General features: G+C 64.5%; 104 protein-coding genes and 2 pseudogenes (2 of these 106 cut by a window edge). 64 read left to right on the forward strand and 42 right to left on the reverse strand.

The window, feature by feature from the left end:
• Both ACIP90_RS10185 and ACIP90_RS10190 read right to left on the reverse strand, forming a co-directional pair.
• A protein-coding gene (locus ACIP90_RS10185) for an SGNH/GDSL hydrolase family protein (RefSeq protein WP_400579107.1) crosses the window boundary here: on the reverse strand, window positions 1-215 show its 5' portion. The gene continues 622 nt to the left of window position 1, outside the view; 215 of the gene's 837 nt are visible here — the first part of the coding sequence; it begins with the start codon at window positions 213-215; the stop codon falls past the left edge of the window.
• Window positions 216-525: 310 nt separating this feature from the next.
• Window positions 526-1,938 (reverse strand): O-antigen polymerase, encoded by a 1,413-nt coding sequence (locus ACIP90_RS10190; RefSeq protein WP_400579109.1) that lies wholly within the window; start codon window positions 1,936-1,938, stop codon window positions 526-528.
• A gap of 711 nt (window positions 1,939-2,649) precedes the next feature.
• Here ACIP90_RS10190 and ACIP90_RS10195 point away from each other — a divergent pair.
• Complete coding sequence (locus ACIP90_RS10195; RefSeq protein WP_400579111.1) at window positions 2,650-4,416, forward strand: hypothetical protein; 1,767 nt, start codon at window positions 2,650-2,652, stop codon at window positions 4,414-4,416.
• Here ACIP90_RS10195 and ACIP90_RS10200 read toward each other — a convergent pair.
• Window positions 4,368-4,856 (reverse strand): hypothetical protein, encoded by a 489-nt coding sequence (locus ACIP90_RS10200; protein WP_400579113.1) that lies wholly within the window; start codon window positions 4,854-4,856, stop codon window positions 4,368-4,370. The genes ACIP90_RS10195 and ACIP90_RS10200 overlap by 49 nt on opposite strands.
• A 605-nt stretch (window positions 4,857-5,461) precedes the next feature.
• On the opposite strand from ACIP90_RS10200, the gene ACIP90_RS10205 reads away from it, so the two are divergent.
• The 12 genes from ACIP90_RS10205 (at window position 5,462) to ACIP90_RS10260 (ending at window position 20,003) form a co-directional block, all read left to right on the forward strand.
• Complete coding sequence (locus ACIP90_RS10205; protein WP_400579116.1) at window positions 5,462-6,934, forward strand: polysaccharide biosynthesis tyrosine autokinase; 1,473 nt, start codon at window positions 5,462-5,464, stop codon at window positions 6,932-6,934.
• A 177-nt stretch (window positions 6,935-7,111) separates the two neighbouring features.
• Complete coding sequence (locus ACIP90_RS10210; RefSeq protein WP_400579118.1) at window positions 7,112-8,377, forward strand: oligosaccharide flippase family protein; 1,266 nt, start codon at window positions 7,112-7,114, stop codon at window positions 8,375-8,377.
• Entirely contained in the window at window positions 8,374-9,435 is a 1,062-nt protein-coding gene (locus ACIP90_RS10215) for a hypothetical protein (RefSeq protein ID WP_400579120.1), read from the forward strand. Before ACIP90_RS10210 ends, ACIP90_RS10215 begins: the two co-directional genes overlap by 4 nt.
• An 8-nt stretch (window positions 9,436-9,443) precedes the next feature.
• Entirely contained in the window at window positions 9,444-10,562 is a 1,119-nt protein-coding gene (locus ACIP90_RS10220; protein ID WP_400579121.1) for a glycosyltransferase, read from the forward strand.
• Between the two features lie 61 nt (window positions 10,563-10,623).
• A complete protein-coding gene (locus ACIP90_RS10225; RefSeq protein WP_400579123.1) occupies window positions 10,624-11,124 on the forward strand; it encodes an acyltransferase in 501 nt (166 codons plus the stop codon).
• Between the two features lie 62 nt (window positions 11,125-11,186).
• The gene (locus ACIP90_RS10230) at window positions 11,187-12,452 is read left to right on the forward strand and encodes a glycosyltransferase (protein ID WP_400579125.1); all 1,266 of its coding nucleotides are present in this window, start codon (window positions 11,187-11,189) and stop codon (window positions 12,450-12,452) included.
• 34 nt (window positions 12,453-12,486) lie between these two features.
• Window positions 12,487-13,515: a GDP-mannose 4,6-dehydratase gene (gene gmd, locus ACIP90_RS10235; RefSeq protein ID WP_400579127.1), complete on the forward strand. Its 1,029-nt coding sequence runs from the start codon at window positions 12,487-12,489 to the stop codon at window positions 13,513-13,515.
• The gene (locus ACIP90_RS10240) at window positions 13,515-14,489 is read left to right on the forward strand and encodes a GDP-L-fucose synthase family protein (protein WP_400579129.1); all 975 of its coding nucleotides are present in this window, start codon (window positions 13,515-13,517) and stop codon (window positions 14,487-14,489) included. The genes gmd and ACIP90_RS10240 overlap by 1 nt, the downstream gene beginning before the upstream one ends.
• A gap of 56 nt (window positions 14,490-14,545) precedes the next feature.
• Entirely contained in the window at window positions 14,546-15,982 is a 1,437-nt protein-coding gene (locus ACIP90_RS10245) for a sugar transferase (protein WP_400579131.1), read from the forward strand.
• Window positions 15,983-16,032: 50 nt separating this feature from the next.
• Window positions 16,033-17,346: a UDP-glucose dehydrogenase family protein gene (locus tag ACIP90_RS10250; protein ID WP_400579132.1), complete on the forward strand. Its 1,314-nt coding sequence runs from the start codon at window positions 16,033-16,035 to the stop codon at window positions 17,344-17,346.
• Between the two features lie 95 nt (window positions 17,347-17,441).
• Window positions 17,442-19,226 carry a DUF4012 domain-containing protein gene (locus ACIP90_RS10255; RefSeq protein ID WP_400579134.1) on the forward strand — a complete coding sequence of 595 codons (1,785 nt, stop codon included), beginning with the start codon at window positions 17,442-17,444 and terminating at the stop codon, window positions 19,224-19,226.
• A 168-nt stretch (window positions 19,227-19,394) separates the two neighbouring features.
• Window positions 19,395-20,003, forward strand: a complete 609-nt coding sequence (locus tag ACIP90_RS10260) for an LPXTG cell wall anchor domain-containing protein (RefSeq protein WP_400579135.1) — start codon at window positions 19,395-19,397, stop codon at window positions 20,001-20,003.
• A 137-nt stretch (window positions 20,004-20,140) separates the two neighbouring features.
• Here ACIP90_RS10260 and galU read toward each other — a convergent pair whose 3' ends face one another.
• Window positions 20,141-21,034 carry a UTP--glucose-1-phosphate uridylyltransferase GalU gene (galU, locus tag ACIP90_RS10265; RefSeq protein ID WP_400579136.1) on the reverse strand — a complete coding sequence of 298 codons (894 nt, stop codon included), beginning with the start codon at window positions 21,032-21,034 and terminating at the stop codon, window positions 20,141-20,143.
• Window positions 21,035-21,120: 86 nt separating this feature from the next.
• Between galU and ACIP90_RS10270 the strand changes: the two genes are divergently transcribed.
• The gene (locus tag ACIP90_RS10270; protein WP_400579137.1) at window positions 21,121-21,600 is read left to right on the forward strand and encodes a VanZ family protein; all 480 of its coding nucleotides are present in this window, start codon (window positions 21,121-21,123) and stop codon (window positions 21,598-21,600) included.
• On the opposite strand, the gene ACIP90_RS10275 is transcribed toward ACIP90_RS10270, so the two are convergent.
• The 6 genes from ACIP90_RS10275 to paaA are packed head-to-tail and all read right to left on the reverse strand — an operon-like array spanning window position 21,597 to window position 26,521.
• Entirely contained in the window at window positions 21,597-22,376 is a 780-nt protein-coding gene (locus tag ACIP90_RS10275) for an enoyl-CoA hydratase/isomerase family protein (protein ID WP_400579138.1), read from the reverse strand. The two genes, ACIP90_RS10270 and ACIP90_RS10275, sit on opposite strands and share 4 nt — an antisense overlap.
• Before the next feature lie 38 nt (window positions 22,377-22,414).
• Window positions 22,415-23,653, reverse strand: a complete 1,239-nt coding sequence (paaE, locus tag ACIP90_RS10280; RefSeq protein ID WP_400579140.1) for a 1,2-phenylacetyl-CoA epoxidase subunit PaaE — start codon at window positions 23,651-23,653, stop codon at window positions 22,415-22,417.
• 9 nt (window positions 23,654-23,662) lie between these two features.
• Window positions 23,663-24,208 (reverse strand): 1,2-phenylacetyl-CoA epoxidase subunit PaaD, encoded by a 546-nt coding sequence (gene paaD, locus ACIP90_RS10285; protein WP_400579141.1) that lies wholly within the window; start codon window positions 24,206-24,208, stop codon window positions 23,663-23,665.
• Window positions 24,205-25,107 (reverse strand): 1,2-phenylacetyl-CoA epoxidase subunit PaaC, encoded by a 903-nt coding sequence (gene paaC / locus ACIP90_RS10290; protein WP_400579142.1) that lies wholly within the window; start codon window positions 25,105-25,107, stop codon window positions 24,205-24,207. Before paaC ends, paaD begins: the two co-directional genes overlap by 4 nt.
• Window positions 25,104-25,499 (reverse strand): 1,2-phenylacetyl-CoA epoxidase subunit PaaB, encoded by a 396-nt coding sequence (gene paaB / locus ACIP90_RS10295; protein WP_400579144.1) that lies wholly within the window; start codon window positions 25,497-25,499, stop codon window positions 25,104-25,106. Before paaB ends, paaC begins: the two co-directional genes overlap by 4 nt.
• On the reverse strand, window positions 25,496-26,521 hold the full coding sequence (paaA, locus tag ACIP90_RS10300) for a 1,2-phenylacetyl-CoA epoxidase subunit PaaA (protein ID WP_400579145.1): 1,026 nt from the start codon (window positions 26,519-26,521) through the stop codon (window positions 25,496-25,498). Before paaA ends, paaB begins: the two co-directional genes overlap by 4 nt.
• A gap of 259 nt (window positions 26,522-26,780) precedes the next feature.
• Here paaA and ACIP90_RS10305 point away from each other — a divergent pair, with 259 nt between their 5' ends.
• The gene (locus ACIP90_RS10305; protein WP_400579146.1) at window positions 26,781-27,014 is read left to right on the forward strand and encodes a hypothetical protein; all 234 of its coding nucleotides are present in this window, start codon (window positions 26,781-26,783) and stop codon (window positions 27,012-27,014) included.
• On the opposite strand, the gene ACIP90_RS10310 is transcribed toward ACIP90_RS10305, so the two are convergent.
• The gene (locus tag ACIP90_RS10310; protein WP_400579147.1) at window positions 27,011-28,018 is read right to left on the reverse strand and encodes a cation diffusion facilitator family transporter; all 1,008 of its coding nucleotides are present in this window, start codon (window positions 28,016-28,018) and stop codon (window positions 27,011-27,013) included. The two genes, ACIP90_RS10305 and ACIP90_RS10310, sit on opposite strands and share 4 nt — an antisense overlap.
• Window positions 28,015-28,407: an ArsR/SmtB family transcription factor gene (locus ACIP90_RS10315; protein ID WP_400579149.1), complete on the reverse strand. Its 393-nt coding sequence runs from the start codon at window positions 28,405-28,407 to the stop codon at window positions 28,015-28,017. Before ACIP90_RS10315 ends, ACIP90_RS10310 begins: the two co-directional genes overlap by 4 nt.
• A gap of 225 nt (window positions 28,408-28,632) precedes the next feature.
• Between ACIP90_RS10315 and ACIP90_RS10320 the strand changes: the two genes are divergently transcribed.
• Entirely contained in the window at window positions 28,633-31,368 is a 2,736-nt protein-coding gene (locus ACIP90_RS10320) for a galactose oxidase-like domain-containing protein (RefSeq protein ID WP_400579150.1), read from the forward strand.
• Window positions 31,369-31,877: 509 nt separating this feature from the next.
• Here ACIP90_RS10320 and ACIP90_RS10325 read toward each other — a convergent pair.
• From ACIP90_RS10325 to ACIP90_RS10340, 4 genes are all read right to left on the reverse strand, one after another.
• Window positions 31,878-32,240 (reverse strand): hypothetical protein, encoded by a 363-nt coding sequence (locus tag ACIP90_RS10325; protein WP_400579151.1) that lies wholly within the window; start codon window positions 32,238-32,240, stop codon window positions 31,878-31,880.
• 343 nt (window positions 32,241-32,583) lie between these two features.
• A complete protein-coding gene (locus ACIP90_RS10330; RefSeq protein ID WP_400579152.1) occupies window positions 32,584-34,971 on the reverse strand; it encodes a PKD domain-containing protein in 2,388 nt (795 codons plus the stop codon).
• A gap of 156 nt (window positions 34,972-35,127) precedes the next feature.
• Window positions 35,128-37,443: a PKD domain-containing protein gene (locus tag ACIP90_RS10335; RefSeq protein WP_400579153.1), complete on the reverse strand. Its 2,316-nt coding sequence runs from the start codon at window positions 37,441-37,443 to the stop codon at window positions 35,128-35,130.
• Between the two features lie 127 nt (window positions 37,444-37,570).
• Window positions 37,571-38,515: an SGNH/GDSL hydrolase family protein gene (locus ACIP90_RS10340; RefSeq protein WP_400579154.1), complete on the reverse strand. Its 945-nt coding sequence runs from the start codon at window positions 38,513-38,515 to the stop codon at window positions 37,571-37,573.
• A gap of 176 nt (window positions 38,516-38,691) precedes the next feature.
• On the opposite strand from ACIP90_RS10340, the gene ACIP90_RS10345 reads away from it, so the two are divergent.
• The 6 genes from ACIP90_RS10345 (at window position 38,692) to ACIP90_RS10370 (ending at window position 43,427) form a co-directional block, all read left to right on the forward strand.
• Window positions 38,692-39,801, forward strand: a complete 1,110-nt coding sequence (locus tag ACIP90_RS10345; protein WP_400579156.1) for a PP2C family protein-serine/threonine phosphatase — start codon at window positions 38,692-38,694, stop codon at window positions 39,799-39,801.
• The gene (locus ACIP90_RS10350) at window positions 39,798-41,777 is read left to right on the forward strand and encodes a glycosyltransferase family 2 protein (protein ID WP_400579157.1); all 1,980 of its coding nucleotides are present in this window, start codon (window positions 39,798-39,800) and stop codon (window positions 41,775-41,777) included. Before ACIP90_RS10345 ends, ACIP90_RS10350 begins: the two co-directional genes overlap by 4 nt.
• Window positions 41,767-42,099 carry an STAS domain-containing protein gene (locus ACIP90_RS10355; RefSeq protein WP_400579158.1) on the forward strand — a complete coding sequence of 111 codons (333 nt, stop codon included), beginning with the start codon at window positions 41,767-41,769 and terminating at the stop codon, window positions 42,097-42,099. The genes ACIP90_RS10350 and ACIP90_RS10355 overlap by 11 nt, the downstream gene beginning before the upstream one ends.
• Window positions 42,092-42,526, forward strand: coding sequence for an ATP-binding protein (locus tag ACIP90_RS10360; RefSeq protein WP_400579160.1), 435 nt, complete (start codon window positions 42,092-42,094; stop codon window positions 42,524-42,526). The genes ACIP90_RS10355 and ACIP90_RS10360 overlap by 8 nt, the downstream gene beginning before the upstream one ends.
• Window positions 42,527-42,529: 3 nt before the next feature.
• The gene (locus ACIP90_RS10365) at window positions 42,530-43,003 is read left to right on the forward strand and encodes a hypothetical protein (RefSeq protein ID WP_400579162.1); all 474 of its coding nucleotides are present in this window, start codon (window positions 42,530-42,532) and stop codon (window positions 43,001-43,003) included.
• Between the two features lie 217 nt (window positions 43,004-43,220).
• A complete protein-coding gene (locus ACIP90_RS10370; RefSeq protein ID WP_400579164.1) occupies window positions 43,221-43,427 on the forward strand; it encodes a hypothetical protein in 207 nt (68 codons plus the stop codon).
• 9 nt (window positions 43,428-43,436) lie between these two features.
• Here the strand turns inward: ACIP90_RS10370 and ACIP90_RS10375 are convergent, their stop codons facing one another.
• From ACIP90_RS10375 to ACIP90_RS10385, 3 genes are all read right to left on the reverse strand, one after another.
• A complete protein-coding gene (locus ACIP90_RS10375; RefSeq protein WP_400579166.1) occupies window positions 43,437-44,411 on the reverse strand; it encodes an SGNH/GDSL hydrolase family protein in 975 nt (324 codons plus the stop codon).
• A 154-nt stretch (window positions 44,412-44,565) separates the two neighbouring features.
• Window positions 44,566-45,294, reverse strand: a complete 729-nt coding sequence (locus tag ACIP90_RS10380; RefSeq protein WP_400579168.1) for a YcnI family protein — start codon at window positions 45,292-45,294, stop codon at window positions 44,566-44,568.
• A gap of 99 nt (window positions 45,295-45,393) precedes the next feature.
• The gene (locus ACIP90_RS10385) at window positions 45,394-46,029 is read right to left on the reverse strand and encodes a hypothetical protein (protein WP_400579170.1); all 636 of its coding nucleotides are present in this window, start codon (window positions 46,027-46,029) and stop codon (window positions 45,394-45,396) included.
• A gap of 473 nt (window positions 46,030-46,502) precedes the next feature.
• Here ACIP90_RS10385 and ACIP90_RS10390 point away from each other — a divergent pair, with 473 nt between their 5' ends.
• The 6 genes and pseudogenes from ACIP90_RS10390 to ACIP90_RS10415 all read left to right on the forward strand — a co-directional run.
• Window positions 46,503-47,861 (forward strand): glycoside hydrolase family 26 protein, encoded by a 1,359-nt coding sequence (locus tag ACIP90_RS10390; RefSeq protein WP_400579172.1) that lies wholly within the window; start codon window positions 46,503-46,505, stop codon window positions 47,859-47,861.
• A gap of 84 nt (window positions 47,862-47,945) precedes the next feature.
• Window positions 47,946-49,889, forward strand: coding sequence for a glycosyltransferase family 2 protein (locus ACIP90_RS10395; protein ID WP_400579174.1), 1,944 nt, complete (start codon window positions 47,946-47,948; stop codon window positions 49,887-49,889).
• Complete coding sequence (locus ACIP90_RS10400) at window positions 49,879-50,211, forward strand: STAS domain-containing protein (RefSeq protein ID WP_400579176.1); 333 nt, start codon at window positions 49,879-49,881, stop codon at window positions 50,209-50,211. Before ACIP90_RS10395 ends, ACIP90_RS10400 begins: the two co-directional genes overlap by 11 nt.
• Window positions 50,208-50,633: an ATP-binding protein gene (locus tag ACIP90_RS10405; RefSeq protein WP_400579178.1), complete on the forward strand. Its 426-nt coding sequence runs from the start codon at window positions 50,208-50,210 to the stop codon at window positions 50,631-50,633. Before ACIP90_RS10400 ends, ACIP90_RS10405 begins: the two co-directional genes overlap by 4 nt.
• Before the next feature lie 98 nt (window positions 50,634-50,731).
• Window positions 50,732-51,814, forward strand: a pseudogene (locus ACIP90_RS10410) (PP2C family protein-serine/threonine phosphatase); the annotation flags it as partial.
• A 60-nt stretch (window positions 51,815-51,874) separates the two neighbouring features.
• A pseudogene (locus ACIP90_RS10415) lies at window positions 51,875-52,300 on the forward strand (response regulator transcription factor); the annotation flags it as partial.
• An 80-nt stretch (window positions 52,301-52,380) separates the two neighbouring features.
• Here the strand turns inward: ACIP90_RS10415 and ACIP90_RS10420 are convergent.
• Window positions 52,381-53,160 (reverse strand): hypothetical protein, encoded by a 780-nt coding sequence (locus ACIP90_RS10420; RefSeq protein WP_400579180.1) that lies wholly within the window; start codon window positions 53,158-53,160, stop codon window positions 52,381-52,383.
• Between the two features lie 282 nt (window positions 53,161-53,442).
• Between ACIP90_RS10420 and ACIP90_RS10425 the strand changes: the two genes are divergently transcribed.
• The 9 genes from ACIP90_RS10425 to nhaA all read left to right on the forward strand — a co-directional run bounded on the left by ACIP90_RS10425 (window position 53,443) and on the right by nhaA (window position 63,792).
• On the forward strand, window positions 53,443-54,096 hold the full coding sequence (locus ACIP90_RS10425; protein ID WP_400579182.1) for a low molecular weight phosphatase family protein: 654 nt from the start codon (window positions 53,443-53,445) through the stop codon (window positions 54,094-54,096).
• 387 nt (window positions 54,097-54,483) lie between these two features.
• A complete protein-coding gene (locus ACIP90_RS10430) occupies window positions 54,484-54,648 on the forward strand; it encodes a hypothetical protein (protein ID WP_400579184.1) in 165 nt (54 codons plus the stop codon).
• A gap of 126 nt (window positions 54,649-54,774) precedes the next feature.
• A complete protein-coding gene (gene trxB, locus ACIP90_RS10435; RefSeq protein WP_400579379.1) occupies window positions 54,775-55,752 on the forward strand; it encodes a thioredoxin-disulfide reductase in 978 nt (325 codons plus the stop codon).
• Between the two features lie 83 nt (window positions 55,753-55,835).
• Window positions 55,836-56,279: a universal stress protein gene (locus tag ACIP90_RS10440; RefSeq protein ID WP_400579186.1), complete on the forward strand. Its 444-nt coding sequence runs from the start codon at window positions 55,836-55,838 to the stop codon at window positions 56,277-56,279.
• Between the two features lie 98 nt (window positions 56,280-56,377).
• Window positions 56,378-56,653, forward strand: a complete 276-nt coding sequence (locus ACIP90_RS10445; RefSeq protein ID WP_400579188.1) for a hypothetical protein — start codon at window positions 56,378-56,380, stop codon at window positions 56,651-56,653.
• A gap of 106 nt (window positions 56,654-56,759) precedes the next feature.
• Window positions 56,760-57,017, forward strand: a complete 258-nt coding sequence (locus ACIP90_RS10450) for a hypothetical protein (protein WP_400579189.1) — start codon at window positions 56,760-56,762, stop codon at window positions 57,015-57,017.
• A gap of 237 nt (window positions 57,018-57,254) precedes the next feature.
• Entirely contained in the window at window positions 57,255-60,599 is a 3,345-nt protein-coding gene (locus ACIP90_RS10455) for a PKD domain-containing protein (protein ID WP_400579190.1), read from the forward strand.
• Window positions 60,600-60,822: 223 nt separating this feature from the next.
• Window positions 60,823-62,343 (forward strand): SulP family inorganic anion transporter, encoded by a 1,521-nt coding sequence (locus tag ACIP90_RS10460; RefSeq protein ID WP_400579192.1) that lies wholly within the window; start codon window positions 60,823-60,825, stop codon window positions 62,341-62,343.
• Between the two features lie 102 nt (window positions 62,344-62,445).
• Window positions 62,446-63,792, forward strand: coding sequence for a Na+/H+ antiporter NhaA (gene nhaA, locus ACIP90_RS10465; protein WP_400579194.1), 1,347 nt, complete (start codon window positions 62,446-62,448; stop codon window positions 63,790-63,792).
• Between the two features lie 34 nt (window positions 63,793-63,826).
• Here the strand turns inward: nhaA and ykgO are convergent, their stop codons facing one another.
• The 3 genes from ykgO to ACIP90_RS10480 are packed head-to-tail and all read right to left on the reverse strand — an operon-like array spanning window position 63,827 to window position 65,598.
• The gene (gene ykgO / locus ACIP90_RS10470; protein WP_011693081.1) at window positions 63,827-63,949 is read right to left on the reverse strand and encodes a type B 50S ribosomal protein L36; all 123 of its coding nucleotides are present in this window, start codon (window positions 63,947-63,949) and stop codon (window positions 63,827-63,829) included.
• Between the two features lie 17 nt (window positions 63,950-63,966).
• Window positions 63,967-65,073 carry a GTP-binding protein gene (locus tag ACIP90_RS10475; RefSeq protein ID WP_400579195.1) on the reverse strand — a complete coding sequence of 369 codons (1,107 nt, stop codon included), beginning with the start codon at window positions 65,071-65,073 and terminating at the stop codon, window positions 63,967-63,969.
• 45 nt (window positions 65,074-65,118) lie between these two features.
• Window positions 65,119-65,598 (reverse strand): hypothetical protein, encoded by a 480-nt coding sequence (locus ACIP90_RS10480; protein ID WP_400579197.1) that lies wholly within the window; start codon window positions 65,596-65,598, stop codon window positions 65,119-65,121.
• Window positions 65,599-65,894: 296 nt separating this feature from the next.
• Between ACIP90_RS10480 and ACIP90_RS10485 the strand changes: the two genes are divergently transcribed.
• Together ACIP90_RS10485 and ACIP90_RS10490 are read left to right on the forward strand one after the other, a co-directional pair.
• Window positions 65,895-66,653 carry a histidine phosphatase family protein gene (locus ACIP90_RS10485; RefSeq protein WP_400579380.1) on the forward strand — a complete coding sequence of 253 codons (759 nt, stop codon included), beginning with the start codon at window positions 65,895-65,897 and terminating at the stop codon, window positions 66,651-66,653.
• Complete coding sequence (locus tag ACIP90_RS10490) at window positions 66,631-67,632, forward strand: NAD(P)H-hydrate dehydratase (RefSeq protein ID WP_400579198.1); 1,002 nt, start codon at window positions 66,631-66,633, stop codon at window positions 67,630-67,632. Before ACIP90_RS10485 ends, ACIP90_RS10490 begins: the two co-directional genes overlap by 23 nt.
• A gap of 164 nt (window positions 67,633-67,796) precedes the next feature.
• Here ACIP90_RS10490 and ACIP90_RS10495 read toward each other — a convergent pair whose 3' ends face one another.
• On the reverse strand, window positions 67,797-68,219 hold the full coding sequence (locus ACIP90_RS10495) for an Hsp20/alpha crystallin family protein (protein ID WP_400579200.1): 423 nt from the start codon (window positions 68,217-68,219) through the stop codon (window positions 67,797-67,799).
• A gap of 269 nt (window positions 68,220-68,488) precedes the next feature.
• Between ACIP90_RS10495 and ACIP90_RS10500 the strand changes: the two genes are divergently transcribed.
• The 4 genes from ACIP90_RS10500 to ctaD all read left to right on the forward strand — a co-directional run bounded on the left by ACIP90_RS10500 (window position 68,489) and on the right by ctaD (window position 71,879).
• Entirely contained in the window at window positions 68,489-68,908 is a 420-nt protein-coding gene (locus ACIP90_RS10500) for a hypothetical protein (RefSeq protein WP_400579201.1), read from the forward strand.
• A gap of 162 nt (window positions 68,909-69,070) precedes the next feature.
• Window positions 69,071-69,418: a LuxR family transcriptional regulator gene (locus ACIP90_RS10505; RefSeq protein ID WP_400579203.1), complete on the forward strand. Its 348-nt coding sequence runs from the start codon at window positions 69,071-69,073 to the stop codon at window positions 69,416-69,418.
• Between the two features lie 45 nt (window positions 69,419-69,463).
• Window positions 69,464-69,928 (forward strand): DUF4383 domain-containing protein, encoded by a 465-nt coding sequence (locus ACIP90_RS10510; RefSeq protein ID WP_400579205.1) that lies wholly within the window; start codon window positions 69,464-69,466, stop codon window positions 69,926-69,928.
• Between the two features lie 199 nt (window positions 69,929-70,127).
• Window positions 70,128-71,879 carry a cytochrome c oxidase subunit I gene (gene ctaD / locus ACIP90_RS10515; protein ID WP_400579207.1) on the forward strand — a complete coding sequence of 584 codons (1,752 nt, stop codon included), beginning with the start codon at window positions 70,128-70,130 and terminating at the stop codon, window positions 71,877-71,879.
• Between the two features lie 54 nt (window positions 71,880-71,933).
• Here ctaD and ACIP90_RS10520 read toward each other — a convergent pair whose 3' ends face one another.
• On the reverse strand, window positions 71,934-72,272 hold the full coding sequence (locus ACIP90_RS10520; protein ID WP_400579209.1) for a hypothetical protein: 339 nt from the start codon (window positions 72,270-72,272) through the stop codon (window positions 71,934-71,936).
• Window positions 72,273-72,928: 656 nt separating this feature from the next.
• Here ACIP90_RS10520 and ACIP90_RS10525 point away from each other — a divergent pair.
• A complete protein-coding gene (locus ACIP90_RS10525; RefSeq protein WP_400579210.1) occupies window positions 72,929-75,169 on the forward strand; it encodes a S9 family peptidase in 2,241 nt (746 codons plus the stop codon).
• Between the two features lie 3 nt (window positions 75,170-75,172).
• Here ACIP90_RS10525 and ACIP90_RS10530 read toward each other — a convergent pair whose 3' ends face one another.
• Window positions 75,173-75,595 (reverse strand): YkvA family protein, encoded by a 423-nt coding sequence (locus ACIP90_RS10530; protein WP_400579212.1) that lies wholly within the window; start codon window positions 75,593-75,595, stop codon window positions 75,173-75,175.
• Window positions 75,596-75,733: 138 nt separating this feature from the next.
• Between ACIP90_RS10530 and ACIP90_RS10535 the strand changes: the two genes are divergently transcribed.
• The 3 genes from ACIP90_RS10535 to ACIP90_RS10545 all read left to right on the forward strand — a co-directional run bounded on the left by ACIP90_RS10535 (window position 75,734) and on the right by ACIP90_RS10545 (window position 79,951).
• Window positions 75,734-76,414, forward strand: a complete 681-nt coding sequence (locus ACIP90_RS10535) for a peptidoglycan-binding protein (protein WP_400579381.1) — start codon at window positions 75,734-75,736, stop codon at window positions 76,412-76,414.
• A 7-nt stretch (window positions 76,415-76,421) separates the two neighbouring features.
• Window positions 76,422-78,956 (forward strand): hypothetical protein, encoded by a 2,535-nt coding sequence (locus ACIP90_RS10540; RefSeq protein WP_400579214.1) that lies wholly within the window; start codon window positions 76,422-76,424, stop codon window positions 78,954-78,956.
• Window positions 78,957-79,147: 191 nt separating this feature from the next.
• Window positions 79,148-79,951: a class I SAM-dependent methyltransferase gene (locus ACIP90_RS10545; RefSeq protein ID WP_400579215.1), complete on the forward strand. Its 804-nt coding sequence runs from the start codon at window positions 79,148-79,150 to the stop codon at window positions 79,949-79,951.
• A gap of 53 nt (window positions 79,952-80,004) precedes the next feature.
• Here the strand turns inward: ACIP90_RS10545 and ACIP90_RS10550 are convergent, their stop codons facing one another.
• Window positions 80,005-80,379 carry an STAS/SEC14 domain-containing protein gene (locus ACIP90_RS10550; RefSeq protein ID WP_400579217.1) on the reverse strand — a complete coding sequence of 125 codons (375 nt, stop codon included), beginning with the start codon at window positions 80,377-80,379 and terminating at the stop codon, window positions 80,005-80,007.
• Between the two features lie 137 nt (window positions 80,380-80,516).
• Here ACIP90_RS10550 and ACIP90_RS10555 point away from each other — a divergent pair, with 137 nt between their 5' ends.
• Window positions 80,517-82,169: an ATP-binding protein gene (locus tag ACIP90_RS10555; RefSeq protein WP_400579218.1), complete on the forward strand. Its 1,653-nt coding sequence runs from the start codon at window positions 80,517-80,519 to the stop codon at window positions 82,167-82,169.
• Between the two features lie 111 nt (window positions 82,170-82,280).
• Here the strand turns inward: ACIP90_RS10555 and ACIP90_RS10560 are convergent, their stop codons facing one another.
• Entirely contained in the window at window positions 82,281-82,445 is a 165-nt protein-coding gene (locus tag ACIP90_RS10560; protein WP_400579219.1) for a hypothetical protein, read from the reverse strand.
• A gap of 205 nt (window positions 82,446-82,650) precedes the next feature.
• On the opposite strand from ACIP90_RS10560, the gene ACIP90_RS10565 reads away from it, so the two are divergent.
• The 3 genes from ACIP90_RS10565 to ACIP90_RS10575 are packed head-to-tail and all read left to right on the forward strand — an operon-like array spanning window position 82,651 to window position 85,670.
• Window positions 82,651-83,700 carry a hypothetical protein gene (locus tag ACIP90_RS10565; protein WP_400579221.1) on the forward strand — a complete coding sequence of 350 codons (1,050 nt, stop codon included), beginning with the start codon at window positions 82,651-82,653 and terminating at the stop codon, window positions 83,698-83,700.
• Window positions 83,701-84,126: a hypothetical protein gene (locus ACIP90_RS10570; protein WP_400579223.1), complete on the forward strand. Its 426-nt coding sequence runs from the start codon at window positions 83,701-83,703 to the stop codon at window positions 84,124-84,126. It begins immediately after the preceding gene.
• An 8-nt stretch (window positions 84,127-84,134) separates the two neighbouring features.
• The gene (locus ACIP90_RS10575) at window positions 84,135-85,670 is read left to right on the forward strand and encodes a putative bifunctional diguanylate cyclase/phosphodiesterase (RefSeq protein ID WP_400579224.1); all 1,536 of its coding nucleotides are present in this window, start codon (window positions 84,135-84,137) and stop codon (window positions 85,668-85,670) included.
• A 30-nt stretch (window positions 85,671-85,700) separates the two neighbouring features.
• Here the strand turns inward: ACIP90_RS10575 and ACIP90_RS10580 are convergent, their stop codons facing one another.
• Both ACIP90_RS10580 and pta read right to left on the reverse strand, forming a co-directional pair.
• Window positions 85,701-86,855, reverse strand: coding sequence for an acetate kinase (locus tag ACIP90_RS10580; RefSeq protein ID WP_400579226.1), 1,155 nt, complete (start codon window positions 86,853-86,855; stop codon window positions 85,701-85,703).
• 8 nt (window positions 86,856-86,863) lie between these two features.
• A complete protein-coding gene (pta, locus tag ACIP90_RS10585; protein ID WP_400579228.1) occupies window positions 86,864-88,987 on the reverse strand; it encodes a phosphate acetyltransferase in 2,124 nt (707 codons plus the stop codon).
• A gap of 247 nt (window positions 88,988-89,234) precedes the next feature.
• Here pta and ACIP90_RS10590 point away from each other — a divergent pair, with 247 nt between their 5' ends.
• The 6 genes from ACIP90_RS10590 (at window position 89,235) to ACIP90_RS10615 (ending at window position 94,387) form a co-directional block, all read left to right on the forward strand.
• On the forward strand, window positions 89,235-89,825 hold the full coding sequence (locus ACIP90_RS10590; RefSeq protein ID WP_400579229.1) for a CPBP family intramembrane glutamic endopeptidase: 591 nt from the start codon (window positions 89,235-89,237) through the stop codon (window positions 89,823-89,825).
• A 1-nt stretch (window position 89,826) separates the two neighbouring features.
• Complete coding sequence (locus ACIP90_RS10595) at window positions 89,827-90,771, forward strand: type II CAAX prenyl endopeptidase Rce1 family protein (RefSeq protein ID WP_400579231.1); 945 nt, start codon at window positions 89,827-89,829, stop codon at window positions 90,769-90,771.
• A 36-nt stretch (window positions 90,772-90,807) separates the two neighbouring features.
• On the forward strand, window positions 90,808-91,395 hold the full coding sequence (locus tag ACIP90_RS10600) for a hotdog fold thioesterase (protein WP_400579232.1): 588 nt from the start codon (window positions 90,808-90,810) through the stop codon (window positions 91,393-91,395).
• Window positions 91,392-92,762, forward strand: coding sequence for a phenylacetate--CoA ligase PaaK (paaK, locus tag ACIP90_RS10605; protein ID WP_400579234.1), 1,371 nt, complete (start codon window positions 91,392-91,394; stop codon window positions 92,760-92,762). Before ACIP90_RS10600 ends, paaK begins: the two co-directional genes overlap by 4 nt.
• Window positions 92,763-92,861: 99 nt before the next feature.
• The gene (locus ACIP90_RS10610; RefSeq protein ID WP_400579236.1) at window positions 92,862-93,476 is read left to right on the forward strand and encodes a TetR/AcrR family transcriptional regulator; all 615 of its coding nucleotides are present in this window, start codon (window positions 92,862-92,864) and stop codon (window positions 93,474-93,476) included.
• Between the two features lie 74 nt (window positions 93,477-93,550).
• On the forward strand, window positions 93,551-94,387 hold the full coding sequence (locus ACIP90_RS10615) for a DUF427 domain-containing protein (protein WP_400579238.1): 837 nt from the start codon (window positions 93,551-93,553) through the stop codon (window positions 94,385-94,387).
• 96 nt (window positions 94,388-94,483) lie between these two features.
• On the opposite strand, the gene ACIP90_RS10620 is transcribed toward ACIP90_RS10615, so the two are convergent.
• Window positions 94,484-94,891 carry a VOC family protein gene (locus ACIP90_RS10620; RefSeq protein WP_400579240.1) on the reverse strand — a complete coding sequence of 136 codons (408 nt, stop codon included), beginning with the start codon at window positions 94,889-94,891 and terminating at the stop codon, window positions 94,484-94,486.
• 93 nt (window positions 94,892-94,984) lie between these two features.
• Complete coding sequence (gene paaZ, locus ACIP90_RS10625; RefSeq protein ID WP_400579242.1) at window positions 94,985-97,096, reverse strand: phenylacetic acid degradation bifunctional protein PaaZ; 2,112 nt, start codon at window positions 97,094-97,096, stop codon at window positions 94,985-94,987.
• Between the two features lie 183 nt (window positions 97,097-97,279).
• On the opposite strand from paaZ, the gene ACIP90_RS10630 reads away from it, so the two are divergent.
• Both ACIP90_RS10630 and ACIP90_RS10635 read left to right on the forward strand, forming a co-directional pair.
• Window positions 97,280-97,726: a PaaI family thioesterase gene (locus tag ACIP90_RS10630; RefSeq protein WP_400579244.1), complete on the forward strand. Its 447-nt coding sequence runs from the start codon at window positions 97,280-97,282 to the stop codon at window positions 97,724-97,726.
• A gap of 84 nt (window positions 97,727-97,810) precedes the next feature.
• A complete protein-coding gene (locus ACIP90_RS10635; protein ID WP_400579246.1) occupies window positions 97,811-98,560 on the forward strand; it encodes an ABC transporter permease in 750 nt (249 codons plus the stop codon).
• A 12-nt stretch (window positions 98,561-98,572) separates the two neighbouring features.
• On the opposite strand, the gene ACIP90_RS10640 is transcribed toward ACIP90_RS10635, so the two are convergent.
• The gene (locus ACIP90_RS10640; RefSeq protein ID WP_400579248.1) at window positions 98,573-100,726 is read right to left on the reverse strand and encodes a trypsin-like serine protease; all 2,154 of its coding nucleotides are present in this window, start codon (window positions 100,724-100,726) and stop codon (window positions 98,573-98,575) included.
• Entirely contained in the window at window positions 100,723-101,457 is a 735-nt protein-coding gene (locus tag ACIP90_RS10645; protein WP_400579250.1) for a tyrosine-protein phosphatase, read from the reverse strand. Before ACIP90_RS10645 ends, ACIP90_RS10640 begins: the two co-directional genes overlap by 4 nt.
• A gap of 351 nt (window positions 101,458-101,808) precedes the next feature.
• On the opposite strand from ACIP90_RS10645, the gene ACIP90_RS10650 reads away from it, so the two are divergent.
• Window positions 101,809-102,561: an SGNH/GDSL hydrolase family protein gene (locus tag ACIP90_RS10650; protein WP_400579252.1), complete on the forward strand. Its 753-nt coding sequence runs from the start codon at window positions 101,809-101,811 to the stop codon at window positions 102,559-102,561.
• A 164-nt stretch (window positions 102,562-102,725) separates the two neighbouring features.
• On the forward strand, window positions 102,726-103,157 hold the full coding sequence (locus ACIP90_RS10655) for an SRPBCC family protein (RefSeq protein ID WP_400579254.1): 432 nt from the start codon (window positions 102,726-102,728) through the stop codon (window positions 103,155-103,157).
• A 12-nt stretch (window positions 103,158-103,169) separates the two neighbouring features.
• On the opposite strand, the gene ACIP90_RS10660 is transcribed toward ACIP90_RS10655, so the two are convergent.
• From ACIP90_RS10660 to ACIP90_RS10675, 4 genes are all read right to left on the reverse strand, one after another.
• Window positions 103,170-104,057, reverse strand: coding sequence for a 3-hydroxyacyl-CoA dehydrogenase family protein (locus ACIP90_RS10660; protein WP_400579256.1), 888 nt, complete (start codon window positions 104,055-104,057; stop codon window positions 103,170-103,172).
• Between the two features lie 2 nt (window positions 104,058-104,059).
• Entirely contained in the window at window positions 104,060-104,872 is an 813-nt protein-coding gene (locus ACIP90_RS10665; protein WP_400579257.1) for an enoyl-CoA hydratase/isomerase family protein, read from the reverse strand.
• Complete coding sequence (locus tag ACIP90_RS10670; RefSeq protein ID WP_400579258.1) at window positions 104,872-106,083, reverse strand: thiolase family protein; 1,212 nt, start codon at window positions 106,081-106,083, stop codon at window positions 104,872-104,874. Before ACIP90_RS10670 ends, ACIP90_RS10665 begins: the two co-directional genes overlap by 1 nt.
• 287 nt (window positions 106,084-106,370) lie before the next feature.
• Window positions 106,371-106,829, reverse strand: coding sequence for an SRPBCC family protein (locus ACIP90_RS10675; protein WP_400579260.1), 459 nt, complete (start codon window positions 106,827-106,829; stop codon window positions 106,371-106,373).
• Between the two features lie 128 nt (window positions 106,830-106,957).
• Between ACIP90_RS10675 and ACIP90_RS10680 the strand changes: the two genes are divergently transcribed.
• A complete protein-coding gene (locus ACIP90_RS10680) occupies window positions 106,958-107,134 on the forward strand; it encodes a CsbD family protein (RefSeq protein ID WP_400579262.1) in 177 nt (58 codons plus the stop codon).
• Between the two features lie 91 nt (window positions 107,135-107,225).
• Here the strand turns inward: ACIP90_RS10680 and ACIP90_RS10685 are convergent, their stop codons facing one another.
• Window positions 107,226-108,686 (reverse strand): amino acid permease, encoded by a 1,461-nt coding sequence (locus tag ACIP90_RS10685; RefSeq protein WP_400579264.1) that lies wholly within the window; start codon window positions 108,684-108,686, stop codon window positions 107,226-107,228.
• A gap of 563 nt (window positions 108,687-109,249) precedes the next feature.
• Here ACIP90_RS10685 and ACIP90_RS10690 point away from each other — a divergent pair.
• The gene (locus tag ACIP90_RS10690; protein ID WP_400579266.1) at window positions 109,250-109,549 is read left to right on the forward strand and encodes a hypothetical protein; all 300 of its coding nucleotides are present in this window, start codon (window positions 109,250-109,252) and stop codon (window positions 109,547-109,549) included.
• Complete coding sequence (locus ACIP90_RS10695) at window positions 109,546-111,354, forward strand: hypothetical protein (RefSeq protein ID WP_400579267.1); 1,809 nt, start codon at window positions 109,546-109,548, stop codon at window positions 111,352-111,354. The genes ACIP90_RS10690 and ACIP90_RS10695 overlap by 4 nt, the downstream gene beginning before the upstream one ends.
• Before the next feature lie 157 nt (window positions 111,355-111,511).
• On the opposite strand, the gene ACIP90_RS10700 is transcribed toward ACIP90_RS10695, so the two are convergent.
• The 3 genes from ACIP90_RS10700 to ACIP90_RS10710 form a co-directional block, all read right to left on the reverse strand.
• Window positions 111,512-113,389 carry an ABC-F family ATP-binding cassette domain-containing protein gene (locus ACIP90_RS10700; protein WP_400579269.1) on the reverse strand — a complete coding sequence of 626 codons (1,878 nt, stop codon included), beginning with the start codon at window positions 113,387-113,389 and terminating at the stop codon, window positions 111,512-111,514.
• A 195-nt stretch (window positions 113,390-113,584) separates the two neighbouring features.
• Window positions 113,585-114,460, reverse strand: coding sequence for a metal ABC transporter permease (locus ACIP90_RS10705; RefSeq protein WP_400579271.1), 876 nt, complete (start codon window positions 114,458-114,460; stop codon window positions 113,585-113,587).
• Window positions 114,461-114,462: 2 nt separating this feature from the next.
• Window positions 114,463-115,059: the 3' portion of a metal ABC transporter ATP-binding protein gene (locus ACIP90_RS10710; RefSeq protein ID WP_400579274.1), read on the reverse strand. 285 nt of this gene lie beyond the right edge of the window; the window shows 597 of its 882 coding nt (coding positions 286-882); the start codon falls outside the window, past its right edge — the gene reads right to left on this strand; it ends in the stop codon at window positions 114,463-114,465.

Genomic DNA, 115,059 nt, shown 5'->3' on the forward strand with positions numbered 1-115,059 from the left:
GCACCGACGCCTTTCAACCTCGGAGGCGTGAACGTCGGCGGAGGAGATAACGGCGCGGGAGTGAAACGTGATGCCGCTGCGGCGTTATCCCTGAATGTCGCGTCCTGCTCGACCAACTTCACGCCCAATGCAGCCACTGAACCGCACAGAGCAAGCCCGGCGGTGATCAGGGCAGCAACTTTTACTCGCTTGCGTTTGTGGCGTGAAAGAGCCAAGGAGTCCCCCAGGAAGTCAGATGCGGAATGCCTACATTCTAAGGCCCGCGTAGGGCTCCATAAGAACGGGGAAAATTGCGGCCGCAAGCCTGTTAGACAACGCGGGACAGCAACGGAAACAATACCAAAACTCTCCACCGATTATGGAATGACAACCAGAACGGCCGGGTCACCGGCGCCGAAAGTTGCCCAGGCAGACAGTAGATTACTCTCCCTCGCAGTAAACCTGGTGCACTAGGGCAGGGTCACATGCGGCTACAGCGCGAGCCTTTTGCGGAACCATCGGCGCCAGCGTGGTAAGGGCCAAAGATCACCGAACTGGATGAGGTGCTGGCTCCGGAGTGACTTCCGCTGCCTGCTGCCGATAGGCGTGAGGCAGTTGCCGAAGCGCCCTCTTGGCCTCCGACTCTTGCGACGGCGCCGCCAAAAATATCCTGTGAATCAGCCACCAAACAACGAAGCACTGTACGGCAAGCCAGACCTGAGCCATCGAGTTACCCCGGGCAACGAGGACGCTAAAGCCTGCCGCCAGGAGGAGTACGCCTACGCGGGTTCCTGTCGCCGCCACAAGGCGCTCTTCGAATCTCGCCGACATTCCCCCGATGAGCACCATGCCGAGGAGCAGGCCTGGTGTGGCTAAATCGGAGTAAAGGACCCCGACGATGCTCGGAACCGGGCAGGCCGTTTCGATGGAACATTCGCTCCCGAAAGCGTACTTCAGGAGCATATCGTTCCATCGCGGGAATGGGCTGATCGCCGCCGGGATTGGCATGGCAAGAAGCTCGCCGACGGTTCCCCTACCCAACCCGAAGGAGATTTCATCACCCATGCGCTGGCTTAGGTAGGCAACATAATTGAACATCTCCGTATCCCAGGACAGAAAGAAATTGTTCAGGGCACCTCGCACGCCTTCTTCCCGGAAGTATGCCGCCATGGAGCCGAGCAGATCGGTGCTGCCGCTGGTTCGAGAGCCTGCGCTCCTAACGAATGGAATTGCAGCCAGTGCGAGGAAAACACCCAAACCGGCAACGATCCATTTCAGCTTGATCTTCCGCTGCCAGTCGTTGGCGAGCGCGCCGAGCAGGACGATGACCAGCGAGGGGATAAGGAATCGTCGCGTGCCGAGGGCAGAGGGCGGTACAACGGAGGCAGCTGCCACTAGCCAATAGCCAATATTCTGCGACTTGATGTACGGTGTAGCGCGCTCGTGTTGGAGCCTCACAGCCGCAATAAGAAGGCATCCAATAACAGGTAGCGCGAAGATGAACGCTGGGACACCGGCAAGGGCGTCCAAGGACTGTTCCGAACGCCCAGCGAACAAGACCGCCAGAAAACCGATGCCACCGCCAAGGGCAACCATGGCCGCAAACCATGCAGCGAAGAGTGTCCACGCGGCCGCGGCAGCCCGGCTGGGGGCACTGTCATGGAGACGAGATTCCGTTTTGTTCACAATGGTCGTCATCATCGGCGCGCTATTCTTCGACGTGAGGCCGAGCTTCACGGCTACATAGCCCAAGATGAAGGCCATGATCCCAAGGAAGCCGAGCAACGCTGCCTGCTCGAAGCCGCTGGTGATCGAATACCCATAAAACATAAAGGACCGGGGCTCGCCGGGCATCAACAGCGGACGTACGCCGTAGATGGACAGCAGAATGAGAAGGACGAGTGAGTAGGGGCTGAGCAGTGAACCCCTGCGGAATTTGGTGCCTACTAGCCACGCCATCAAGCCCAAGCAGAGCGTCATGGTAGGCCAAAAAAGGTAATTGCTACTCAACGATCCCCCAGCGGTCTCAAGGTTGTGCAGGGTACAGTCTATCGGCGGCTGCTAGTTATCTCTGTCCCGGGCCCGGCAGGCTCGGTATGACGACACCCGCAAAGCAGGTGATCGTCACGGACAAAGCAGCCTTTGTGACTATCCGTCTCACACGACGGCAGTTGGATCATCAAGACAAGCGGTCCGAGAACCAGCCCAAATAATCAAGGTGCTCGTTCCATGCCCCTGATGATAGGGCCGCGTCCAACATCAGCGTACAGGTTCTGTCGACCAAGTACTCGGAGCCCATAAAACGCGTAGCACATACTGTGGTTTGTGCAACTAGCTGCGAATAGCTTTCTACGTATGGGCAAGAAGGAACGCACAGCGTCGGAATCTGGTAGACATCTCGAGCGTCGCGGGCTACTGAGGCTTGGGACGCTTATCACTACCCTTACTGGCGCCGCCACAATTTCCGCGGCGGCAGCCAACGCGGCTCCAGGGGACAAGACTCCGCCCAACGCTTACGTCCCCACAGCCGAGAAAGGCGCGGCGTCTGGCGTGGCGACCCTCGACGCAGGGTCAAGGATCCCTTACAACCAACTGCCAGATCTTCCATCCGTCTCACCTCGGGCTTTCGGGGCGGCTGGTGACGGCGCATCTAACGACTACGCTGCCGTCGTGGCTACGCTTGCCGCGGCGGCTGCGGGCACCGTCATTGATCTTGGCGGGCGGACCTTCAGTCTTGGACAGACGCTGACCATCGACAAGTCAGTGACTGTACGCAATGGAACGTTCACGTGCGCCGTGGATAGGGTCGCGATTGTGCTGGCTCCGAAAGTTCGGCTGGAAAACGTTGCCTTCATCCGCACGGGCCCTGCAACTAAAAACAGCGGGGCGCTCACTCTGAACGCCCCCAACTGTTCCCTCGTTGACGTAACAGCATCCTCAAGCTGCGGCGAGGGACTAAGAATGGGAAACGGCACCTGCAACGGCACCCAGATTCGGGGTGGAGAATACTCCAGCTCTGACACCAATGAGTCGATCACCATCCATCTGGTGTCCGGCCCTGCCCACAACTACGATGTGAAAATCTCCAGGGCAGTCGTGCGACACACTGGTTTTGGCACAGGCATCGGCCTCTACAATTGCTCGCGCACCATCGTGGAACATTGCGATGTGCGCGGTATCCGACGTTCCCCCTGGTTTCAGGTAACCGGATGGACAGGGGTTTCCGGAACCGTCTACCGGGCTCTGGACCGAATAGACACTACGAGCAATGCCGTTTACGTAAACGATGTCGAGTACAGGAAATACGCAGATCCGGCATCCACCGCGCCGGCCCTCAACTACTACACCACGCCCGGAGACGGCTACCTCTACATCAACACCGGCACCAATCCTTCTTGGCAAAGGGTGAGGACAACTCGAACTAACGGCTATGGCATTATGTTTTACTCAACGAGCTCCGAGACGCTCGGCATGCGAGACAACCTTGCTGCACACAACTACGTCGAGGACACCGATGGCTTCGGTATTTACTACCAAACCCTCATGAACGTCCCGCGCAACAACCGCACGTTGCAGAACACCCTCCGCAGTGTCTGTAGGGGGGGCGTAACTGTGAACGATTTGCCCTTCGCTGGAATCGGAGTCTTCGGCGGGCTTGATGTGCAGCTGGACGGAGACATGATCGATGGTGTTGGGTCCACAGATTCGCCGGCGCCAGGGATCGACTTCAAGGCAAGCTCTGGCGTGCCTAGCATGAAGGGGTCCGTCAGGGGCGTTTCTGTTATAAACGCAATGGCCCATGGGATCAGCCTTTGCGCCGGCACGTGGCAACTTTCGGACGTATCAGCACGACAAAACGCGGGTTCCGGGGTTACACACGGAAACATCGCCAACCCAGCTGACATCTTGGATGTAACGTTAACGGGTTGTATAGCTTCCCACAACGCCCTGAGCGGCGCTTCCTTCGAGAGCTCAAATGGCGACATTGAAGTCCAGGTGTTGGGTGGCCGTTACACCCACAACACAGTGCGAAACTTGAACGTGGTGCGCTGCAGGAATGTCTTCATTGGCGGTGGAGTGCTCAGTGGATGGGCGGGCAACATTGGCATCCACGTCTCGGGCAGCAGTCAGCGCGTCATTCTTGACGGGGTATTCCTCCGAGCTGGGGTGGGGCTCAACGTCAGCGCAGGCATCGGCGACTTGACCATCAACAACATCATCAACGACGGGTCCGCCGGGACGAAGTTCAATGTTAGCGGCCCGTACAAGGTAGGAGGCGCCACGGGAACGGGTGCAGACTGGCGCTGCACAGGCACACCCGAAGGCGTGATCACCGCCGTCGTAGGCTCACGGTGCACGCGCACTGACGGCGGCGCGGGAACAACGTCCTACGTCAAGGAGTCCGGCACCGGGAACACCGGATGGGTTGCAAAGTAGGTGCCGTTATCCACCGGCCTTGCTTGCCTAAGAAGCAGCCTGCTCCCAGCAGCTCGTGGGCCCTTCAGCGGGTCTCCCTGGAGCCCGGTGTCGGGACCATCGTCGTTGTTGGCGAAGGACTCGCAGACGTCGAGCCGCTTGGAGGCGGTGTCGGCACGGGCGAATGCTGAACTCTGTACTCCGACTGGGGTTTCGAATAGAGGTTCGGCCAGGCGATAGACGTTACGAGGACGAGGACCGCCGTAATGGCGAAGATGTGGACTCTCACGAGCCACACGGTCACCGAGGAAAGCCTGAGCGGCGATGGCCAGAGCCCGTACTTGCCAGACTTGATTGTTCATTGACATCCAGCGCTGAAAGCACATGTTATATTCACGCCCGACCTGCGGTGGCATGCTTTGAGTGGAAGCCTTTGGTGGTTCGGTTTTTGCTTCGGTCACGGATCTTGCTTAGCCAACCTATGTCCGCCATTAATTTACCCGCACGTTTGCCACTTCGGCCCCTTGAGACATCTGTCAGTGCCCGTGTCTGATCTGCACAGCTGGCGAAGCTGGGCGTGGCCTCTTTGGTGAAGATGCTCGCGGGCGGAAGCAAGCGGAACAGATACCTGGGGGCCACGCTCACCGTCAACTCCATGCCGGCGACGAATATGAATAACTTGAGCAGGACTTTCAGTGCGACCCGGAATAACTGCACTCCCGGGAGTGCGGCAATGGTCGCAGTTGGACTACATGTCCATTGAAGACCGCCGGACCATGGACCGTTGTGGCGAAGCCGTGCGGTGGATTCGCAGACTCATCCTTACGCGCTGGTCGACGACAGGGGCCCCGTACACTCGGCATGGCCGCCGGAAGAGAACGCGCGCCGGTTGAGGTCGCTCAAGCCAAGGCGTTAGCCGCGTGAAGGGAAAAGACCCAGAGGCGAACCGTTACTTGAAGGTGCACGCTTGCTTTGGCAAACGGCTACAATAGCCAAGACCGCACGAATTTTGCCGTTCTGGTGGCGTGCCGTTCGGCAGGTCCCAGTCAAAACAGGGGGACCGGGCTTGGATATCCGCGACTATTTGCGCATCGCACGCCGAAATTGGATACTCATCGTCTCGATGATGCTGGCAGGGCTACTAGCCGGGGGGACGGCGTCATTTTTGATCAAGCCAACCTATACAGCCCAGACAGATCTTTTCGTTGCAATTCAAAGCTCTGGGACAGTCACCGAGCTCCAGCAAGGCAACACGTTTAGCCAGGCTCGAGTGGAGTCCTACGTTAAGACGGTCAACACATCCATTGTCCTAGCACCCGCCATCCAAGCGCTAGGACTAAGCGAGACAGCGGAACAGTTGTCACAGAGGATTGACGCAAGTACTGATCCAAATACAGTGCTCATCACCATCACAGCAACGGACGCTTCACCTGTACAGGCCGCCGCGATCGCGCGAGCAGTCGGAGATAGCCTAATTAAAGTTGTGGACGAGCTAGAGCGGCCCAAGACTGGTGGCGAATCGCCCGTGCGCCTTTCAATCATCGCGCCGGCCGTAGCGCCGAGTGAGCCGTCAGCCCCCAATCCCCGGGTAAACCTTGCCCTCGGCGCCTTCGTGGGGCTGGCGGTTGGCATTGGTTTGGCATTGCTGCGAACCAGGTTTGACACGGTCATTAGAGGTGAATCTGACCTGAGGCAGGTAACGGACTTGCCGTTGCTTGGTGGTATCGCTTTCGACCCAGATGCCGCCCGAAAGCCCCTGCTAACGCAGGCCGGCCAGCAAGGACCCCGGGCGGAATCATTTAGACAACTCAGAACAAACCTTCAGTTCGCTCACGCGACAGGAGGCCGGAATAGCGTCGTAGTGACGTCCTCGCTTCCTGGCGAGGGAAAGAGCACAACCGCCACCAACTTGGCACTGGCCATAGCCCAATCAGGACAAAGTGTGTGTTTGATCGACGCCGATCTCAGACGACCGATGGTTGACAGCTACTTGGGCCTCGAACGGCGAGCCGGACTCACCACAGCTCTTGTACGGCAAGCTGAATTGGACGCACTCCTCCAACCTTGGGGCGACGACCACCTCTATGTACTCACTTCAGGCGAGATTCCCCCCAACCCAAGCGAACTGCTGGGATCTGAGGAGATGCAAAGACTTCTTGCCCGTCTCGAAAGCATGTTCGACACGGTCATCATCGATGCGCCGCCCCTTCTCCCGGTTACGGACGCCGCTGTGCTCTCCCAGCATGTCGGAGGCGTGGTACTGATCGTGGGGTCACAGAAGACAACCCGGCAGGAAGTCGACAAGTCATTGAAGGCTCTGGCACTAGTCGGTGGGAAAGTCCTTGGGGCCGTCTTGAACAGGCTTCCAATGAAAGGGCCTGATTCCTACTCCTACAGCTACTACAGCTATTCCACCAACAGCGACTCCTCCGGCCGCCGAGCTGAGCGATTCCCATCAAAAGAGGTGGCAAGTCGAGATGACTCAGGAAGCAGAAGCGGTTCCTCACGCCAGCGCGAGCTTCCGCGGACCCGGAGTTAACAGCAACGGCCAAGGATCTTCGGCCCCGGCAGATTGGGCTTAGGGAACACGTACGCTTGGCTCCCGCTGCCAAGTGCTGCATCCGACTCGCCGGCGGGACTAAGCAGTTCTTCGGATGAGCCCGAGGTACCTGATCAAGAGACTATTTGACATCCATCCGTGAAGTGGGGGGCACTCATGCGCAGAAACAGGCTAGCTTCGCAATTCGCCTGGCTCTCTGCCGGGCGCTTGGTGGGGGCCCTTCTGCAAGCGGCCACGATGTTACTGCTTGCGCGTGATGCAGGCCCGCACAACTTTGGACTCTTTTCCGCTGTCTTCGGTGCCGCAGTTGTTTTCCAGACGGCGTTTGATGCTGGCATCGCGACGATGGTCGTGAAGGAACGCGCAACTGACCCTGCCAGCCCCTACATTGGCTCCTCGCTCCACCTAACCGATCGGCTCGCCTTGGCTATCCTCATAGCCAGCGCGTTGCCCTTGGCCTTTTTGGGACTCTTCGTCGACCATTTGTATTTGCTGATGTTGCCGTTGTCAGTATGGGCGGCAAGCGAACGACATTCTGACACTTGGCTCTCCGTCACGATGGCTGACGGAGAGGCTCGCATTAACACACAAACACTCCTAATCAAGAGAACCTTAGTTCTGCTCATTTATTTGGGTGCCGTATTCGTGGGAGTGGATGCAATCTTGGCCTTTTCGGCGGCAATGGCTGGGACTGCGTTTGTAGCACTTGTGGTGGTGCGGAAAATCGTATCAAGCCGTGTTAGCTTCGACTTGCCAAGACTCGGGGCCCGCGAAATCCTCACGATATCCTGGCCTTTCTGGCTCAATTCTCTAGGCACGCAGGCCCGCAACCTTGATGCGGTCGTGGTTTCCATAGTGGCCGGACCACTTCATGCCGGCTTCTATGCCGCCACCAGTCGGGCCACCGGCCCACTCCGAATCTTGTCTACGTCGTTGGCAGCAGTGCTCCTGCCGGCCAGCACCACTGCCAAACGGCGCGAGATCAGAAGGCTACTCAGACTGGTTGCCATCGTTGGCGTTGTGAGCGCAACGATCTTCAGTTCACTGATCCTGATTGTGCCTGCAGCAGTCAACCTACTGCTTGGGGCAGAATACGTCGGCGCAGTGCTGCCTCTGCAGATAGCCCTCGTCGGGCTGCCTTTTGCGGCTATGTCCTCCTTGCTCGGATCCATCCTCCAGGGGATGAATCGTCAGTTCTTCGTTGCTAAAACTGCAGTGGCCACAACCCTCTTGTGCCTGCTTTTTGTGGGCGCAGGCGGTGCATTCGCAGGTGCCACAGGGGCAGCTATTGCCCTCAGCATCTCATTCTTAATACAAGCAACTATTCTGGGTTGCTGCGCGAACCTATGGTTACTTCGCACCCGAGGCAAACGCTCCAAAGAAAAATACATCCAGATCCAAGGAAAAAGGATAAAGAATTGAAGCGGCAAGTATTTGGCAGCATATCCGCCCAACATGACAACTTGGGTGATATCGCTATACGGCGCGTATTCTTTGAGTCTCATATTGAGGCGGGCCACAGCTTAGTTCTTCTGTCCCACCGAATGCCGCAAGCATATATAGACCTGTTTCATTTTTCCGACGGCGTCACCTTAGTCCGAAGCCCTTTGCTTTTCCAGGTACGCCTGCTTGTTGCCGCACTCCAGCGGCGCGCCAACCTTGTATACGCTCCTGGCCCGCATAATATGGCCGACAGCGTGCGCGGCATCGCGAAGACGCTGCTCATGGTTGGCAACGTTGCAATGATTCGCGTGTCTGGTGGAAAAGTGACAACCGCAGGTCGGGCACTCCGCGGAGCTGGGTCTATCGCCAAGGCGCTGGAACGCCTAATAATTTCCATGTCCAGTGTCTACGCCGTCCGCGACTCCGTGTCCGGCGACAACGTTGGAGCCAACCTTGCAACAGTTCCAGACATTGCCCTTGGCGTTACGGTTGGACCAAACGCCGGATCACGCAACACAATTGCTTTCTCCTTTCGAAACGATATCGCTGTGAGTCAGGCCGTAGTGCGGAAACTGGCGGAGGCATTCCAATCCGAAGGGTTCAAAGTCACGTTGGTGAGCCAAGTGCGGCGGGATGATAAGCAGCACGCAGCCTTGGCCGAGGAACTCAATCTCGAAGCCGTCCTGTGGGGTGACCTCAGCCATGAGGAGCAGCAGTCAAGAGTGGAGGACGTATACCGGAGCGCTCGCGCCGTGATGAGCAATAGACTTCATGGCCTGATTTTCGGGATTACCGCCGGTGCTATTCCCATCGAATTTCGAGCTGGCAAATCCGACAAGATCAGCACAACACTCGGACCATGGTTTGGCAACTATCCATCGATCTGCAACGACGATCCCGTGGACGAAATAGATGTGGACGCAGTTGTAGCGGCTGTCCAGCATGGAATCGAGGAGTTCGACCAGAAGAGAGAAATGGCCCGGACGAAAGTCCGTGAGACATTGGAGGCTGTCACCCGTGCCGCCACAAGTGATTGAAGGTAAGAATGAGCACTAAAAACAAAAATGGTTACGATGCGCTATATTTAACAGTTCTTCCTTTTTACCGCCAGTCGTGTATGGAAGCGCTCCTCGATCGAGCACCAGACCTTAGGATTTTTGCAGGCCCCCGCCAATTGACTGCTTCGGTTAAAACAGGAATTAGCCGAGACTTGTACTCTCCCCTGGCGGCCAACTTCCTGTTTGATCGCGCAATCCTCCTCCGTGGTCACTTCCGAGATGTTCTGGGCGCGCGGTCACTGATGCTGGACTTAAACCCGCGTTGTATAACGGCTTGGGGAATACTTATTATTCGTCGCCTCTTGCGGCGTAGAACGTTGGTCTGGGGGCATCTTTTTCCTCGGGCTGGAGCTGGCGCTTGGACTGCCCGCCTACGCAAGGTGATGCGCGCCCTGGCCGACGGGACCGTCCTTTACGGGTATGACAGCGTGAACCCTGCTAAGGCCCAACTGCCCAAGCAACCTGTCTGGGTTGCACCAAACTCTCTATATCCGCTCAAGACACTCTCGCTGACGGAGAGCGCGCGACCACGAACGCGAGTACTTTACGTGGGACGGCTTGTTGCTGAGAAAAAGGTCGATCTTCTGGTTAGAAGTTTTGGGCTAGCCGCTGGGCGGGTCGACGGAATTACTCTGACCATAGTGGGAGAGGGCGAGGAGTTGAACTCACTCAAAGCGCTCGCCAGCGAGATCGGGTGTAGCGATCGCGTTGAGTTCCTGGGAGCCATTACCGACCAAGCGAAGCTCAAAGACATATACTCCACGGCCCTTTGCTCTGTGTCACCGGGCTATGTGGGCCTGAGCCTGACACAGTCGCTAGGTTTCGGTGTGCCGATGCTCGTTGCCGACGATGAGCCACATGCGCCCGAAATTGAACTCGAACGATTTGGCGGGGTTCGAAGGTTTAAAGAGAATGACGAAACCGCGCTCGCTGATCTCATTTCATCGACAGCGAGGGGCGCCATCACTTTCCCTACTCCCTTGGAAGTTTCCGGCGCTGTAAGGAACAACTACTCGGCCGAGAGTATGGCAGAGGGACTGTTCAAAAGCTTACGAAATCATCCTCAGAACCTCGACCACCAAGGATGGCCAGCAAATGATGAATGATAAGGCGCGGAGAACGCGAATTCCTAAGCGAATAGAGGCCATAGCTCGTAGAGCCCTAAAGATGGTCGCACTCGGATCCAATGTGCAAGTTGGAAAAGAATTCCGGGCCGGACTAGGCAGTCGAGTCAATTCACTACACGGACTGAAGTTGGGCAACCACGTTTCGGTCGGACCCGGTTCAATCATAGAAGTGGATGGCGAGATCGGTGACTTCGTCCTTATTGCAAGAAACGTTCAAATTGTCGGTCGGGCGGATCACGACGTTGACTCCGTTGGAACGCCCATTGTTTTTGGCACTTGGGTCGGGGAACGGGAAGCAAGTCCCAAAGACAGAGTGGTCATTGGGAAAGACGTATGGATCGGAGCAGGTGCCATCGTCTTGGGGGGGACGACTATCGGAGAAGGCAGCATCATCGGTGCTGGATCGTTAGTGTCGAAAGACATCCCGCCTTACTCCATTGCCGTCGGCTCGCCGGCTACGCGCATCTCCGGTCGCTTCGTAAGCGAGGAAGATCGTCTATCTCATTCGAGAGCTCTCGAGCGCCTTTCCAACGATCAATAATATGGCACGCTCTGAATTGGAATCCGTCCCCGCCCAGCCGAAAACTGATAGGAACCTATATAGTGTTGGAAAGTGACCAATGTTCTATGCGGAAACTTCGCATAACGATTATCGGGCTGAATTATGCACCTGAGCCGACCGGAAACGCGCCTTACACGTCAAACCTGGCGGAAGGGCTCGCGGCAGCTGGTCATTCTGTCCGCGTGATAACCGGCTATCCGCATTATCCGGAATGGCGGCTGATGGATGGCTACACTGGCTGGTCATTGTGGGAAGAGTCGGACGGTCTTGAAATACGCCGCCTTCGTCACCATATTCCAAAAGTACCATCAACCCTTAACCGGCTGCATATGGAATTGAGCTTCGGCGTGCGTGCCATGTGCGCAAACTGGGGCAAACCGGACGTTGTTCTTTTCGTGAGCCCCGCCCTTTTCTCGAGTGGGCTGGCTCTCTTGACCTCACGTCTTCGCCGTCACCGCCCTGCGACTGCCATTTGGGTGCAAGACATATACAGCCGCGGAATGGTTGAGACAGGGACCGGAGGAGGAGTCGCGACGAAAGCAGTTTCTGCCTTAGAGTCAAGAATCCTGCGCGCCGCCGACGCCGTCGTAGCTATTCACGACCGTTTCAAGTTTTACCTGACCGACAGCATGCGTGTCCCTTCACAGAACATTTCAGTGATCCGGAATTGGACGCATCTTCCGGCGGTGTCTGGGCCCATCGATCGTTCACAGGTCCGCAGTTCTCTCGGATGGGGAGCTGATGAGATAGTCGTTTTGCACGCTGGCAATATGGGGAAGAAACAGGGCCTGGAGAACGTAATCGACGCAGCCAAGCTAGCGTCGTCCCGCGGAAGTAGAGTGCGCTTTGTGCTACTCGGTGATGGAAACCAGCGGCCGTTCTTGGAGGAGGCCGCAACAGGGGTGGGGAACCTTCAATTCATCTCGCCTCTCCCAGGTGCGGCCTTCCAGCAAGCTTTAGCTGCAGCCGATATTCTGCTGGTCAATGAACTCCCCGGCGTAAAAGAGATGGCTGTCCCAAGTAAGCTGACATCGTATTTTAGCGCTGGGGTACCTGTTATTGCCGCAACCGATTCTGGGAGCGTTACGGCGACGGAGATAGCGTCCTCGGGCGGTGGCGTTCGCGTTGACGCTGCCGATCCAGCAGCACTCTTAGCGGCAGCTGAACTCGTCGGCAACGATCCGAGCGCTGCAAGAGAGTTGGGTGAAAAGGGCCTGAAGTTCCGGCACGAAACATTGTCCGAGACTGCCGCTCTGGCCCACTATGATGAGTTCATCACCAATCTGGCATCGTCACGTGGCGTCTAACGCCGCGCCATTTTACTTTCACCATGGGGGCACAATGACTAAACGCGCATTCATCACCGGTATCACTGGGCAAGATGGCTCATACTTGGCTGAACTACTCTTGAAGAAGGGGTACGAGGTCCATGGTCTCATTCGGCGAGCATCCACCTTCAACACGGCGCGAATCGATCACCTTTATGTGGATCCTCACGATCCCAAAGCCAAGCTGTTCCTTCACTATGGTGACTTAAGTGATGGCGCACGTCTTGTTACGCTTATGGCCGAGATCAGACCGGATGAGGTATACAACCTTGCTGCCCAATCTCATGTACGTGTTTCATTCGATGAGCCCGAGCACACGGGGGACACCACCGGAGTGGGCTCCATCCGGCTGCTCGAAGCAGTGCGCATGGCCGGAATTGAAACAAGGTTCTATCAGGCATCGTCCTCTGAAATGTTCGGAGCCACTCCCCCACCACAGAACGAGGAAACTCCGTTCTATCCGCGGTCCCCGTATGGGGCAGCCAAGGTATACAGCTACTGGGTCACGAAAAACTACCGTGAGGCCTACGGCTTGTTCGCCGTAAACGGCATCCTTTTCAACCACGAGTCCCCGCGCCGTGGTGAGACTTTTGTTACCAGAAAAATCACACGCGCCGTGGCGGCGATCAAGGCCGGAAAACAGGACCTTCTCTACATGGGCAACCTCGACGCAGTAAGAGATTGGGGTTACGCTGCCGAATACGCCGAGGGAATGTGGCGCATGTTGCAGGTCGATGAGCCAGAAGACTTCGTTCTGGCGACCGGCGGAGACTACACTGTCCGGGATTTCTTGCAAATCGCGTTCGATCACGCTGGTTTGAACTGGGAAAACCACGTGAGATTTGACGAGCGTTACCTGCGCCCAACCGAAGTCGATGCCCTTGTCGGCGACTCGTCGAAGGCACACGAGAAGCTCGGCTGGAAAGCTACCGTGCAAACGCCGGAACTCGCCAGGATCATGGTCGATGCCGACATCCAGGCACTGAAACATGCCGGCAACCACTGGATAGATACCGTCGATCTGGAAAGCTGGAAGAACTAGTGTCTGCCTTGGAAGACTTTCGGCCAGGCCGTCTTAATCGTGACGACTGTTTTTACGTTGCGGGCCATCGTGGCCTTGTTGGTTCGGCCATATGGCGAAAACTGCAGGCCGAAGGCTTCACTCATCTTGTGGGCCGGACATCGTCCGAGCTGGATCTGCGAGATCGAAATGCAGTCCTTGATTTTTTCGCTGAAACGAAGCCAAGGTATGTGGTGCTGGCCGCCGCCAAAGTGGGTGGCATTCTTGCCAATAACACTTTCCCGGTAGATTTCCTTAGCGAGAATTTACAGATCCAACTCAACGTCCTTGATGCTGCCCGCGTGCAAGGTGTTGAGCGGCTCCTATTCCTAGGATCCTCCTGCATTTATCCGAAATTTGCGGAACAACCTATCCGTGAAGATTCTCTGCTCACTGGTCACCTCGAGCCCACCAACGATGCTTATGCGATCGCAAAGATCGCCGGGATCATGCATATCCAAGCAGTGCGGCGCCAGTACGGGCTTCCGTGGATCTCGGCCATGCCTACTAACCTGTATGGTCCAGGTGACAACTTCTCCTTGACCGGTTCGCACGTTCTTCCTGCCCTAATCCGTCGCTATGATGATGCGGCGAGGTCTGGAGACAAATCCGTAACGAACTGGGGCACGGGCAGCCCGAGACGCGAGTTCTTACACGTCGACGACATGGCTTCCGCGTGCCTTCACCTCATGGAACACTACGATGGGCCTTCGCAGGTGAATGTCGGGACTGGAACGGATGTCTCGATAAAAGAGCTTGCCGAAATTGTTGCCAAGGCAGTGGGATACCAAGGTGACATTGAATGGGATGCTTCTAAGCCCGATGGAACCCCTAGGAAACTGCTCGACGTTTCTAGGCTTACTGCGGCCGGTTGGTCAGCATCGATCGGATTAGAAGAAGGCATCGACAGCACGGTGGCCTGGTACCGCAATAATCTCGGGCTAATCAGGGGCTAAGACGCCGCTCTGATCGACCAACAATTTGCAAATGACATTGATAGTGGGGGACATAAATGAGTCACGATGCTCATTGGCGATTGCGGTCGTCGCGCCTCTTACGTTTGGTTGATGCCTTCGTCGTGATGTGGGCCGTAGCGGGAGCATTCATCATCCGATTCGGCTTAGAACCGAATTTTGTCGTCGCTGGCCAGGAACTAAATTACATTTGGCTTTCGGCGGCGCTCGCCATCGCGTGGTGGACGATGCTCGGAGCCTGGAACAGCAGGCAAAGTCGGATTCTCGGTGCAGGCCCAGACGAATACAAGAGGGTAGCCGCGGCGTCTCTTTGGCTATTCGGATTAGTAGCCATCTTCTCTTATGTTTTCAGGGTTGATACTGCCCGAGGATACGTCGGCATAGCACTACCCGTAGGCCTCATAGGCCTATTGTTGGCGCGTTGGCTGCTTCGACAGCATCTGAGTATTAGCCGGGCAAAGGGTCAAAGCATGTCCCGACTGTTGTTGGTCGGTGGTCCCAGTGCCGTAGCCCACCTCGCTGCCTCGCTAGCCGAGGCGAACCACGCTGGATACCTCCCGGTTGCGGTCTATACGCCCGGAGTTTATGACCGACCAGATGTCGAACCTCGCACAGGCCTCCCAGTCTTGGGCTCCAATCCAGATACGGCCTCCATCCTGCACGCAATTCAGCAATGCGAAGCCGACGCAGTGGCAGTTTCTGCCGGCGTGCAACTGCACCCGCAGACGCTTCGACACCTGGGCTGGGAATTAGCTTCCCGGAACGTTGGTTTGATCATGGCGCCTGCCCTAACGGACATCGCCGGCCCACGTATCCATACACAGCAGGTGGCCGGCCTTCCGCTTATCCATGTAACGACACCGACGCTCGAAGGCGGGCAGCGCGTCGCAAAGCGGCTTTTTGATGTTGTCGTGTCTGGAATGCTGATACTAGTTTTAGCGCCGCTAATGGCTGGGCTGGCGGTGATAGTAAAGCTGGACAGCCGCGGGCCAATTCTCTTCCGGCAGGAGCGTGTCGGCATGGAGGGCAAGCCCTTCCGGATGTTCAAATTCCGTTCCATGGTTGTTGACGCGGAAGAGCAGTTGCACGAACTCGCTCACAAGAACGAGGGCAGCGGAGTGCTCTTCAAAATCAAGCATGATCCGCGGATAACCCGGGTCGGCAGCGTCATCCGCCGATACAGTCTTGACGAGTTGCCTCAGCTGTTCAATGTGTTTACGGGATCCATGAGCCTCGTCGGTCCCCGTCCGCCTCTTCCTCGAGAGGTCGAGGCATATGAAAGCGACGTTCGCCGGCGACTTTTAGTCAAACCAGGTCTAACTGGGCTTTGGCAGGTAAGCGGCCGTTCAAATCTCTCTTGGCAGGACTCTGTCCGACTTGACCTCTACTACGTCGAGAATTGGTCGCTCGCAGGAGACCTGATCATCCTTCTCAAGACATTCCGTGCAGTCTTCGGCAGCGCCGGCGCCTACTAATTTCGCGAGTTGACTCGCAAAACAGCCCTTTTGGGGAAGGAACAAACAACATGCGTATTTCGGTAATAGGCTGTGGCTACCTGGGTGCTGTGCATGCTGCGTGCATGGCTAAGCTGGGCCATGACGTTGTCGGCATCGACATCGATGAAAGAAAGGTGTCGGAGCTTTCCGCCGCCAGAGCGCCGTTTTTCGAGCCAGGGCTGGAGGAATTGCTCAAAGAGGTTCAAGAAACTGGACGGCTTTCCTTCACGTCCGACATGTCGGCCGCCAAGGGAAGTGACGTGCACTTCATTTGTGTGGGCACCCCTCAGAAAAAAGGCGAAAATGCAGCAGACCTCACGTACGTAGATTCAGCTATGCTGCGTTTGCTGCCCCACATCGAACCAGGCAATGTTGTGGCAGGAAAATCTACAGTCCCCGTTGGCACCGCTACGCGTCTATCAACTCTCATGGCGGACCAAGAGTGCGGAGCGCACCTGGTCTGGAACCCGGAGTTTCTTCGAGAAGGGCACGCCATCACGGACACACTGAGCCCCGACCGCTTCGTGTACGGCGTGATAGACGGCTCCGAGGATCATCCAGCTGTAGCCGTGCTGGATGACGTATATGCCACTCCCCTAGAAGCTGGAACACCCCGTCTGGTCATGGACCACTCGACTGCGGAGCTAGTAAAGACGGCAGCAAATTCCTTCCTTGCGACAAAAATATCCTTCATCAACGCCATGGCTGAGGTATGCGAAGCCACGGGAGCGGACGTTACAAGACTGGCCGACGCCATTGGCCTGGACGACAGAATCGGACGCAAGTTCTTGCAGGCAGGCATAGGCTTCGGCGGCGGATGTCTACCGAAGGACATTCGCGCGTTTATGGCGAGAGCCGGCGAATTGGGCGCAGACCAAGCCCTCACGTTCCTGCGCGAAGTTGATGCGATCAACATGCGCCGCCGTACGCGCGTCGTGGAGCTAACCCGCGAGCTATGCGGCGGGAGCCTGCTAGGCACGCGCATCACAGTGTTGGGGGCAGCCTTCAAGCCCGCCAGCGATGACGTGCGAGACTCACCCGCTCTTAGCATTGCTGCCCAGCTGCAGTTGCAGGGTGCGGACGTTACCGTCACAGACCCCAAAGCCATTGCAAATGCAGCTCGACGCTTTCCGGAATTGCACTATGAGCAAGATGTCGACCTCGCAGTATCCAATTCGGATGTCCTCCTACTTCTCACAGAGTGGGAGCAGTACCGAGCATTGGACCCATACCTCCTCACGTCCAAGGTAGCTTCCCCTCGCATACTCGACGGTCGTAACGTGCTCGATGCAGGCAAATGGCGCGCAGCTGGTTGGACTTACCGCGGCTTGGGACGCCCATAATGGTTTCGCACGGCACTTCTAAACCCACGAGTGAAGCGGACGGGGTAGCGGTAGCTGAATTATCGACAACTAGGCGTCCACGGCGAAGGCGGATAGTGGCTGCCTCCGCATGCGCGGCCTGCCTCGCCGGCGCCATTGTGTTGGGGGCGGTATGGCTAGGATATAAGGCCTCGCAGATAGAGCAGCAGCTACAGGCAGTCGCAAGGTTGATGCCACAGGTCAAAGCAAGCCTCCTCGAGAATGACGCTGGCACCGCAACTCGCTCCGTGCAGGAAATGGCTCGGCACACGATGCAGGCGCGAAGCGTAGCGAATGATCCGATGTGGACACTGGCAGGCACCCTTCCCTGGATCGGCGACAACTTCAAGGCTGTATCGGAAATAGCAACAACCGCTGATGACGTCGCAAATCGCGGCGCCGCGCCGTTGGTCGGATCCCTTCAATCGTTCAACTGGGAAAGCTTGGCGCCGACTGGGCAAGGTATCGACCTTTCCCCACTAAAAGCCGCTGCTCCGAAACTGGCGTCGGCAGCGGATGCTCTCAAGCAATCGGGAAATCGCTTGAACGCAATCGATTCCGGACGTTTGCTGCCCCAGAGTGCGGAACCTCTAGCTGATGCGAGACAGCAACTCGCTTCGTTCAGCGAGAGCCTAGACTATGCAGCAGATGCGGCCAGGATCGCGCCATCCATCATGGGAGCTGACTCACAACGGAATTACCTTCTGCTGATCCAGAATAATGCCGAATCGAGAGCAACGGGGGGGATTCCTGGAGCCTTGGCGGTATTGACCTTGGACGGCGGAAAAATGACTCTCGGCCGTCAGGTAAGTGCAGCGGCATTCGGCATCACGTCTCCTCCTGTGGCAGTGGAGCGTGAGCAGGCACAAATCTATTCGGGACGTCCCGGAAAGTTCATTCAGGACGTCAACCTAACTCCAGATTTCCCTACGTCGGCCAGCACCGCACAGGCGATGTGGGAGCGCCGGACCGGCGAGCACCTTGACGGCGTCATTTCCGTCGACCCAATTGCGCTGAGTTACCTACTCAGCGTAACCGGACCAGTTAGTCTGCCGGATGCGCAGTTCCCGGCGCTGGACGGCAAGTTACCCAAGCAGCTGACTAGTAAGAACGTCGCCAAAACCTTAATGTCAGATGTCTATGCGCAAATCCTCGAACCGTCGGGGCAAGATGCATACTTCGCCGGAGTAGCAAAGGAAACATTTGCGGCCCTTTCCTCGGGCGGTGACGACAGCAAAAAGTTGATTAAAGCAATTAGCAAGGGCATCGACGAGCGGAGGATCCTGCTGTGGTCAAAAGTCCCTCGTGAGCAATCGATACTCTCTAAGTACCCGCTGAGTGGTTCTGTGTCCGGTCCCAGCATTTCTCCCGCGCAATTTGGCGTCTACTTCAACGATGGCACCGGTGCAAAAATGGACTACCACGTGAAGAGAACTGTGCAACTCATCGAGAAGTGCCCTGCTAATGGTTACTACGAGACAAAGGTTCGAATCATAAGCACCAACACGGCGCCGAAGGACGCGGCAACATCGCTCCCGGAGTACGTCACTGGTGGCGGTGCGTTCGGTGTTCCAGCTGGAAGTGTCCAGACGAACATTGTGGCGTACGGACCCGTGCAATCGAACGTGGAAAATGTATTCGTTTCGGGCAAAAAGACCGATTTTTCCGCGCATCAGCATCAGGGCCGGCCAGTTGGGGTCGTCACGGTCCGCCTCGCTCCCGGGCAGAGCAGTACAGTCGAGTTCGCATTCGGCAAGATAGTGCAGCACGCAGAGCCGAAGCTATCCGTAACGCCCACAGTTCAGGCATCGAAAGATGTGGTTATGGACAATATCTCTGAATCCTGCCCGTCGACTCCATAGCCAACTCATTAACAGTATGTAAAGTGTCTGGACTGACTTTGGATGCACTCGTATCGGGGTGCTAATCTTTGGTGGGCAGGACAACGAGATTCACCCCACGGTCACATGGGGACGGGGAATCTCCACAATAATGTGACACTCGTGTTATAAGGTCTCAGGGGGACATAAATGAAGAAGTCTATCGCTGCGCTCGCGCTTGCAGGAACCATCGCACTGGCTGGCACTGCGCCTGCTGTTGCCGCCACCTACCCGGCACCGCCCGCCAACGCTGCTGTTTCTGACGGCGTAGTCGGACCGGGTGAAACATTTACTTTCTCAGGTCGCGGCTTTTTGGCCGGCGAACGACTCATCATCCGGGTAACGCCAGGCACGCCTCCGGCATCGACTGGCGCAAGCATTGCAGGCGGGCCTAGCCGCTCAGTACCCAGCAAAATCAACGTGGTAATGGCCGCGCAGGAGTTCAGCACCACTGCTGATTCCAATGGCGCTTTCGCTTTCCCGTTGACCATCAGCGAACCCGGCGTCTACACGCTGACTGCTACCGGCGTCACCTCGGGCCGAGTCGCAACCCAAACGATCACCGTAGCTGGCCTGTCCAACGCCGGTGACACCGGTGCTGGGCTGGCCAACACCGGCGGCAGCGGCGCAGGCCTCGCCAACACCGGTGCTGACTCCAGCCTCATCCTGTGGTCGCTCGTTGGTGGCGGCGCACTGGCAGCGGGCGCTGCTTCGGTGATTGTAGTTCGTCGCCGCGCTAACGCTGAGGCTTCTGCCTAAGCATTAAGTTCCAACGCTCTAAAAAGGCGGGTGCTTCTCTGGATTTCCAGAGAAGCACCCGCCTTTTTGTCTCCGTCCACCGTCGAACAAGAAGAGCCCGGTGCGTTCGCACCGGGCTCTTCAGGCAGAATCAGCTATCAGCCGTTGAACGCTTTCATCCAGGACTTCAGGTCCTCACCAAAATCAGCACGTTCTGAGGCCAGTGTGATCACGGCTTTCAGGTAGCTCAGCTTGTCGCCGGTGTCGTAGCGACGGCCGCGGAACACAACGCCATAAACGCCAGAACCCTCCCCCTCCCTTGCGGCAAGGGTTTGCAGGGCGTCGGTCAGCTGGATCTCGCCGCCGCGTCCGGGTTCCGTCTCCTCCAGGACGTCGAACACTGCCGGGTGCAGCACATAGCGCCCGATGACAGCCAAGTTGGACGGTGCCTCATCCACAGAGGGCTTCTCCACCAGGCTGTTAACCCGGACGTAGTCCTCACCGTCAATCGCGGAGATGTCTGCGCAGCCGTAGGCGCTGATCTGCGACGGCTCTACCTCGATCAGGGCAATCACGGATCCGCCCGTCTTCGCTTGGACCTCCATCATCGTGGCTAGAAGCTCGTCCCGCTCGTCGATGAGGTCGTCACCCAGCAGAACAGCGAAGGGCTCGTCGCCCACGTGCTGGCGGCCGCACAGGACGGCATGCCCCAGCCCCTTGGGCTCGCCCTGACGGACGTAGTGGATGGGCCCGAGCTCAGATGCGTGCTGGACAGCATCCAATCGTGCCTGGTCACCCTTGAGTTCTAAGGCCCGCTCCAGCGCAGGAGCGCGGTCAAAGTGGTCCTCCAAAGCCCGCTTGCTGCGACCGGTGATCATCAGCACGTCAGTGAGGCCGGCCGAGACGGCTTCCTCGACGACGTACTGGATGGCCGGCGCATCCACCACCGGCAGCATCTCCTTAGGCATCGCCTTGGTGGCGGGCAGGAAGCGAGTGCCCAAGCCGGCCGCAGGGATGACTGCCTTACGAACTGATTTCCCCAATGTTTTCATGAACGAACCCTATAAATTGACTTGCAATATACAAAATACGAGTGCGCGGATTTCGGAGCAGACAGAGAGTCCCGTAGCGTTTCCCCATGAGTAACTGGAGGGAGCTCGGCACCGTGAGCGTGGCGCGCGGCCTCCTGGCCATCTACCTCACCGCGCTCGCCCTGGTGGCGTTCTGGCCAACCCCCGTTGACCGGCCGGTCGCCGGGAAGCTGCAGACAGTGCTCTTTGCCCTCCACGCTGCCGGTCTCCCCCAGCTGATCAACTACAACTTCATTGAGTTCGCGTCCAACATCCTCATGTTCACGCCGATCGGGGTGCTGGCAGCATTGGCTTTCCCGGCATTCCATCGCGAACGGATCATCCTGGCAGCGTTTTTAGCGTCCTGCGGCATGGAGGCCGGACAGCTGCTGTTCCTGCACGACCGTTTTCCCAGCGCAATGGATCTCGTGGCCAACACCAGCGGCGCGATGCTGGGACTTTGGACTTTGGACAAGCTGGAGCATCGGTTCCGACAGGTCCAACCAGCACTGCCGCAGAAACCCGACAGGCCTCCGAGGATTGGTTAGCCCTTGAACTGCGGCTCCCGCTTCTCCTGGAACGCCCGGAACCCCTCGGCGTAGTCCTCGCTCTTGCACAGCCTTGCCTGCTCCGCATTTTCCTCCTGGATGGACGCCCACAGGCCCAGGCGCTGGTCACGGATGTGCGCCACCAGCTCCTTGCTCGCCTTAAAGGCACCGGTGGCCCCTGTCGCCACCCGGGAGACGATGGCCCGGGTAGACTCCAGAAGCTCGCCCGCCGGCATGGCCCGGCTGAACATCCCCTGCGCCACAGCATCCGAGCCGGACATCAGTTCGGCCGTGTAGATCAGGTCCAGCGTGCGGTGCATGCCCAGCCGCTCGGTGAAGTACCAGTGCCCGCCCGAGTCGAGCGTGGCGCCCAGCTTGGCGAACGGCGAGCCGAACTTCGCATTCTCCGCCACGTACACCACATCCGTGGCCAGCAGCAGCCCCAGCCCCACACCCAGGCAGGCTCCCTGCGCGGCGGCGAACGTCGGCGCGGGGAACGACGCCATCTTCTGCAGCAGCGGCTGCACCAGCCCGCCAAGGTACGCCTCGGCGTCGTCACTCTCCGGCGTCACGCCTGCGATGTCCCGGCCCGCGCAGAAGGCGCGGCCCTCCCCCCTGAGCAGCAGCGCCCGCACCTCACCGCGCGAGGCGGCGGCAGCGGCGTCGTCGTACGCCTGGGTTAAATCCGCCAGCGCCTGCTCGTCGAGCGAGTTCAGCTTGTACGGTGCGTTCAGGACGACTTCGGCGACGCCGTCGGCGATGGAAAGGGAGATCATGGGACTCCTTGCGTTGAGACCGGATGTTCGAAAATGACCTACACGTCGAAGTCGACCGTGACTTCCTTGCTGGTGGGGTGCGACTGGCAAGTCAGGACGTAGCCCTTGTCCAGCTCATCCTGCTCCAGCGCGTAGTTTTCGTCCATGGTCACGCTGCCGGTGACCACCTTGGCCCGGCACGTGCCGCACACTCCCCCGGCGCACGCGAACGGCACGTCCGGGCGGACGCGCAGCGCCGCGTTGAGGATCGATTCGCGGGCGTGCGTGGGGCTGGCCACCTCGCCCTGCAGGCCGTCCAGCTTGAACGTGATCTTGTAGGTGTCCGCAGAGGTGTCCTCGATCACGGGCCGGCCGGCGTTGCCCTCGGGCCGGTCCGGCTTGCCGGAGGTGAACAGCTCGAAGCGGATGTGCTCGGGCTTCACGCCGCGCTCGGCCAGGGTGTCCCGGCACAGCTGCACCAGCTCGAACGGCCCGCACAGGAACCACTCGTCCACGTCGTCCGCGTGCAGGGCGGTGCCCAGCAGCGCCCGCAGCTTCTCGGCGTCGATCCGTCCGCTCAGCAGCGGCGCGATCCGCTGCTCGCGGGACAGCACATGGTGCAGCGCCAGGCGCGACGGGTACTTGTCCTTCAGGTCCGCGAGCTCCTCCAGGAACATCACGTCCATGGCGGCCTTGTTGGCATAGATCAGGTCGAAACGGGTCTCCGGGTTCGCGGCCAGCAGCGTGCGGGCGATCGCGATCACCGGGGTGATGCCGGACCCCGCGGCGATCGCCACGAAATTGCCCGGCTGCCCCGCCAGCTCGTTTGCCATCTGCTGGGGGCGGTTCATGGAGTTCATGACGTTCTGCTCCACGGCCTGCCCGTCCCGGCCGTGCTTGGAGACGAACGCGCCCATCGGGCTCATCACCTCGAGGGTGTCGCCGGCCTTCAGCTCGGCGTTCGCCCACGTGGAGAACAGGCCGCCCAGGTCCTTCTTGATGGCCACCCGGATCTCGCTGCTGCCGTCCTCGAAGCTGCGCGGCTCGGCGCAGATGGAGTAGCTGCGGCGGATCTCCTTCGGCTCGCCGGTCTCATCCGGCAGCGTGGTGCGCAGGGCCACGTACTGGCCCGGCAGGTAGTCGAAGTGCCCGGCCAGCTCGGCCGGCACCGCGAAGGTCACCTCAATGGCGTCCTCGGTGAGCCGGCGCACCTCCGCGACGGTGAGGGAGTGGAAGGACGGACGACGGCGGCCGGTGGCCTGCGCCGTTTCGGCGGCAGTCTGGCGGACAACGGGCATGGGGTTTCCTTACAGGACTTTGAAGTAGTCGAACGGTTCCTTGCAGTCCTGGCAGACGTACAGCGCCTTGCAGGAAGTGGAACCGAAGCGGGTGAGTTCCTTGGTGTTCAGCGACGAGCACTGCGGGCACTTCACCGCCAGGCTCAGGCGGACCGGCCCGTTATGGCCCAGCGCCGCGCGGCCGCTGGGCGGGGCGATGCCGTACTCCTGCAGCTTGGCCTTGCCGGCGTCCGTCATCCAGTCGGTGGTCCAGGCCGGGGCGAGCACCAGCTCAACATGGACGCTGGGGTAGCCCTCCTTCTGGAAAGCGGCCTGGACGTCGTCCCGGATGGCGTCCATCGCGGGGCAGCCCGAGTACGTCGGCGTGATGGTGACCTGGACAGCGGGCACCATCCCGCCGTCGTCGAACAGCCGGACGTCACGGAGGATGCCCAGGTCCTCAATGGTGAGCACGGGGATCTCGGGATCGCAGACGGTGGCGGCGATGGCCCATGCCTTCTGCTCAGCAGTCTCCGCGTGCCGGGTGCCCGGTTCCTGAATGTACACGGCAGTCACCAGCTTGCTCCGGGATGCTCGCGGGCCAGAACCTGCATTTCGGCCAAGATGTAGCCCAGGTGCTCCGAGTGCCTGCCGCGGCGGCCGCCGCCCGGTGCTGCGGGAACGTCGGGCACCTCCAGCTCCGCTTCGGCGAGCACCTCTCCGGTGAGCCGGTCAAAGTCGGCCCTCAGGCTGGAAGGCGCGACGGCGGTCCCGGCTTCGGCCAGGCGGGAGGTCAGCTCGTCGTCCACGAAGAGCTCCTCGACATACGGCCAGATGAGCCTTAGCCCGTGGATAATGCGGCGGCGGGACTCCTCGGTGCCCTGGGCCAGCCGGAGGATCCACTGGGCGCTGTGGTCCCGGTGGTAGTCCACCTCCTTGACGGCCTTCGCGGAGATCGCGGCGAGCGTGGCGTCCGTGGACTGGGTCAGCCGCCGGTACAGCTCGAACTGGTAGTAGCTCACCACGAACTGGCGCGCGATGGTGACGGCGAAGTCCCCGTTGGGCTGCTCGAAGAGGTGGGCGGAGCGGAACTCGTGCTCGCGGCGGAAGTAGGCGAGCTCGTCCTCGCTCTTCTCCCAAGCTCCCCCGGCGTAGCTGAGGAAGGACCGGGCGTGGCCCAGCTGGTCCAGCGCGATGTTGCCCAGGGCCACGTCCTCCTCCAGCTCCGGCGCGCGGGAGATCCAGTGGCCCAGGCGCTGAGCAAGGATGAGGGCGTCGTCGCCGAGGCGCAGTGCGTACTCGGCCGCGTCCTCGGACGGCTTCACCAGGCCGGTGCGGACCTCGAGGGCGATGTCCTCCGGGCGGAGCGCGTTGCCCGGCGTGATGCGGGTGGCGCTGGCGGAGGAGTCCCCGCTGCCGGCGACGCCGACGGAGATGTCGCCGTGGCCTTCGGTGTGGGTTTCCGGAGCGGTCACAGGTGCTTCACTCCTTCGCTCTTGGTGTAGTACGTGGCGTGGCGGTAGTCCTTGCCCTGCGGGGATTCGAAGAACGAGCCCTTAGCATCGGGGTCGCTGGCGGCGATGGCATCCGCCGGGACCACCCAGATGGACACGCCCTCATTGCGGCGGGTGTAGAGGTCACGGGCGTTTCGCAGGGCCATGGCGGCATCCGGCGCGTGCAGGCTGCCCGCGTGGACGTGGCTGAGCCCACGGCTGGACCGCACGAAGACCTCCCACAGCGGCCAGACGCTGCGGTGCGCTGAGGCTTCCTCGGCGGCGGGGGCCGGGCCGGCCGGGACCTGGGCAGCCGAACTCTCTACTTCTCCGCCGGAGCTGGCCGGCACTTCCGGGTTGCCGTGGGGGCTCATGCTGCAAATTCCTTTTCCGCGTGCTTGCGTGCCTGTTTTGCTGCGTAAGCAGCCGCTGCCTCACGAACCCAGGCGCCGTCGTCGTGCGCTTCCCGGCGGCGTTCCAGCCGCTGGGCGTTGCAGGGGCCGCGGCCGGCGAGGACTTCCTTGAACTCCTCCCAGTCCAGCGGGCCGTGCTCCCACTTCCTGGTCTCCTCGTTGAAGCGGACTTCGCTGTCCGGGAGGGTGAGGCCGAGGACCCGGACCTGCTCCACCATCATGCCGACGAACCGCGAGCGCAGTTCATCGTTGCTGAAGCGTTTGATGTTCCACGCCATGGACTGCTTGGAGTTGGGCGAATCGTCATCCGGCGGGCCGAACATCATCAGGGCCGGCGCGTACCACCGGTTCACGGCGTCCTGGGCCATCTGCTTCTGCGCGGGCGTGCCGTTGGAGAGTTCCAGCAGGATCTCGAAGCCCTGGCGCTGGTGGAAGGATTCTTCCTTGCAGATGCGGACCATGGCCCGGCCGTACGGTCCGTAGGACGCGCGGCACAGCGGCACCTGGTTGCAGATGGCAGCACCGTCAACGAGCCAGCCGATGGCGCCCATGTCGGCCCAGGTCAGGGCCGGGTAGTTGAAGATCGAGGAGTAGCGGGCCTTGCCGGCGATGAGGTCGTCCATCATCTTGTCGCGGGACTGGCCCAGCGTCTCGGCGGCGGAGTAGAGGTAGAGCCCGTGGCCGGCCTCGTCCTGGACCTTGGCCATGAGGATGGCCTTGCGCTTCAGGCTCGGGGCGCGGGAAATCCAGTTGGCCTCCGGCTGCATACCGATGATCTCCGAGTGCGCGTGCTGCGAGATCTGGCGCAGCAGGGTCTTGCGGTATGCGGCAGGCATCCAGTCCTTGGGCTCGATCCGGGAGTCGTCTGCCATGACCTTGTCAAAGTACGCCTGGCCTTCGGCCTCCAGCTGCTGTTGGCGTGTTTCGTCCGCCGCGGCGGCTGCCGGCTGGTCAGGCACTGACTGCAGATTCTGCGCTGCCATGGTTGCTCCTATGCATTCACGTCCGTACTCGGAATTTATTTACCGACCGTTCGTTCAGGATATGCGGAAGCGGCGAAGGGCGTCAAGCACGATTGGGGTAGGAGGCACGGCTGCCAGTGATCCCAGCCGGCACCCAACCGCCTGTTCACGCCGCCGCTACGCGCGCCTAGCATGGAAGGGGCGCTCAAAGCACGAGGATCGATAGCCCCCGTCCGGCGCGTCAACGCCGGCCCTCTCGCCCACGCTCAAGGAGCACATCATGGCGATCTGCGACACCTGCGGGAACGATTACGACAAAGCCTTCACCATCAGCAAGGGCGACCTGTCCGCAACCTTCGATAGTTTTGAATGTGCCATCCACGCCATGGCACCAACCTGCGACCACTGCGGTTGCAGGATACTCGGGCACGGCATTGAGAGCGCAGAGGCAATGTACTGCTGTGCAAACTGCGCCCGGCAGTCGGGCGAGGCCGAAGTGGCGGACCGGATCTAGGCGAACCGGGGTACGACGGTTACTAATCCGACGTTGCGCATGGCTTGATGCACAGCTTGTTCCAGGCTGTCGGTGAGTTGTGCCAATTGCCCCAGCGGCTCTGCCCCGGTGAGCGGTACGGAGATTTCCACGTGGAGCCGGTGCCCGGACCAGCGCAGTCGGGATGAGGTTCCTTCCGGGGCCACGTTTTCCACCAAGGCGGTGAGCTGGTCAGTGAGGGCGGGGTCGACGCCGTCCATGAGTCGGCGGCCGATGTCCCTGACGGTTCCCCAGAGAAGCACAGCGATCGCTGCGGAGATCAGCAGCCCCACGATGGGGTCGGCGAGGGGGAAACCGAGCCAGATGCCAATGACGCCGCCGACGACGGCTAGAGAGGTAAATCCGTCGGTACGGGCGTGGATGCCGTCTGCGACCAGCGCGGCAGAGCCGATCTTCCGGCCGACGCGTATGCGGTAGATGGCGACGAGCTCATTTCCCGCGAAGCCGACGATCCCGGCCACCAGCACCCAGCCGAGGTTCTGGACGGGCTGCGGTTCGAAGAAGCGGCGGATGGATTCAACAGCTGCCACGACCGCGGACAGGGCGATCATCGCGACGATGAACAGACCGGCCAGGTCCTCGGCCCGGCCGAAGCCGTAGGTGTAGGTGCGGGTGGTTGCCCGGCGTCCGAGCAGGAAGGCAATCCACAGCGGAACCGCAGTCAGCGCATCCGAGAAGTTGTGGACGGTGTCGGCCAGCAATGCCACCGAGCCGCTGGCCAGGACAATGACCAGCTGGAACATTGACGTGGCGCCGAGCCCCAGGAGGGAGAACTTCACGGCGCGTACGCCTTGGGAGCTCGCCTCCATGGCTGTATCGATCGAGTCGGCAGCGTCGTGGGAATGCGGCACGAACAGTTCCTGCAACCACCCTTTGAAGCCTGTGGCGTGGACGTGCCCCTGGGGCCCGTGTCCGTGTGCATGCGTGTGCACGTCGTGCCCGCTTTGCGGCATGTGCTGGCTCATTCCTCAACCTCGGCTGGGATGTCGTGCGGCACGGAGCTGTGGTGCGCGGTGCCGTGATGGGGTGCGGTGCCAAGGGCATGTTCGGCCTGATGGATGGCAACGGCGACGAGTTGCCAGGCATGGCCATCCTGCAGCCTGTAGTAGACCTTGGTTCCCTCCTGACGGGTGGCGACCATGCGCGCGAGCCGCATTTTAGCCAGGTGCTGGGAGACGGCGGCGGCGGACTTCCCGGCTATTTCGGCGAGGGCATTAACGGGCAGCTCCCCGTGGCGAAGCGCCAGAATCAGCCTCACCCTGGTGGCGTCGGCCAGCATCGCGAAGACCTCCACGGCCAGCTCCACGTACTGGCTGTCTGGCGTCAGCGTACAAGCACCAGTATCTGCATTCATACGCAGATACTTTCACACCGGACGGAGCCATTCAACCACGCAACAAGGCCCGCGGGCAGCCAGCCTTACGATGTCCGTTTCTGCCGCCCAAGGTTTTTTCCAAGGTCCCCGCGCTAACCTTCGCCCATGCATGGGGATTGAATCCAGGCGGAGGCGAAGATGTCTCGACTTGTGTCCGCGGTTGCGGTCGCATCCCTGCTGCTAGGAGCATCGGTGGCGTGGAGCTTGACCGATTCGCAAATGGTTGCCCCGTACGAGTCCCCGAGTGCGAACGGAAGACACCAGCACATCCCGGCAGTGCTGCCGGCCGCGGCCGTGGAGCCGGCCCCCGATCCGTTGCAGCGTGCAGGCTGGACGGTGTCAGCCAGCGACGAGGAGGATTCCGGCGGGAGCGGCCGGGCCGCCAACGTCCTTGACGGGGACCCCGCCACATCCTGGCACAGCAGGAAGACCACGCCTGCTGCCCCTTTGCCGCATACCCTGACGATCGACACGAAAACAACCCAAACCATCTCGGGGTTCCGCTACCTCCCTTCCAGCGATGAGTACGGGCGAATTGGCAGCTTCGAGATCCGCGTCAGCACCGACGGCAGCACCGCGTGGGGCAACCCGGTGGCCCGCGGCACTTGGGCGGACACCGATGACGAGAAAAGCGTGACGTTCGCAGCGGTAACAGCCCGCTATGTCCAGCTGCGCGCCGTCAGCGAGGCCGGCAGCCGCGGGCCATGGAGCCACGCAGCGGAGATCAACCTCGTCGGCCAGACCAGCGGGAACCTGACAATACAGGCGGTGGCGAGCGGGTCAGCGGGATCCTGGGGCCCGACGATCAACTTCCCGATTGTCCCGGCCGCGGCGGCGCTGCTCCCAGGCAACAAGCTGTTAACCTGGGCCGCCTACTCCCCCACCACATACGGCGGCAGCACAGGACTCACCCAGACGTCCACCCTGAATCTCACCACCGGTGCGGTGCGCCAGGCCGAGGTGGCCAACACCGCCCACGACATGTTCTGCTCCGGGACCTCGATGCTGCCCGACGGGCGGATCATGGTCAGCGGCGGCAGCAACAGCACCAAAACCACGCTCTACAATCCGGGAACGAACACCTGGACTGCAGGGCCGGTCATGAAGACCGCCCGCGGGTACCAGTCCAACGTGACCACGTCCACCGGTGAGGTGTTCACCCTCGGCGGGTCATGGTCCGGCGGCATCGGCAACAAGCACGGCGAGGTATGGTCCGCCGCCGGCGGCTGGCGGACACTGCCGGTCGTGCTGGTCGACAACATCCTGACTAAAGATCCCGCAGGCGAATTCCGGTCCGACAACCATGCCTGGCTGTTCGCCGCCCCTGGCGGCCGGGTGTTCCACGCCGGACCGAGCAGCCAGATGAACTGGATCTCCACCACAGGCAATGGCAGCATCAGCTCCGCCGGTCTGCGCTCTGACAGCGCGGACGCGATGAACGGCAACGCCGTGATGTTCGACGTCGGCAAAATTCTCACTGTGGGCGGGGCACCCGCCTACTCGAACGCTCCTGCCACGGCACGGGCCTACACCATCGACATCAATAACGGAGTCACCGCGGCCCGGACCGCAGATATGGCCGTCAGCCGGTCGTTCGCCAACGGAGTCGCACTGCCCGACGGCCAAGTGCTCGTCGTCGGCGGTCAGGCCACTCCTGTTCCCGCCACCGACGTTGGCGCCAGGATGGCTCCGGAGCTCTGGAACCCGAAAACCGGACGGTGGACTACCCTGGCACCGATGGCTATTCCGCGGACGTATCACAGCGTCGCCGTGCTGCTCCCGGATGCCCGGGTGTTCGTCGGCGGCGGCGGGCTGTGCGGCACCTGCACCACCAATCATCTCGACGGAGAGATTTTCACGCCACCCTACCTGCTGAACGCAGACGGCAGTGCGCGTACTCGGCCGCGGATTGTGACCGCGCCAACCGCCGCCGCACCCGGCAGCATCATTGCGGTAACGACCGAAGCGCCGACCACCACGTTCTCCCTGATGCGGATGAGCACGGTGACCCACACCGTGAACACCGACCAGCGGCGGATCCCACTGACCGCGACTGCCATCTCAGGCAACACCGCATCGCTGAAGCTGCCGCTCGACCCCGGCGTGCTGGTGCCGGGCAACTATCTGCTCTTTGCACTGGACCCCAACGGGGTACCGAGCGTCGCCACAACCATCAAGGTCGGCGCCCCATCGGCCCCCGCTCCAATCCGCCCGAGCATCGGCAGCGCCGCTGACATTGTGGCGGCCGGGCCGGACGGCGTGCTGTGGAACTACCCGGCCACAGGCCAGGGCCGCTTCCAGCCCCGGGAAAGGATCGGCGGCGGGTGGGCTGGCCTGGCCAAGGGGTTCGTGTCCGACTGGAACAATGACGGCGTCTTCGACATCATCGCGCAATGGAAGGACGGGCGGCTGACCTACCTCTCCGGAAAGCAGGCCGGAGGATTCGCTGCGGCCCAGTCCCTCGGCGGAGGATGGGGCCCTTACCACGTGACGGTCGGCCGCTGGCGGACAGCGGACAAGTACCCGGGCGTCCTTGCCTACGACGCGGCCGGAACTCTCTATTACTACGGCAACAGCGCAGGAAAGGCCCTGTCGCCGCGCACCAAAATCGGAACCGGCTGGCGCGGCCTCTACCTCACCATGGTGGACTTCGATCAGGACGGAAAACAGGACATCCTGGCCAAACGCAGCGACGGCAAACTGTTGCTTTACCGCTCCAACGGAACCGGCGGCTTCGTCAGCGAAACCAGGCGCGTGGTAGGCGCCGGGTGGAACACCGTCAACAGCATCACCAAAGTGTCGGCATTCACCAGCGGAAGCCACGGAGTCATCGGCCGGCTGACCGACGGCAGGCTCGCCCACTACCCCTTCAGCAAGGGGACCTGGGGTACACGGACCATCGTCAGCTCAGGCTGGGGCGGCTACAACATCCTCCGGTAACCCCCGAGGCAGCCAGCAGTAAGGCGACAGAGCCCGGGACGGCTTCCCTGCCCGCCGCCGTCGCCTCGGCAAACTGTCCGGTACAGCTGGCGTACCGGCTGTCGGCAGCACAGACTCTAAACCGGAAGCCCGCAAGGGCCTCCTGCAACGACCTCAGGAGAACCCCGACCGCCCCGAAAAGGCACTACTGGCTCACCTGAAAGACGGCGAAGGACAATAAGCCGGCGACCCTGAGACACTACGCATCCTCGAACTACCCTGACAACCCCACGGATCCCCCCCAATCAGGGGGTCAGCCCAACAGCCTGCACCGCCGTGTCTGGATCTCCGCCGCTGCCCTGCTGATCGCTGCTGCCAAGGCAGCCCCCCCGATCTCTGGCCGCTGTGCAGGTAGGGGCTTCCGGAGCTGCCCGGCCGGGCCGCTGCCCCCGATTTCACCGAGCCGGGCGCCGGTTTCCGTACTGCAAATCCGATGAAGCTCTTTGAATTTTGCGCACATCGCCTTGCAATTAGTCGCGGCCTGCTGCACCTTCCGTATCGTCGTCGGTGCGGCCCGCAGCGGCATCATGGTCCTCTGGATGATCGTTAGGTTGGCTGGTGGCGATGTCGCCCTGGTGCGCGGTTCCGCCCTCTCCATAGTCACCCTCGGCGTATTCACCACCTCCCCTTGCGGCAGCGCCAGTGTCGACCGTTCCGGCCTCTCCATAGTCACCCTCGGCGTATTCATCACCTCCCCTTGCGGCAGCGCCAGTCTCGACCGTTCCGGCCTCTCCATAGTCACCCTCGGCGTATTGCCCGGTCTCACCCTCCACTGCAGGATTCGGTGTGCTGATGTGGCGTTTCCGGGCATCGGCATTGTTGTTCTCCGTCATCGGGGATCCTTTCTGGAAGCAGTGCGCCCGAGTAGCGTGCGTGGAATTTTATCCATGATTAGGGCCTAGCGACAGTGCTCATTGGCTGGGGACGAAAGCCCTGAAGAGGTTCAGCGCCGAACGACCGCTTGCGATGGCAAAACGGCGCCAACGTTCCTCCCTCTGGGAGAGTGGCTCAGCTATGGTCCCTGAGAAAAGTCCTCGGGAGAGACCTTGGTTGCCTTGAACTTCGGATGAGCGCGGACAGTTCTGTGGCATGCAAAAACTGCCAGGGGCACCCCCCAAAGGTGGTGCCCCTGGCAGTTAGCAGTTATGTCTCAGCCTGACGGTGTATCAGTTCTGTTTACCGGAAGATGTTGTAGGACCCCCAGCCGCCGCCCTCGAGGGTACGGGTGCCCCAGATGCCGTTAAGGATGGGGTAGTAGGCAAGCTGGCCGTCAGTGAACCTAGCCATCAGCCCGTAGGTGCCCGCGCCTTGGAAGCCTGCGAGGGTGGTGATGCTGTTGACGTTGCTCCAGCCCCTGCCGATCACGGGGTGCGTGCCGGGCTGGAAAGTTCCTACGCCGGTTGACCGGTACAGCACCAGGCTGCCGTCGCTGCGCTTGGCCAGGATGTCCTGGGCGGTGTCCCGGTCGTAGTCGGCCATGGTGAGGTAAAGCCCGCCCCAGCCGCCACCGAGCCTGCTGCGGCTACCCAGCGTCCTTCCGTTGGTGTTGGGATAGTGCCAGAGAACACCCGCCGCGTCAAGGGCCACCAGGCCGGGGTATGCGTCGGCCTTGCGCCAGCGGCCCACCGTCACCTGGTAGCTGCTCCAACCGGAGCCAATGACCTGCCCTGGGGCGAATCCTCCTGCTGCATTTCCCTGGTAGTAGCTCATGCGGCCGTCTGTCCATTGGGCGATCACGTCAAACACGCCGTCCTGGTTCCAATCCGTGACGAATCCGTTCTTCAGCCCGCTCCAGCCGGAGCCGATCCTCACGCGGGGCAGGAATCCGCCCTCGCCGTTGGCCGGGTAGTTCCAGAGCACCGCGTCGGATCCTGCGGCCAGGATGTCAGCCGCTCCCCTGATGGAGGGGCTGTTGGCCGGGCCGACGTTGATCGTCGTGGTGCTCGACGTTGAGCCTGTTTCGTTGGTGGCGGTCAGCGTCGCCGTGTAGGTCCCGGCCGCGGTGTAGATGTGGGAGGGGTTCTGCGCGGTTGCCGTTTCACCGTCACCGAAATCCCACGCCCACGACGTCGGCGAGCCGGTGGAGGTGTCCACGAAGTTCACCGTCAGCGGTGCCGTGCCGGACGCCGGCGAGGCGGTGAAGGACGCCACCGGAGCCGTGGGATCTGGTGGGGTGCCCAGGCTGCGGTCCGAGAACCAATAGCGCTTGGCAACGTGGTCGCTGGCCATCACAACCAGGCCGGTCTCAGCATTCACGCTCTGCTTGGTGCTGGTCACATCGTTTATGTTGGCGGACGCTTCGTCTTCAATGACCACCGTGCCGCGGCCGGCCTCGAAGACAGGGTTGTCCATCGAGGCGGTTTTTTCGTAGATGCTGCCGGCCACACCGGAGAAGGCGCAGCCGCTGACGGAGGTCGAGGGCGCGGTGTAAAGGGCGCGGATCAGGTTGTTGGCGGCGTCGAGCATAATCTGCGGACGGGAGACACAATCCGCGGCCTTGGTAATCGTCGTCTGCTCAAAGGAACCCGTGCCGGGCTTGAACACCACCAGCAGCAGCTGGGGCAGATTCGGGTCGTGCAAGCCTTCGTCGACGGCGGTCTTCACTACTGCGAACACCCGTCCGGCTGGGTCGGCCTGCAGCGATTTGATGTTCAGGTGATCATTGACCATCTTGTCTCCCTTGATGGCTTCCTTCACCTGCCACGATGTGGCCGCCACTGGATCCTCGCCGTCCTTGTGAGTGGCCCAGTACGCCGTTCCGGTGGCCTGGTCGGTCCACATGACCCCGATTTCGTCGCCCTTGAAGGCCACGATGGCCGAGAGGTCATCCGGCGTCGGGTTGGGGTCCGCGGCGGGCACGACGAACGGCGTCCCCCACCCGGTGCCGCCAGGCAGGGACTTGTTGACATAGACGGTGCTGCTGGTGGCGGACGTCTGCGTCCAGGTGGCCCAGATCGCGCCGGCGGAGTCCTGGGCAATGGTCAGCGTCTCGCTGCTGCTGCCCGAGATGACGGTGGGGAAACCAGTGTCCAGCGTGTAGGCGCCGCCGGAATAGCTGTAGCGGTACAACCGGGCCTGGGCTGTCACGGAGCTACCTGTCGTCACGTAATTGGAGGCGATGTACAGCTTGCTGCCGTCCCACAACGTGTCCGACGACGTCGTCCCCCGGCTGTCGCTCCGGACCCCGGTGTCCACCCAGGTGGCTGCTTCCCGGTCCAGCCGGTAGATGCTCCAGCCGCTGCCGGTGGTCCACATGTTCGCCCACCAGGAACCGTCGTTCCACCACAACTTGCTCTGGGGTTTATCGGACGTCGGAGGGTTATTGACCCCCGAATAGGTGATGCTCGGCGTTCCGACGGTGGCCGCCTGGGCGGCGGTGGAGGTACCCACCAGGCCCCCCGCGACAACAATGGACAGGGCGACCAATTGACTCAGTCGGCGGAGGGTCTTCTTCATCTTGCTCGGCGTTTCTGTTGGGGCGGTGACACGTATGTGTTCATCCGGATCGGGCAGCGCCTGATCCAGGATCCGCGTGGGCCCATCCACCTCGTGGCCGGGGCCCACGTGAACTGCGATAGCAATTCATGGTGCACCGGCAAACTCTTGAAAACCTTGGAGAAAATACCGCTGCAGGCAATGCCCCACCGGTGTTGGGGGTTTGTGGTTTGCCCTGACAGTAACTAGGCGTGTTTAGCCCGTCCTCACCGGACGATCCCGTCCCTACCGGAAGATGTAGTACGGCCCCCAGCCGCCGCCCTCCAGGGTGCGGGTTCCCCAGGTGCCGTTACTGATGGGATAGTACGCAAGCTGGCCGTCGGTGAACCGGGCCATCAGCCCGTACGTGCCGGCGCCCTGGAAGCCTGCGACCGTAGTGATGCTGTTGATGCTGTTCCAGCCGCCACCGATTACGGGGTGCGTGCCGGGCTGGAAATTTCCTACGCCGGTTGAGCGGTACAGCACCAGGACGCCGTCGCTGCGCTTGGCCAGGATGTCCTGGGCGCTGTCCTGGTCGTAGTCGGCCATGGTGAGGTAAAGCCCGCTCCAGCCGCCACCGAGTCTGGTGCGGGTTCCCAGCGTCCTTCCGTTGGTGTTGGGATAGTGCCAGAGAACACCCGCCGCGTCATAGGCCACCACGCCGGGGTATGTATCAGCCTTGCGCCAGCGGCCCACGGTCACCTGGTAGCTGCTCCAGCCGGAGCCGATGACCTGCCCCGCGGCGAATCCTCCTGTTGCGCTTCCCTGGTAGTAGCTCATGCGGCCGTCGTCCCACTGCGCGATCAGGTCAAACACGCCGTCCTGGTTCCAGTCCGTGACGAATCCGTCCTTCAGCCCGTTCCAGCCGGAGCCGATCCTCACGCGGGGCAGGAATCCGCCCTGACCGTTGGCCGGGTAGTTCCAGAGCACCCCGTCGGGTCCCGCGGTCAGGGTGTCAGCTGCTCCCCTGATGGAGGCATCAGCCGGCGTGTGCGGCGGGCCGTCGTCGGCAGGGCTGACGGTGATCGTCGTCGTGGCCGTTGACGACCCGGCTTCGTTGGTGGCGGTCAGCGTCGCCGTGTAGGTCCCGGCCGCCGTGTAGGTGTGGGACGGGTGCTGCGCGGTTGCCGTTTCCCCGTCACCGAAATCCCACGCCCAGGACGTCGTATCCGAGGTGGAGGAGTCCGTGAACTCCACCGTCAGGGGAGCCGTGCCCGAGATCGGAGTGGCGGTAAACGAGGCGACCGGCGCCGTCTCCTCGGGCGGGTCCACCGTGCCGAGGCTGCGGTCCGAGAACCAGTAGCGCTTGGCAACGTGGTCGGTGGCCATGACAACCAGGCCGGTGGTGGCATTCACGTTCTGCTTGGTGCTGGTTACGTCGTTCATGTTGGGTGACGTGGCGTCCTCGATGATCGGGGTGCCGCGCCCGTTCTCGAACACGGGGTTGTCCATCGAGGCCGTTTTCTCGTAGATGCTGCCGGCGACCCCGGTGAAGACGCAGCCGCTGACCGACGTGGAGGGCGCGGTGTGGAACGCACGGACCAGGTTGTTCTGGGTATCGAGCATGATCTGCGGACGGGAAACACAGTCACCGGTCCGGGCAATCGTCGTCTGCTCAAAGGAGCCGGTGGCGGGTTTGAAGACCACCAGCACCAGCTGGGCCAGGTTCGGGTCGGACGAGCCGTCATTGAAACTGGTCTTCACGGCCGCGTAGACCCGGCCGGTGGGGTCGGCCTGCAGCGTCTTGATGTTCAGGTGGTCATCAACCAGCTTGTTGCCCTTGATGGCTTCCGTTACCTTCCACGATGCGGCGTCCCGCGGGCTTTCGTCATCCTCGTGGGTGGCCCAGTACGCGGTCCCGGTGGCCTGGTCGGTCCACATGATCCCGATTTCATCGCCTTTGAACGCGACGATGGCCGAGAGGTCATCCGGCGTCGGATTCGGATCAGCCGCGCCGGGCACGACGAACGGTGTCCCCCAGTCCGCGCCGCCGGGGGCAGAGCTGTTGACGAAGACCGTGTTGGTGGCGCCGGACACCTGCGTCCACGTGGCCCAGATCACGCCGGTGGAATCCTGGGCAATAGTCAGTGTCTCGCTGCTGTTGTTCGAGATGGTCTCGGGGAACCCGCTGTCCAGCGTGTAGGTCCCGTCCGAGTAGCTGTAGCGGTACAGGCGGGAGGACTGTCCGGCCGAAGAATTGCCGGCGGTCACCACGTTGGAGGCGATGTACAGGTGGGTTCCATCCCACAGCGTGTCCGAGGACGTAGTGCCCCGGCTGTCGCTCCGGACTCCAGTGTCCACCCACGTGGCCGTGTCCCGGTCCAGCCGGTAAATGCTCCAGCCGCCGCCGGTGGTCCACATATTCGCCCACCAGGAGCCATCGTTCCACCACAGCTTGCTCTGAGGCTTATCAGCCGTGGGAGGGTTGCTCACCCCGGCATAGGTGATGCTGGGTGTACCGACGGTGGCCGCCTGCGCTGGCTCAGAAATGCCTACCAATCCGCCGGCGACGGCGACGGACAGGACGACCAGTTGGCTTAGCCGGCGGAGGAACTTCTGCATCTTGGTGGCCGTTTCGGTTGAACTGCAGTGGCCATCCATGGTGTATCGGCGAACTCAGGAAAACCTTGGAGAAAAACTGCACCATCAATAACCCCCACCCGGTGATGGGGGTCGTTGCAGTCAGTGCCTAAGCCTGTTTGACTCCGTCCTCGTATTCCGCCTCCGGAGGGACCGCTTCGCCCGCTCGCGGCGTCCCCGGCGTTTGCGGCTGACGCCGCGACAGATTCACAGCAGGCAGCACCGGCACAGCGGCCGGCCTCTTCGGTCGCAGCACATCGGGCCGCCCATATATCCTCCGGATAATCGGCGGCTTTTCCTGCAGCCGCCGCAGCATCCACGGCAGGAAGTAGGTCCTCGCCCAGACCAGGTCACCGGCTCCTGCCTGCCGCCAGCTCCTCTCCGGCAGCTCCCGTGGCTCCAAGGGCTGGAGGGTGTGGGGCACGTTCAGGGTGTCCAGCACCATCATGGCGATGGTGTGGTGCCCCAGTGGCGAGAAATGCAGCCGGTCCGGGTCCCACATTTGCGGATCCCTCAGTTCGCGCAGGGCCCACAGGTCGGCAACGATGCAGTGGTGCCGGTAGGCGATGGCGCGAATGTTCTCGTTGAAGATCGCCACCTTGGCACGGTTCCTGCCGAGCACTGGCGTGTGCCACCAGTCCGGTCCGGTGAAGAGCACGATGGTGGCTCCGGTAGTGCTCAGGCGTTCGACGCCGGCATCGAGCCTCGCGGCGAGTTTGTCCGGGTTGCTGTTGTGGAACACCATGTCGTTCCCGCCCGCGGACAGGGTTATCAGGTCCGGTTTCAGGGCCAGCGCCGGCTCCGTCTGCCGGTCCAGGATCTCCTGGAGGAGCAGTCCGCGCACGGCCAGATTGGCGTACGAGAAATCTTCGCGGCCCGCGCTGAGCTCTTCAGCTACGCGGTCCGCCCAGCCGCGCAGTCCATTCGGGCTGCGTTCTTCGGGGTCGCCCACGCCTTCGGTGAACGAGTCTCCCATGGCTACGTACCGGCTCCAGGGGTGCGGAGCCTGTCCCTTGCCGGAACCGCCAGGGGTAAAGCGGCCGACGGCGTCCATCGCCTATTCCTTTCACTCGCCGCCCGCAGGCCCCCCAGCAGCTTGGGGCGTTACTGAGATAACGCTTTCCCTTGCGCCGGAATTCCGAAAAATCGGGAGAAATTTCCCACGGCCGTTGCTGGTGTGAACAGTGCTCCGAAGGTGACAAGAGTGGCGCAAGAGTACTTAATTGAGTCATGCCTTCCCCCGAGCTCCGCCGAGCCGTAGTAATTGAGGACGATTCGGACATCCGCGGCCTGCTGGTCCGCATCCTCACGAAACAGGGCTTTGAGGTAACCGGGACAGCTGACGGCCTGGCCGGGATCGCGGCCGTCCGTGCCACGAGGCCCGATCTCGTGACGCTCGACCTCAACCTCCCCGACCTGGACGGTCTTGAGGTCTGCAGCAAGCTGCGCGAATTCTCCGAAGCCTTCATCATCATGCTCACCGCCCGCGTGGATGAGCCGGACAAGCTGACCGGCCTGGACAACGGAGCGGATGACTACATCAACAAACCGTTCAGCCCCCGGGAATTCCAGTCACGCGTCAACGCCCTGTTCCGCCGCGCCCGCCCCTCTGCCGCGGATGCAGGGGCGCAGGATGACCTGATCCACGCCGGGCGGGTCCAGCAAAGCCTGCTGCCCACAGAAAAAGTCCAGCTGGACGGCTACGAGGTAGCCGGCGTCTTCCGCCCGTCCCGAAGCGTGGGCGGCGACTTCTACGACTGGTACCAGACACCTGGCGGCCTGCACCTGACCTTCGCCGATGCCATGGGCAAAGGGATGGGCGCAGCACTGATCGCGGCCACCACTCGGGCGGTGATGCGCTCCGTGCGCTACGTGCCCGATCTGGATGCAGCGTTCAGCGCCGCCAGCACGTCGATCGCCGCAGACTTGGACGGCTCAGGTTCCTTTGTCACGCTGTTCCACGCGCGCCTGGACGCCGCGTCCGGCAGGGTCGGCTATGTGGATGCCGGCCACGGCCTGGCCCTTCACGTCGGGACCGGCGGGACGGCCGTGCGACTGCCTTCGGCAGGCCCGCCCGTCGGGGCGTGGGCGGACACCCAGTGGCGTGAAGCGGAACTGGACCTTAGCCCCGGCGATGCGCTCGTCGTCGTAAGCGACGGCATCCTGGATATCTTTCCCTCCGTGGAGGAATTCACTGCAGCAGTGCTGCGGGTGACACTCACCCAGCCCACCGCCGACGCCGTATGTCACGCACTGCTGGCGCTGGCTCCGGCGGGAACCGCCGAGGATGACGTCACTGCGGTGGTGGTGCGGCGCCTGGCCGGTGGGGACGGTCGGTGACACGATTTTGGACCCGGCTTATCGTCGTCCTGACAATCGTTCTGGGAGTGAACTACATCGCCTGGCGCTGGCTGGCCTCGCTGAACTGGGACGCCTGGTGGATAGCTGTGCCGCTCGTCGCCGCCGAGACGTACAGCCTCATCGACGTGATGCTGTTCGGCATGACCGTGTGGCGGCTGAAGATCCGCAAGGACGCTCCCCCGCCACCTGCCGACGCCACCGTGGACGTCTTCATCACCACCTACAACGAACCGCTGGACCTGGTGATGACCACCGCCCTCGCTGCCCAGCGCATCCGGCACCCGCACAGCACCTGGATCCTCGACGACGGCGCCCGCCCCGAACTGCGGGAGCTGGCCGCGCAGCACGGCCTCGGCTACGTCACCCGCAGCAAGGACTGGAAGGACATGCCCCGGCATGCCAAGGCCGGCAACCTCAACAACGCGCTGATGGTCACCGGGGGTGAGTTCCTGCTGATCCTCGACGCCGACCAGATTCCCGAGCCGGACATCCTCGACAAAACGCTGGGCTACTTCAACAACCCCCGGGTCGCGCTGGTGCAGACCCCGCAGTACTTCAGCAACGTCCCCGCCGACGATCCCCTGGGCAGCCAGGCGCCGCTCTTCTACGGCCCCATCCAACAGGGCAAGGACGGCTGGAACGCTGCCTTCTTCTGCGGCTCCAACGCCATCCTGCGCCGCGAGGCCCTCATGCAGCTGGGACTGGTGGGGTACGTCCAAGAGACGGAAAAGAGTATCCGGCGTGCCCTGGCGGCGTCGCAGTCGGCCGTCCGCAAGGCGCGTAAGTCGGCCGACTCCGAGTCGCCCCTTGTGGCGCAGATGCTCGACGAGGTGGAGGCCGCCACCAGGGAAGCCCGGAGCAGGCTCGACCACGGTGACTCCCTGGCCGAGATCACCTACCGGGTCCGCCGGAAAGTGGACCAGGCCGTCCAGGCGCTTGTCCAGGCTGACGTGGCAGCGCTGCAGGCGGACCTTGATGAAATCGCTGCCATGGAACTTGCCGAGGTGGGTGAGGCAGGCGTGCCCGTGGTGGCGGATGACGCGGTGAAACGCATGTCCGCCCGGGACTGGTCCCCGCTCGGCGCCATCGAATCCGTGCAGGCCGTGCTGGACGCCCTGTCCGTGGAGCGCACCGGCGAGGCCCAGCCGGTCATGCCCCTGGCCACCATCTCCGTCACCGAGGACATGGCTACGGCGATGCGCATGCACGGCCTCGGATGGCAGAGCGTCTACCACCACGAAGTTCTCGCCTATGGCCTCGCCCCGGAGGACCTGGCCACCATGCTGACGCAGCGGCTGCGCTGGGCACAGGGCACCATCCAGGTGATGCTGCGCGAAAACCCGCTGGTGCAGCGCGGCCTCAAATGGGGTCAGCGGCTTATGTACTTCGCCACCATGTGGAGCTATCTGAGCGGCTTCGCCGCCATTGTCTACTTCGCCGCTCCCATCGTCTACCTGCTGCTCGGGGTCCTGCCGGTCACCAGCCTCAGCACCGACTTCTTCATCCGGTTCATCCCGTTCATGGTGGCGAACCAGCTGCTGTTTGCCATCGCCGGCCGCGGCATCCCCACCTGGCGGGGCCAGCAGTACAGCCTTGCGCTGTTCCCCACCTGGATCAAGGCCTGCACGACGGCGGCACGGAACGTCTGGTTCGGACGCCCCCTCGGGTTCGCCGTCACCCCCAAGGACCGCCAGACCGGCGGCCCCAGCTGGAGCCTGATCCGGCCGCAGATCGTGGTGTCCGTCCTCCTGGTGGTTGCGGCAGCAGGGGGCATCGCACGCCTTGCCGCCGGCCTGTCCGAACCCATCGGCACGCTGGTGAACATGGTCTGGGTGGTGTACGACATCGTGGTGATGAGCATCCTGGTGCGCGCCGTCCTGTACAAAGGATTTGAGCCGCCGGACGCCGTTCCAGCAGAGGGTTTGACAGACGAGAGGAAGTCCAGTGGAACTTAGCTATGAGGTCAAGGACTCATACGCCGAAATCAGGGCCTCCGGCCGGCTGAACATGGTCTCGGCGCCGAAGCTGCGCGACTTCGTCGCCGGCGTCGTCGCGTCCGGCTCCAGCCGCATCGTGGTCAACCTTGGGGAGACGCCGTTCATGGATTCCTCCGGCCTTGGCGCGCTTATCGGCTGCCTCAAGGTGGCCCGGCAGGCCGGAGGGGACCTCCGCATCGCCGCCGTCCAGCCCCAGGTGAAGATGGTGCTGGAGCTGACCAGCATGGACCGCGTGCTGACCTCGTACGCCACTGCTGAGGAGGCGTTCGGAGATGACTAGAGTCCGCGCCCGCCGGAGTTTCAGGGACCGTGCCACCCCCGAAGCCATCGAGGCCGTCCACACGGAGCTCGACGGCCTGTGGGAGGATGCGCCGTTCGTTCCGGACATGGACCGCATGACGTTCTCCACCGCAGTTATTGAGGCAGCCTCCAACGTGGTGCAGCATGCCGTCCCGGAAACGCCCACGCCCGTTGAACTGGGCGTGGACATCTGCATCCGGCAGTCGAGCCTGACGGCCACCGTCAGTGCCTTTGGCGCGGCCCAGCCCGACTTCAGCGAAGCGGACGCCGGGATGCCCGGGGCGGACGCCGAGACCGGGCGCGGCCTGGCGCTCATCCGCGCCCTGGTCACCACCGTGACGTTCACCCGCCAGGACGGCACGAACACCTGGGTGCTGTCGAGGGATGCCACGCCGTCCGGGAGGTAGCCGGTGACGGCACGGGATTTGCCCCGCTGGAGAACCTATGCGGCGTGGGTGTCCGGTCCGCTGGCCGTTGTTCTCGGTGTCTCCGCGCATCTTCTGAGCGGTGCCGCGGTTCCAGGTCCCTTGGTTCTTGTGGCGATAGCCGCGTTGTTGAGCATGGCAGCGTCCATGCTCGCCGGCCTTCGCATCCGGGTATGGGTGCTGTTCCTGGCGTCAGGCCTGGTTCAGCAGGTGCTGCACCTGCTGTTTACAGGTTTCGTGGATGCCTCCGGAGACACACCGCCCGGGCACACGCATGGAATGTTTGCCTGGCCGCTGCCCCAACCCCAGCCGGCTCAAACGTCCGGGCATCATGCAATCGAACTCATGTTGCACGCGCATGCTGGGGCGGCACTGCTGACCGTGCTGTTCCTCACCCAGTCAAAGGCCCTGGTATCCCGGCTGCGGCGGAAACGAACCAGGCCGAGTGGCAACAGATAGGAAAGCCCGCCGATGGCTCCTCACCTGTGGGGCTCCTACAAAAATGCTCAGTACCCGTTCTATTTGGGCCAAGCTGGGGCTAGGGTTTGCATTCCTCCATCAGTCCGAAAAGGGCCAGTGGGGAAGCGAGCACTATTCTTCAAGCTCGTTCGCCGCTGACGCTGAGCGGAGCGTAAAGAACCGAACTACCAGTTCTGGCAAGCAGAAGGAGAACGCCATGCAGATCGATAAGAACCAGATCCTCGAGTTCCTCAGGTCCCGGGGAGACAACGACAAAGCCGCCCAGGCCGAGACGGAACTGCCCGACCAGGTCGACACCGACCAGCACGCCGGACTGCTGTCCAACCTCGGCATCAACCCCGCGGACCTGCTGGGCAAGCTTCCGGGCGGGCTCGGGGACAAGCTCGGAGGCCTGGGCCTCTAGACGGGGCACCTAAACCGGGTCCGACATTTCCGGACCCGACACTTCCGAGCCCTGCACTTCCGAGCCGAACACCGGGCCCGGCACTGGCCGCTTGGCCCTGAGCTCCTCCTCCGTCTGGTGCCGGATTCGCTTCAGCACCCACGGGACGAGGTACTTGCGTGCCCAGACCAGGTCCTCGGCGCGGGCATGGCGCCAGCTGCTCTCCGGCATGTCCTTGGGCAGGTAGGGCTGGAGCGTATGCGGGACGTTGAGGGTGTCCAGTACCAGCTTGGCGATGGTGTGGTACCCGAGCGGCGAAAAATGCAGCCGGTCCGGATCCCACATCCGCGGATCGGCGAGCTCCTGCAGCGCCCACAGGTCTGCGATCACGGCGTCGTGCCGGTGCGCGACGGTGCGGATGTTCTCGTTGAAGATGGCGATCTTCGCCCTGTTGTGCCCGATCACGGGCGTCCCGCCCCAGTCCGGCCCGGCGAACAGCACGATCGTGGCCCCCGTGGTGCTCAGCAGCTCGACGCCGGCGTCCAGCCTCACGGCCAACTTGTCCGGGTCGCTGCCCCGGAAGACAAGGTCGTTCCCGCCCCCGGAGAGGGTGATCAGGTCCGGCTGCAGGGCCAGCGCGGGCCCTGCCTGCTGGTCCAGGATCTGGCCGAGCAACAGGCCGCGCACGGCCAGGTTCGCGTAGGCAAAGTCCTCGTGCCCCACGCTGAGCTCCTCGGCCACACGGTCCGCCCAGCCGCGCAGTCCGCCCGGGCTGCGCGGCTCTGGATCGCCCACACCTTCCGTGAACGAGTCCCCCAGCGCCACGTACCTGCTCCACGGGTGCGGGGCACCCTCCGGCTGAGCCGAACCGCGTGTCTCAGTGCCGGCACTCAGGGCGGCGCCGGTTCCGTCGTTGGCCACTGTCAACGGAAGACGTACGACGCCGGTCCGGTCACCCTGGGAGGTGACCGAACCGGCGTCGTACTTTTTGAATGGACGATGCATTGGACTGTCAGGTTTCTGCCTGGGAGGCGTCCTCGAAGTTCACTAGCGATTGCCACTCATCATGGCCCCCGCCTCCCAGAAAAACCTTGGGAAAACCTTGGAGCCGCCCCGCCCTTTCTGGGCAGCTTCCGCTGGGGCGGCGCCGATCCGGTTCCTAGGCCTTGCGCGTGCGCATCAGGGCGGCTATGCCGGCGGCCAGCCCCAGCAGTCCTGCAACCAGGCCTGCCCAGCCGAGCCCGGTGGAGTCGCCGGCGGCAGGAGACGTCGCCGACGCAGGGGTGGTTTCCGCGGCAGGCGTCTCAGCCGCGGCACCATGCGCTCCATGTTCGCCGGCCGGGGCAGTGGTGACGAACATCGGTGCCGGATGCTCGGGCTCTGCCCCGCCGGCAGTTGGCGTCTCGTTCCAGTTCACCACCGTGCCGTCTGTGTAGGCCTGGGCTGCGGGCAGCACTACCGTGGTCCCTGCTTTGGGCAGGCGGCCCACGGAAATGGAGAACGTCTGGTATTCGTGCTGTGAAATCTGGTGGGCTGCGTCCGCCGTCCATGTTACCGACGCGGCAGCCTTGGTGATGGTTGCCCCGTTGGCCGTCACGGGCTTGGGAAGGGCCGCTTCCTTGATCTCGGCCTTCCAGCCGTCCATGGGCTTTACCGACACGGACGTGAAGGGCGTGTCCTTCGGCAGGGTGACGGTCAGCCTGGACGTCTTGGCCGTCTCGGACTCATTGGGAACCCGGAAGGTCAGCTGGGAGAAGCCGCCCTCCGAGGTTGAGTCAGGATCGACGTTCACGTGGGCGGACGCCGCTCCGGCGCCGAGGATGGTCAGGCCTGCTGCAGCGGCGAGAACCGCGGTTGTCTTGAAGGTTCGGAGAGCTGTGGTGTTCATGGTGTATTGCCTTTCGCAGGCGCCGCCCGTTTGCCGGCCCGGCGCGCATGGGTGTGGGAAAGCTGCTTCCCGCGCACCCATCTGCGACGCAGGGAGGGGTCAGCAGGGCAAGGCACGCAGGAGGTCCGCGGCAGGCGGTCCCCGGAGGCTGTGCAGGCGCAGGTTGCGCCATGGAGCAGGGATGAAAACGGGGTTGCGGGCAAAGGTCCGGGGGCCCGCAACCGGGATCACGGCCGGGCGCAGAACGTGGACCAGGGGACGCATCCAGGCAAGGAGCTGCCACAAGGAAGCTTCGCCCCTACGCAGGAACCAGGCCGTGGCGAGAACCGCGAGCGCGTGGCCGATCAGCATGGCCACCGGATCAACGCCGGCTGCCGTGTGGGCGTCCATTCCCGCAGCAGCGGCCGGAAGGCACTCCAGACTTGGCATGCCCCCATGTTGGTGGTGGCTTCCACCGGACACTGGGCTCTGGCACACAGCGCTGACGGACAGCGTGCTGAAGGCATCGTGCAGCACCAACTGGCCGGCGCCGAGCAGTCCGAGCAGCGTAGTGAAGGACAGCTCACGCCGCGTCAGCCAGGCCACGGGGACCAGCACAAGCGCGGCCAGGGCAAAGGCGATCATCGGCGCGGGAAGGGTGCCGCCGCCCGCCACATGGCCCCCGGCAGCCAGCCCCACGGTCAGACCGGTGACGGTCAGGGGGCGCAACAGGCGCAGCGGAGCATGGGGTTTCATCTGCTCCTCCTGTTCCTGGCTACACAACTTCCCGCTACACTGCGTTCCGGCTGGAACCCAAGCTAGGAACCGGAGGATGGAAAAACCCTGCGCGCCGGCTCCCCCGAACCGGGGCCCAAACCTTGGGGCACGCCGGAATCCAGCCGCTGAACGGCTGCCCCGGGCGCCCGTCCAGCATACCTGCCGCCCGGGTTTGAGCCCTTCCTCAGATGCACTTGGAGAACCCTCGAGGCACTCGATCCTGCCCGGCACTCACCGCCTCAGGATTAGCCAAGGATTTCGCAAGGCTTCGTGTGGCCAGCACAGGGTTTACCGAGCATTCGGACAAGTCCGCTCCGGGGTACGGATCCTATTGAGACCATGGACGCGGCCCTCTCTTCTGACGCCGTACCGGGCGTCGGAGGAACCGAACTTGGGCCGGTCCGATATTTTGCCCCGCACCGGGGCAGGTTCACTGATGCTGGGGAGTGTTTGTGGTTAAGAATCGTTTAGTTCGGCTGGTCGTCTCCAGCATTGTCGTGTCGTTGGGAGTGCTGTTTGGCATCGCCGTACCCGCGGAGGCCGGGGGACGGGCGGGGATCACGCTAAGTTCCGACGCCGGTCCGGCCGGAGCCTCTGTCACGGTGACCGGCTCCGGCTTCGGGCGCCAGTCCGCCGGAACACTGACGGCAGGAGCGGCCAGCGTTCCGTTCACCACGAAACCCGACGGCGCTTTCACGGCGGTGGTGACCATTCCCCCAACAACGGCGGCGACCGTGGTCCTAACGGCCAAGGCGGGCAAAGCGACGGCGTCAAAGGCCTATGCCGTCACCTACAGCCCGGCCTCCACTGCTGCAGGCCGGGACAGCGCAGCCCAAACCGATGCAGCCTTTGCCGATGCAACAGTGTCGGGAACGGCTCTGACAACGATGGCAGCCAAGACGCAACCGTCGACCACAACAACCGCGTCCGTATCGACACCGCCCGTCAGCTCCGATCCGCTGCGGTTCGGGGTGTCCACCCCGGGCGGTCCGCTGGCCAGCTCGGAACTGGACGCCGTGGCCGCACTGGTCAACGAAAACCCGTCCATCGTCATGTCGTACAAGGACTTCAGCCAGGCCGCCCCGATCGCGGACCTTAACGCCGTCTACGCCCGGGGTGCCACCAGCCTCATCACGTGGGAGCCCTGGCTCTGGAGCGGAAACGGCGCCAACCAGCCCGCCTACGCCCTGGACCGCATCACCGCCGGAGACTTCGACACCTACATCCAGCAGTGGGGCACCGCCCTGAAGAACTGGGGCAAGCCGGTCATGCTGCGCTTCGCCCACGAAATGAACGGCAACTGGTACCCCTGGGCCGAAGCCGCCAACGGCAACGGCGCCGGCGACTACGCCGCCGCCTGGCGCCACGTGCACGACGTCGTGGCCGCCACCGGCGCGACCAACGTGCAGTGGGTCTGGAGCCCCAACGTCCCGTACTGGGGCTCCACACCCCTGACCGGGCTGTACCCCGGCGCCTCCTATGTCGACGTCGTGTCCCTGGACGGCTACAACTGGGGAACCTCCGCGTCGTGGAGTTCCTGGACCTCCCCGTCGGCCCTGTTCGGCGAGGGACTGACCGCGCTTCGCAGCCTTGCCCCGGGCAAGCCCATCATCATCTCCGAGACGGCCTCAGCAGAGGCCGGAGGGTCCAAGGCCAACTGGAACACCGCCCTGGTCTCGTACCTGGCAGCCCAACCCGATGTCACCGGTTTTGTCTGGTTCCACCACAACAAGGAAGTCGACTGGCGGATCAACAGCTCCAGCAGCTCGGCAAATGCCCTCGCCACGGCCCTGGCGGCCAGGAATAACTGATCCCTTCTGTCCCGCACCCGCCGTCGGCGAAGCTGGCCGGCTGGTGCGGGACAGACCGGATCGTGAGCACGGAAAGGACCGGGCGTGAACCATCAGCTAGTTGTCCGGATCCTCACCACGCTGACCCTGATCCTGGGCGTGAACTACATTGCCTGGCGGTGGCTGTTCTCGGTGAACTGGGCCGCAGCCTGGATCAGCGTGCCCCTGGTGATGGTCGAAACCTACAGCCTGATCGATGCCTTCCTCTTCGGACTGACCATGTGGAAGCTGCGCGTCCGCGAGGTCCCTCCGGCCCCTCATGAGGGCCTGACAGTGGACGTGTTCATCACCACCTACAACGAACCCATCAGCCTGGTCATGACCACGGCCCTTGCGGCCAGCCGGATCAGGTACCCGCACAAGACCTGGATCCTGGACGACGGCGCCCGTCCCGCCATGAAACGGGCCGCCGAGGCGGCCGGCATCGGCTACATCACCCGCTCCTCCGACTGGGACAACCTCCCCCGGCATGCGAAAGCCGGCAACCTCAACAACGCCCTGGCCGCAACGCAGGGGGAATTCCTGCTGATCCTGGATGCGGACCAGATCCCGGAGCCGGGAATTGTCCACAGCATGCTGGGCCACTTCTCCAATGAAAAAGTCGCACTGGTCCAGACCCCTCAGTGGTTCTCCAACGTCGCCGACGACGACATCCTGGGAAGCCAGGCGCCACTGTTCTACGGACCGATCCAGCAAGGCAAGGATGGCTGGAACGCGGCCTTCTTCTGCGGCTCCAACGCCATGATTCGGCGCGAAGCCCTCATGCAGGTCGGGATCACCGGCTACGTCCAAGGTGTCCGGACCACCGTCCAGCAGACGCTCAAGGCCGCCGACAAAGTCATCACCAAGGCACGCGGCGACCACGGCACGGCCAGCCGGCACGTGGACCGTGCCCTGAGGAACATCGGCTCGGCTGTCCGCACCGCACGCCAGGAACTCCAGCACAACCGGCCCGTCGCCACAGTCACCTTCGATTTCCAGCGGAAAGTCGACGCCGCTGCCCGGAGCATCGTCGCGGTCGACCTCGCCTCGCTGCAGGAGGACCTGGACGAGATCGCCCGCCTCTCCGGAGATGACCAGAACGGGATCCTCATCGACGACGCCACCATCGACCGTCTGGCACAGCGGGACTGGTCTCCCATTGGCGCCATCCGATCGGTCCGCACGATGGTCCAGGCCCTGGACGTGGACCGCTCCGACGAGGCTCTCCCGGTCATGCCCATGGCCACGAACTCCGTGACAGAGGACATGGCCACCTGCATGCGCCTGCACGCCCACGGGTGGGAGAGCGTCTACCACCACGAGATCATGGCCAAGGGACTCGCCCCCGAGGACCTCCGCACCATGCTGACCCAGCGGCTGCGCTGGGCCCAAGGCACCATGCAGGTTTTCCTGCGCGAAAACCCCCTGCTCCAGAAGGGGCTTAGCGCGGGGCAGCGGCTCATGTACTTCTCCACGATGTGGAGCTACCTCTCGGGCTTCGCCGCGGTCGTGTACATAGCGGCTCCCATCATCTTCCTCTGCTTCGGAACCATGCCGGTGGATGCGTTCAGCGTCGACTTCTTCGCCCGGCTGATCCCATTCCTGGTGGTGAACCAGTTCTTGTTCTTCGTCGCCGCCCGCGGCAGGAAAACCTGGCGCGGCCAGCAATACAGCGTGGCCCTCTTTCCGGTGTGGATCAAGGCCTGCACGACGGCGGCCGCCAACGTCGTGTTTGGCCGTGACCTCGGATTTGCCGTCACCCCCAAAACCCGCCAGGGAAGCGGCCCGCCCTGGTCCCTGATCCGGCCGCAGCTGGTTGCCATCGCTGCCCTGGTCATCGCTGCTGTCACCGGCTTGATCCGGATGTTCACCGGACTGGGCGCCCCCGCCGGTACGCTCGTCAATGTGGCTTGGGTGATGTTTGATCTGCTGATTCTCAGCGTGATCATTCGCGCAGCGTTGTACCCGGGCTTCACCCCCACGGAAGAGGTTAAAAATGGAGTTTGACGTCGAACTGTCCAGCGGCAATGGGGCCGTGATCCGCACCCGCGGCCGCCTGAACATGGTCGCCGCCCCCAAACTTCGCGACCTGGTGGCCCACGTCGTCCGAGACGACGGCCGCTCCCACGTAGTGGTGGACCTCGCAAACACGGACTTTATGGACTCCTCCGGACTTGGGGCCCTGATCGCCGGACTGAAGACCGCCCGCGCCGCCGGCGGGGACCTTCGCATCGCCCGCGCCGGGACACAGCTCCTCACCGTGCTGAAGCTGACGAATCTGGACCAGATCCTCCAGCCGCATGACACTGTAGAAGAGTGCTTCCGGTGAGCACCGGCGGACGCCTGCAGGTCCACGAACTGCATGCCTGCACGGACCCGGAGTGCCTGAACAAGGTCCACAGCCTGCTGGCGGAGATGTGGACCACATCCACGGACGTATCCGAAGTCGACCGCGTAATGTTTGAGACCGCCGTCATCGAAGTCGCGGGCAACATCGTCCAGCACGGCGCCGAAGCGGGATCTGTCAACTGCAACCTGATCCTCGAGGTCTACCCGGAGCGGCTTGACGCACATTTCAGAGACGACGGCGTCACGGCGCACGTGGACATCGGGGCAGCCCAGATGCCGGAGGCGTTCGCCGAAACCGGACGCGGCCTGGCCATGGCCAAAGCCGCCGTCGACGTCCTCTCCTATGAACGGCGCAACGGAGACAACTACTGGAAACTCAGCCGGACCCGCACCCGCGGCTGACAGCCGCGGCCGCTCCGTGAGGGCCATACCCATCCACCCCAGCGAAATGCTGCTGGATGTGACATATTTGTCAAACAGTATTCGAGGGGGGAGCCGTCATGTCTGAACCGAGGCGCGCCGTCGTCATCGAGGACGATCCGGACATCCGCGGCCTGCTGGTCAGCATCCTCACCAAACAGGGCTTCCACGTCACGCCCGCCGCCGCCGGGCTCCCCGGCATCGAGGCAGTCCGGGCGGGCAGCCCCGACCTGGTCACGCTGGACCTGAACCTTCCCGACCTGGACGGACTCGAGGTCTGCAAAATACTGCGCGAGTTTTCCGAGGCCTTCATCGTCATGCTCACCGCGAGGGAGGATGAGCTGGACAAACTCGCGGGCCTGGACAACGGCGCCGATGAATACATCAACAAACCGTTCAGCCCGCGTGAACTCCAATCACGGATCAATGCCCTCTTCAGGCGGAAACGCTCCCCCGCCGCCGACCCCGCCGCCCAGGGTGAACTTGACAGGGCCGCCCACGTCCAGCAAAGCCTGCTGCCGCGGGAAGAAGTCCAGCTGGTCGGCTATGAGATCGCCGGGGCCTTCCGCCCCTCCCGCAGCGTGGGCGGAGACTTCTATGACTGGTACGAAACGCCAGACGGGCTGCACCTGACATTCGCCGATGCCATGGGCAAGGGGATCGGCGCCGCGCTCATCGCCGCCACCGTCCGGGCCGTGATGCGCTCGGTGCGCAACGAACCGGACCTGGGCAGCGCCTTCAAAGCTGCGGGCCGGTCCATCACCTCGGACCTGGCCGTCTCAGGGTCCTTCGCTACCGTCTTCCACGCCCGTCTCGATTCCGCCTCGGGCAAAGTCAGGTATGTGGATGCCGGCCACGGCCTGGCACTCCACGTCACAGCAAACGGGACCGCACGGCGGCTCCCGCCCGCTGGCCCACCGGTAGGGGCGTGGCCCGACGCGACCTGGACCGTAGCGGAACTGCTCCTGGACCCCGGCGATTCGCTCGTCGTCGTGAGCGACGGCGTTCTGGACGCGTTCCCCACCGTGGAGGACTTCACCGAGGCCGTGCAGCGCGCCACATCCCTGCATTCCAGGGCCGAGGAAACGTGCGCAGCCCTCATGCAGCTGGCACCGGCCGAATCCGCGGAAGACGACGTCACCGCGGTCGTAATCCGACGGGAGGCGGCCACATCCGGTCCGTCGCCCCGGGAGACGGAGGCGCGCGTTTGCCTTGTCATTGAAGACGACCAGGACATCCGCAGCCTGCTCACCATAATCCTCACCGGAATGGGCTTTGAGGTGCACGCTGCAGCCACCGGCACCGCAGGTCTCCAGGCAGCCGAAACACTGGACCTGGACCTTATCACCCTGGACCTCGGCCTTCCGGACCTTAACGGCCTGGACGTGATGCGCAATCTCCGGGCACACTCGACGGCGCCGGTCCTCATGGTCACCGCGTGGGCCGAGATTGGAGACGAACTCAACGCCGTAGCCTCCGGCGCCGACGCGTACCTCACAAAACCCTTCCACCCTCACGCGTTCCGGGAACTCGTCCAGCGGCTCTGCCCGCCATTGCCCCGCCACGCGCCGGCACACCTCCAAGGCACAGACAAAGAATCACCGGCCCTGCCGGCACCCTCCCCAGGACTACCGCCCGGCCGGCGCTAGATAGCCCCGTGCCGGCTAGCCTGTGCCGGATTGCCTCGTGCCGGCTAGCCTGTGCCGGCACCAGAGAGTCGCGTCACAGCCTAGCCCGCCGGCCGCAGCGAGGTAATCATCCGCTTGATGTCCCGGTACTCGGCAGTACCGGCATACCTTTCCGCCTTCTCCAGGTACGGCAGGGACGGGTCGCCGGGCGTCTCGTTGTTCGCGGGGTTATAGAACGCCCCGAACATGGCGGCAGTGGGCGGCCACGTGAAGAAGTGGAAGATGGGGCAGGCAGAGTCTCCGGTCGGTGCCGGGCCTGACGCGATGCCGTAGGCCGCCCCCGGAGTGTTCGCCGGCCCCGGGTCGGTGGCATTGCCGCGGGTCTCGAACACATACCGGGGCGTGAGCCCGTTCTGCGTCAGGGCCGGCAGCTCCTGGGTGTCCAGAACGGAGTACGGATGCCGCTCTGTACACGTGGAGCCGGTGGCCATATTGGTCCGGAGGGTAGCCAGCGGCTTTCCCGCCTGGTTGGTAATTTCCGCGAACGCGCCGCCGCCTTCGGGAAGTTCGCCCGCGGGATCCCTGACGCTCCATGCCGCGGGCAGGTCGAAGGTCAGCTGGCCGTCGGCGGTCGTGTACGTCGTCCAGGCTGCCGCCGGCGGCGTCGTAGCGCCGGTCGGGCTGGGTGCCCCGTACGAGTCCGACGTCGGCGTGGGGCCCTGCGGGGCGGCCGTGGTTGTCGAGGTGACCGGGTCGGTCGCGGTGCCCTGATTGGTCGCGGTGCCCGCCGGTGGCGCGGCCTGCTGTCCGCATCCGGCAAGCATCACAGCGCAAAGAAATGCCGCGGAAACCGCGGCGCGGGACGATGCTGTTCTGCGCATGTCATTCTCCAGGGGCCGGAAACAGGTCCCTTAAGTGTTGCGCCTTTCGCAGCTCCGTGATCTGGGCCGGGAGTGATTGACGCTGAACCGTTGTTGGCCATAACGATCGGCCCAGCGCCCTCAACTGTTCGAGTTAATGGAGGTGTCCGTTAAGTTATGGTCCCGTCCACGTGACGCTGCCGCCGCGCCTCCTGCTTCCCGGCGCCGCGTGAATGCTAGGTTCGATAAAGAAGAACCGTCCGCGCCATCCCCATCTCCGAACCCATCGAAAGAGCAACAACAGTGGAATCGCCTGCACCTGTCCGGATACTGACCGTTTGCACGGGGAACATCTGCCGCTCCCCCGTGGCTGAGCGGCTGCTCCAGGCGGGGCTGGACCAGGTGCTGCCCGGCGGCTTCGAGGTCCGCAGCGCCGGCACCCGCGCGTTGGTGGGCGACCCCGTTCAGCCGCTGTCCGCGGACATCATTCACACCTTCGGCGGAACCGCGGAAGGATTCGCCGCACGGCAGCTTACCGGCAAGATCCTGCGGCCGGTGGACGTGGTGCTCACCATGACCTCCGCGCACCGCGGCGAAGTCCTCCAGCTCGACGCTTCCCTGCTCAAGCGCACCTTCACCATCCGCGAGTTCGCCCGCATGCTCGATGTCCTGGAGGAACGGGAAACCCCGCCGTCAGGCGGGAACACACAGCCAGGCGGGAGCAGTCAGTCAGGCGGCAACCACCATCACCGGATCAGTGCAAACACCGAGCTCTGGCGCGCCCTCCCGGCCCGTGCGGCTTCAGTGCGGCACCTGGCGCTGGCTCCCGAAGCGGCCGACAACGACGTCGTCGATCCCTACCGGCGCAGCGCCGACTACTACCGGCAGATGGAAGACGAACTCGCCCCGGCCATCATCTCGGTCCTCCGCTTCGCCAGGCTCAACGCTCCGTCCTAAGCCGGTTAAACAGCGTACGACGCCGACGCGGTCACCTTGCGTTGGTGACCGTGCCGCCGTCGTACGCCCTATGGGTTCCCCCAGCAGACCCTGACATTCGTCACCGCATTCCCGCCCCCCACGGTACGCGCGCTGTTCGCAGGTGCCGCTTTCCTGCTGCGCGTCCCGCACCGGGATCCGGAAGTCCGAAGCATCGGGTGCTTGCCGTTATGACTATGTGGGAGCCAGGTTGGGAAAACCCTGTGGGCCGGGTGCCCCTTCATTCCGTCAGCCCTGTTCCGTCAGCTCCGGGTCCACCCGTCATGTGCTTGCGTGCCCATTCGAGCCGGATGTATAGTCGCTCATCCCCGCAACGGGGCGGCCCGGAGGTCAGGACTGGTGACGGCGATGAGAAAGATAATGTGGACCGTTGCCGCCGTGGCGGTGGTCTTTCTGATCATTGGCGGCACGGTGGAGGCCGTCGGGTTCCTGCTGTGGGTGGCACCGTTCCTGCTCGTTGGTGCTGTGCTGCTGTTCTTCCTGAGCCGCTCCGGCGGCCGCCGCATCCCCTGACATCTTCTTGATTGAAGTCCCCATCCTTGTTGCACTTGTCTAGCGGCCCTTTGGGTCCGCAAGCGCTTGAACGAGCCTGAGGACAAGGAGCCAGCAGTGAGCACCAGAAACGCCAAGCCCGGGGACGTGGCCACCCACCAGCTGATCATCATCGGCTCGGGCCCGGCCGGCTATACGGCTGCCATCTACGCTGCCCGGGCGGGCCTGGAACCGCTCGTGCTGGCCGGCTCGGTCACCGCCGGCGGCGCGCTGATGAACACCACCGAGGTGGAGAACTTCCCCGGCTTCCCGGCCGGGATCCAGGGCCCGGAACTGATGGACGGACTGCAGCAGCAGGCCGAGCGCTTCGGTGCCCGGGTGGTGTTCGACGACGCCACGGACGTCCGGCTCAAGGGGCACCTCAAGCGCGTGGTCACCGGCGGCGGCGAGACGCACGAGGCGCCGGCGGTCATCCTGGCCACCGGCTCTGCTTACAAGGAACTGGGTTTGGCGGAGGAGAAGAAGTTCAGCGGCCACGGCGTCTCCTGGTGCGCCACCTGCGACGGGTTCTTCTTCCGCGAACAGGACATCATCGTCGTCGGCGGCGGTGACTCCGCCATGGAGGAAGCCACCTTCCTCACCCGCTTCGGAAAGTCCGTGACGGTCGTCGTGCGCAAGGGCGAACTGCGCGCGTCCCGCATCATGGCGCAGCGTGCCAAGGACAACCCCAAGATCAGCTTCGCCTGGAACTCGGCCGTCACCGCCATCCACGGCGACGGCAAGGTCAGCGGCGTCACGCTGACGGACACCCGCACCGGCGAAACCCGGCAGCAGTCCGCCACCGGGATCTTCGTGGCGATCGGTCACGTGCCGCGCACCGAGCTGGTGGCCGGGCAGGTGGAACTGGACGCCGAGGGCTATATCAAGGTGGACTCGCCCACCACGGTCACCAACCTGTCCGGTGTGTTCGCGTGCGGGGACGCCGTGGACCACCGCTACCGCCAGGCGATCACGGCCGCGGGAACCGGCTGCGCCGCGGCGCTGGATGCCGAGCGCTATCTCGCCGCGCTGGAGGATGCGGACAGCATCGCCACCGCGCTTGTGGAAGAACCCACCCACTCCTAGCGTCTGCCCATCGGCCAAACTACGAAGGAACTGAGGACATCTTGGAGGGGCCGGCCCATGAAGAATGGCCGGAGGGGCCTCTCGTGCTCGGCGTTGACTGGAATTTCTCCGAGGATCTCGTCCGCACGGCGGCCGATCTGGCGGCCGCGCTGGGACGGCACCTCGTGTGCGCCTTCGTGGACCCTGCCAGCTACCTGACTGAGTGGGATCCGAGCGGCGAGCGAACGGCCCGATCCCTGGATCCGGTGATCAACGAGGAGGCTGATTTCCCGTCCGGGGAACTGTTGCTGGGCCTCACATCGATCCTTGGGGAACCTGGCGAGAGCTGGTCCTTCCGTGTGCTCAACGGTGATGTTCCAACAGCCCTTGGCCGCTTGGCGGAGAGCACCGGCGCGTCACTGATCATCGTGGGCGCCGGCCGGCCCGGAGCCGCGGCCTGGGTGGACAGGCTTCTGGCCGGGTCCGTGTCAGGGACCCTGATCAGCCGAGGGCAGGTGCCCGTGCTCATCGTGCCGGACTCCGAGTGATTGGGGTCTGGTCCGGCCTGCGGAGTGGGTCTACATTGCATGGTGGGATGCTGCAGCCGCGGCTCCCGGAACACGCATGCATGGTCCAGGAGGAAACGATGAGCCCCAACCCCAAGCAGCCCATGACCGATGACAGCATCAAGGTCCGCCAAGTCAACCACTACCAGTTCAGCTGGGTGGCGGGCGACCCCGGCAAGCCCGGCACCTGGACCCTCCAGCTGGTCCTTGACCAGGGTGCCTGGGAGGAAGTCCTCACCCTCGACTCGCAGGATGCCGACAACCTTCAGGACCTGCTGTCCACATCGGAGACGGTATTCTACGATGTGCCCCGCCGGACCCTGATGTTCGGCACCACCAGCGCCGGGCACCAGTGACCACAGGCATCTACTGAGAACGAAAACTCCATCCTGCGTACACCATGGCGAAACCTTCCAAGAGCAAACTGGGATCGGATGCCGATTACCTGGAAGGGAATCCACAATGGGGACTCAGGACGAACTCACTGCCGCGGCGCGCGAAGACCTCTCGCCCGGTGACGTTGTTGAAGCGCGGCGCGGCGGGCGTCTGCTGCACCGGGGCACCGTAACGGATGTGGCCCACAACCACGGCCTGCTGTGGATCATGGACACCCTCACGGGCGGGCGCAGGCTGCTTGACCACTCCGAACTGGAGATCACCCGCGCGCCCGCGCCGGAAGTCCCTGCGGCCGTTCCGCCCCAGGTCCCGGCGGCCGGCTAACTGCCGGCGGGACACCCCCTATATGGGCGGTCTTGTCCCGGCCGGTTCCAAGGTTTCTTGGAGTGCGATGACAGACGATGGGCGTAGTCGCGCCGGAGTTGCGAAGCATGTCTTCCCTCCCTTGACACGCAGTTTCCGCAGGCCATAGCCATGGGGGCCGGGCTGGGCCGTAGCTGATCCCGGACGGGTTGGTTTTCCTCGTCCGGATGACTTTCATCGCCGAAGAGAAACTACGGAATGATGAAAAAAACGCTCCGCTGGTTCAGCCATTTGCTCGTTTTGTCCATTGTCGCCGCGGGGGGCCTGGTGGGCGTCTCGGGCCCGGCGCAGGCGGCCACTGTCGGCACGCCGAGCATCACGTATTCCGGGGTGAGTACCCCTCCGACGGCGGACAAGCCGCAGAGCAAGCTGTGGTGGAATGACGGGTCCTGGTGGGCGAACATGTGGACCACGGGCAGCGGGTGGAGCATTTACCGGCTGGACCGGGATACGGCCACGTGGGTGGACACCGGGGTGCGGAGCGACAGCCGGGGCAGCAGTTCCTCGGACACGTTGTGGGACGGCAGCAAGTTGTACATTGCCTCGAACGTGGTGACGTCGGGTTCGTCGGCGTCCGGGCAGCCCGCCCGGCTGTACCGCTACAGCTACTCGGGCGGGAGCTACTCGCTGGACGGCGGGTTCCCGGAGACCATTTCGAACAACAGCAGCGAGTCGCTGACCATCGATAAGGACTCCACCGGGGCGCTGTGGGCCACCTGGACCCAGGCCACGAGCACCACGAACACCGTTTTCGTGAACAGCTCCGGCCCCGGCGGCACGGGCTGGGGGACCCCGTTCGTGGTGCCTGGCGCGGCGGATCCGAACCCGACGCCGGATGACCTGTCCGCCATCGTGGCGTTCAAGGGCGATGAAATCGGGATCATGTGGACGGACCAGGCCACCGGGACCGCGCACTGGGCCACCCACAGAGACGGCACCGATCCGAGGGCGGCGTCGTCGTGGCGGCACCGCGAAGCCATCCGCGGGAACCGGCAGGCCGATGACCACCTGAACATCAAGACCCTGCAGGCCGACCCCACCGGGCGGGTCTACGCCGCGGTGAAGACCAATCTCAACGACGGCTCGACGGACCCGAACCTGGCCCAGGAGGTGCTGGTGGTGTTCAAGCCGGGCACGGGGGTTTTTGAGCAGACCACGATCGCCCGGACCGGGGACTGCGTCTCGCGTCCGCAGATCCTGCTCGATACCGAGAACAACCTGGTCCGTGCCTTCCACACCGCACCCTCGACCACGGTCAGCGGGTGTGCGTTTTCCGGGGTGGCCGGCAGCATCTACGAAAAGACCGCGGACATGGACAACCCGGTCTTCGGGACCGGCCGCGGCACGCCCGTCATCGAGGACGCCAACTCGGCCAACATGAACAACGTAACCAGCACCAAGCAGAGCGTGAACGCCGTCACCGGGATCGTCGTCATGGCCACCGACCACGTCGCCAAACGCTACTGGTATTCAGACCGCAGCCTCGGCACCCCGCCCCCGCCCGGCGGCGCCCCGACCGCGTCGTTCACGGCCTCCCCGACGTCCGGCACGGCACCGTTGACGGTGAACTTCACCGACACCTCCACCGGCGGCCCGCTGTCCTGGGCGTGGGAGTTCGGCGACGGCGAAACCGCCACCGCGCAAAACCCCTCCCACACCTACACGGCGCCCGGGACCTACACTGCCCGGCTGACCGTCACCAACGACGAAGGCTCCGACACCAGCACCAGAACCATCACCGTCAACCCCGACGGCGGCACCTCACAGGAGATCGCCCTGCGCAGCACGCGGACGGCGTCCACCGAAACGGCGACCACCACCGTCTCCCTGCCCGCCCCGACCGGCCGGGCGGCCGGTGACGTCCTGGTGGCGTCCTTCACCGCGGACAAGAACCCCACGGTTGCCGTCCCGGCCGGCTGGACCGCGATCACCAGCGGGCTCTCGATCGGCACCGGCGCCCGCGTCTTCGCGTACTACCGGGTGGTTGGTTCCGCCGACCCGGCAACCTACACCTGGACGCTGAGCACGGCCGTGAAGTGGGGCGGCGGCATCACCGCCTACACCGGGGTCAACACCACCACGCCGCTGGACAGTACCGTGGCCACCGCCGTCAACTCGAGCTTCTCGGCGACCAGCATCGCGGTCGGCAGCATCACCACCGCCAGCAACGGCGCCCTGCTCATCGGCGGCCTCGGCTTCGACAGCTCCAACCCAGCAGCCACCCCGCCCACCGGCTGGACCGAACGCTGGGAAACCACCGGCGGCCAGGTCGCGGAGCAGGCTGACAGAACCCAGGCCACCGCCGGCGCCGCCGGCACCGCCACCTGGACCTTCAGCACCGCCAAAGCCGTCGCCGCCTGGCGCACCGCCCTGAAACCGGGCGCGACGGTGCCGCCGCCCGGACCCACCGCGCCCGTCGCGTCATTCACGGCCTCACCGACCTCCGGCACGGCACCGCTGGCGGTGAACTTCACCGACACCTCCACCGGTTCGCCGACGTCATGGGCGTGGGAGTTCGGCGACGGTGACACCGCGACCACGGAGAACCCGTCCCACACCTACACCACGGCAGGGACCTACACCGCCCGGCTGACCGCCACCAACGCCGCCGGATCATCCTCGAGCACGCGGACCATCACGGTCAACCCGCTCAGCGGGCCCGCCGCCCCCGTCGCGTCATTTACCGCGACGCCAACGTCCGGCACGGCACCACTGGCGGTGAACTTCACCGACACCTCCACCGGTTCGCCGACGTCGTGGGCGTGGGATTTCGGTGACGGCGCAACGTCAACCTCGCAGAATCCGTCCCACACCTACACCACGGCAGGGACCTACACCGCGCGGCTGACCGCCACCAACGACGGCGGATCATCCTCGAGCACGCGGACGATCACGGTCAACCCCGCCGGCGGCACCCCAGCCGAGATCGCCGTGCGCAGCACACGGACCGCGTCCACCGAAACGGCGACCACCACCGTCTCCCTGCCCGCCCCGACCGGCCGGGCGGCCGGTGACGTCCTGGTCGCGTCCTTCACCGCGGACAAGAACCCCACGGTTGCCGTCCCGGCCGGCTGGACCGCGATCACCAGCGGGCTCTCCATCGGCACCGGCGCCCGCGTCTTCGCGTACTACCGGGTCGTCGGCTCCTCCGACCCCTCCACCTACACCTGGACCCTGAGCACCGCTCAGAAGTGGGGCGGCGGCATCACCGCCTACACCGGCGTCAACACCACCACACCGCTGGACAGCACCGTGGCCACCGCCGCCAACGCCACTTATTCGGCCACCAGCATCACGGTCGGCAGCATCACCACCGCCAGCAACGGCGCCCTGCTCATCGGCGGCCTCGGCTTCGACAGCTCCAACCCAGCAGCCACCCCGCCCACCGGCTGGACCGAACGCTGGGAAACCACCGGCGGCCAGGTCGCGGAGCAGGCTGACAGAACCCAGGCCACCGCCGGCGCCGCCGGCACCGCCACCTGGACCTTCAGCACCGCCAAAGCCGTCGCCGCCTGGCGCACGGCCCTCAAACCCGCCGGCTGAGCGTCGCCAACGCTTCTCACGGCAAAGAGATCATGAGGCGTTCGAGGTGGTCCTCCGGTAGACCCGGAGGACCACCTCGTTGCGAGCCGGAGCGGTAAAGTTCTTGAGGGTGGCAGCGGCTTCCAGTGCGCCCCCCTCTTCCAGGCGCGGCGCTGCGCCCCTTCATTCTTCGAAAGAGCTAAGGCGCTGTCGTGCGCCTTCCTGACCATGAACGGAGCCAGCAATGGCCACCAAAGCCGCCGCGGATGCCCCGCCCACACCTGAACAGCTGCAGTCAGTCAGGGAGACCCTGAAGTCCCCGCGCCGGCTCAAGACCGAAGTCCTCGCCGGTCTGGTCGTCGGCCTGGCCCTCATCCCGGAGGCAATCGCGTTCTCAATCATCGCGGGTGTGGATCCGCGGCTGGGCCTGTTTGCCTCGTTCACGATGGCTGTGACGATCGCGTTCGTTGGCGGGCGTCCTGCCATGATCTCGGCCGCGACAGGCGCAATCGCGCTCGTGATCGCGCCACTGGTCAAATCCCACGGCGTGGACTACTTCATCGCCGCCGTCATCCTGGCCGGGATCTTCCAGATCATCCTGGGCCTGTCCGGCGTGGCGAAGCTGATGCGCTTCATTCCGCGGTCAGTCATGGTGGGCTTCGTCAACGCCCTGGCCATCCTGATCTTCATGGCCCAGGTTCCCGAGCTGGTCAATGTGCCGTGGCCGGTCTACCCCCTGACCGCCCTCGCGCTGCTCATCGTCTTCGGCCTGCCCAAACTCACCAAGGCAGTGCCGGCCCCGCTGGTCGCCATCGTTGCCCTGACCCTGCTCACCGTCTTTGCCTCCATGGACGTCCCCACCGTGGGTGACAAGGGCGACCTGCCCGAGTCCCTGCCGTCCCTGTTCATCCCCGATGTGCCGTTCAGCTTCGAGACCCTGCAGGTCATCTTCCCGTTCGCCCTGGCCATGGCTTTCGTCGGACTGCTCGAATCCCTCATGACCGCCAAGCTCGTCGACGATGTCACGGACACCCGCTCGCACAAGAGCCGTGAAGCCTGGGGGCAGGGCGTGGCGAACATCGTCACGGGATTCACCGGCGGCATGGGCGGCTGCGCGATGATCGGCCAGACCATGATCAACGTCAAGGCCTCCGGTGCCCGCACCCGGATCTCCACCTTCCTCGCCGGCGTCTTCCTGCTGATCCTCGTCGTAGCCCTTGGAGATCTCGTCTCCGTGATCCCGATGGCCGCCCTGGTCGCCGTGATGATCTTCGTTTGTTGGGCGACCTTCGACTGGCACAGCATCCAGCCGCGGACGCTGAAAATGATGCCGAGGAGCGAAACCATGGTCATGGTCGCCACCGTCGCCATGGTCGTCGCCACACACAACCTAGCGATCGGCGTCGGAGTCGGCGTCCTCGTCGCCATGGTGCTGTTCGCCCGCCGCGTGGCCCACTTCGTCACGGTCGAACGGACGGTCAAGACCATCAACGGGCAGGAAACAGCCACCTACACGGTGGACGGCGAACTGTTCTTCGCCTCGTCCAACGACCTCTACACCCAGTTCGAGTACGCCTTGGACCCCGGCCACGTCATCATCGACATGCGTGCCTCGCACCTGTGGGACGCCTCCACTATCGCAGCGCTGGACGCCATCACCGAGAAATACCGTCACCACGGCAAGGACGTGGAGATCGTGGGCCTGAACGATGCCAGCGCCCAGATGCGTGCACGGCTTGGCGGGAAACTCGGCGCCAGCCACTGAACCACCTGAAATTCCCCTGCCGGCAGCCCCTGTACACTGGTTGAAGGTGAGCCGGGAAGTCTGGTCGGCAATGTATTTGCTGACCCGAATTTAGGACGTCCCATGAGCCAGTCACCTCCTCCCGCTCCGCCGCGCCTCACAGTCTTCGCCCGCGGCAGCTACGCCGAAGCCCTGCGCATCGGGGAGATCCTGCGCAAGGAAACCGTGGGCGGCGCGCTCCTGGTTGCCGCCGCCGTCATCGCCCTGGTCTGGGCAAACTCCCCCGCCTCCGCAAGCTATTTCGCGCTCAGGGACTTCAAGTTCGGGTACGAGCCCTGGCACCTGGAACTGAGCCTCGGCGCCTGGGCGGCCGACGGACTGCTGGCCATCTTCTTCTTCCTGGTGGGTCTGGAACTCAAACGTGAGTTCGTGGCCGGCGATCTGCGCCAACTCAACAAATCCGTGGTTCCCGTGGCCGCGGCAGCCGGCGGGGTCCTGGTTCCGGCCGTCATCTACGCGCTGGTGAACATCAGCAGTCCGGAGACGATCAGGGGCTGGGCCATCCCGACCGCAACCGACATCGCCTTCGCCGTCGCCGTCCTGGCGATCATCGGCTCCCACCTGCCCAGTGCCCTGAGGATCTTCCTGCTCACCCTGGCCGTGGTGGATGACCTGCTGGCGATCAGCATCATCGCCATCTTCTACTCCTCGGACATCCAGGTTGTTCCGTTGCTGCTGGCCCTGCTGCCACTCGGTCTGTACCTGCTGCTGGCCCAGAAATTCCGCCGGTTCTTCGGGACCCATGATGCTGCCGCCTGGCTGATCCTGCTCCCGCTCGGGATCATCACCTGGGCGCTCGTGCATGCCTCCGGCATCCACGCCACCGTGGCCGGCGTGCTGCTCGGCTTCGCCGTCCCGGTTATTCGATCCCGGGCGGGTGGCGGGCCGGACGCCGGTCCTGGCCTGGCCGAGATCTTCGAACACCGGTTCCGCCCGATTTCGGCGGGCGTTGCGGTCCCTGTTTTCGCCTTCTTCTCCGCCGGTGTGGCTGTCGGCGGCTGGGACGGCCTCGGCTCGGCCTTCACCGATCCGGTGGCCGTGGGCATCGTCCTGGCCCTGGTCCTCGGCAAACCGGCCGGCATCCTGGGCACCACCTGGCTGCTCACCAAAGCCACCACGGCACGGTTGGACAGTTCGTTCAAATGGATCGACGTCTTCGGCGTCTCGCTCCTCGCAGGCATCGGCTTCACAGTTTCACTGCTCGTGGCGGAACTGAGCTTCGGTCATGGCAGCGTGCATGATGACCATGCCAAGGTGGGCATCCTCACGGCTTCCCTGCTCGCCGCCCTGCTGGCCGCGACGGTGCTGCTGACCAGGAACCGCCAATACCGCCGGGCCGAAGAAGAGGAAAAGATCGACTCCGACCACGACGGCATCCCGGATGTTTACCAGGCGAAGCGGAGCAGCTGACCGTCTCCGCCGCGCCGCCCGTCACACCTCCGCATCACCCCTGGCGTGCCTTCATGCGCGGGTTTTTCTTATTGATCACAAAGGTCCGGCCACGGCGGCGCACTATCTGGGCGCCGGGAATCTTCTTCAGGGCACGGAGGGAGTTTCGTACTTTCATGACAGGTTCCTATCGGGTTAGAGGGATGTGCTGAGTTCAAAAGGATCGTGGAGGGAGGCGGCGCCCTCCTGCATCTCGAAGCTGGTGAGTTCGCAGCCGGCCAGAAGTTCCGCCGCGTCGCTTTCGGTGACACCGTCGCCAGTGATGGCCAGGACAGTGCCACGGTCCCCCACGGCCGGATCCCAGTCCAGCATGGCGTCGGTGCTGTCCAGGTGATGGGTCGCAGGGTGCAGCTTTCGGTCGGCCGCCCAGGTTCCGGTGCTCTCCAGCCAGACCCGGGGACCTATGCCGCGGATGGAGATCCTGCACTGCGGCGCCGACGCAACCCACAGCCTGCCCCGCATCCAACAGTTCGCTTCCGCCAGTCTCGGCAGTGCATGCCGGAAGCGCCCGGGATGCAGGGGCTTCCGGCTCGTGACGAGAACCGTGTTGAACGGCGCGGCCGAGGCTGCAGGGATCTGCACGGAACCCGGAGACGAGCGCGCGGCTGATTCCGTCCGGTCGTGACGGCCCAGTGTGAAGTCGGCGGTGATTTCGGCGATCCGGGCATGTGGGGCCAGTTCGCGGACGAGCCGGACACCGCGGTCCCGGACCGCGGCATCCACGGCCACGAGCTCCGGGGTCACGAGCAGGACCGTGTCGCTGTAGAGAAGTTCGCCGATGAGGAACTCACCTGGCGTCCGCTCATCCCTGTGCGCCGGCGTGTACCCCGACTCGAACAGCGTGTGGCCGTCCCAGATCTGGTCCTCAAGGGCCCCGGGGTCACAGGCGATCACCGTCGAATTGATGTGCGGCCCATCCGAATTCCTGCCCAATTCCTCCAGCAGCGCGGCGACAGACACCCCGGACGGCAGGCCAAGGATGACGTGGGAATCGCCGCCCTCAAGCAGCCGCCGGAGCGTCGGCACGACGTCCAGCCGCACCGTGCAGCTCAGGCACCCGTGCTCCGGCACCGTTTCTCCGCTCTCAGCAAGGAGACCCTCGCGGAACACCCGCCGCACCACCCTGCCTCCCTCATGGAGGTCGTGAAGCACCACGGCCGCGCCGGGATGGGCTGCTGCCACGGTTTCACACGCCTGCTGCCGGCAGAACACGTCGAGAGAACTGATGACTGTAAGAAGCATGCCCCAAACACTACATGAGAATCATTCTCAAATGAAGGGCGCTGCCTAGCGGTACCAGCCCACCGCACGGTCGTAACGGCATTCAAGCGCGCCCGAGCCTGGCGCAGTGCCTCCCCCAGTCGGAAAGTAAATGGCGCCGAACTCCGCGCCTGCGGCTTCAATCCGCCCCTGCGCCCAGATCTGGGCAGCCTCGAGGTCTGCCTCCGGGACGGGCTCCCGGGTGCTGCGGTCCCCGCTGAAATGAATATCCAGCTGATACTCCCCTGGCTGCGACGTCCCAGGGTGATGGGCCGGATCCTTCTCATCGCGCCGGCTGATCGCGACCTCGGCGGAGGCATGGAGGATGGACGGCTTGCTGGCGGCGCCGCCATGTTCCTGCTGCTTGATCCGCATGCCCGACACCACGCTCTCTACGGTGTCTTCCTCTGTGACTACGTAGGCGGAGCCGCTGACGTCGTCCTCTGAGCCGCCGACACTTTTCAGGTGCTGCCCGAACTGTTCGGAGCTGGATTGTTTGGAGTTCATGCGCCCTCCTTGAGGGTCTTCGCGGCGATTGCCGACGCTTCCCACCCTAGACCTATCACGGGCCGCCACCATCATGTTCCAGGAGGTGGAATTTGTCGGCCTGCTGCCCCGTCCGCGTCAGCCCCGTTGGCCTGGACAGGTTATTTTGCTGACAGTGCGGGTACGTCGCTAGTAACGTGGAGCATTCGCAGGCCAAGGGCGGACCGGGAGTGGAAATCGTGGGCATTGACGGACAGCACAGCAACGGACAGCTCAGCGACGGGCAGCGCCATGACAGCCGGCGCACCGATGGAACCATGCCGGCAGGCTGGACCGCGGGAGCAGTGGAGCTCATTTTGGTCCGGCACGGCGAGAGCGAGGGCAATGTGGCCGCCACGGCCGCCCAGGAGTCCGGAGCGGACGTGATCAACGTCCCCGCCCGTGACGCCGACGTCGAACTGTCGGCTACGGGGCGGGAGCAGGTGCAGGCGCTGGGCCGGGCGCTGGCGCCGGTCCCCGAAGAACTGCGTCCCGACGTCGTCATCTCCTCCCCGTACATGCGCGCCTACCAGACCGCCGCGATCGCCGTCGAAACCGCCGGCTGGCCGGTGGCCATCCGCACGGACGAACGGCTCCGGGACCGCGAGCTCGGCATTCTGGACATGCTCACCCGCCTCGGCGTGGAGAACCGGCTCCCCGAAGAGGCAGAACGACGGCGGTGGCTGGGCAAATTCTATTACCGCCCGCCGGGCGGGGAATCCTGGGCGGACGTGGCGCTGCGGTTGCGCTCGGTGCTCGGCGAACTGAACACACTGGGCAGCGGCCACCGGGTGATGCTGGTGTGCCACGACGCCGTGGTGCTGCTGTTCCGCTACGTCCTGGAGGGCATGTCGGAGAGGGAACTGCTGGACCTCGCCGCGGGCACGACGGTCCTCAACGCATCGGTCACCCGTTACGTGCGGCCGGACGGGACCGGGCCGTGGACACTCGAGAGCTTCAACGTGGCGGACCACCTCGAACAGCAGGGTGTGCAGGTGACCGAGCACGCAGGGGATGCCAGTGTCCACCCGCGGTGAGCCGGCGTCCGGCGCGGCCGACCCTTCAGAGGATTCGGCTCCGGCGCTGATCACGCCGTCGCTGCTGCGCGACTGGCCCCTCCCTGCTGCCGGAGCGGACAAGTATTCGCGCGGCGCTGTTCTGGTGATCGGCGGTGCGCGGCGGACTCCCGGCGCAGTTCTGCTGGCAGGAACGGCTGCGCTCCGTGCCGGCGCAGGCAGGTTGACCCTCGCCGTGGCCGAATCCGTGGCTGTGCAGCTGGGCGTCACGCTTCCGGAGGCTGGAGTGATCGGCCTCCGCGAATCCGCCGGCGGCTCCCCCGGCTCCGACGGCCTCGAGGCTCTGTTCGAGGACTTCGATTCCGCGGACGCCGTGCTGATCGGCCCGGGCCTGGATGACATTGACGGCACCGAGGCGCTGCTGCGCGAGCTGCTCCGGCACGATGCCGGGCGGTCCGTTGGGAACGACAACGCCGCCGCCGGCACCGCCGGAAGCCGCTCCGCGATCATTCTCGACGCCTACGCACTGGGCTGCCTTCCCAAGCTGCTAGACGACCTGGGGCCATGGGCCGGCCGCCTGATCCTCACACCGAACCCCACGGAGGCAGCAATCCTTCTGGACCGGGAGACGGACCTGGGGGCCGACGACGACGGGCTGGCCGCCGCCGTCGTCGAAATTGCGGAGAAGTACCGGGCAGTGGTGAGCTGCCAGGGCCTGATCGCCCGCCCGCGCGGCGGCGACGCCCCCGAAGCTGCCGACCTCTGGAAGATCACCACCGGCTACGGAGGCCTGGGCACCTCAGGCAGCGGGGACATCCTCGCCGGTGCCATTGCCGGGCTCCGGGCACGTGGCACCACCGACGCGCAGGCCACGTGCTGGGGAACGCACCTTCACGCCGCGGCCGGGGACAAGCTCGCCAGCAGGCTGGGGAGCCTGGGGTTCCTGGCGCGGGAGCTCGCCGACGAACTGCCGCCGCTGATGATGGAGCTGAACACGTAGCCATGGAAATAGGTGTGGCCCCGAGCCGAGGCCCGGGGCCACACCCCACGGGAGAAATCCGGACACTTCTGCCTGTGCGCTATGTAGCGCGGTGGCGTGCTCCCGGGCTAACCGCCCCATTAGGCAGTAACACGTTCGCCGGACCCTCCCTGTCCTGTGCGGGGCTATGCGGCAATCTCGTGCTTGGACCCCTTGGTTTCAATCTGAATCTTACGCGGCTGAGCCTTCTCTGCGACAGGGATGCGCAGCGTCAGCACGCCGGCGTCGTAGCTGGCCTTGATGCTTTCGACATCCAAGGTGTCCCCCAGGATCAGCTGCCGGCTGAACACGCCGCGCGGACGCTCGGAGGCGATCATCTCGGTGTCTTTGCCTGCGGGGTCGGGGCGTTCAGCCTTCACCGTCAGGACGTTCCGTTCAATATCCAGATCCACGGAGTCGGCATCCACGCCGGGCAGATCGAAGGCCACAACAAATTCCTTGTCCTCCTGCCACGCGTCCATCGGCATCGCTGCCGGGCGTGCCGCGGTACCCAAGACCTGCTGGGCGAGCCTGTCCAGCTCGCGGAACGGATCGGTTCGCATCAACATGGCTTCCCTCCTCAAGGGTGAGACTGTCTGTTAAGTTCTACCCATCCGATCTATATCGGCTGGTATAGATTTTTTATAACACCAGAGGCAGGACTCCGCAAGGGGTTTTGTAGATTTTCCCCGTACACCCGCTCCGGCAGAGGGCTGGCGTCCGGCAGTCCGGAATCTGGGGCCATACTCTTGCTTGCGAGACCGGCCGGCGCTATTTTAAGCGTAGATTCAGCTCAAGCAGACAGGGCGCAGAGCCCCCCGCAAAGAGGAGCGCGTCAATGTCGACCATCTCCAACGCCCACCGACCAGGAGAGATGCAGCGGCCATCCGCCAACAGACTCTGGTGCTCCGAATGCCGCACGGACGAACACCTCATCGTCGAGTCCATTGAAGCCATGCATCCTCCACAGGCGGACATGGTTGACGTCTCGTACACCTGCGTTGAATGCGACTACTTTTACGCCCACCCGGCGAACGTGCATGAGGTGGCCGCCGTCCTCAACCGCCACGGGCAGGTGATGGGCGTCCTCCAGTTCGGTGGCGAATACTTCCACTGCGGCACGCCCATGGCGGTCAGCTATGGCAGCAGCAGCATTCCCGGCATGGAGCTCCCGCGGCGCCACACCATCCACGACGTCCACCTGCCGACCCGGCTGCTGCGGTGCGGCTGCGGCTTTCAAATGGAAGTTCCCGACTGACGCGGCATCCGTCTATACCGGAGCCCCGCGGAACCCGCTATTGCGGGGCGGAAAGGGCCGCGCGGAACTATCTCGGCTGCAGGCAATTTACCAAGGGTGCTTAGCAGTTAATGCTAATCATGCTTACTATGTTCTTGCAGCATCGACCAAGGAGATGGATTAATGCGCAGGTTGATCGTTCTTACCTTTGCCGCCTTTGCCGTGGTTGCCGGCTCACTGTCTCTAGCCGTGCCATCGCATGCCGCAACCTCAGGCTCCTCTTCCACGGCCTATATACAGCTCGAAGCCCCGGAAAACGCACAGGCGGCTGGAACGCCTTCCCCCACCGGCGAATCTTCACCTTCCGCAACACCTTCCGGCAACCCCGCCAATCCGGGAACGGGCGAGCCCGCCGAGTCCGAGTCAACCCGCATTAACTATGCCCCGTACTTCATCGGAGGCGTTGTCCTGATCACCCTCATCGTGGCCCTGGTTTGGCGGCGGCGCCGCGGCAACAAGACGGTGGTCTGAGGTCTTGGCGGCCATTCGGCAGCCAATCAAATAAGGAGAAGGGAAATGGCTACTACAAATCCAGCAGCCGGAGCCAGAAGCCGACTGCAGCGTGCAGCCCAGGTCGTGGGGGCAGTGTTCCTGCTCGTCGGCATCCTGGGCTTCATTCCCGGGATCACCAGCAACTTCGGGGCGCTGGGTATGGCCGGGCACACCTCAGAAGCGCTGCTCCTCGGCGTTTTCCAGGTTTCCGTCCTGCACAACATCGTTCACCTGCTCTTCGGGGCTGCCGGCCTGCTCCTGGCTCGCACCCCTGGCCAGGCAAAGAGCTACCTGCTCTACGGCGGAATAATTTACCTGGTCCTCTGGCTGTACGGCCTGATCATCAACCTCAACACCCCGGCCAATTTCGTGCCGTTTAACACTGCGGACAATTGGCTGCACTTCCTGCTGGGCGTTGGCATGGTTGCCCTGGCACTCCTGCTGTCCCGGGAGGGCGTTCGCGCTCCGCGCACGCGGACCGGGCACTGACGCCGTGCTACGCAGCTGATTAATTACGACGGCGGCCCTGCAACTCTGCGGGGCCGCCGCACTTTGCCCTTTTTACTGTTGCACCGCACTTTTGCGGGCTATTCTGATCGTGTCGGTTCCGTGAACCGAAACTGGTTCCGGCCGGCACCGCAGCACTAGAAGCGGGCCCCTGCAACGCGATGCCCAGGAGTGGCTGACGATGTCCGGATATCAGCAACCAGCCGTTTTGACCGCCACCGGCGCCACCCCCGCCGTGCCGCTACGCAAGGGCCAGATGGTGGTCAAGTGGATCACCACCACGGACCACAAGACCATCGGCTACTTGTACCTGATCACGTCCTTCGTGTTCTTCTGCCTCGCAGGCGTGATGGCCCTGGTCATCCGTGCCGAACTCTTCGAACCCGGCATGCAGGTGCTCGTGACCAAAGAGCAGTACAACCAGATGTTCACGATGCATGGCACCCTCATGCTGCTGATGTTCGCCACCCCGCTCTTTGCCGGGTTCGCCAACGTCATCATGCCGCTGCAGATCGGCGCCCCCGACGTCGCCTTCCCGCGGCTGAACGCCCTGGCCTACTGGTTCTTCCTCTTCGGCTCAACCATTGCGGTAGCCGGTTTCATCACCCCGCAGGGCGCGGCGTCCTTCGGCTGGTTCGCCTACGCACCCCTGAACAACACGACGTTCAGCCCCGGGGTCGGCGGTGACCTGTGGGTGTTCGGCCTGGCGCTGTCCGGTTTCGGCACCATCATCGGTGCGGTCAACTTCATCACCACCATCATCTGCATGCGCGCCCCCGGCATGACCATGTGGCGGATTCCGATCTTCACCTGGAACACCCTGGTCACGGCGGTCCTGGTGATCATGGCGTTCCCGCCGCTGGCCGCCGCGCTGTTCGGCCTCGGCGCGGACCGGAAGTTCGGCGCGCACATTTATGACCCGGAAAACGGCGGCGCCATCCTGTGGCAGCACCTGTTCTGGTTCTTCGGCCACCCCGAGGTGTACATCATCGCGCTGCCGTTCTTCGGCATCGTGTCCGAGATCTTCCCGGTTTTCAGCCGCAAACCGATCTTCGGGTACAAGGGCCTGGTCTACGCAACGATCGCCATCGCCGCCCTGTCGGTAACCGTGTGGGCGCACCACATGTACGTGACCGGTTCGGTGCTGCTGCCGTTCTTCGCGTTCATGACCATGCTCATCGCGGTGCCCACCGGCGTGAAGTTCTTCAACTGGATCGGAACGATGTGGGGCGGTTCGCTGACGTTTGAGACGCCAATGCTGTGGAGTCTGGGCTTCCTCGTCACGTTCCTCTTCGGCGGCCTCACCGGCATCATCCTTGCCTCCCCGCCGCTGGACTTCCACGTCTCTGACTCGTACTTCGTGGTGGCGCACTTCCACTACGTGGTGTTCGGCACCGTGGTGTTCGCGATGTTCGCCGGCTTCTACTTCTGGTGGCCGAAGTGGACGGGCAAGATGCTCAACGAGCGCCTCGGCAAGATTCACTTCTGGATGCTGTTCCTGGGCTTCCACGGCACGTTCCTGATCCAGCACTGGCTGGGCGTGCTCGGCATGCCGCGCCGCTACGCGGACTACATGCCGGAGGACAACTTCACCGGGATGAACCAGTTCTCCACAATCTCCTCGTTCCTCCTCGGCGCGTCACTGATCCCCTTCCTGTGGAACGTCTACATCACGGCGCGCAGCCGCGAAAGGGTGATGGTGGACGATCCCTGGGGCTTCGGCGCCTCGCTGGAGTGGGCCACTTCCTGCCCGCCGCCGCGCCACAACTTCACATCCCTGCCGCGGATCCGTTCGGAACGGCCGTCCCTGGACCTGCACCACCCGGAACTCCGGGTACGCGAACACGAGGCCACGCATTCCGCGGCCGCCGACATGCTCGGGGCAGCGGACATTGGAACCCGCGACGTACGGAGTCCCAGCCCCGACGAATAGGCCGGCGGGCAGGGAGCCCCGACGATTAACGAGTCCCGAAGAGTAGCTGCCGGCTTATGCTGCGACTGCCAGGGATGCCAGCCGCGCGGACTTTTCCAACCCGGCGTCGGCCGGTGCCAGGACGCGGACGTTGCATTCAGACTGCTGCGGGTCGATCGACACCGGCAGGTGGTGGGATTCCGAGCACTTGCGGAGCTGCTCCAGGGCGGACGGTTCGACGTGCGCGTGGCTGACGTCCACAACCAACTTAAGGCCTTCCCTCAGATGATTGGCGCGCTTCATAACAACGTAGAGAGCCTGGATGCTTCGGGCGGTTACATTTCCCTGCGCGGCGACTTGAGCTTCGCCGCATTCGAGATCGAGTCGGACCAAAACCTTGAGCTTATCGTTCAACAGAACATCTCCCCTCATGCATGGCCGCGACGCTGCGACCGGGAACCACACTAGCCCGAATGTGATTCAGGTAACAGCAAAAAGACCGAATGTTGCGGAATTGACGCAACATTTCGTGTTTCCTATTTCCTGCACGGTCTCCGGGAGGCGAGGACATCAAAACGGCGGCCCGGTGAGCTTGCCGAGAATCAGCACGTCCACCCGGCCGCCGGAATGGTGCAAGACGGTGGGGGTCAAGCGGGAAGGAGTTGCTTAGTCCCTGGTGGGGTCCGGGCGCAACGGGGCCGGACCGGGATCCGGAACGGGAAGCGGGCCCGGCGGTTCGGGGGTCGGGAATGGGCTGGGCGGCGGTGTGGGGCCGGAAGGGTCGGGCCCGTTCGGATTGGGCCGCATGGGATCGGGACCCGGTTCCGGCGGGAATGGCTCGGGTTCGTGCACTGGCGGAATTGTCATGGCTGCCCCTCGGCTGCTCGATTGTTTCCGGTTTGCGGACGCGAGTTCAGGATACGCCCGCGCCCTGCGGCGGGGACAGGGTTCGGGCGGGACGCACTTTCGCGGCCCCGGCACACTGCGCCTGAGCCGGCTGCCTGGCTGCCGCTCTCCCCCGGTAGCGAACGGCCGCCCCATTTGTCAGGGCGGATCTATATATTGAGGGAATGACCCAGACTCCACTGCAGCACTCCGCAGACAACTCCGCCGCGGCCTCCCCTGCGCCCCCCGTCGCCAAGAAAGTGCCTGCAAAGCGCACCCACCACGGCGACACATTCGTGGACAACTACGAATGGCTCCGGGAGAAGGAATCCGACGAGGTCGTGGCACACCTAAGGGCAGAGAACGCGTACCAGGAAGCCGTCACCGCCCACCAGGAACCGCTGCGGGATGCCATCTTCCAGGAGATCAAGGGCCGGACCCAGGAGACTGACCTGTCTGTCCCCAACCGCAAGGACGGCTGGTGGTATTTCAGCCGGTCAGTGGAAGGCAAGGAGTACGGCATCCAGTGCCGCGTCCGCGCCCAGGACACCGGCAACAGGGTGGCCGACTGGACGCCCCCGGCGGTGGAGGCCGGCGTCGAAATTCCTGGCGAGGAAGTCCTGCTGGACTGCAACGTGGAGGCCGAAGGCAAGCCCTTCTTCTCGGTGGGCGGCTCGGCAGTGACAGTGGACGGAAACCTGTACGCCTACGCCGTGGACAACTCGGGGGATGAACGCTTCACGCTGCGCATCAAGGACCTGCGCACCGGAGACCTGCTGCCGGACGTGATCGAGAACGTTTTCTACGGCGTCTCTTTCTCCCCGGACGGCACCCGGATCTTCTACACCGTGGTGGATGATTCCTGGCGGCCGTACCAGGTCAAAGCCCACGTGCTGGGCACGCCTGTCTCGGAGGATGAGGTGATCTACCAGGAGGACGACGTCGCCATGTGGCTGGGCTTTGAGCTCTCCTCCGACCGGCGTCACCTCGTGCTGGGAATCGGCTGCTCCGAGTACAGCGAAACGCGGCTTCTGAGATTTGACGACCCCTCCGCCACCCTTACCACCGTGATCTCCCGCGACGAGCGCGTCCTGTACGAGGCCGAACCGTTCCTGCTCGAGGGCCCTGACGGGCAGAAAACTGAGCGCATCGTTATCACGCACAACCGGAACGCGGTGAACTCCATGGTTTCACTGGTGGACCCGGCCGAACTGGCAAAGCCGCTGGCCGAGCAGCAGTGGGTCACCGCCGTCGAGCATTCCGACGACGTCCGCGTCAACGGCGCGGGGGTCACCTCCACGCATCTGGTGGTCTCCGTCCGGAAGGACACGATCGAGCGCGTTCAGGTGATCTCCCTGGCGGGGCTCGGTACGCCTTCCCAGGAGGCCCCGGTCGAACCCGCCTTTGATGAGGAGCTGTACACGGCCGGAGTTGGCGGCTCCGATTACGAGGCCCCGGTGATCCGGCTGGGCTACACCTCCTACTTCACGCCGTCGCGGGTCTATGATTTTGTGCTGCCCACTCCGGAGCAGCCGTCCGGCCAGCTGCTTCTCCGCAAGGAAAGCCCCGTGCTCGGCGGCTACGACGGGAACGACTACGTGGCCACCCGGGAGTGGGCCGAGGCCGAGGACGGGACCAGGATTCCCCTCTCCGTGCTGCGGCACAAGTCGGTTGCCCGGGACTCCACCGCGGCCGGCCTGGTCTACGGCTACGGCTCCTACGAGTTGAGCATGGATCCGGGCTTTGGCATCGCCCGGCTGTCGCTGCTGGACCGCGGGATCGTCTTCGTCATCGCGCACATCCGCGGCGGCGGCGAACTCGGCCGGCACTGGTACGAGAACGGGAAGAAGCTCAGCAAGAAGAACACGTTCACGGACTTCATCGCCGCCACCGACTGGCTGGCGGCGTCCGGCTGGGTTGCGCCCGCCCGGATCGCTGCCCTTGGCGGTTCGGCCGGCGGCCTGCTCATGGGTGCCGTGGCCAACCTCGCCCCGGAGAAGTACGCCGCCATAGTGGCCGAAGTGCCGTTCGTGGATGCGCTGAACACCATTCTTGACCCGGAGCTGCCGCTGTCGGCGCTGGAATGGGAAGAGTGGGGCAACCCCATCACCGACCCCGCGGTGTACCAGTACATGAAGTCGTACACCCCCTATGAGAATGTCCGCGAGGCCGCCTACCCGAAGATCGCCGCCGTGACGTCCTTCAACGACACCAGGGTGCTCTACGTGGAACCGGCCAAGTGGGTGCAGGAGCTGCGCAACAAGACCACCGGATCCGAGCCGATCGTCATGAAGATCGAAATGGACGGCGGCCACGGCGGCGCCTCCGGCCGGTACGTGCAGTGGCGCGAACGGGCCTGGGACTACGCCTTCATCGCCGACTCCCTCGGCGCCACGGAGCTCCTCCCGGGCGCCGGACTCAAGTAGGCATCACGGCTCCGTTACGGTAACCCCTGCCAGGCGCTGGACCAGAGCCAGGCCGGCCGGGCTGCCCGGCCAGTGGCGTTCCAGCGGTTCCTTGCCGGCTCCGCGGATGACGGAGCGGAGCACGAACGCCACGATGATGACATCGTCGGCGTAGCCGATCACAGGCAGGAAGTCCGGGACCAGATCGATCGGCATCAAAAGGTACACCAGCAGCAGAACCAGCCGCACGCGGAGTCCCCTCCGCAGGGCCCGATCCGCCGTAAGTCGGCGCAGCAGCGTGAGCAGGTCCGGCAGCAGCCGCATGGCTTCCTTCATGCCCACCGTCTCCGGGTGACGACGGGCGTAAAAGGCCAGCAGGACCAGCAGCACTGCGTAGACCAAGGCGATCCCGCCGATGACGGCAATCACAGGCTCCCACCAGTTCATTCTGCGCCCACCTCCTGCGTCTTCTCGGCGATAGTCATCATGCTTAGTATTGTGCAGTGGCATCTTCGGTGCACCTGTCCGCTGGGGGCAGGGAAACCGGTGCCGGAACTGGAGCATAGCGTGAGCAATGAACAGGACATGACGCCGCTTTCCGACGACGAGCTCAACGCGCAGGCGGGAACTGCCCTGCCCGACAAGGAAGTCGCGTCAGTACTCGACCTCAACGCCGACCTCGACCTCGGCATCAGCGCAGCTGCGCCGATCGACCTCGCGGTGGCGGCGAACGCAAACGTTGCCGCCCCGATTGACGCTGCAGCCTCGGCCAACATCCTCTCTTTCGGCTCCGAGTCGCAGGCTCTCGCCGATCAGGGCGTCATCATCAACCAGGGAATTACGGCCGACGCCACCGCCGAATCCACCCAGGACAGCACCATCACCCAGGGCAGCGGGACGGCGGATGGCGGCACAGTCATCGACGGCGGCGAGGTGCCCGACGGAACACTGCCTGACGGAACACTCCCCGACGGCGCATTGCCTGACGTCGGTGCCGTACCCGTGGATCCGGCAGCCGCCCTGGACGGCGACCTCCTGAACGTGAATGTGGACCTCGCCGCGGACGCCGACATCGCCGCACCGATCAACGGCGCCGTGGCAGCCAATGCCAACGTGGCCGCGCCGATCGATGCCGCTGTGGCAGCCAATATCGGATCCATCGACAGCGACGCCTTCGCCGTGGCGCAGCAGGACGCCATCATCAACCAGAACATAGATGGTTCAGCAGCTGCCACTGCCGACCAGCAGTCCGACCTAGAACAGTAAATCCTCGATGAGTATTGCGCCCGGCGGGCCGTCCCATCCCGACGGCCCGCCGGTTCCCTCCCCTGCCGCCGTCGATACCCATCAACGCCAGGTTCCCGTCCGCGCGGACGGCGTCGAGCTGATCGGCAGTGCCAAAGGATCCGGCTACCGGGAACCGCCGTTCCTGGTCCGCCGCTCCGACGGCCAGGCCATCCAGCTGACCAGTCTGTTGTTCCTCGTGCTGGAGGCCATCGACGGCAAGCGGGACACCACGGAAATCGCAGAACACACGAGTCTCCGTTTCGGAAAATTGGTCAGCGCCGACAATGTTCAAACGCTGATCGAGGGCCAGCTGCTGCCGCTGGGGCTGCTCCGGCTTGCCGATGGTTCCCAGCCTGGTGTCCGGAAGGCTGACCCGCTGCTGGGGATGCGCTTCCGCTACACGGTCACCGACCCGGAACGGACGCGGAAGCTGACGTCGCCCTTCGCTGTGCTCTTCCATCCGCTGATCGTGGCGGCAATGACAGCAGCCTTCGTGGCCTCGTGCTGGTGGGTTCTCATGGTCAAGGGGCTGGCGTCCGCCACTCATGACGCCTTCGCCAACCCCGGCCTGCTACTGCTCATTTTCGCCATTACTGTCCTCTCGGCCGGCTTCCACGAGTTCGGCCATGCAGCTGCCGCCCGCCGCGGAGGGGCCACGCCGGGAGCGATGGGAGCGGGCATTTACCTCATTTGGCCGGCCTTCTTCACCGACGTCACGGACTCATACCGGTTGGGACGCGGGGGCCGGCTGCTGACCGACCTCGGCGGCCTGTACTTCAACGCGGTCATCGCCGTTGCCATCATGGGCCTCTGGTGGGCCACGGGCTACGACGCGCTGCTGCTGGTGGTGCTCACACAAATCCTGCAGATGGTCCGCCAGCTCCTGCCCCTGCTCCGCTTCGATGGCTACCACATCCTTGCCGACGCGACCGGCGTACCGGACTTGTTCCAACGCATCAAGCCCACGCTCCTGGGCCTCCTGCCATGGAACTGGCGCAAGCCAGAGCCGGAAGCCCAGGCCCTGAAGCCGTGGGCGAGGACTGTCATCACAGCCTGGGTCCTGCTCACCGTGCCGCTGCTCCTGGCCAGCCTCGTGCTGATGGTCCTTGCCCTGCCGCGGCTGCTGGGCACCGCATGGGCCAGCCTTCAGCACCAAGGCGCCATTCTCGCCGGCAGCGTCACGAGCGGCAACTTCGCCGACGCCGCAGTACGATTCCTGGCGATTATCGCCGTCGTTCTGCCGTTGCTGGGCATCGGCTACATGCTGGTGCGGCTGGTGCGCCAGCTGGGCGCTGGCCTCTGGACGAAGACCCGCGGCAGGCCGCTGCAGCGTGGCACGGCCCTTGCCGCCGTCGCCGCCGTCCTTGCCGGACTCACGTGGGCGTGGTGGCCCGCACCTGACACGTACCGGCCAGTGCAGCCTTACGAACGCGGAACACTCTTCGACGCGACGGCCGCCGTCTACCCTGCTTTGACAGGAGGTCCGTCCGGGGCACCCCTGCAGGAGGGGCGCGAGGGTAAAACAGTGGCGCTGTGGCCCGAAGGCGCCGAACTGCCCACCCGCGACAAACCTCAGCTCAGCATGGTGCTGGTGCCCCGGCAGGACGCGCCGGCTCTTTCCGGCGCCGGTGACCAAACGGTCCCGCGTGGGGCCGGTGACCAGGCAACTCAACCCGCAGCCGGGGACGGGCGGGGCGCGGCGCCATCGTGGGTTTTCCCTTTCGACAAGCCTCCGGCACCTGAGGAGGACGGCAACCAGGCCCTGGCGGTGAATACGGCCGACGGTTCGGTGACATACGACGTCGCCTTTGCGCTCGTCTGGGCTGAGGACGGACCGGTAGATACGCGCAACGAAGCTTACGCCTTCGCCAGCTGCGCAGACTGCGCAGCTGTGGCCGTCGGCTTCCAGGTGGTGCTGATCGTCGGCCAGGCTGACGTTGTAGTGCCGGAGAACCTCTCGGCAGCCGCAAACTACAACTGCGTCCGGTGCCTCACCTACGCCCTGGCCAGCCAGCTGGTCCTGACGCTGGATGGTCCCCTGAGTGCCGACGGCATGGCGCGACTCGCCGAACTGTGGGAGGAGATCGCCGAGTTCGGCCGCACGCTCCAGGGCGTCCCCCTGTCCGAGATTCAGGGGCGGCTCGAGGCGTACAAGCAGCAAATCATGGACATCATCCGGAGCGACCCGAGTGCGTCGCCCGGCACGAGCCCTGCACCGGTGACAGGCACAAGCCCGGATCCGAGGACCGGAAGCGGGCAAACGCAGCCGCCGTCCGGTGCGTCCACAGCAACTCCGGCGCCTGCTCCCCGGGCGACCGGACCTGGCGCTCCTCCTGCCCCGGCGCCTTCCGGAGTAACTCCCGCTCCGGTGTCCACGGCTCCCGCACTTCCTCCTGCACCTGCCCCGGCGCCGGGTCCGGCCGGGGCGGAGAGTCCGGCCGGGGCGGAGAGTCCGGCCGGGGCAGAGGCACCGGCTGACACCGCGACGGCCACGCCGACCCCGGATGGAACAGCCCCGTAACCGAGGAGCCGGTCCCCTAGCCGCTGATCGGTGACGGGCGTGGATCGATGAGGGGCTAGGTCGATGTGAGACCTGGGTCGGTGCAGCGGCGGGTCCGTCCGCCGTCCGTTTGCCGGAAAAGGCCGCATGCAGGGTTCCCAGGCGGCCCTTTCCGTCACATGGCGCCGGCAAAATAGCCCTATATTTGGACCGTGCTCTCATCCCTGAAGAAATACTTGCTGGTCCCCAGACTCGTGAAGCTGTCCGCCCAGGCGCCGAAGGATCCGCACGCGGCCTGGGACCAGTACTGGGCCAACATCACCAGCACCGGCGCCCAGGGAGACGTCTTGTGGGACTCCGGCGACGACCACGAACTGCTCGGCCACCTGGAACACCTGAAGCGGCAGATGCACCCGGAGCTTCCCATCGTGGACATCGGCTGCGGCGACGGGGCGTTCAGCCGGCGGCTGGCCGCCCACTTCCCCCACGTTCTGGGCGTGGACGTGGCCGCCACCGCCATTTCACGTGCCCGCGCTGAATCCGAGGGAATGGAGGGCATCTCCTTCGTGGCAGTGGACATGACAGCGGCCGGAGCCGCACGCTCCGTCGCCGCGGCGCTGGACGCCGCCGGCATGCCGGGGGAAGCCAATCTCTTCATCCGCGGTGTTCTCCATGTGCTGAAACCCCGCGCCCGGGCCGCCCTCGCCGGGCAGCTGCACCAGCTGGTGGGCAAGCACGGCCGCGTCTTCCTGGCCGAAACAGACTTCCGGGGCAATGCCGTCGAGTACGTCAGCCATCTTGGCGCCACGCGCCACGGCATACCGGCGCCCCTCGCGGCTGCGATCCGCGGCCTGCCGATGCCCGGGCGCTTCGGGCCGGCCCAGCGCGTACGGGCTTTCCCCGAGGCCCGCTGGGATGTGGTGGAGGACGGGCCAACCGTCATCGAAACGCGCCCGCTGACCTCCAACGAGCCGGAACGGATCCCGGGATACTTCGCCGTGCTCCAGGCCCGCTGACCGCGGCCCCTGAACGGCCCGCCTGAACAGCCGCCCCAAGCAGCAGGTGCCCGCTATGTGACTTTGAGCCAGGCCAGGGCGTCATGCTCCGAGGTGAAGAACTTCGTGGGGCACGGAAGCCTGTTGATGCCGAGAATGAAGTTGGCTATCACGCGGTCCACAGGCGAGGAGCCGAGCAGCGCGATCCTCGATGCCTGGCAGGGCCGCCCGAATACGGCGCGCGCTCCGCGGCTCACCACAGCCGTAGTGGCCATGTCCACGAGCAGGGGATGGCACCGGGCACCGCAGAGGGCATTCACCTCCTCCATGGCGGATTCCGCATCCGCTTCAGTGATGCTGGCACCACGCGCCCAAGTGAGCCGAAGGAGGCCTTCGGCGTCCAGGATCAGGTCAAACAGCGTGTTCCGGCCGCTGATATCGGCATTCATTATTGAGACCTCCGCGGTGTAGAAAGACAGTTATCAAGCTACCGTCCGCCCGGGCCGCGGCCAATGCGGCGCGGGGGCTGATAATGTGAGTCGAAAATCACGGTAGCCGCACGGCGACGCGCAACACGGGGGGCATAGTGGTAAAGGCACCGGCGGAGAGTGTTTCCGGACCGCGGGTAGCTGTGGTCGCAATTCCTGACGCGGACCGGCTGGCCGCCACGGGAAACGTCCTCACCGCTGCCGGCTTTACCGTCCATTCAGCGTCCGACGGCGGGACGCTCGCCATGGAGCTGGCCCGGACCGATGCCGCCATCGTGGTGCTTGATCCCCGCCTGACCGATGAATTTTCCTGGGAGGGCACACCGGTGCTGCTCCTGGTAGACCTCACGGACGACTTCGACCTGTCCCAGCTGGAGCCGTGGGGCGCTGCTGATTACGTTTCCCGAAACGCCAGCGCGCAGGAACTGGTCCACCGCGTGGAAACTCTGATCGCGCGGGCACAGGAACGCCGCCGGATCCGGGGGGAGGCCGAAGCCCTGCGGGAAAGCCTGCGCAACGTCTCCGCGGCCATCCGCGGCACCAACAGCCCGCAGCAGATGGCCGGGCACCTGGTCCGGGGTTTTGGCGAGTCGCTCGGCGCGGACCACGTTTGGTTCACCAGTTTCCAGGATCCGAGAGTCCCCCGGATCACCTCACAGTGGTGCAGGCAGGGCCTGTCACAGCTTCCGGACTCGCTCGGCTCCTACGAGGATGCTGCCCGGGACCTGGCCAAGTGCCTGTGGTCCGAAGCCGAGGTCCTGGCGGTGGCAGACCACCAGGCGGAACCCGCCCCGCCCCGCGCCGACGGGCTGCAGGAATGGTTCGGGCCCACCACTGCGCGCTCGTCCGTGCTGGTCCCTGTCGGCGATAACGACTCCGCGCTCGGCATCATTTGGATCGCACAGCTGGACGCGCCACGGGAGTGGACACGCGCCGAGATCGCCCTTGTCCAGCACGTTGCAGGAAATCTGGCGCACAGCCTTATCCAGGGCCACCTCATCAGCGCACAGGTGCAGGTTCTGCAGCAGCTCCGGGAACTGGATAAGGCCAAAACCGACTTCCTCGCCACCGTTAACCACGAGCTCCGCACCCCGCTGACCTCCATCACTGCCTACCTCGACATGATCCGCGATGGCGCCGGTGGTCCGGTGCCGCCGGGCATCGAATCCATGATGGAGGTCATCTCAAGGAACTCGGACCGGCTGCGGCGGCTCATCGAGGATCTGCTCACCGTGTCACAGCAGGATGGTTCCGGGCGCCTGCACCTCAAGCAGGTGGAGCTGGGCCAGGTCCTGCGGATCGTGGTTGCCGCACTGCGCCCGCTGGCTGAAGCGCGCAACGTGGTCATCATGGGCGCCGATTCCCACGAGGATGTGAAGATCCGGGCGGACGAAACGCAACTCGAACAGGTCTTCACCAATATCGTGGCGAACGCCATCAAGTTCACGCCCGACGGCGGGAGGATCAGTATCAGTGTCATGCTGGGTCGCGCCGGGGACGGAAGCCAGTCGGCCGTCGTTCGGGTCGCGGATACCGGGGTCGGAATTCCCGAACAGGAAATTGCCCAGGTCTTTACCCGTTTCTATCGGGCGTCAAACGCGTCCTCTGCGGCGGTGCCGGGCAGCGGCCTGGGTTTGGCAATAGCCTACGACATTGTGCGGCGCCACAATGGCTCCCTTGAGATGAAGTCATCGCTGGGTTCGGGAACCACAGTGTCGGTTTATCTGCCGGTCACGGGACCTGAACAGTAGCGACCCTTTGGGGAGCGGCGGACTCTAACAGCCATACAGGATGCAAAATAAAACTGCCCCGGAGCATAAGGCCCGGGGCAGTTTTAGTGCGTCTTTACCTAGAGACCGGAATTAGTTGGGCCACGAACCAACACGGGAGTATGTGACTGTGGTCGTCTCGGAGGATGAGGACGTGGTGGTGTCCTTGTCCTGCTTCGGCGCGGCATTAGCAGGAGCAGCGAAACCTGCCACCGCCAGGATGCCGGTCATCAAAAGTGTTGCGGCAAATTTCTTCATTCCGCTGTTCCTTTCCTATAGTGAGGTGCATACGGTTACGGCGACAGTATACGGTTCTTTCCTCAAGTTTCTGCAAGGTTTTTACAAGGATTATCTGCTAGAGAAAATCCACCCTTTTTAGTAAAAGAAAGTCCCGTAACAAGTCCGTGCAAGCTGTGGCTGTAATGACGCAAGGTCCAGTCCATGGATAATTGAAATCATGCCGATGTCTCAAGATTTGTCGCCGTTCGTGATTGCCGAGCTGGAGGCCCGTGAAAGCTGGAAACGGCGCGACTACATTGCTGGTTACACGCAAGCTGGCCACGCCGCGGAGCTCGCCATTGCAGCGGGCGATGAGCACCGGTGGTGGAAGATGGTGCTGCTGCAGGCTGAATGCCTCCGGGACCAGGGCTCCTTTGAGGAATGCGAACTGCTTGCGCATAAGCTGGCCGCTCATCCAGTTTCCGCGTCCGTCCCGGATCTAGGCGCCCGCGCCCACATCCTGCTGGCCCAGTCGTTGCAGGCGTTGGGCAAACTTCCGGAGGCTGTCGAGTCGGCATCGATGGCTGCCGGCCTGGTGGCCGGCGACTTCGAAAATGTCTACCTTCACATCCAGGCGCAGCAGGCCCTCATTGCCGCCCTCGCCGAAAGTGGTCGGTTGGCGGAGGCGTGGCGGGAGTGCCTGGTGCTGGAGTCCCTGCTCACCGACATCATTGACGAGGACACAGCTGGCAAGGCCTACTGGGTGATCGGCAACGTCGCCTTCCTCACGCAGCGGGCCACGGAAGGCAGCGAGTACCACGATATGGCCGGTGAAAGGCTCTCCCCCTCGCGGGATGTGGACCTGTGGGCGCGCTTCAACCGCGCCTCGGCTGACATGCGACTGAAGGCCCAGCTCAGCGACGGCGCCACACTCCGCTGCATCGAACGCGCAGAACTGGCTACGGAGGTGGTGGGCGGCAGCGAGCGCGACCTCCTGGAGATGGCGTTGGTCCGCGGTCACTGGTACTACGTCACCGGGGACCTTGACGCTGCAGTGCAAATCCTGGCACCCGTCCGCAGCAAGTTCCACATCCTTGCCAGCCACACAGCCGCAGACGCTGCCTTCATCTTGGGCAAAGCCATGATGGAGCAGGGAAACGACACTGAATCGCTGCAGATTCTTGAAGAGGCGGCTACGCTGTTCGATACGGCTGCCGCAACGGAGCGGAGCGCCATGGTGCGGGACTACCTCGTCTCCATCAAGCGTCAGCAGCGGTTCCATCAGGGGGGATAAGTGTCAGAAGCAACGACGGTTCCCGTCGCACGTTCGAGAACGCCGGACGCAACAAACCATCCGATGGCCCCCGGCGTTGCCTGCACGGTACTGCCGAACCTGGCCGTCCGGGCGGTGCTGCCCCAGGGCGCGGATCTCACTGCGGCCACTATCGCTCAACTGCGCCAGCAGATCAGCGAACGTGTCGGAGACCGGAGGGCCGCCGTCGTACTTCATCTCACCGGCGTAGCATCAGTGAGTCGCACGGCGCGGGCCACCTTCGCGGCTATTGACGGCGTGTCCGCCTGGGCGCTCGTCGGCGAAAGCCCCGTGGACCGGCTGCTTGGGCATTTTCTCCTCGGGGCAGAATTCCCCTCAGCCCGGGCAGAATACTTCACCTCGGACCGTGAAGCCCTCGACTGGTTGGCCGGTCCGGACGCGGCTTAGTGACGAAAATGTTTGATGACCGCGATCCTCGGCTCGGGCAGCTCCTCGACGGTATTGTGCGGCTCGCGGCGGGTGAGCTGCATTCCCGCATTGAGATTTCAGAGGCGAGGGACGAGCTTGATGCCGTGATCATGGGCACCAATCTGCTCGCTGAAGACCTTCAGATGATCTACGAGGAGCTGGAGCAGCGTGTGGAATCACGCACCCAGATGCTCAGGGCAGCCCACCTGGAGATGCAACGGATGGCGCTCACCGATCCCCTGACCGGCCTCTACAACCGCTCTGCGCTGGTCACTGCTGTAAACGAGGCCCAGGCGCAAGCGGAGGACCACGGCCTGCCGCCGGCACTGCTGCTGCTGGACCTTGACGCGTTCAAGAGCATTAATGATTCGCTTGGCCATTCAATCGGTGACCACGTATTGACCGAAGTAGGGAAGCGGATCCGAAGCTCGGTCCGTGAGGGCGACATGGTGGCCCGGCTAGGAGGCGACGAATTTGCCGTTCTGCTCCCTGCGAGCTCGCCCGCCCAAGCCAAGGTGGTGGGAACCCGGATCCTTGATGCCCTCAGCGGAACGATAGAAGTGGACGGCAAGACCATCCGATGCGGGGCCAGCGTGGGCCTTCGCATTGCAGACCGCGGCGAGACGTCCGAGGCCCTTCTCATGGAAGCCGACATCGCGATGTACGCTTCGAAGGCGGACGGCCGCAGCAAACTCCGGGTGTTCGAACCGGGCATGCTCCATGCGCGGCAGCTCCGGAACCAGCTGGTGGGGGAACTCCGCCAGGCCATCACCGGGTCGCAGCTGGTGCTGTTCTACCAGCCAGTCATTGAACTGGCCACCGGCCGGATCGAAGGCGTAGAGGCACTGGTCCGCTGGCAACATCCCACCCGCGGCCTCATCATGCCGGACGAGTTCATCCCCGTTGCCGAGGAGACGGGCCTCATCTCCGAACTGGGCAAATGGGTCCTCAAGGCCGCCGTGGAGCAGCTGCGGCGCTGGCGCACGACCCCCGAAACCAGCAGGCACGATTTCTCGATGCGGATCAACATCTCCGCGGCCGATCTTCAGCGCCTTGAGTTCATCGAGGATGTCCGCGACGCCTTGAGCGCCAGCGACATGGACCCGGCGCTGCTCGTCCTGGAACTGACCGAAGGGGCCATCATCCAGGGCAACGAACTGGACCGCTACACGCTGGCCAGCCTGCGCAAACTCGGTGTGGGCCTTGAGATCGACGACTTCGGCACCGGATATTCCTCCATCAGCTACCTAAGGCGGCTGCCAGTGGACCGGGTCAAGGTGGACCGCACGCTCCTCTCCGCCCTGGGCAGCGACCCCGCCCAGCCTGCCCTGATAGCCGCCATCCTGCAGCTCATTCGGGCCTGCGGACTCGAAGCCGTGTGGGAGGGCGTGGAAAACGCGGAACAGGCCGAGCACCTGCGGAGCACCGGGTGCATCAGCGGACAGGGCTACTACTTCAGCCGGCCCCTGCCCGAGGCTGAGTTCACGAAGCGCCTGGCCGACCAGGACGTCTGGCCCGGCTGAGCAGGCGGGCGCATACGGTTTTCGACAGGCTCAACCAGTGAGCACCAACGCTGTGGCCTCCGCGATCGCCCGCTCCTCGTCCGTGGGCACCACCAGCACCGGAATGAGCGAGGCCGCAGTGGAAATCACCCGGGGTTCCTTCGACCGCTCGCTGTTCAGGCCGGCGTCGAGCTCAATGCCCAGCGCACCGAGCCGCTCCCCCACCATCGCGCGGAACTGATGCGAGTTCTCGCCGATCCCCGCGGTGAACACCAACGCCTTCGCCCCGCCCACAGCCACATGGTAGCCGCCGATGTACTTGGCCAGCCGGTAGGACGTCACGGCGAGCGCCGTGGCCGCACGGGCATCGCCGGCCTCGGCCGCCTCCACCACGGAGCGCATGTCGTTGTTGCCGGCCAGGCCTTTGAGCCCGGATTCGCGGTTCAGCATGGTGTCGAGGTCCTCGGCGTTCCAGCCGGTGCGTGCCAGGAACACGAGGATGGACGGGTCAAGGTCGCCGGAGCGGGTGCCCATCACGAGGCCTTCGAGCGGAGTAAAGCCCATCGACGTGTCCACGGACTTGCCGCCCCGGATCGCCGTGACCGAGGCGCCGTTCCCCAGGTGGGCGATCACGCCGTCGAACTCTTCCACCGGAATATCCAGCAGCCCTGCAGCCTGATGGGTGACGTATTCGTGCGAGGTCCCGTGGAAGCCGTAGCGGCGGATGCCGTGGTTCGTGTAAAGCTCGTCCGGGACGGCGTAGCGCCAGGCGTGCTCGGGCAGGCTGCGGTGGAAGGCCGTATCGAACACCGCCACCTGCGGCATGTCGGGCCACTTCTTCGAAATCGCGCGGATCCCCAGCACGTTGGCCGGGTTGTGCAGCGGTGCCAGCGGGTTGAGCCGCTCGATGGCCCGGGTGATCTCGTTGTCGATCAGCACGGGCTCGCCGAACCGTTCCCCGCCGTGCACCACACGGTGCCCCACCGCATCCAGCTCCCGGCCGCCGAGCACCTCGTGGATGGCTGCGTCCACCAGCTCGAGCGCCTCGGCATGGTCGGCGGGACCGACCACCTCGCCGTCGCCCTGGCCCCCGGTGGACATGCCAATCCGCTCGATCAGCCCTTCGGTGAGGATGCTGTGGGACGCCACATCACGCACCTGGTACTTGAGCGAGGACGAGCCGGAGTTGATGACGAGCACGAGCATGGGGCCTCCTAAGCCTTGGCTTCTGCGGACGGGACGGATGCTGCTGCCGGGGACTGCTGTTCCGGCATCTGGGCCTGGATCGCGGTGATGGCCACGGTGTTGACGATGTCCTCCACGGTGCAGCCGCGGGAGAGGTCGTTGACCGGCTTCCGCAGCCCCTGCAGGACGGGCCCGACGGCGACGGCACCGGAACTCTGCTGCACCGCCTTGTACGTGTTGTTGCCGGTGTTCAGGTCCGGAAAGATGAACACCGTTGCCTGCCCGGCAACGGACGAACCGGGCATTTTGGACGCGGCGATCGACGCGTCCACCGCGGCGTCGTACTGGATGGGCCCTTCGACGGCGAGGTCCGGGCGGCGGTTCCGGACCAGGTCGGTGGCCTGCCGCACCTCCTCCACGGCCTCGCCCGAGCCCGAGCCTCCGGTGGAGTAGGACAGCATGGCAACCCGCGGTTCGACGCCGAACTGGACCGCAGTCTCCGCGGAGGCCAGCGCGATGTCCGCGAGCTGCTCCACGTTGGGATCCGGGTTCACGGCGCAGTCACCGTACACCAGCACCCGGTCCGGCATGAGCATGAGGAAAACCGAGGAGACGATCTTCACGCCCTCCCGGGTCTTCACGAACTCCAGCGCCGGGCGGATCGTGTGCGCCGTGGTGTGCGCGGCGCCGGAGACCATGCCGTCCACCACACCCAGCTGGACCATCATGGTGCCGAAGTAACTTTCGTCCTGCATGACCTCCAAAGCCCGCGCCAGGTCCACCCCCTTGTGCGCCCGCAGCTCCGCGTACCTGGCGGCAAAGTCCCGGCGCAGGTCCGACGTGGCAGGGTCCACGATGTTGATGCCGGAGAGGTCGATGCCCCGGCTTGCCGCAAGCTCCCTGATGTCCGCCTCACGGCCCAGCAGGGTGAGGTGGCAAACGTCACGGCGGTGCAGGATTTCGGCGGCCCGCAGGATGCGCGGGTCCGTGCCCTCCGGGAGGACAATGTGGCGGCGCTGGGACCTGGCGCGCTCTATGAGGTCATGCAGGAACCGCAGCGGGGTCATGCGTTCAGGCCGGGGCAGGTGCAGGCGCTCGAGGATCTCGGCCTCGTCCACCTGCCGGGACCACAGTCCCAGGGCCGACGCCACCTTCCGGCGGTGCCCGCTCCAGATTTCGCTCCGCACTTCCGAGACCCGGCGGGCTGTGGTGTACGTGTCATCGGTGGTGGCGAATACCGGGAACGGGGCCGAGGCCAGCAGGGGGTAGATGTTGGCGTCCGGTGCCAGCCCGCCGGTGAGGATCAGCCCCGACGGCACCGGGAATTCCGGCGAGAACGACGACGCCAGGCAGGCCACCATCACGTCCGCCCGGTCACCCGGCACGATCACCAGGGCGCCGTCGTCGAGCACGTTCAGGAAGTTGCCCACGCTCATGGCCGCGACCTTGACGTCCCGGACGTCGCGTTCCATGTCGGCCCGGCCGGCGATCTGCCCGATCCCGAGGGCAGCGCATACCTCGCCCGTGGTGGGGCGCGCGATGTCTTCCAGCTCCGGGAAAATGTAGACCGGCCGGCCGGACGCGCCGGGTTTCACCGCCGCGGCAATCGCGTCCACATCCGCGGGATCCGCGCGGTTCACCATCATGGCCAGCAGGGAGCACTTCTCCGCGCTCAGCTCCTTGCGGGCGACGTCGACGGCGGCGACCGCCTCTGCGACGCTGCGCCCCTTGGCGCCCACCACGGCCACCACGGGCACGGAAAGGTTGTTGGCCAGGCGGGCGTTGAGGTCGAACTCGACGGCGGCGTCGTGGCCGGTCAGGTCCGTCCCCTCCACGATGATCACATCGCAGTGCCGGCCCATCTCAGCGAAGATTTCCACGCAGCGGCCGTCGATGTCCTCGCGCTTGCCCTCGGCCAGGAGGCCGCGTACCTCGGCGAACGTCAGGCCCCCGCGGCAGCGCCGGTCATCAAGGTCGAAGCGGGATTTCATCAGCGCCACCATGGGATCCCCGCCGGCGTCGTTGCCGTGGACCACCGGCTTGAAGAATCCGATCCGGTCCGCGTGCCGGTGCAGCGTGTCCGCCAGGCCCAGCGCTACGAGCGATTTTCCCGAACCCGGGGTGGTCGCACTGACATAAATCCCTTTGGCCATGGTCAAGTCCTCTGGTTGGAAGGTCCCGCGTGCTGCGTTGGACGTGCTCCTTGGGAAGTACCCCGGGATGGACCGCTGAAGCACCGGAGCCCGCCGCCCCTCCATACTTTCACTTGTTCGCAGTCTTTCGGGAGCAGACAATGGTGTTGATCCCCACGTCGGCGGCTCAGCGCTCCTTCGGGATCGAGGCGGGCATGCGCCTCGATGCCCTGTCCCCTGCAGGCGAGTCGGAATGACGGTATTGCTGATGCATTCTCCTGGTTTTCCTGCCGCTTCCCGCGCCGCGCCCGCGTCCCTCATCAAGAAGCACCCCGTGGCGGCTTTCCTCGTTCTTGCCGTGCTCTTCGGTGCCCTCCTTGGCAACATCTGGGAGGAGCTTGCTTGGACCGGTGTGGTGCAGCACCGGTTGATGGATCCGCACGGGATGGTCGTCGCAGCCCTGCTGACTGCCATCCCGTTCGCGCTCATACACCTGCCCTTCGCCTTCGCGGAGAAGGGTCTCACCGCCACGCCGTGGGCGGAAGTGGCCGTCTCCTGGGCGGTCCTGTTCCTGTTCGCCCCGTTCTTCCGCGCCCTCATCGGCCTGGTCTACGTGGGAACGGCCTACAGTCTGCTGATTGTGGGGCTGCTGCATGCTTCCTTCAACGCCTCCGCGGCGACCAAGCTGAACGTGTTCGACGGCGACTGGCAGCAGATTGCCGCGCTGATCGTCCTGCTCGCCGCCGTCATGTCGCTGAAGAGCATCCGCAGTAAGCGCCCCGCGGGTCAAGACAGGCCCGAACGAACACTTGAGGACCCCGCGGAGCGGTTGCGGAACCGCCGCCCGGAGGAGGCCTGACGTGGCCCACCATCCACATGCCGACAAGCACCATCCCACGCGGTTGGGTGTGCAGGGCTGGCGCGGCCGGCGGGTACGGCGGGCCATCCCAGCAGCGCACAACCAGCACTCCTGGCCAGCCAGCCGGCGGCTCACCATGTTCTTCGTGCTGGCCTTCCTCATCTCCTGGCTGCTGTGGCCGCTGACCTTCCTCATCCCGGGAAGCTCCCCACTGTTCCCGGTCGGGCCCGCCCTGGCCGCGGTACTGGTCGCAGTTGTCTCCGGCGGAAACGGTGCACTGCTGCGGCTGCTGCGCCAGCTGGGCCGGTGGCGCGTCCCGGTGCGCTGGTACGTGCTGAGCCTGGGGCTGCCCTGCCTTCTGGTGGTGGCATCCGCCGCGCTGACTGTGGCCGGCGGCGCGCCCGCTCCCGATCTCGGGCCGAACCCGGGGTGGTTCATGCTGATCGGCACGTTCGCATCAACCCTGGTGATCGTGGGCCTGTTCCAGGAGCTGGGGTGGCGCGGCTACGCCCTGCCCCTCCTGCAGCGGAACCACACCGCGCTGGGCGCCGCGCTCCTGCTCGGCATCGCGTGGGCCCTGTGGCATCTTCCCGAACTGGTGTCCGACACGACGGGGCGGCGGCCATCGGTTCCGTTCCTGCTCATGGTCATCGCCCAGTCCGTGCTGCTGGCCTGGGTCTACAACGGCACAGGCGGCGCGGGCCGGGCGTCCGCGGAAGACCCTTCCACGGGTACCGGAAGCGTCCCCCTCTGCATGCTCTTCCACGCCTCGTTCAACACCTGCGGGGCCTTGATTTTCCCTGCGCTGGCGGGCCCGCACTACCTCACGCTCTGGTGGACGCTCGCGCTGCTCCACGTGCTGGCGGCACTCGTGGTCATCGCCTATGCGGGGCCCTACCGCTTGGTCCGCACTCTTGACACGAGGGCCCTCCATGGGATTACCTAATGAACATTCGGTAAATAAAGCTGGAGGCAATGACGCATGGCTGAAACAACAATTTCCGGGGCCGTCCACCCGATCCTGGAGAACGACTACGCCTCCGAGTGGATGGGGATCGAGGTCCTGTCCCTCGGCGACGGCCAGGCCACCATCCGGATGACCCTCCGGCAGGAGATGCTCAACGGCTTCGGCATGGCGCACGGCGGAATGATCTTCGCCTTCGCTGACACCGCCTTCGCCCTCGCCTGCAACCCGGCCACACCGGCTGCCGGCACGCCCACACTGGATGAAGGCGCGCCCACACCGGCTGCCGGGACGCCCACACCGGATGAAGGCCCGGAAACCCCAGGCGCAGGGGCAGCAGACACCAACGGCGCCGCGGGCGCCGCAGCCGATAGCATCACTGTTGCCTCCGGCGTCGACATCAACTTCCTCAAGCCGGCCTTCCAGGGCCAGGTGATTACCGCCGTCGCCAACCGCCGTTCCAGCACCGGGCGCAGCGGCCTGTACGACATCCAAATCTTCGCCGCCGACCCCGGCTCCGAGCTCAATGCCGGCAAGCCTGGCGAGCTCATTGCCGAGTTCCGCGGTCGCAGCCGCACCATCCCCAAGACTAGGAACAAATCATGACCCTCCACGCCCCAGAACCCACCGTCGCCACCGGAGCCGCAGCCCGCTCCACCACCGAGGCGCCCCTGGACCCCGAGGAGACCATGTCCCGGGACCAGCTCGAGGCGCTTCAGCTCAGCCGCCTGCAGCACACCGTGGCGTACGCCTACGACCGCGTGCCGCTGTACAAGCGCAAGTTCGACGAGGCCGGCATCCACCCGTCAGACCTTCGCGAGCTCTCCGACCTCGGCAACTTCCCCTTCACCACCAAGGAGGACCTGCGGCAGGAGTACCCGTTCGGCATGTTCGCCGTACCGCAGAGTGAAGTAGCCCGCGTGCATGCAAGTTCGGGCACCACAGGCCGGCCCACCGTCGTCGGCTACACCAAGCAGGACCTGGCTGACTGGGCCAAGCTCGTGGCCCGCTGCCTCCGCGCCTCCGGCGTCCGCCCCGGCATGAAGGTCCACAATGCCTACGGCTACGGCCTTTTCACCGGCGGCCTCGGCGCGCATGCCGGTGCCGAAGCGCTGGGCTGCACCGTCATCCCGATGTCCGGCGGCCAGACCGAGCGCCAGATCCAGATGATCCAGGACTTCGAGCCGGACGCCATCCTGGCCACACCCACGTACCTGCTGACCATCGCCGACGCCATGACTCACATGGGCATCGACCCGACTTCCACGTCGCTGAAGTATGCCGTGCTCGGCGCCGAGCCGTGGACCCAGGAAATGCGCCACGAGCTCGAAGTCACCATGAACATCAAGGCCTGCGACATCTACGGCCTGTCCGAGGTGATGGGCCCGGGTGTCGCCGGTGAATGCGTGGAGACGCAGGACGGCAGCCACATCTGGGAGGACCACTTCCGCCCCGAGATCATCGACCCTTTCAACCCCGCGCCCGGCAAGGAAAACGTCCTGGGCGACGGTGAGCACGGCGAGCTGGTTTTCACGTCGCTTACCAAGGAAGCCCTGCCGATCATCAGGTACCGCACCAAGGACCTCACCCGCCTGCTCCCCGGCAGCGCCCGCCCCGCGCACCGCAGGATGGGCCGCATCACGGGTCGCAGCGACGACATGATCATCCTCCGCGGCGTGAATCTGTTCCCGTCCCAGATCGAGGAAATCGCGCTGCGCATCCCCGAGCTCAGCCCGCACTTCCAGCTCGTGCTCACACGGCCCGAAGGCCAGCGCATGGACCAGCTGACAGTGAAGATTGAGCGCCGCGAGAACGTCAGCTCCGAGGCCGGCACGACGGCGGCCCGGACCCTCCGCGAGCAGATCAAGATCCACGTGGGTTCTTCGTGCACCGTGGACGTGGTGGAGCCCGGGTCGCTCGAGCGTTCCAGCGGCAAGCTGCGCAGGATTTACGATCTGCGTCCGAAGGGATAGAGTCGGCATCCATCTGCGGTGGGCTGCCCCAGGGTGGCCCACCGCTTTTGTTGGCACCCTTGGCTCTAATTACCGAACGTTCATGAGAAAATAGCCAGTATGCCCAGCACAGCAGCAAGTACAGCACCCACGAAGCGCGGCCGTCCCGGATACGACCAGCAGTCCGTGCTGCTGATCGCCGTCGATGTCTTCAACCGGCACGGCTACGATGCCACATCCATGGGCATTCTTGCTGAGAACCTGGGCATTTCAAAGTCCGCAATCTACCACCACGTGCCGTCGAAGGGCGATCTCCTGAAGCTCGCCCTCGACCACGCGCTCGGAGGCCTCGAGGCCATTCTCGAGGAGCCGGAGGCGACATCGGGTGCCGCGGACGCACGGCTGGAGTTCGTGCTGCGCCAGACCATCGCCGTGCTGGTGGACCGGCTGCCGTTCGTCACGCTGCTGCTGCGGTTGCGCGGCAACACGGACATCGAACGCAACGCCATGGAACGCCGTCGGGCCTTCGACCATAAGGTGGCGGCCCTGATTTCGGCGGCCCGTGATGAGGGGTCGCTGCGGCAGGACATCGACCCCCGCACCGTGACCCGGCTCCTGTTCGGCACCATCAACTCGATCGTGGAGTGGTACAAACCGGGCGGCTCGCTCTCACCCGAAAAACTGGCCGACGACGTCATCACCATGGCTTTCGACGGCCTCCACGCGAAGCCCTGACCCGGGCGGACACGCTCCCCCGTCACCCGCCTTACCCGTTGACGCGGAGCAGCCGCGGCACCCACGCTGAATGCATGGCCACGAAACTGTCCGAGCTTCTCTTCGCCGCATTTCCAGATCTTCGCTACCAGCCCACGTCCAAACGGATCCGCGCGGACGTGAACGGAAGCCCAGTCGTCGACACCCGGGAGGCACTCCTGGTCTGGGAGCCGAAGCGGGTCACGCCGGTCTACGCCGTTCCGGAAAAGGACCTGCTGGCACGGCTTGAGCGGCCCGCGCCCGAGGGCGGCGGCAGCGGCCCGGACGAGCATCCCGTCCGCCTGACGGCTGACGCACCGCCGGTGCTGGACCCGCGGACAGGCTTCCGGCGGCACACCACTAACGGCGACGAGCTGGACGTCCACACCACCGCCGTCACTCTCCCGCATGCAGCCTTCCGCCCCTCGGATCCTGACCTTGCGGGCTACGTGGTGCTGGATTTCCGGGCCTTCCACTGGCAGGAGGACGAGGAGGAGATCATCGGTCACCCCCGCGACCCGTTCCACCGGGTAGACATCCGGGCGACATTGCAGCGAGTGGAGGTAATGCTCGACGGCGTTAAACTCGCCGACACTGTGGGAGCCCAGCTGCTGTACGAGACCATGCTGCCCGTCCGCTATTACATCCCGCCGGAGAACGTCCGCCTGGATCTGCTGGAGGCGAGCCAGCGCCGGACTATCTGCCCGTACAAGGGTGAGGCAAAGTACTGGAGCTTCCCCGGCTCAGAACGCGGGAAAGACATCGCCTGGGCCTATGATTCCCGGTACCTTGACGCCCAGCAGATCCACGGGCTGGTCTGTTTCTTCAACGAGCGCGCGGACATCGCCGTGGACGGTGCACTCCAGCCACACCCCGTCACGCCCTGGTCCTAACCAAACCCTCCCTCACCTCCCGCCGCCCAAGACCAAGCCCTCCCTCACTTGGTGAGGAAGGGCTTGGAAAAACTGCTGCGGCAGCAGTGAGATCGGTCAGAGCTGGTATTCGGCCTGCCGTCCCAGGCTTTCATGGACGCAGAGAATGTTGTTTTCCGTATCCATGAACCAGGCGCACTTCTCGGCGTCGGTTGTACAGATGTGGTTCTCGGTCTTGAGATCCGGGCGGTCATAATCCTGGAACCGAACGCCCTTGGACTCCATGTCCTGGACCGTCCGCTCGATGTCGGTGACCTCGAAACTCAATGTGGTGTGATCGGAATGCTTGCCATCCCTCACCGGCATCAGCTGCAGCATGGGGCCGCCTTCACTGCCGAACAATTCGCTTCCGTCGTCTGCCACGCCACGATGAGGGAGTCCAAGTGTTTCCGCGTAAAAACGACGGGCGCGCTCTTTGTCATCCACGGGCAGGACAGTTGTGGCTCTATTTAGTACTAGGGTCATTTTGCCACCTCCTACGGAGGATATTTTATGCCCGGGCGCCGCCGAAAGATCCTGCAATTTGCTGCGCCTGCGGCAACCTGACGGAGCGCCGGGTTACTTCTCCACGAGGGTGAGGACGTCGTAGGTTGCCACGATCTCGTCGTTCTGGTTGGTCAGGACGGCGTCCCAGGCCACCTCGCCGTACTCGTCCGTCTCGCGGGGCGTGATCCTCTTTGCCGTGAGCGTGACCCGGATCGAGTCCCCGGCGGCCACCGGGGTGATGAAGCGCAGGTTCTCGAGGCCGTAGTTGGCCAGCACCGGACCCGGAGCGGCCTCCACGAACAGTCCTGCGGCCCAGCTGAGCAGCAGGTACCCGTGCGCCACGATGCCCGGGAAGAACGGGTTGGCTTCGGCCGCTTCCTGATTGGTGTGGGCGTAGAAGGTGTCCCCGGTGGAGTTGGCGAAGGCCGTGATGTCCTCCAGCGAAACCTGGCGCAGCCCGGACCGGACGGCGTCGCCGATCCGCAGCGTCTCGAGCGACTTGCGGAACGGGTGCGTGCCCTCGGTCTCCACCGTGAAGTTGCGGTCCGCACCCGTGTGCCAGACCCCTGTCACGGCGGTCAGCATGTTGGGCGAGCCCTGGATGGCGGTGCGCTGCATGTGGTGCATCACCGAGCGGATGCCGCCCAGCTCCTCGCCCCCGCCGGCACGGCCGGGTCCGCCATGGACCAGGTGCGGAACCGGTGAGCCGTGGCCGGTGGAGCTGCGGGCATCCTCGCGGTTGAGCATCAGCACGCGGCCGTGGTGAGCGGCGATGCCCGTGACCAGTTCCTGGGCAACGGCCGGATCGTTGGTGCAGACCGAGGCAACGAGCGAGCCGCCGCCACGGGCGGCGAGGCGGACGGCGTCGGGAAGATCCTTGTACCCGATCACCGACGAAACGGGACCGAAGGCCTCCACCGAGTGGACCTGCTCCGCCTCGGCGTCGGCCCAGCTGAGCAGCACCGGCGACATGAAAGCGCCGCCCTCGACCACACCTGTGGCGCCGTCAGCGCTCGTGACCGAGGGCGAATCGAGCGTTCCGTACGCGAGCTCACCGCCGGCGTCGAGCATGGCCTGCACGGCCGCACGGACGTCGGCGAGCTGCTCAACGGAGGCGAGCGCGCCCATGGTGACACCCTCGGCGCGGGGATCGCCCAGGACAACACGCTGCTCCACGCGGGCGCGGACGGCGGAAACAACGGCGGGCACCAGCTCCTGGGGAACGATGGCCCGGCGGATGGAGGTGCACTTCTGCCCGGCCTTGACGGTCATCTCGGTGACCAGGGACTTGATGAAGGCGTCGAACTCGGGCGTGCCCTCGACGGCGTCCGGGCCGAGGATGGCGGCGTTGAGGGAGTCGGTCTCGGACGTGAAGCGGACGCCGCCCTGCACCACGTTCGGGTGCGACTTCAGGGACTGCGCGGTGGACGCGGAGCCGGTGAAGGCCACGAGGTCACGGTAGTCCAGCACGTCCAGCAGCCCGCGGACGGACCCGGAAATGAGCTGCAGCGAGCCCTTGGGCAGGATGTTGGATTCGATGATCGCCTTTACGACGGCGGCGGCAACATAGCCGGTTGGGGTGGCGGGCTTGACGATCGTGGGGACGCCGGCGATGAAGGCGGGCGCAAGCTTCTCGAGCATTCCCCACACCGGGAAGTTGAAGGCGTTGATCTGCACAGCCACGCCAGGAATACGCGTGTAGATGTGCTCCCCCACGAACGAGCCGTCCTTGGACAGCACCTCCATGGGTCCGTCCACCACCACCTGCGAGTTGGGGAGTTCGCGCCGGCCCTTGGAGCCAAACGTGAACAGCACGCCTATGCCGCCGTCGATATCGATCATCGAGTCGATCTTCGTGGCGCCGGTCTGCGCGGAAAACGTGTAGAAGTGCTCGCGGCGGGCGTTCAGGTACTGCGCCAGCTCCTTGAGCTTGAGGGCCCGCTGGTGAAATGTCAGCTTGCCAAGTTCCGTCTGGCCGGTAGTGCGTCCGTAATCCACGACGGCGGCCAGGTCGAGTCCTTCGGTGCTGACCTTTGCCAGGATTTCCCCCGTGCTCGCATCGCGCACGGGGACACCGGAGGCTGCCGAGCCGGCGTCGGGCGTCCACCAGGAATCCTGCACAAAACTGGGGACGGTTTCGACTGTGTCCAGGCTGGCCTGAGGAGCGGTAGCGGTTGTGGTCATCGTTGACGGGTCCTTCCAACGCGGAACAAAGAATCCGGGCAATCCGGCAATCCGGCCAGCACATTACTGACCGTCCGTTCGGTAATATGTCTACAGTACATGAATGTGCCGAGCTGCACACTAGAAGCATTGCGCTCCGGCCGGACCTCCCGGCGGGATCCGCCACCGTTCTGAGGAGAGCATATGACGCCCGAGCCCCGCGACGCAGACCTGCAGACCGCCCAACCCAAAACGCAGGACCTCTGGAAAATCACCCTTGGCGAACTCGACGAAAAGATGGGCGTGAGGATCCTGGAGGAATCCGTGGACCGCGTGGTGGCCACGATGCCCGTGGAGGGAAACCGCCAGTCATTCGGGCTGCTGCACGGGGGCGCTTCACTTGCCGTCGGCGAGGCTGTGGGATCCTGGGCCGCAGTGATCCACGCAAGCACCCTGGGCAAGACGGCGGTCGGCGTGGACGTCTCGGCCACGCACCACAGGTCAGCCCGCAGCGGCCAGATCACCATTACGGCGACGCCCATCCACCTCGGCGGGACACTCACCACCCATGAGGTGCTGATCACCAACGACGCCGGCCAGCGGCTCTGCACCTTGCGGATCACCAACCTGCTGCTGGCGCCCAGGAACTGACCCTTCACGGCTCCGTCCTTCCCGTGCCCCGTCCTTCCCCGTAGCATTGGCCCCCCTGCGTTCACCCGCGGCTAGGCTGATCAGGTGACTGAACTGGCCGGCCTGATCCCGACGCTGTTGGCCGTTGGCCTCCTGATGGCTGTCTCGGCCGGCGTCCTCGCGGGCTTCCGCGTTCCGCAGGCATTTGCGCCGGCGCTTGCCATTCTGCTCGGCGCCGCACAGCTTGCCGCGGTGAGCCTGATCCTGGGGGCCGTGATCACCAGCGGCGCCTGGGTGGCGGTGGCTCTGGGCGTCATGTTCCTCGTGGCCACCGCGACCGCCACCCGCCGGCTCGGCTGGAGCTGGGCCCACCTGGCAATGGTCTCCTCCTCGATGGCGGCCGGCATCCTCGTGTCGCTGGTGGTCGTCTTCGCCACGGGGTCCATTGAACTCACCAGCCGCTACGCGCTCGCCATCGGCGGCATTGTCATCGGCAACACGATGACCATAGCCGCCCTCGCCGGCCGGCGGTTCAACGAGGCAGTAATTGACCGGTGGGACCTCGTCGAGGGCTGGCTCGCACTGGGCGCCACCCCGCGGCAGGCCACCCGTGACATGGCGCGCAGGGCGGCCCACTCGGCCCTCATACCCTCAATTGACCAAACCAAGACGACCGGCCTGGTCACCCTGCCCGGGGCTTTTGTGGGGGCCATCTTTGGCGGACTGTCGCCGCTGGAGGCAGGGCGTTTCCAGATTGTGGTGCTTGCCTCAATCATCGCGGCCGGCTCGGTGACGGCGGTGGTGCTGGTGCACATGCTGGCTCCCGTCCGCCGCCGGCCTGCCCCACTGACCTAGGCTCGGTCTTCCCTAACGCTTGGCGCGGCGTATGGCGGCCACCAGCAGCCAACAGCCAAGAATGAGGGCCGCCCCGGCAATGCCGGCGGCCGGCAGCAGCCCCGAAGCCCCCGTGGCCGCCAGCCCGACGGCAGCCGACGGCCTTTCCCAAGAGGTGATGCCCCCGGCCGGTTTCACGGCCACGACCGACGGTTCGGGCGCCGGTGTAAGGAGTGCCGGTGTCACCGGCCGGGCAGGTGCCGGCTTCGGCACGGTTGGCTTGAAGCCATCCGGCCCGGCCGTGGCGGCAGGGCTGGATGGCCCAGGCGCAGGTTCCGCCGGTTTCGCCGCGGTGCGGAACGTGCTGATGCCCGAGCGGCTGAAGCCGTTGAGCGTCTGCGCCGAAAACTGGGTCATGGGGACGGGCACGGTGAAGGACCAGTTGCCGGCGGGGTCAACGGGCACGTCCACCGGTTCCTGACCTGGGACGGTGATCCGCACGCCGGAGCCGGCGGGAACGTGTGCCGCGGGAGCCGCGGGAATCCGGCCGGAGATGCGCTGTCCGGCAGCGATCGGCCCGGCAGGCAGGGAGCCTGACAGCACGGGCTGGTTGAGGAACAGCCTGAGCTGGATGCCGGGAACCGCTGTGAGCGAATCCTGCAGTGTGGCGGCCACGGCGAAGTTCTGGGCCGACGTCCGGGGGTTGCCGGCCGAATGCGTCCCCACCGCATAGTTTCCGCTGATCCAGGGACCACCGGAATCACCTCCCCGGGACTGCACCGACGTCGACAGGAAGCCGTTGAAGGACCGAAGATCGTCAGGTTCGCCGGAGGGGCCGCGGACAACATAGATCCCCACCTCGTCAACAGTGCCGCAGGACCAGCCTTCCGTCCGTCCGGAGCGGCAGACCGCCTGCCCCACCATCGGCGCCGCGGTGCCGATGACCGGTACTGAGGCAGCGACCAGGTTTGCGGGATCTTCCCACTTGGTCGCGGCCGGGAGGAGGTTCAGGTCGGCGCGGATTGATTCGATGACGGCGATGTCCTTCCCAGGCTCCCCCGGGTTTTCGACACCGCCCGTGATCCGGGAGTTCCCCGGGCCGCCGAACTGGCTGAAGCCGAACGTCCCCAGCACTCCCGTGACGCCGCTGTCCGCCACGGACCCGCCAGCAGGTTCACCCGCCGGAAGCGTCACCTCGGCAAGCCTCGCGGCGCCGTCATCCGCGCAGTGCCCGGCCGTGAGCACCAGCGGCTCTCCCGCCGGGCTGAACGCGCTGAACCCCGCGGAGCAGACCACCCCGCCGCCGTCGATCCTGTATCCCTGGCCGCCGAGGAAGTCCTCCTCGCTGACCAGCGGTGCGCCCTTCTCCAGCACGACGTTGGCGTAGCGGGCCACGAATTCAGACGGCGACATGCTTGCCTCGCCGGGCACTGCCGCCTCTCCCGCGGGCTGCCCACCGGTCTGCCCTGCATTCTCGGGCGAGTTATCCCCGCCCGTGCGGATGATAAACGTCCCGCCGGCCACGGCCACGGACTGAAGACCCGTTGGCCCGACATGGCGCAGGTAGGCCTGGTAAAGCTGTTCGACACTGGAAGCCTTGAGGTCCTTCTCCGAAGCGCCCTCAGCTGGCCTTGCCTCCGCTGGCGGTGCAGGTTCCGTCGCCACCGGTTTAGGCGCTTGCCGTGTCGGGGGCGGTTTGATGCCAGGTGCGACGAGCACGAATTCGTTCCTGCCCGCTTCATCAGCGGCATTGATTCCCGCGACGGCCTTCGGCAGCTCAGCGCCGGAGCCTTCGACCAGAATACGGCCGGCGTGCAGCCTGACCGTCAGGAAGCCCGGCAGCTTCCTGAGAGAGGACAGGGCGTCGGCCGCGCGCTTTCCCTGCGCACCCGCGGCGTTAAACTCCGCCAGGGTCATACCCAGGTCCCGTGCCACCGCCTCCGCAAGACCACCCTCTGCGGGACCCGCGCTGCCGGGACCCGCGCCGCCGGGTCCGTCGCTTCCGGGACCAACAACGCCGGGCTTGCTGACCCCGCTGGTGACCGCCGGCGTCGGGCTTTCCACTGCGGCGAAAGCCGGCATTGAAACGGCGGTGGACCCAAAGACCGCCATCACCGCCACACCCAGCGCAACAGCCTGCCGGCCGAACCCACGGCCGGCCGCGGCGCCGGCGCCGGACCATGTCACAGGCTGACCTTGGCGCCGAGGACGGACAGAATGGCTTCCAGCTCGGCCACCGTGACGCCGTGCCGCAGGAGGTACTCGCGGGTATCGAGCGACCGGACGAACTCCAGGACGCCGGCCCCGCGGCTTTCCAGGAGCGGCATAAGTGCCTCTTCGTCCAAGTACCGCTCGTGCGGATGCGGCGTGGAAAGCGTGCGGTGGCGCTCGTTAATTCCGCGCATGGCTGCCTGGTAGGACGTCACGATGTCGTCGTCGGTGGCGCCCGCCAGGTCCTGGAGCATCGCCGCAACCATGCCGCTGCGGTCCCGCCCAGCCGAGCAGTGGATCACGACGCCGTTGGGCGACGCTGCCGCCACGGCCTTGAACACGGCCGTCAGCCTCTCCGGAAAGAACCGTGCATTGGCCGCGTAGTAGGCCGGATCGTTGAGGTAGGGAACGCAGAGTGCCTTGAACTCGAGATGGTCCGGGTCCTCTGTGGGCGCATGCACTACGTCGAAGGCCGCGAGGGCTTCGCCGACTTCGGGGTCGGTGGCCCGGGGCAGGCGTTCGGCGGCATTCCGGAGGTCGATGACAGTGCGGACGCCGTCGTCGTACGCCTCCTGCCAGCCGGCAGACGTGAGCCATTCGCGGCGGCCCATCCGGTAGACCGAACCGGCCACGCGCCAGGCGTTTACTGCACCGTCCCAGCTGACCGGCGCCTGCTTGCTCGCGTTCACGGAGACAGCTAACCACATCTTCCGCAGCTGCTGCAGGGGGTCAAGAGCAAGTAGTACCCCACGACGCGGGAAAAAACGGGTACCGCGAGGTCGGGCAGATACGTCCCGCCCGGGCTTACCCTAGGGCAATGAGCGCCGCACCGCGCCGAAACTTTCAATGCCCCACGCGGCGGGCATTCGTCATCGCTTGCCGATTTCCCGCAGCATTCGCTGCGCCTGTGCCTGGTTTCCCTGAATGAGGGGCTTCATCGTGATAACCAAACAACTGATCCGACGCCGTACCGCCCGCCTCAGCGGCCTCCTCGCCGCATTGGCCTAGCGGCGGGCCTGACCGCTGCTCCGGTATCCGCCGACGCGTCTGACACCTATGTGGCACTCGGCGACTCCTTCGCCGCAGGCCAAGGCGCCAGCCCGTATGTCGATGCCTGCTTACGAAGCCACCAGGGATACCCGGCCATTTTGGACACCGAACGGTCCATTTCGTTACTGGCAAGTCAGGCATGTACCGGCGCCACCACGCGCGTCGTCCGGGATAGCCAATTGGCTTCCTTGAACAAGAAAGTCGACCTGGTGACGGTCACTGCGGGCGGCAACGACCTGGACGCCATCGGGGCATTGGTGACGTGTACGCAGGGAACGGCTGAGGCATGCACGAATGCATTGGGTCAAAAGGCCTACATCCTCCAGCAGGCCATGAACGACCCTGCTGGGAGCCCATTCTTCCAAGGCCTCCTGGCAATGCTGCGCGAAATCCAGGCGAAAGCGCCCCACGCGGACATCTATGTGACCGGATACCCGCTGCTCTTCGAATCCGGCGGCTATCAGATGCTGGAGACCGTCAACGGACTGACGCGCCAACTTAACCTGGTCATTGCCAGTGCAGTCACAACGGCCGCGTCGGAAACGGCCCGCGGCCGCTCCAGCGCCCGTGTTCACTACGTGGATGTGTCGCAGGCATTTGCCGGCCACGGGATCGGATCAGCGCAGCCATGGATTGTCGGCCCACCGCCCGGCTGTGTGTCATCGGCTACCTGCGGCACGGAAATGGACCTCTTCCACCCGACGGCAATTGGCTATTCCCGGGGCTACGCAGCGTCCCTCAAGGCGGCGCTGGACCGGTAACTGCCAGACTGGCCCGCTTTTGGGACCTTCTCCCACGCTGCTCGTTCGGGTTTCCGCCTCCCGGGACGGAAAACCGGGCCAGTTCGCCGAGCAGCACCGAATGGGCCGAAGCCCCGTGCCCGCAGGCCGGTGTGCTGTTCCTGTTGTCTCGCTAGGCTGATGCCATGATCAAGGTCGCGGGTACAGTCAGCGCTCCCCTGCCGGCAAGAACGGCCTTCGCCTATCTGTCGGCGTTTGAGCACACGGCCGAATGGGACCCCGGTACCGCGGTAATGGACAAGCTCACGGAAGGGCCGGTCGCTGTCGGGCACCGCTATCACGCGGAGACGCTCTTCCGCGGCAAGCGCCAGTCCCTTGAGTACGAAGTCATCGAACTGTTCGACAACCACATCAAGCTGCGCGGCGAAAACGACAACGTGGTGTCCTTTGATTCCATCGACGTCAAATCCACCGGTCCCGGCTGTGACGTCCTCTACACCGCTGAGTTCAGCATCAAGGGGCCTTTCAAGCTGCTTCAGCCCTTCCTGAAACCGGCATTCATGTCATTGCGCGATCCCGCTTTGGAAGGGCTGAGGCAAAAGCTCAACTCCCTCTGACCGCAGCCCTTCTCAGTCGGCCCAGTCGAAGAATCCCTTGCCCGTCTTCCGTCCCAGCTCGCCGCGGGCCACCTTGTCCTTCAGGATCTGCGGTGGCGCGAAGCGCTCCCCCAGCGTGGACTGCAGGTATTCGGCGATGCCCAGCCGCACGTCCAGTCCCACGATGTCCGTTGTCCGCAGCGGTCCCGTCGGGTGCTTGTAGCCGAGCACCATCGCATTGTCGATGTCCTCCGCAGACGCGACGCCTTCCTCCACCATGCGCATCGCTTCGAGCGCGATCGCCACGCCCAGCCGCGAGGAAGCGAACCCGGGAGCGTCATTGACGACGACGGCGGTCTTGCCCAGTGCCCGGACCCACCTTTTTGCTGCTTCGGCCAGGTCCTGGGACGTCTGTTCGCCGAGCACCACCTCAATGAGCGTGGAGGCGGGCACAGGGTTGAAGAAGTGCAGGCCCAGGAAGTTCTGCGGGCGCTTCAGCTCGCGGGCCAGTCCATTGACCGACAGGGACGAGGTGTTGGAGGCGAGGTAGGAGGTCTCCGTGAGGCGCTCCTCGATCCCCCGCAGGGAGGTGACCTTGAGGTCCCAGTCCTCCGGAACGGCCTCAACGACCAGCTGCCGGTCTGCGAAGTCGTTGTAGTCCGCCGTTACGGAGAGCCGGGACTTCATGTCCTCCAGGCTGCCGTCCGCGGCGCCGCGTTCGATGCTCTTGGCGGCGGCGGCCTCCACCCGGCCGCGGGCGGCTGCCGCGGATTCTTCATCACGCTCCACCACCAGGACATTTGCGCCGTTGATGAGGAAGGCGTGGGCGATGCCCGCGCCCATCCGGCCGCCGCCGAGAACTCCGACGAGGTCGGGAAGACTCGTGGCAGGAAGGTTGGCGGGCGGTGTCGGGTTGCTCATGACTATGCCTTCTTCTCTGTTTCCTTGGCTGTCTTCTTGTCCAGTTTTTTGTCCAAGAATGCCTGCATCCTGTCGAACTTCGCCTGCGATTCGAAGAGGATGCCCTGGGCAAGCTGGTCGATTATCGGGTGGGCCTCGGCCGGTGTGTGGAACACGGACTTCGTGATCCGGACGGCCAGCGGGTCCTGGCGGGCGATGCGGTCGGCGAGACTGTGGGCTCCGTCCATCAGCACCGGAGCCTCATGGATTTCGGTAATCAGGTTGACCCCCAGCGCCTCTTCGGCGCGCAGGACGCGGCCCGCCAGGAGAATCTCCTTGGCCACCGGCTCCCCGACCAGCTCCTTGAGCCGCCAGCTGGCTCCCGCCGCAGCGAGAATTCCGAGGCCGGTTTCGGGATTGCCGATCCGGACACTCGGCGTGCCAATCCTGAAGTCGGCAGCGTACGCGAGTTCTGCGCCACCGCCCAGGCAGTATCCGTCCAGCGCCGCTATGACGGGCATGGGGAGCTTGGCAATCCGGACGAAAATGGTTGAGTTAATGCCCTGCAGGGCGTCGTCACGGCGCCGCTCACGGAGCTGGGCAATGTCCGCGCCGGAGGCAAACACTCCCTCTGTGCCCGCGATGATGAGAACCTTGGGGTCTTCTTCCAATGCGGAACAGACAGCATGCAGTTCATCCACCATCTGCTGGTCGATCGCGTTGCGGACTTCGGGGCGGTTGAGCAGCACCACCACCCGGTCCTCGCGCTCTTCGACCAGCAGGGTGCTGAACTCCAGAGTGCCTAAGTGTCCCTTCGCGCCGTCCGGGGCGACCACTACACGCGCTCCAGCAGCATGGCCGTGCCCTGGCCGACGCCGATGCACATGGTGGCCAGGCCGATCCTCGCATCCTCGCGTTCCATCCGGCCCAGCAGGGTAATGGCGATCCGCGACCCGCTGGAACCCAGCGGGTGCCCCAGCGCAATGGCACCGCCGTCGTTGTTGACGATGTCCGGGTCCAGGCCCAGGCGCCGCATGCTTGCCAGCGACTGGGTGGCAAACGCTTCGTTAAGCTCGACGGCGCCAATGTCACCGACGCTGAGCCCGCTCCGCTTGAGCACCTTCTGGGTTGCCGGAACCGGGCCGATGCCCATGATTTCAGGCTCACAGCCGGCCGAAGCGCCGTCGATGATGCGGGCGCGGGGCGTCAGGCCTAGCCTCTCGATGGCGGCTTCCGAGGCCACGATGATCGCCGAGGCGCCGTCGTTGAGGCTGGACGAGTTGCCGGCCGTCACCACGGAGCCACCCGGGATCACCGGGCGGAGGCCGGCCAGGACCTCCAACGTGGTGCCGGGCCGGGGGCCTTCGTCCGTGTCCACGACGGTTTCGGACTTCCGCGTCTTCACGGTGACCGGGACGATCTCGTCCTTGAACCGGCCGGCCTCGATGGCCGCCAAAGACTTCTCGTGCGAACGGACGGCGAAGGCGTCGGCGTCCTCGCGGGAGATGCCGTCCACGCGGCCCACTTCCTCGGCGGTTTCCGGCATCGAGAAGGTCATCTTGCCGTCGCGCGAGAGCTCGCCCTTCTTGAACGCCGGGTTGACGAAGCGCCAGCCGATGGAGGTGTCGAAAATTTCGCCGGGCTTGGCGAACGCTGTCTGTGGTTTCTCCTGCACCCACGGGGCGCGGCTCATGGACTCGACGCCGCCGGCGACCACGATGTCCGCTGCTCCCGACTTGATCATCTGGCTGGCCATGATGATGGCGCTGAGGCCGGAGGAGCACAGCCGGTTCACAGTGATGCCCGGGATATGGAGGGGAAGTCCGGCCAGGAGGGTGGCCATGCGGGCAACGTTGCGGTTTTCCTCGCCGGCTCCGTTGGCGTTCCCGAGGATGACTTCGTCGATGGCGTCCGGATCCACCCCCGCCCGGGCCACGGCTTCGCGGACCACGAGCGCTGCAAGGTCGTCGGGGCGGACGCCCGAGAGTGCACCGCCGTATCGCCCTACCGGGGTACGTGCGCCACCAACCAGAAAAGCCTCGACCATGAGAACATCCTTTACGCAGGGGGTTGGGCCGGAAAACGAATAAATTACCGACCGTTCGTTCTATAAAGATTACACGGCAGGCTCCGGCGGTCAACCGGCGGGGCAAGGCTTACGCCACTACGAGGCCAAGATGCGCCGCCAGCAGGGGTGCCAGAAGACCCAGCCGGCGCGGAAGTCAGGGTCATCGTCTTCCCGCAGGCCCTCGAGCCGGACGGGAGTCAGGCGCGGCCGCCTGACCTTCAGGGGCTCCTTCCCGGGAGAGGCTTTGCGTTCCGCCCCTCCCGCCACTACAACGACTCCGCTTTCGCGGCGATCTCGGCCAAATCCCTTGCCAGCGCTTTCCGCGTGACGTTCATGCCGATCTTGCCGAACAGCGCCATCATGACCCTGCTGACAACGGTGGGCCGGAGGACCTCGGCGCCGAAGGTCAGCGTCAGGTCCGTTCCCCCTTCGCGCTCAGCCAGCGTAAAGCGGGAGGTAAAGTCCGCGCCGCCCTGAAGGGCCTTGACAGTGGTGCTTCGGGGCGGATCCGCCTGGGCTACCCACATTTCCACCGTCTCGCGGCGGCCCAGCATTGACCGCGTCTCCTTCCAGCGCGTCCCTTCGCCGTATGGCCCCTCACTGACCATCTGGATGGACTCCACAGCCGAAAGGGTTCCGGGCGAACCGGGAATGTCGGAGATCACCGCCCAGACTTTGTCCGGATTGGCGTTCACGTGCTGCGTCAGGCTTGTGCTGTGATCCATGCTCCGAGCCTAGTGCCGGGGACGGACATCGGCATTCAGCCGGCTTACCCCTTGAATTAGTAAGCATGCTTTGTGTTAGGCTGAAATGGCTTTGTCAGATAGACCGGCGACGGAAGGTGGTAGACACCATGGGTATCGGAGACAAGATTTCGAACGCAGCAGAAGACTTCGGTGGCAAGGCCAAGGAAGCCGCGGGCAACGCAACGGACAACGACCGCCTGAAGGCCGAGGGCCAGAAGGATCAGGTTGTGGCCGACGCCAAGAAGGTCGGCGAAGGCGTCAAGGACGAACTCAAGCGCGACTAGGTCCTCGAAAACATACATAGAACCACGACGGCGGCGGACACTCTTTGGGGGGTGTCCGCCGCCGTCGTCTGTGCTTCCAGGCAGAAGGGAACTAGCTGTACAGCTCGCTCTTGGGTTCGTTGTTCTTGACCTTCTGCCAGCCAAGCCACAGCAGGACCGCGAAGAAGGGGATGGTGCCAAGGGTCCAGAGTCCGAGGTAGAAGACCTCGCCGCTCTTGCTGGTCATGGTGTCGAACCCGATCAACACAGTGATGGCCAGGAGACCCAGCAACCCGGCCCAGCTGGTCCACGGCGAACCGGGCATCGGCAGGCTGGACGTGACGCCCTTGCGGTGGCGGAGTGCGATCTGGCTGGCGAAGATGGCGCCCCACGTGAAGATCACGCCGATGGACGCGGTGTTGAGGGCCAGGTCAAACGCGTGCGAACCGCCCAGCCAGATGTTGAGCAGGATGCCCACGAGGTAGAAGGCGGCAATGGCAAGAATCGCCGCGTACGGCACGTGGCGCGAGGACATCCTGGTGAGCCACTGAGGGGCGTGCCCGTTGTTCGCCATGGTGCGGAAAACGCGGCCGATCGAGTACAGGCCCGAATTGCACGAGGACAGCGCCGCGGTGATGACGATCATGTTCATAACATCGCCCACCCAGCCGAGGCCCATCTGGCCGAAGACGGTGACGAACGGGGACACGCCGGCCTTGTACTGGTCGGACGGCAGGAGCATCGCGAGCAGCGTCACGGAACCGACGTAGAAGACCACGATGCGGAGCACGACGGCGCGGATCGCCTTGGGCACTTCGCGTTCCGGATTCTGCATCTCGCCGGCGGTGATGCCGACGAGTTCGATGCCGTTGTAGGCGAAGATCACGGCATTGAGGACCAGGACCATGACGAGGGCACCCTTGGGGAACATCCCGCCCTCGGCAGCGAAGAGGTTGGCCACGGAGGCGTTGCCGTCGCCCACCTGTGCGTTGGTGAGCACCATGAAGGTGCCGACCGCCAGGAAGATCAGGATGGCGCCGACCTTGAGGCAGGACGCCCAGAATTCGAACTCGCCGAACGCCTTGACACTGAGCAGGTTCACCGCAACCAGCAGGGCCAGCGCAGCGATGGCGGACGCCTCGACCGGGACGTTGGGAAAGAAGAACTGGAAGTACAGGCCGATCGCGATCAATTCCGCGATGCCCGTCATGCCCCAGTTGATGAAGTACATCCAGCCGGACAGGAAAGCGCCCTTCTTGCCGAACATTTCGCCGGCGTAGCTGACGAAGGAGCCCGACGTCTGGCGGTACATGATGAGTTCGCCAAGTGCCCGCATGAGGAGGTAGGCGATGACGCCGGCAATGGCGTAGGAGAAGATCAGCGCCGGGCCCGTGGAGGCGAGTCGCCCGCCGGCTCCCATGAAGAGGCCGACACCAATGGCGCCGCCCATGGCGATCATTGTGACGTGGCGCCTGCCCAGGGTCTTTTTGTAGCCCTCGGCGCTGAGGGTCGAGTCGACGGCGACGGATGGGGCCGTCCGGCTCTCAAGTTCTGTGGGGGTAATTTGAGGCACAGCTGTTCCTTGTAGGTTGTGGTGTTGCCGCGGGTCGGTATGTTGCCGGTTGGGGAACCTGGAGTTCTTGCACAGATAATTCGCGTTCAGACCCCTTATGAGGGCCATATGTGTGCAAAAACTCATGAAGCATCGAAGGTTCGCGCGACGCATCCATCGTACAAGATCCCGGCGGCACTCCGTGACGCGGGCAACATTTCCCACCTCCGGCCCCCGTTCCGGCGGTTCCGGCACCCGAAGTATTTCGAATGGATAAAAACGCTCCTGATTGGAGGCAATTCCGGATACCCTGAGCACCATGGGGGTGACGTGCGTCTCCTTCTTGCGACCACGCCGCCTGCGTGGGCATGTGGCACTCGTGCCATTCCTCAGGGGGGACTATGAGAAAAAGAGCACTACTGCCTGCAGCTTTGCTGCTTGCAGTTGCCGGGTGTTCAGGCGGCGGCTCCGGTCCTGCGGGGCCGGGTGCCAGCGAATCGGCGCCCGTACCATCGGCGACACCGGGTTCCACGGCGGCATCGGAGACGCCGCTGATACCCCCACCGCCAACCGACCCACCATCCTTGCCCACCGACGTATCGACCACGCTGAACGCCATCAAGGACCTCCGGGACCACACATGCACCGCAGGCGCCGGCGGATCGTGGAGCTTCAAGGGGAACCTGGTCAATACCTCGGACAAGGCCAAGACCTACACCGTGGCGGTAGCCGTGACGATAGGCGCTGCGGTTCAGGGCCACGCCCTGATCACGGAAACTGTCCCGGCAGGGAAATCGGCTGAAGTGTCAGCCGAGAACTTCGCGAAAACCACTGGCTCAGCAGGCCAGTGCGAACCGGTTGTCTCGGCAAAGGATGCTTCATGAGAAATCCAATACTTGCGGCTGCCCTGCTCCTGAGCTTCGCGGCCGGGTCCCTTGCTGCCTCGCCCGCCCTCGCCGAGGATTCCGCCACCGCCACGCCGTCGTCCCAGTCGACAGAAGCGGCAGGCGCCGCCACGGCCACGCCTTCACCGACTCCCACCGGGACGGCCTCGGAAGCGCCGGTGCCGGCTGAGTCGCTGTCGCCGTCGCCGTCGGCCTCGCCCACTCCCTCTGCCACGCCGGCCGAGCCCGCCCCGGTGACCGCGTCGCCATCTGTGGCACCCGCGGCCTCGGCTACGCCGTCGCCGTCGGCCTCAACTCCCCCGAAGACAACAACACAGGAGGAGCCGCCTGCCGAGCCTGCACCCGTCGTCGTCAAGGGCGCCATCGCGGTGAAATGGCAGGCCATGAACGGCGCTGCCGGCGTTCTCGGCACACCCGTCGCGAACGAAATCTGCATCGGAAGCCTGTGCGGGCAGACGTTCAAGGGCGGAACCATGTACTGGACCTCGGCCACGGGTGCGCATCCTGTGCTGCTGGCCGCGGGCCGGACGGGCCCTTCCTGGTATGCAAACGGCCGCACCGCCGTATTCGGCTATCCCGTCACAGATGAAGTTGCTGTCACTGGTGGAACAGCTCAGAAGTTCTCCAGCGGCAAGCTGCTGGTATCGACCAGCACAGGCGTTTTCCAAATCTGGCTCAAGGGAGCGATCGGCAGCCGCTGGGACTCGCTGGGAGCGGTGAGTGTGCTCGGCCTTCCGATCACCAGGGAACTCTGCGGCCTCCGCGACGGCGGTTGTGCCCAGGGATTCGCCAAGGGATACATCTACTGGAGCCCGGCCACCGGGGCGCGAGTGGTCAGCGGGCTCTATTACACCCGGTGGGCGGGCCTGGGCGGCCTGTACGGACCGATGGGCTACCCGGTCAGCGAACTGGCCTGCGGCAAGCCGGCCGGGGGCTGCATCCAGACCTTCCAGGGCGCCACCGTGTTCTGGTCACCTGCAAGCGGCGCCTGGGTCACCAAGGGCGGCATCGGGGCCAGATACATGGGCGTCGGCGCGATGCGGAGCGGCCTGGGATATCCCACGGCGAACGAGAAGTGCATCCCCGGACAGTGCATCCAGTCGTTCCAGGGCGGCTACATCGGCTGGACACCGGCGGCAGGCACGCGGATCTACGCGATGACCACGTGCGCCAAGCTCAACAATGGGCAGACCAAGTACTCCGCGTACGGTGCCAACCGGGTCCTGCTGACGTACACCGGCGGCTACAAGCAGTCATACGCCACCAACGTCTACTGCGTCCGGGTGGCCGGTCTGTACGTTGCAGACTGGAGGACCGATGGCTACGTGGGCGCCTCCGGGTTCAAGCCGCCGGGAGTTCCCTCCGGCCCGACCCGCTACCTCTACTCGCCCACAGGCTCCTACTCGGTGACGGAGGCATTCGGGCTGGGCAACCCCGGCACGAAGCTCGCCTACCGGACCCTGAACCCCAATTCCCGCTGGGGCGGAAACCCCTGGACGCCGACGTACAACAAGTACTTCGAGTCCTCCTCATGGGTGGGCTGGGACGAGAACATGTGGTACTTCGCCACGCGCGCCTCGCACGACTACCGCCAGGGTGTAGTGGTCAACTACAACCGCCCGAACATCGTGCAGGACGCCGGCTTCGCCATTTTCCTGCACATGAACAAAGTCCCGACGGCGGGCTGCATCTCCCTCGATGACTGGGCAGTTGTCGACTACATCCGGAAGTCGACCCCTGGCGACCGGATCATCATGGGAACCTACAACGACATCTTCCGGTAAAACCGGACGGAGTCACGTTCTAGTTCACCTTTCACGCTGGCGCCAGTGCCGGCGGCCCCAGGCCGCCAGCACTGGCGCTGGCGTTTCCGGGCCAGGTGCCTGGCTGTGCAGTCGGCGGGCGGGCTATGCAGCCGGGGGGCCCTGTGAAGTCGGGGGCCTAGGCAGTCGGCGGGGCCGGCGCGATCGCTCCGCCGTCCATCGTGTATTGCAGCCAGGTGCCGGTGACGGCTGACCCCGAAGAATCGCGAACTCTGCCCGCGGGGCGGTGGGCACAGCCACGGAACCACTGCCGCAGGGCGCGGTCGTGACTCACCATGACCACCGTCCCGCCGAACCCGGCGAGCGCGGTTTCGAGTTCCTCCACGAGAACGGGAGCCAGGTGGTTGGTCGGTTCGTCGAGCAGCAGGATGTCGTGGTCCCCCAGAAGCAGCCTCGCCAATGCAAGCCGCCGCTGCTGGCCGGCCGACAATCCGCCCAGCGGCACATGGAACTCGGTGGCGCGGAACAGGCCAAGCCGGAGCAGCGCCTCTGCGTGATCGTCGATGTTGCCGCCCAGGCCGGCAGCGAAGGCGGGAAGCAGCCGCAGCGACGGCTGTCTGGGCAGCTCAAGTTCCTGCTGCAGATACCCCACCTTGTCCGGGCGTTCCACCACGCCCTGGGTCGGCACCAGCGTCCCCGCCAGCACGGACAGCAGCGTGGATTTTCCCGCTCCATTGGGCCCGGTGATCAGGATTTTCTGCCCCGCATCCACCCGGAAGGCGGGCACGTCCAAGCGGCCTGGTACGCGCACGCCGTGAACGCGAAACACGGCCCCATATCGTTCAGCACCACGCAGATCCGTGGCGCTGGCGCCGGCACCGCCACCCTCCCGGCCGGCCCTTTCCCGGCCGGCCTTTTCCCGACCGCCGCCGTCCCGGTCGGCCCCGTCAGAGCCAACGCCGTCGTCGCCGGGCCTGCCGTCCACATCCGCGGCCAGTCGCGCATCCAGCTTCAGCCGCTCCGGAGGCTTCTGGACAGGGCTCGCTTCGAGACGACGGAGCCGCTCGCGGGCATTGCGGATCTTGCTCGTGGCGGCACTTTCCCAGGTGCCGGCCTTGTAGTCGAAGCTCATTTTGTCGCCGTCGCGCCGGCGGGCGTAGCCCATGGTGGTTGCGACGGTGTCCGCCTGCTTCCGCTCGGCAGCCATGGCGTCGATCCAGCCGTGGTACTGCTGTATCCAGCGCTGCCGCTCGGCCCGCTTCTCCTTGAGGTAGCCGTCGTAACCGTTGCCGTACCGGTTCACTGCGCCGCGTTCGGCATCCACTTCAATCACCGTGGATGCGATCTTCCGGAGCAGGACCCGGTCGTTGGAAACGACCACCACCGTGCCGCGGTGCGCGGCAAGTCGTGTTTCCAGCCAGGCCACGCCGTTCGCATCCAAGTGGTTGGTGGGCTCGTCAAGAAGCAGGATTTCGGCGGGGTCGGCCAGCAGGCAGGCAAGGGCGACACGTTCCTGCTCCCCGCCGGACAGTGACCCCATGGTCCGTTTGCGGTCCACACCGCCAAGGCCCAGCCGGTCCAACGCCGCTTCCACGCGTGATTCCGCGGCGTAGCCTTCACGCATCTGGTACTGGGTCTGCAGGCTGCCGTAAGCCTCCAGCCCGGAGTCTTCGGCAGTGGCCAGGGCCCTCTCCAGACGCTCGAGTTCGGCTTCCATGTCGCGCAGCGGGCGCAGTGCCTCGTCGATGGCGTCGGCCACGGTCAGCCCTTCCGGCAGCCCGGATGTCTGCGCCAGATAGCCCACCCGTCCGTGGTGGACAGCCGTGCCGGCTTGCGGTTTCTCGAGCCCTGCCAGGATTTTCAGCAGGGTGGATTTGCCGGCGCCGTTCTCCCCGACGATCGCCACGTGCTCCCCCGGCGAGATCACCAAGTCGACGTCGTCAAACAGTTCGCGGTCCCCGAAGCTGTGCCGGACGCCGGAAAGACGCATCTGCTCGGCCCGGAAAACCTGCTCAGCGGAGAAAGTCTGCGTTACGCGGGAAGTGCGTTCAGTCATGGGAAGTCCTTGCAGTCCGAAGGGTGGCCCGGATCGGTCCCGTCCAGGGGACGTGATCTACGGAGCCCGGTGACGGGATGCGACCCGGCCATATGCCATCGCCGCTGATTAGGACTTCATGCCTTCCAGAGTGCCCGGCAGCGCCAGTGCCGTCAAGGTTCACCTTCAAGGCGAGCCTCCTCCGTCGGCCGCTGTTTAGGCAGCGAGCACGGCAGCCTTCCTGCGGCGGGCCTTCGCCAGCCGGGTGCCGATGAGCCCCTGGCGGGGGCTGAACAGATAGACGACGGCGAAAACCGCGCCCTGGGTGAGCACCACCATGGCGCCCGACGCCGTGTCCAGGTAGTAACTGAAGTAGATGCCGGCAATCGAGCACGCCGCCGAAATGGACGGGGCAATCACCAGCATGCGCGAGAACCGCTCGGTCAGCAGGTACGCCGTGGCCCCGGGAATGATGAGCATGGCCACCACCAGCACCACGCCGACGGTCTGCAGCGCCACCACCGACGTCAATGCCAGCAGCCCCAGGAGCAGGGCGCCGAGGCGCTTCGGTGACAGGCCGATGGCGTGCGCGTGCGTGGGGTCGAATGCGTAGAGGGTGAGGTCGCGGCGCTTCAGGATGAGAATGGCGAATGCCACCACGCCCAGCACCAGAACCTGGATGAGGTCCGGGACGCTGACGCCCAGCAGGTTTCCGAAAATGATGTGGTTCAGGTCCGTCTGGCTCGGGGTCACGGAGATCAGCACGAGTCCCAGGGCGAACAGGGAACTGAACACGATTCCGATCGCGGCGTCCTCCTTCACCCTGCTCGTGCTGCGGACCACCCCGATCAGGGCCACCGCAATCAGCGCGAACACCAGCGCACCGAGGGCGAACGGCGCCCCAACGATGTAGGCAAGCACGACGCCGGGAAGTACGGCATGGGAGACGGCGTCGCCCATTAGCGACCAGCCGATCAGGACGAGCCAGCAGCTCAGGACCGCGCACACGACGGCGGCGAGCGCCGTGGTGACGATGGCCCGGACCATGAAGTCATAGCCAAGGGGTTCGGTGAGGAGAGTGACGAGGTCCATGCTCAGATCCCCCACTCGTGGGCAACGGCCCGGCCGTCCCGGTTGCCTGCGGCCTCCCGGTTGCCTGCGGTCTCCGGGGTGCCTGCCGTCTGCGGGGTGCCTGCGCCGTCCCGGTTCAGGACGTCCAGTCCGAAGGCCATGGCCAGGTTCTCTGGCTGCAGCACTACGTCCGGAGTTCCGTGCATCAGCACCTTGCGCATCAGGAGGACTGCTTCATCGCACAGCTGCGGAAGGGCGTGAAGGTCATGGGTGGAGATGAGGATGGTGCAGCCGTCGGCGGCCAGCTCGCGCAGCAACCGCGTGATGGTGGCTTCCGATCGCTTGTCCACCCCTGCGAAAGGCTCGTCAAGGAGCATGATGGTGGCACCCTGGGCAATTCCCCGCGCCACAAAGGCACGCTTCTTCTGCCCGCCCGAGAGCTGCCCGATCTGCCGGCCCGCAAACTCTGAGAGTTCCACCCGCTCCAGTGCCTCGTCAACGGCGGCCCGGTCAGCCTTGGAGGGGCGACGGGTAAAGCCCTGGTGGCCGTAGCGGCCCATCATCACCACGTCCCGCACGGACAGCGGGAACTGCCAGTCCACGTCCTCGCTCTGCGGGAC

The sequence above is a fragment of the Arthrobacter sp. NPDC093139 genome (genome assembly GCF_044754165.1).
GTDB lineage: Bacteria > Actinomycetota > Actinomycetes > Actinomycetales > Micrococcaceae > Arthrobacter.

Excerpts from the sequence above, each read along its gene's own strand:
- ykgO (WP_011693081.1), bottom strand. The coding sequence starts at position 63,949 with ATGAAAGTACGAAACTCCCTCCGTGCCCTGAAGAAGATTCCCGGCGCC.
- ACIP90_RS10450 (WP_400579189.1), top strand. The coding sequence starts at position 56,760 with ATGGGGACTCAGGACGAACTCACTGCCGCGGCGCGCGAAGACCTCTCG.
- ACIP90_RS10615 (WP_400579238.1), top strand. The coding sequence starts at position 93,551 with ATGGCCACGAAACTGTCCGAGCTTCTCTTCGCCGCATTTCCAGATCTT.
- ACIP90_RS10600 (WP_400579232.1), top strand. The coding sequence starts at position 90,808 with ATGGCTGAAACAACAATTTCCGGGGCCGTCCACCCGATCCTGGAGAAC.
- ACIP90_RS10530 (WP_400579212.1), bottom strand. The coding sequence starts at position 75,595 with ATGAACTGGTGGGAGCCTGTGATTGCCGTCATCGGCGGGATCGCCTTG.
- ACIP90_RS10675 (WP_400579260.1), bottom strand. The coding sequence starts at position 106,829 with ATGGATCACAGCACAAGCCTGACGCAGCACGTGAACGCCAATCCGGAC.
- ACIP90_RS10310 (WP_400579147.1), bottom strand. The coding sequence starts at position 28,018 with ATGAGCCAGCACATGCCGCAAAGCGGGCACGACGTGCACACGCATGCA.
- ACIP90_RS10705 (WP_400579271.1), bottom strand. The coding sequence starts at position 114,460 with ATGGACCTCGTCACTCTCCTCACCGAACCCCTTGGCTATGACTTCATG.
- ACIP90_RS10510 (WP_400579205.1), top strand. The coding sequence starts at position 69,464 with ATGGCTACTACAAATCCAGCAGCCGGAGCCAGAAGCCGACTGCAGCGT.
- ACIP90_RS10630 (WP_400579244.1), top strand. The coding sequence starts at position 97,280 with ATGACGCCCGAGCCCCGCGACGCAGACCTGCAGACCGCCCAACCCAAA.
- ACIP90_RS10270 (WP_400579137.1), top strand. The coding sequence starts at position 21,121 with ATGAGTAACTGGAGGGAGCTCGGCACCGTGAGCGTGGCGCGCGGCCTC.
- ACIP90_RS10210 (WP_400579118.1), top strand. The coding sequence starts at position 7,112 with ATGCGCAGAAACAGGCTAGCTTCGCAATTCGCCTGGCTCTCTGCCGGG.
- ACIP90_RS10495 (WP_400579200.1), bottom strand. The coding sequence starts at position 68,219 with ATGTTGATGCGAACCGATCCGTTCCGCGAGCTGGACAGGCTCGCCCAG.
- paaK (WP_400579234.1), top strand. The coding sequence starts at position 91,392 with ATGACCCTCCACGCCCCAGAACCCACCGTCGCCACCGGAGCCGCAGCC.
- ACIP90_RS10670 (WP_400579258.1), bottom strand. The coding sequence starts at position 106,083 with ATGGTCGAGGCTTTTCTGGTTGGTGGCGCACGTACCCCGGTAGGGCGA.
- nhaA (WP_400579194.1), top strand. The coding sequence starts at position 62,446 with ATGAGCCAGTCACCTCCTCCCGCTCCGCCGCGCCTCACAGTCTTCGCC.
- ACIP90_RS10550 (WP_400579217.1), bottom strand. The coding sequence starts at position 80,379 with ATGAATGCCGATATCAGCGGCCGGAACACGCTGTTTGACCTGATCCTG.
- ACIP90_RS10565 (WP_400579221.1), top strand. The coding sequence starts at position 82,651 with ATGTCTCAAGATTTGTCGCCGTTCGTGATTGCCGAGCTGGAGGCCCGT.
- galU (WP_400579136.1), bottom strand. The coding sequence starts at position 21,034 with ATGAAAACATTGGGGAAATCAGTTCGTAAGGCAGTCATCCCTGCGGCC.
- ACIP90_RS10225 (WP_400579123.1), top strand. The coding sequence starts at position 10,624 with ATGGTCGCACTCGGATCCAATGTGCAAGTTGGAAAAGAATTCCGGGCC.
- ACIP90_RS10560 (WP_400579219.1), bottom strand. The coding sequence starts at position 82,445 with ATGAAGAAATTTGCCGCAACACTTTTGATGACCGGCATCCTGGCGGTG.
- ACIP90_RS10455 (WP_400579190.1), top strand. The coding sequence starts at position 57,255 with ATGATGAAAAAAACGCTCCGCTGGTTCAGCCATTTGCTCGTTTTGTCC.
- ACIP90_RS10305 (WP_400579146.1), top strand. The coding sequence starts at position 26,781 with ATGGCGATCTGCGACACCTGCGGGAACGATTACGACAAAGCCTTCACC.
- ACIP90_RS10315 (WP_400579149.1), bottom strand. The coding sequence starts at position 28,407 with ATGAATGCAGATACTGGTGCTTGTACGCTGACGCCAGACAGCCAGTAC.
- ACIP90_RS10460 (WP_400579192.1), top strand. The coding sequence starts at position 60,823 with ATGGCCACCAAAGCCGCCGCGGATGCCCCGCCCACACCTGAACAGCTG.
- ACIP90_RS10385 (WP_400579170.1), bottom strand. The coding sequence starts at position 46,029 with ATGAAACCCCATGCTCCGCTGCGCCTGTTGCGCCCCCTGACCGTCACC.
- ACIP90_RS10475 (WP_400579195.1), bottom strand. The coding sequence starts at position 65,073 with ATGCTTCTTACAGTCATCAGTTCTCTCGACGTGTTCTGCCGGCAGCAG.
- ACIP90_RS10535 (WP_400579381.1), top strand. The coding sequence starts at position 75,734 with ATGACGCCGCTTTCCGACGACGAGCTCAACGCGCAGGCGGGAACTGCC.
- ACIP90_RS10680 (WP_400579262.1), top strand. The coding sequence starts at position 106,958 with ATGGGTATCGGAGACAAGATTTCGAACGCAGCAGAAGACTTCGGTGGC.
- ACIP90_RS10620 (WP_400579240.1), bottom strand. The coding sequence starts at position 94,891 with ATGACCCTAGTACTAAATAGAGCCACAACTGTCCTGCCCGTGGATGAC.
- paaE (WP_400579140.1), bottom strand. The coding sequence starts at position 23,653 with ATGCCCGTTGTCCGCCAGACTGCCGCCGAAACGGCGCAGGCCACCGGC.
- ACIP90_RS10325 (WP_400579151.1), bottom strand. The coding sequence starts at position 32,240 with ATGACGGAGAACAACAATGCCGATGCCCGGAAACGCCACATCAGCACA.
- ACIP90_RS10540 (WP_400579214.1), top strand. The coding sequence starts at position 76,422 with ATGAGTATTGCGCCCGGCGGGCCGTCCCATCCCGACGGCCCGCCGGTT.
- ACIP90_RS10370 (WP_400579164.1), top strand. The coding sequence starts at position 43,221 with ATGCAGATCGATAAGAACCAGATCCTCGAGTTCCTCAGGTCCCGGGGA.
- ACIP90_RS10575 (WP_400579224.1), top strand. The coding sequence starts at position 84,135 with ATGTTTGATGACCGCGATCCTCGGCTCGGGCAGCTCCTCGACGGTATT.
- ACIP90_RS10250 (WP_400579132.1), top strand. The coding sequence starts at position 16,033 with ATGCGTATTTCGGTAATAGGCTGTGGCTACCTGGGTGCTGTGCATGCT.
- paaZ (WP_400579242.1), bottom strand. The coding sequence starts at position 97,096 with ATGACCACAACCGCTACCGCTCCTCAGGCCAGCCTGGACACAGTCGAA.
- ACIP90_RS10260 (WP_400579135.1), top strand. The coding sequence starts at position 19,395 with ATGAAGAAGTCTATCGCTGCGCTCGCGCTTGCAGGAACCATCGCACTG.
- ACIP90_RS10345 (WP_400579156.1), top strand. The coding sequence starts at position 38,692 with ATGCCTTCCCCCGAGCTCCGCCGAGCCGTAGTAATTGAGGACGATTCG.
- paaA (WP_400579145.1), bottom strand. The coding sequence starts at position 26,521 with ATGGCAGCGCAGAATCTGCAGTCAGTGCCTGACCAGCCGGCAGCCGCC.
- ACIP90_RS10700 (WP_400579269.1), bottom strand. The coding sequence starts at position 113,389 with ATGACTGAACGCACTTCCCGCGTAACGCAGACTTTCTCCGCTGAGCAG.
- ACIP90_RS10360 (WP_400579160.1), top strand. The coding sequence starts at position 42,092 with ATGACTAGAGTCCGCGCCCGCCGGAGTTTCAGGGACCGTGCCACCCCC.
- ACIP90_RS10420 (WP_400579180.1), bottom strand. The coding sequence starts at position 53,160 with ATGCGCAGAACAGCATCGTCCCGCGCCGCGGTTTCCGCGGCATTTCTT.
- ACIP90_RS10660 (WP_400579256.1), bottom strand. The coding sequence starts at position 104,057 with ATGAGCAACCCGACACCGCCCGCCAACCTTCCTGCCACGAGTCTTCCC.
- ACIP90_RS10500 (WP_400579201.1), top strand. The coding sequence starts at position 68,489 with ATGTCGACCATCTCCAACGCCCACCGACCAGGAGAGATGCAGCGGCCA.
- ACIP90_RS10590 (WP_400579229.1), top strand. The coding sequence starts at position 89,235 with ATGCATTCTCCTGGTTTTCCTGCCGCTTCCCGCGCCGCGCCCGCGTCC.
- ACIP90_RS10695 (WP_400579267.1), top strand. The coding sequence starts at position 109,546 with ATGAGAAATCCAATACTTGCGGCTGCCCTGCTCCTGAGCTTCGCGGCC.
- paaB (WP_400579144.1), bottom strand. The coding sequence starts at position 25,499 with ATGAGCCCCCACGGCAACCCGGAAGTGCCGGCCAGCTCCGGCGGAGAA.
- ACIP90_RS10430 (WP_400579184.1), top strand. The coding sequence starts at position 54,484 with ATGAGAAAGATAATGTGGACCGTTGCCGCCGTGGCGGTGGTCTTTCTG.
- ACIP90_RS10335 (WP_400579153.1), bottom strand. The coding sequence starts at position 37,443 with ATGCAGAAGTTCCTCCGCCGGCTAAGCCAACTGGTCGTCCTGTCCGTC.
- ACIP90_RS10400 (WP_400579176.1), top strand. The coding sequence starts at position 49,879 with ATGGAGTTTGACGTCGAACTGTCCAGCGGCAATGGGGCCGTGATCCGC.
- ACIP90_RS10490 (WP_400579198.1), top strand. The coding sequence starts at position 66,631 with ATGCCAGTGTCCACCCGCGGTGAGCCGGCGTCCGGCGCGGCCGACCCT.
- ACIP90_RS10375 (WP_400579166.1), bottom strand. The coding sequence starts at position 44,411 with ATGCATCGTCCATTCAAAAAGTACGACGCCGGTTCGGTCACCTCCCAG.
- pta (WP_400579228.1), bottom strand. The coding sequence starts at position 88,987 with ATGGCCAAAGGGATTTATGTCAGTGCGACCACCCCGGGTTCGGGAAAA.
- ACIP90_RS10480 (WP_400579197.1), bottom strand. The coding sequence starts at position 65,598 with ATGAACTCCAAACAATCCAGCTCCGAACAGTTCGGGCAGCACCTGAAA.
- ACIP90_RS10580 (WP_400579226.1), bottom strand. The coding sequence starts at position 86,855 with ATGCTCGTGCTCGTCATCAACTCCGGCTCGTCCTCGCTCAAGTACCAG.
- ACIP90_RS10655 (WP_400579254.1), top strand. The coding sequence starts at position 102,726 with ATGATCAAGGTCGCGGGTACAGTCAGCGCTCCCCTGCCGGCAAGAACG.
- ACIP90_RS10245 (WP_400579131.1), top strand. The coding sequence starts at position 14,546 with ATGAGTCACGATGCTCATTGGCGATTGCGGTCGTCGCGCCTCTTACGT.
- ACIP90_RS10220 (WP_400579121.1), top strand. The coding sequence starts at position 9,444 with ATGAGCACTAAAAACAAAAATGGTTACGATGCGCTATATTTAACAGTT.
- ACIP90_RS10525 (WP_400579210.1), top strand. The coding sequence starts at position 72,929 with ATGACCCAGACTCCACTGCAGCACTCCGCAGACAACTCCGCCGCGGCC.
- ACIP90_RS10485 (WP_400579380.1), top strand. The coding sequence starts at position 65,895 with ATGCCGGCAGGCTGGACCGCGGGAGCAGTGGAGCTCATTTTGGTCCGG.
- ACIP90_RS10505 (WP_400579203.1), top strand. The coding sequence starts at position 69,071 with ATGCGCAGGTTGATCGTTCTTACCTTTGCCGCCTTTGCCGTGGTTGCC.
- ctaD (WP_400579207.1), top strand. The coding sequence starts at position 70,128 with ATGTCCGGATATCAGCAACCAGCCGTTTTGACCGCCACCGGCGCCACC.
- ACIP90_RS10645 (WP_400579250.1), bottom strand. The coding sequence starts at position 101,457 with ATGTGGTTAGCTGTCTCCGTGAACGCGAGCAAGCAGGCGCCGGTCAGC.
- ACIP90_RS10610 (WP_400579236.1), top strand. The coding sequence starts at position 92,862 with ATGCCCAGCACAGCAGCAAGTACAGCACCCACGAAGCGCGGCCGTCCC.
- ACIP90_RS10340 (WP_400579154.1), bottom strand. The coding sequence starts at position 38,515 with ATGGACGCCGTCGGCCGCTTTACCCCTGGCGGTTCCGGCAAGGGACAG.
- ACIP90_RS10380 (WP_400579168.1), bottom strand. The coding sequence starts at position 45,294 with ATGAACACCACAGCTCTCCGAACCTTCAAGACAACCGCGGTTCTCGCC.
- ACIP90_RS10445 (WP_400579188.1), top strand. The coding sequence starts at position 56,378 with ATGAGCCCCAACCCCAAGCAGCCCATGACCGATGACAGCATCAAGGTC.
- gmd (WP_400579127.1), top strand. The coding sequence starts at position 12,487 with ATGACTAAACGCGCATTCATCACCGGTATCACTGGGCAAGATGGCTCA.
- ACIP90_RS10190 (WP_400579109.1), bottom strand. The coding sequence starts at position 1,938 with ATGGCGTGGCTAGTAGGCACCAAATTCCGCAGGGGTTCACTGCTCAGC.
- ACIP90_RS10275 (WP_400579138.1), bottom strand. The coding sequence starts at position 22,376 with ATGATCTCCCTTTCCATCGCCGACGGCGTCGCCGAAGTCGTCCTGAAC.